General features: G+C 51.8%; 101 protein-coding genes, 1 tRNA gene and 1 other RNA gene (2 of these 103 running past the window's edge). 61 read left to right on the top strand and 42 right to left on the bottom strand.

The features are described 5' to 3' along the window. The 3 genes from NNO03_RS03005 to tdh form a co-directional block, all read left to right on the top strand. On the top strand, positions 1-549 hold the 3' portion of the coding sequence (locus NNO03_RS03005; RefSeq protein WP_271440347.1) for a glycosyltransferase. Its footprint begins 603 nt before the window's first position; 549 of the gene's 1,152 nt are visible here — the last part of the coding sequence; its start codon lies beyond the left edge, outside the window; the stop codon is at positions 547-549. A 153-nt stretch (positions 550-702) separates the two neighbouring features. Further along, positions 703-1,899, top strand: a complete 1,197-nt coding sequence (gene kbl / locus NNO03_RS03000; protein ID WP_271440348.1) for a glycine C-acetyltransferase — start codon at positions 703-705, stop codon at positions 1,897-1,899. Positions 1,900-1,908: 9 nt separating this feature from the next. Next, positions 1,909-2,934 (top strand): L-threonine 3-dehydrogenase, encoded by a 1,026-nt coding sequence (gene tdh / locus NNO03_RS02995; protein WP_005120462.1) that lies wholly within the window; start codon positions 1,909-1,911, stop codon positions 2,932-2,934. Positions 2,935-3,001: 67 nt separating this feature from the next. Here the strand turns inward: tdh and rfaY are convergent, their stop codons facing one another. Continuing rightward, positions 3,002-3,688 (bottom strand): lipopolysaccharide core heptose(II) kinase RfaY, encoded by a 687-nt coding sequence (gene rfaY / locus NNO03_RS02990; protein WP_271440349.1) that lies wholly within the window; start codon positions 3,686-3,688, stop codon positions 3,002-3,004. Between the two features lie 247 nt (positions 3,689-3,935). On the opposite strand from rfaY, the gene NNO03_RS02985 reads away from it, so the two are divergent. Then, positions 3,936-4,970: a glycosyltransferase gene (locus tag NNO03_RS02985; protein WP_271440350.1), complete on the top strand. Its 1,035-nt coding sequence runs from the start codon at positions 3,936-3,938 to the stop codon at positions 4,968-4,970. On the opposite strand, the gene NNO03_RS02980 is transcribed toward NNO03_RS02985, so the two are convergent. The 3 genes from NNO03_RS02980 to gpmM are packed head-to-tail and all read right to left on the bottom strand — an operon-like array spanning position 4,957 to position 8,769. Then, on the bottom strand, positions 4,957-5,928 hold the full coding sequence (locus tag NNO03_RS02980) for a divergent polysaccharide deacetylase family protein (protein WP_271440351.1): 972 nt from the start codon (positions 5,926-5,928) through the stop codon (positions 4,957-4,959). The genes NNO03_RS02985 and NNO03_RS02980 overlap by 14 nt on opposite strands. Before the next feature lie 3 nt (positions 5,929-5,931). Further along, positions 5,932-7,191 (bottom strand): murein hydrolase activator EnvC, encoded by a 1,260-nt coding sequence (gene envC, locus NNO03_RS02975; protein WP_271448773.1) that lies wholly within the window; start codon positions 7,189-7,191, stop codon positions 5,932-5,934. 33 nt (positions 7,192-7,224) lie between these two features. Further along, entirely contained in the window at positions 7,225-8,769 is a 1,545-nt protein-coding gene (gene gpmM, locus NNO03_RS02970) for a 2,3-bisphosphoglycerate-independent phosphoglycerate mutase (RefSeq protein ID WP_271448763.1), read from the bottom strand. Between the two features lie 249 nt (positions 8,770-9,018). Between gpmM and NNO03_RS02965 the strand changes: the two genes are divergently transcribed. The 5 genes from NNO03_RS02965 (at position 9,019) to cysE (ending at position 12,186) form a co-directional block, all read left to right on the top strand. Continuing rightward, complete coding sequence (locus NNO03_RS02965; RefSeq protein WP_005120473.1) at positions 9,019-9,450, top strand: rhodanese-like domain-containing protein; 432 nt, start codon at positions 9,019-9,021, stop codon at positions 9,448-9,450. Positions 9,451-9,502: 52 nt separating this feature from the next. Continuing rightward, the gene (gene grxC, locus NNO03_RS02960; protein ID WP_003024152.1) at positions 9,503-9,754 is read left to right on the top strand and encodes a glutaredoxin 3; all 252 of its coding nucleotides are present in this window, start codon (positions 9,503-9,505) and stop codon (positions 9,752-9,754) included. Positions 9,755-9,799: 45 nt separating this feature from the next. Continuing rightward, positions 9,800-10,267, top strand: coding sequence for a protein-export chaperone SecB (gene secB / locus NNO03_RS02955; protein ID WP_003024155.1), 468 nt, complete (start codon positions 9,800-9,802; stop codon positions 10,265-10,267). Then, on the top strand, positions 10,267-11,286 hold the full coding sequence (gpsA, locus tag NNO03_RS02950) for an NAD(P)H-dependent glycerol-3-phosphate dehydrogenase (protein WP_271440352.1): 1,020 nt from the start codon (positions 10,267-10,269) through the stop codon (positions 11,284-11,286). The genes secB and gpsA overlap by 1 nt, the downstream gene beginning before the upstream one ends. Positions 11,287-11,364: 78 nt before the next feature. Further along, positions 11,365-12,186 carry a serine O-acetyltransferase gene (cysE, locus tag NNO03_RS02945; RefSeq protein WP_003024160.1) on the top strand — a complete coding sequence of 274 codons (822 nt, stop codon included), beginning with the start codon at positions 11,365-11,367 and terminating at the stop codon, positions 12,184-12,186. 85 nt (positions 12,187-12,271) lie between these two features. On the opposite strand, the gene trmL is transcribed toward cysE, so the two are convergent. The 6 genes from trmL to NNO03_RS02915 all read right to left on the bottom strand — a co-directional run bounded on the left by trmL (position 12,272) and on the right by NNO03_RS02915 (position 18,571). Then, positions 12,272-12,745 (bottom strand): tRNA (uridine(34)/cytosine(34)/5-carboxymethylaminomethyluridine(34)-2'-O)-methyltransferase TrmL, encoded by a 474-nt coding sequence (trmL, locus tag NNO03_RS02940; RefSeq protein WP_271448762.1) that lies wholly within the window; start codon positions 12,743-12,745, stop codon positions 12,272-12,274. Between the two features lie 46 nt (positions 12,746-12,791). After that, a complete protein-coding gene (locus NNO03_RS02935; protein WP_271448761.1) occupies positions 12,792-14,132 on the bottom strand; it encodes an aromatic acid/H+ symport family MFS transporter in 1,341 nt (446 codons plus the stop codon). 198 nt (positions 14,133-14,330) lie between these two features. Then, entirely contained in the window at positions 14,331-15,521 is a 1,191-nt protein-coding gene (lldD, locus tag NNO03_RS02930; protein ID WP_271448760.1) for an FMN-dependent L-lactate dehydrogenase LldD, read from the bottom strand. Next, entirely contained in the window at positions 15,518-16,294 is a 777-nt protein-coding gene (gene lldR / locus NNO03_RS02925) for a transcriptional regulator LldR (protein ID WP_271448759.1), read from the bottom strand. The genes lldD and lldR overlap by 4 nt, the downstream gene beginning before the upstream one ends. Next, positions 16,291-17,946, bottom strand: a complete 1,656-nt coding sequence (gene lldP, locus NNO03_RS02920) for an L-lactate permease (RefSeq protein ID WP_271448758.1) — start codon at positions 17,944-17,946, stop codon at positions 16,291-16,293. The genes lldR and lldP overlap by 4 nt, the downstream gene beginning before the upstream one ends. A gap of 262 nt (positions 17,947-18,208) precedes the next feature. Then, positions 18,209-18,571, bottom strand: coding sequence for a YibL family ribosome-associated protein (locus NNO03_RS02915; RefSeq protein WP_271448757.1), 363 nt, complete (start codon positions 18,569-18,571; stop codon positions 18,209-18,211). A 292-nt stretch (positions 18,572-18,863) separates the two neighbouring features. On the opposite strand from NNO03_RS02915, the gene NNO03_RS02910 reads away from it, so the two are divergent. Continuing rightward, positions 18,864-19,070 (top strand): hypothetical protein, encoded by a 207-nt coding sequence (locus tag NNO03_RS02910; protein WP_137382084.1) that lies wholly within the window; start codon positions 18,864-18,866, stop codon positions 19,068-19,070. Between the two features lie 11 nt (positions 19,071-19,081). Here NNO03_RS02910 and mtlR read toward each other — a convergent pair whose 3' ends face one another. The 3 genes from mtlR to mtlA all read right to left on the bottom strand — a co-directional run bounded on the left by mtlR (position 19,082) and on the right by mtlA (position 22,869). Then, entirely contained in the window at positions 19,082-19,672 is a 591-nt protein-coding gene (gene mtlR / locus NNO03_RS02905; protein WP_271440361.1) for a mannitol operon repressor MtlR, read from the bottom strand. Then, positions 19,669-20,817: a mannitol-1-phosphate 5-dehydrogenase gene (mtlD, locus tag NNO03_RS02900; protein ID WP_271448756.1), complete on the bottom strand. Its 1,149-nt coding sequence runs from the start codon at positions 20,815-20,817 to the stop codon at positions 19,669-19,671. Before mtlD ends, mtlR begins: the two co-directional genes overlap by 4 nt. Before the next feature lie 138 nt (positions 20,818-20,955). Beyond that, positions 20,956-22,869, bottom strand: a complete 1,914-nt coding sequence (gene mtlA / locus NNO03_RS02895) for a PTS mannitol transporter subunit IICBA (protein WP_202037423.1) — start codon at positions 22,867-22,869, stop codon at positions 20,956-20,958. 530 nt (positions 22,870-23,399) lie between these two features. On the opposite strand from mtlA, the gene NNO03_RS02890 reads away from it, so the two are divergent. The 9 genes from NNO03_RS02890 to NNO03_RS02850 all read left to right on the top strand — a co-directional run bounded on the left by NNO03_RS02890 (position 23,400) and on the right by NNO03_RS02850 (position 33,593). Continuing rightward, entirely contained in the window at positions 23,400-23,762 is a 363-nt protein-coding gene (locus NNO03_RS02890; RefSeq protein ID WP_271448755.1) for a DUF3302 domain-containing protein, read from the top strand. Positions 23,763-23,764: 2 nt separating this feature from the next. Further along, complete coding sequence (locus tag NNO03_RS02885; RefSeq protein ID WP_137382079.1) at positions 23,765-24,901, top strand: HlyD family secretion protein; 1,137 nt, start codon at positions 23,765-23,767, stop codon at positions 24,899-24,901. Between the two features lie 98 nt (positions 24,902-24,999). Then, positions 25,000-25,608, top strand: coding sequence for a glutathione S-transferase (locus tag NNO03_RS02880; RefSeq protein WP_271448754.1), 609 nt, complete (start codon positions 25,000-25,002; stop codon positions 25,606-25,608). A 98-nt stretch (positions 25,609-25,706) separates the two neighbouring features. Further along, positions 25,707-27,098 carry an L-seryl-tRNA(Sec) selenium transferase gene (gene selA, locus NNO03_RS02875; protein ID WP_271448753.1) on the top strand — a complete coding sequence of 464 codons (1,392 nt, stop codon included), beginning with the start codon at positions 25,707-25,709 and terminating at the stop codon, positions 27,096-27,098. Continuing rightward, positions 27,095-28,942, top strand: a complete 1,848-nt coding sequence (gene selB / locus NNO03_RS02870) for a selenocysteine-specific translation elongation factor (protein ID WP_271448752.1) — start codon at positions 27,095-27,097, stop codon at positions 28,940-28,942. The genes selA and selB overlap by 4 nt, the downstream gene beginning before the upstream one ends. Before the next feature lie 185 nt (positions 28,943-29,127). Continuing rightward, the gene (gene yiaY / locus NNO03_RS02865) at positions 29,128-30,279 is read left to right on the top strand and encodes an L-threonine dehydrogenase (protein WP_271448751.1); all 1,152 of its coding nucleotides are present in this window, start codon (positions 29,128-29,130) and stop codon (positions 30,277-30,279) included. A gap of 92 nt (positions 30,280-30,371) precedes the next feature. After that, positions 30,372-31,910, top strand: coding sequence for an aldehyde dehydrogenase AldB (gene aldB, locus NNO03_RS02860; RefSeq protein WP_271448750.1), 1,539 nt, complete (start codon positions 30,372-30,374; stop codon positions 31,908-31,910). Between the two features lie 211 nt (positions 31,911-32,121). Further along, entirely contained in the window at positions 32,122-32,451 is a 330-nt protein-coding gene (locus tag NNO03_RS02855) for a DUF3302 domain-containing protein (protein ID WP_271448749.1), read from the top strand. 5 nt (positions 32,452-32,456) lie between these two features. Further along, entirely contained in the window at positions 32,457-33,593 is a 1,137-nt protein-coding gene (locus NNO03_RS02850) for an HlyD family secretion protein (protein ID WP_271448748.1), read from the top strand. Positions 33,594-33,609: 16 nt separating this feature from the next. On the opposite strand, the gene NNO03_RS02845 is transcribed toward NNO03_RS02850, so the two are convergent. Beyond that, a complete protein-coding gene (locus NNO03_RS02845) occupies positions 33,610-34,560 on the bottom strand; it encodes a LysR family transcriptional regulator (protein WP_271440370.1) in 951 nt (316 codons plus the stop codon). A 121-nt stretch (positions 34,561-34,681) separates the two neighbouring features. Here NNO03_RS02845 and NNO03_RS02840 point away from each other — a divergent pair, with 121 nt between their 5' ends. Continuing rightward, complete coding sequence (locus tag NNO03_RS02840; protein WP_271440371.1) at positions 34,682-35,422, top strand: MipA/OmpV family protein; 741 nt, start codon at positions 34,682-34,684, stop codon at positions 35,420-35,422. A gap of 100 nt (positions 35,423-35,522) precedes the next feature. Here NNO03_RS02840 and NNO03_RS02835 read toward each other — a convergent pair whose 3' ends face one another. Beyond that, a complete protein-coding gene (locus tag NNO03_RS02835; protein ID WP_271448747.1) occupies positions 35,523-37,478 on the bottom strand; it encodes a glycoside hydrolase family 127 protein in 1,956 nt (651 codons plus the stop codon). Positions 37,479-37,488: 10 nt separating this feature from the next. Further along, a complete protein-coding gene (locus NNO03_RS02830; RefSeq protein ID WP_271448746.1) occupies positions 37,489-38,889 on the bottom strand; it encodes an MFS transporter in 1,401 nt (466 codons plus the stop codon). Between the two features lie 252 nt (positions 38,890-39,141). Between NNO03_RS02830 and NNO03_RS02825 the strand changes: the two genes are divergently transcribed. Next, positions 39,142-39,957: an AraC family transcriptional regulator gene (locus NNO03_RS02825; RefSeq protein WP_271440374.1), complete on the top strand. Its 816-nt coding sequence runs from the start codon at positions 39,142-39,144 to the stop codon at positions 39,955-39,957. A gap of 98 nt (positions 39,958-40,055) precedes the next feature. Then, a complete protein-coding gene (locus NNO03_RS02820; RefSeq protein ID WP_271440375.1) occupies positions 40,056-40,529 on the top strand; it encodes a 4Fe-4S dicluster domain-containing protein in 474 nt (157 codons plus the stop codon). Positions 40,530-40,565: 36 nt separating this feature from the next. Here NNO03_RS02820 and avtA read toward each other — a convergent pair whose 3' ends face one another. Beyond that, on the bottom strand, positions 40,566-41,816 hold the full coding sequence (gene avtA / locus NNO03_RS02815) for a valine--pyruvate transaminase (protein ID WP_271448745.1): 1,251 nt from the start codon (positions 41,814-41,816) through the stop codon (positions 40,566-40,568). A gap of 176 nt (positions 41,817-41,992) precedes the next feature. Then, positions 41,993-44,023: an alpha-amylase gene (gene malS, locus NNO03_RS02810; RefSeq protein WP_271448744.1), complete on the bottom strand. Its 2,031-nt coding sequence runs from the start codon at positions 44,021-44,023 to the stop codon at positions 41,993-41,995. A 316-nt stretch (positions 44,024-44,339) separates the two neighbouring features. Between malS and NNO03_RS02805 the strand changes: the two genes are divergently transcribed. Then, on the top strand, positions 44,340-45,164 hold the full coding sequence (locus tag NNO03_RS02805; RefSeq protein ID WP_061066797.1) for a protein bax: 825 nt from the start codon (positions 44,340-44,342) through the stop codon (positions 45,162-45,164). A gap of 90 nt (positions 45,165-45,254) precedes the next feature. On the opposite strand, the gene xylR is transcribed toward NNO03_RS02805, so the two are convergent. Further along, on the bottom strand, positions 45,255-46,433 hold the full coding sequence (gene xylR, locus NNO03_RS02800) for a D-xylose utilization transcriptional activator XylR (RefSeq protein ID WP_048213671.1): 1,179 nt from the start codon (positions 46,431-46,433) through the stop codon (positions 45,255-45,257). Positions 46,434-46,792: 359 nt separating this feature from the next. Here xylR and xylA point away from each other — a divergent pair, with 359 nt between their 5' ends. The 3 genes from xylA to yiaB all read left to right on the top strand — a co-directional run bounded on the left by xylA (position 46,793) and on the right by yiaB (position 50,177). Next, positions 46,793-48,115, top strand: coding sequence for a xylose isomerase (gene xylA, locus NNO03_RS02795; protein ID WP_137361657.1), 1,323 nt, complete (start codon positions 46,793-46,795; stop codon positions 48,113-48,115). A gap of 72 nt (positions 48,116-48,187) precedes the next feature. Next, positions 48,188-49,642, top strand: a complete 1,455-nt coding sequence (gene xylB, locus NNO03_RS02790) for a xylulokinase (protein ID WP_271448743.1) — start codon at positions 48,188-48,190, stop codon at positions 49,640-49,642. A 169-nt stretch (positions 49,643-49,811) separates the two neighbouring features. After that, positions 49,812-50,177 (top strand): inner membrane protein YiaB, encoded by a 366-nt coding sequence (gene yiaB / locus NNO03_RS02785; protein ID WP_271448742.1) that lies wholly within the window; start codon positions 49,812-49,814, stop codon positions 50,175-50,177. On the opposite strand, the gene NNO03_RS02780 is transcribed toward yiaB, so the two are convergent. Beyond that, on the bottom strand, positions 50,174-51,169 hold the full coding sequence (locus NNO03_RS02780) for an acyltransferase (protein WP_271448741.1): 996 nt from the start codon (positions 51,167-51,169) through the stop codon (positions 50,174-50,176). The two genes, yiaB and NNO03_RS02780, sit on opposite strands and share 4 nt — an antisense overlap. A 170-nt stretch (positions 51,170-51,339) precedes the next feature. Between NNO03_RS02780 and NNO03_RS02775 the strand changes: the two genes are divergently transcribed. From NNO03_RS02775 to glyS, 3 genes are all read left to right on the top strand, one after another. Then, complete coding sequence (locus NNO03_RS02775) at positions 51,340-51,648, top strand: YsaB family lipoprotein (RefSeq protein ID WP_271448740.1); 309 nt, start codon at positions 51,340-51,342, stop codon at positions 51,646-51,648. Between the two features lie 95 nt (positions 51,649-51,743). Further along, positions 51,744-52,655, top strand: coding sequence for a glycine--tRNA ligase subunit alpha (gene glyQ, locus NNO03_RS02770; RefSeq protein WP_001168551.1), 912 nt, complete (start codon positions 51,744-51,746; stop codon positions 52,653-52,655). Positions 52,656-52,664: 9 nt separating this feature from the next. Further along, a complete protein-coding gene (glyS, locus tag NNO03_RS02765; RefSeq protein WP_271448739.1) occupies positions 52,665-54,734 on the top strand; it encodes a glycine--tRNA ligase subunit beta in 2,070 nt (689 codons plus the stop codon). A gap of 64 nt (positions 54,735-54,798) precedes the next feature. Here glyS and cueP read toward each other — a convergent pair whose 3' ends face one another. The 3 genes from cueP to NNO03_RS02750 form a co-directional block, all read right to left on the bottom strand. Then, complete coding sequence (gene cueP / locus NNO03_RS02760) at positions 54,799-55,338, bottom strand: copper-binding periplasmic metallochaperone CueP (protein WP_271448738.1); 540 nt, start codon at positions 55,336-55,338, stop codon at positions 54,799-54,801. A 185-nt stretch (positions 55,339-55,523) separates the two neighbouring features. Beyond that, entirely contained in the window at positions 55,524-55,736 is a 213-nt protein-coding gene (gene cspA / locus NNO03_RS02755; RefSeq protein ID WP_000014594.1) for an RNA chaperone/antiterminator CspA, read from the bottom strand. Positions 55,737-56,016: 280 nt separating this feature from the next. Further along, positions 56,017-56,307: an HTH-type transcriptional regulator gene (locus NNO03_RS02750; RefSeq protein WP_048213664.1), complete on the bottom strand. Its 291-nt coding sequence runs from the start codon at positions 56,305-56,307 to the stop codon at positions 56,017-56,019. Between the two features lie 380 nt (positions 56,308-56,687). On the opposite strand from NNO03_RS02750, the gene NNO03_RS02745 reads away from it, so the two are divergent. Then, positions 56,688-57,398 carry a DUF3053 domain-containing protein gene (locus NNO03_RS02745; RefSeq protein WP_271440385.1) on the top strand — a complete coding sequence of 237 codons (711 nt, stop codon included), beginning with the start codon at positions 56,688-56,690 and terminating at the stop codon, positions 57,396-57,398. Positions 57,399-57,459: 61 nt separating this feature from the next. Here the strand turns inward: NNO03_RS02745 and ghrB are convergent, their stop codons facing one another. From ghrB to NNO03_RS02715, 6 genes are all read right to left on the bottom strand, one after another. After that, positions 57,460-58,434: a glyoxylate/hydroxypyruvate reductase GhrB gene (gene ghrB, locus NNO03_RS02740; protein WP_271448737.1), complete on the bottom strand. Its 975-nt coding sequence runs from the start codon at positions 58,432-58,434 to the stop codon at positions 57,460-57,462. 22 nt (positions 58,435-58,456) lie between these two features. Further along, positions 58,457-59,737 (bottom strand): MFS transporter, encoded by a 1,281-nt coding sequence (locus tag NNO03_RS02735; protein ID WP_271448736.1) that lies wholly within the window; start codon positions 59,735-59,737, stop codon positions 58,457-58,459. A 64-nt stretch (positions 59,738-59,801) separates the two neighbouring features. Next, the gene (locus NNO03_RS02730; RefSeq protein WP_202037455.1) at positions 59,802-60,740 is read right to left on the bottom strand and encodes a sugar kinase; all 939 of its coding nucleotides are present in this window, start codon (positions 60,738-60,740) and stop codon (positions 59,802-59,804) included. A gap of 3 nt (positions 60,741-60,743) precedes the next feature. Then, the gene (locus NNO03_RS02725; protein ID WP_271448735.1) at positions 60,744-61,493 is read right to left on the bottom strand and encodes a sugar phosphate isomerase/epimerase; all 750 of its coding nucleotides are present in this window, start codon (positions 61,491-61,493) and stop codon (positions 60,744-60,746) included. Between the two features lie 100 nt (positions 61,494-61,593). Next, entirely contained in the window at positions 61,594-62,610 is a 1,017-nt protein-coding gene (locus NNO03_RS02720; protein ID WP_271448734.1) for a LacI family DNA-binding transcriptional regulator, read from the bottom strand. 141 nt (positions 62,611-62,751) lie between these two features. After that, the gene (locus tag NNO03_RS02715) at positions 62,752-63,414 is read right to left on the bottom strand and encodes an OmpA family lipoprotein (RefSeq protein WP_271440388.1); all 663 of its coding nucleotides are present in this window, start codon (positions 63,412-63,414) and stop codon (positions 62,752-62,754) included. Positions 63,415-63,573: 159 nt separating this feature from the next. Here NNO03_RS02715 and NNO03_RS02710 point away from each other — a divergent pair, with 159 nt between their 5' ends. Further along, positions 63,574-65,907 carry a molybdopterin guanine dinucleotide-containing S/N-oxide reductase gene (locus NNO03_RS02710; protein ID WP_271448733.1) on the top strand — a complete coding sequence of 778 codons (2,334 nt, stop codon included), beginning with the start codon at positions 63,574-63,576 and terminating at the stop codon, positions 65,905-65,907. Here NNO03_RS02710 and NNO03_RS02705 read toward each other — a convergent pair. Next, positions 65,876-66,316 (bottom strand): N-acetyltransferase, encoded by a 441-nt coding sequence (locus tag NNO03_RS02705; RefSeq protein WP_137382046.1) that lies wholly within the window; start codon positions 66,314-66,316, stop codon positions 65,876-65,878. The two genes, NNO03_RS02710 and NNO03_RS02705, sit on opposite strands and share 32 nt — an antisense overlap. After that, positions 66,306-66,875 carry a DNA-3-methyladenine glycosylase I gene (gene tag, locus NNO03_RS02700; protein ID WP_137382045.1) on the bottom strand — a complete coding sequence of 190 codons (570 nt, stop codon included), beginning with the start codon at positions 66,873-66,875 and terminating at the stop codon, positions 66,306-66,308. The genes NNO03_RS02705 and tag overlap by 11 nt, the downstream gene beginning before the upstream one ends. 159 nt (positions 66,876-67,034) lie before the next feature. Between tag and NNO03_RS02695 the strand changes: the two genes are divergently transcribed. From NNO03_RS02695 to NNO03_RS02635, 13 genes are all read left to right on the top strand, one after another. Further along, positions 67,035-67,736, top strand: a complete 702-nt coding sequence (locus tag NNO03_RS02695; RefSeq protein ID WP_271448732.1) for an autotransporter outer membrane beta-barrel domain-containing protein — start codon at positions 67,035-67,037, stop codon at positions 67,734-67,736. A gap of 251 nt (positions 67,737-67,987) precedes the next feature. After that, entirely contained in the window at positions 67,988-69,190 is a 1,203-nt protein-coding gene (locus NNO03_RS02690) for an MFS transporter (RefSeq protein WP_048213653.1), read from the top strand. Positions 69,191-69,400: 210 nt separating this feature from the next. After that, a complete protein-coding gene (eptB, locus tag NNO03_RS02685) occupies positions 69,401-71,092 on the top strand; it encodes a kdo(2)-lipid A phosphoethanolamine 7''-transferase (RefSeq protein WP_271440391.1) in 1,692 nt (563 codons plus the stop codon). 90 nt (positions 71,093-71,182) lie between these two features. Beyond that, positions 71,183-71,259: transfer RNA gene (locus NNO03_RS02680), tRNA-Pro, on the top strand. A gap of 33 nt (positions 71,260-71,292) precedes the next feature. Next, positions 71,293-71,425: non-coding RNA, RtT sRNA (locus tag NNO03_RS02675), on the top strand. A 173-nt stretch (positions 71,426-71,598) separates the two neighbouring features. Next, positions 71,599-71,964 carry a hypothetical protein gene (locus NNO03_RS02670; protein ID WP_271448731.1) on the top strand — a complete coding sequence of 122 codons (366 nt, stop codon included), beginning with the start codon at positions 71,599-71,601 and terminating at the stop codon, positions 71,962-71,964. A gap of 212 nt (positions 71,965-72,176) precedes the next feature. Further along, positions 72,177-72,413, top strand: coding sequence for a hypothetical protein (locus tag NNO03_RS02665; RefSeq protein WP_170974355.1), 237 nt, complete (start codon positions 72,177-72,179; stop codon positions 72,411-72,413). Beyond that, a complete protein-coding gene (gene dppA / locus NNO03_RS02660) occupies positions 72,328-73,935 on the top strand; it encodes a dipeptide ABC transporter periplasmic-binding protein DppA (RefSeq protein ID WP_271440393.1) in 1,608 nt (535 codons plus the stop codon). Before NNO03_RS02665 ends, dppA begins: the two co-directional genes overlap by 86 nt. A gap of 167 nt (positions 73,936-74,102) precedes the next feature. After that, positions 74,103-75,122 (top strand): dipeptide ABC transporter permease DppB, encoded by a 1,020-nt coding sequence (gene dppB / locus NNO03_RS02655; protein ID WP_003827415.1) that lies wholly within the window; start codon positions 74,103-74,105, stop codon positions 75,120-75,122. A gap of 9 nt (positions 75,123-75,131) precedes the next feature. Beyond that, complete coding sequence (dppC, locus tag NNO03_RS02650) at positions 75,132-76,034, top strand: dipeptide ABC transporter permease DppC (RefSeq protein WP_137382040.1); 903 nt, start codon at positions 75,132-75,134, stop codon at positions 76,032-76,034. A gap of 10 nt (positions 76,035-76,044) precedes the next feature. Continuing rightward, positions 76,045-77,028: a dipeptide ABC transporter ATP-binding protein gene (gene dppD, locus NNO03_RS02645; protein WP_137382039.1), complete on the top strand. Its 984-nt coding sequence runs from the start codon at positions 76,045-76,047 to the stop codon at positions 77,026-77,028. After that, the gene (gene dppF, locus NNO03_RS02640; protein ID WP_043018667.1) at positions 77,025-78,029 is read left to right on the top strand and encodes a dipeptide ABC transporter ATP-binding subunit DppF; all 1,005 of its coding nucleotides are present in this window, start codon (positions 77,025-77,027) and stop codon (positions 78,027-78,029) included. Before dppD ends, dppF begins: the two co-directional genes overlap by 4 nt. 176 nt (positions 78,030-78,205) lie before the next feature. Further along, the gene (locus tag NNO03_RS02635; protein WP_202037468.1) at positions 78,206-79,408 is read left to right on the top strand and encodes a sigma-54-dependent Fis family transcriptional regulator; all 1,203 of its coding nucleotides are present in this window, start codon (positions 78,206-78,208) and stop codon (positions 79,406-79,408) included. Positions 79,409-79,441: 33 nt separating this feature from the next. Here NNO03_RS02635 and NNO03_RS02630 read toward each other — a convergent pair whose 3' ends face one another. Next, positions 79,442-80,740 (bottom strand): transporter, encoded by a 1,299-nt coding sequence (locus NNO03_RS02630; RefSeq protein WP_271440394.1) that lies wholly within the window; start codon positions 80,738-80,740, stop codon positions 79,442-79,444. A 117-nt stretch (positions 80,741-80,857) separates the two neighbouring features. Further along, positions 80,858-82,054: a methionine gamma-lyase gene (megL, locus tag NNO03_RS02625; protein ID WP_271440395.1), complete on the bottom strand. Its 1,197-nt coding sequence runs from the start codon at positions 82,052-82,054 to the stop codon at positions 80,858-80,860. A gap of 426 nt (positions 82,055-82,480) precedes the next feature. On the opposite strand from megL, the gene NNO03_RS02620 reads away from it, so the two are divergent. The 4 genes from NNO03_RS02620 to NNO03_RS02605 all read left to right on the top strand — a co-directional run bounded on the left by NNO03_RS02620 (position 82,481) and on the right by NNO03_RS02605 (position 87,981). After that, positions 82,481-82,588, top strand: coding sequence for a type I toxin-antitoxin system toxin Ldr family protein (locus NNO03_RS02620; protein WP_202037470.1), 108 nt, complete (start codon positions 82,481-82,483; stop codon positions 82,586-82,588). A gap of 226 nt (positions 82,589-82,814) precedes the next feature. Then, a complete protein-coding gene (hmsP, locus tag NNO03_RS02615; protein WP_271448730.1) occupies positions 82,815-84,821 on the top strand; it encodes a biofilm formation regulator HmsP in 2,007 nt (668 codons plus the stop codon). A gap of 157 nt (positions 84,822-84,978) precedes the next feature. After that, entirely contained in the window at positions 84,979-86,265 is a 1,287-nt protein-coding gene (gene dctA / locus NNO03_RS02610; protein WP_048213643.1) for a C4-dicarboxylate transporter DctC, read from the top strand. A 222-nt stretch (positions 86,266-86,487) separates the two neighbouring features. Continuing rightward, on the top strand, positions 86,488-87,981 hold the full coding sequence (locus NNO03_RS02605) for a pitrilysin family protein (protein ID WP_271448729.1): 1,494 nt from the start codon (positions 86,488-86,490) through the stop codon (positions 87,979-87,981). A gap of 58 nt (positions 87,982-88,039) precedes the next feature. On the opposite strand, the gene NNO03_RS02600 is transcribed toward NNO03_RS02605, so the two are convergent. After that, entirely contained in the window at positions 88,040-88,969 is a 930-nt protein-coding gene (locus NNO03_RS02600; protein WP_271448728.1) for a sugar kinase, read from the bottom strand. A gap of 227 nt (positions 88,970-89,196) precedes the next feature. Here NNO03_RS02600 and pdeH point away from each other — a divergent pair, with 227 nt between their 5' ends. Together pdeH and NNO03_RS02590 are read left to right on the top strand one after the other, a co-directional pair. Next, the gene (pdeH, locus tag NNO03_RS02595) at positions 89,197-89,964 is read left to right on the top strand and encodes a cyclic-guanylate-specific phosphodiesterase (RefSeq protein ID WP_271448727.1); all 768 of its coding nucleotides are present in this window, start codon (positions 89,197-89,199) and stop codon (positions 89,962-89,964) included. A 77-nt stretch (positions 89,965-90,041) separates the two neighbouring features. Continuing rightward, entirely contained in the window at positions 90,042-92,102 is a 2,061-nt protein-coding gene (locus tag NNO03_RS02590; protein WP_271448726.1) for an AsmA family protein, read from the top strand. Between the two features lie 81 nt (positions 92,103-92,183). Here NNO03_RS02590 and NNO03_RS02585 read toward each other — a convergent pair whose 3' ends face one another. The 3 genes from NNO03_RS02585 to NNO03_RS02575 form a co-directional block, all read right to left on the bottom strand. Next, on the bottom strand, positions 92,184-93,506 hold the full coding sequence (locus tag NNO03_RS02585; protein ID WP_137382029.1) for an MFS transporter: 1,323 nt from the start codon (positions 93,504-93,506) through the stop codon (positions 92,184-92,186). Between the two features lie 336 nt (positions 93,507-93,842). Beyond that, entirely contained in the window at positions 93,843-94,841 is a 999-nt protein-coding gene (gene yhjD / locus NNO03_RS02580; RefSeq protein WP_271448725.1) for an inner membrane protein YhjD, read from the bottom strand. A 70-nt stretch (positions 94,842-94,911) separates the two neighbouring features. Beyond that, complete coding sequence (locus NNO03_RS02575) at positions 94,912-95,811, bottom strand: LysR family transcriptional regulator (RefSeq protein WP_271448724.1); 900 nt, start codon at positions 95,809-95,811, stop codon at positions 94,912-94,914. A 119-nt stretch (positions 95,812-95,930) separates the two neighbouring features. Between NNO03_RS02575 and NNO03_RS02570 the strand changes: the two genes are divergently transcribed. Both NNO03_RS02570 and NNO03_RS02565 read left to right on the top strand, forming a co-directional pair. Further along, positions 95,931-96,689, top strand: a complete 759-nt coding sequence (locus NNO03_RS02570) for an SDR family NAD(P)-dependent oxidoreductase (protein WP_271448723.1) — start codon at positions 95,931-95,933, stop codon at positions 96,687-96,689. 367 nt (positions 96,690-97,056) lie between these two features. After that, positions 97,057-97,659 (top strand): response regulator transcription factor, encoded by a 603-nt coding sequence (locus NNO03_RS02565; RefSeq protein ID WP_271448722.1) that lies wholly within the window; start codon positions 97,057-97,059, stop codon positions 97,657-97,659. 12 nt (positions 97,660-97,671) lie between these two features. Here the strand turns inward: NNO03_RS02565 and NNO03_RS02560 are convergent, their stop codons facing one another. After that, on the bottom strand, positions 97,672-98,028 hold the full coding sequence (locus NNO03_RS02560; RefSeq protein WP_271448772.1) for a lysozyme: 357 nt from the start codon (positions 98,026-98,028) through the stop codon (positions 97,672-97,674). Positions 98,029-98,440: 412 nt separating this feature from the next. Between NNO03_RS02560 and NNO03_RS02555 the strand changes: the two genes are divergently transcribed. Further along, a complete protein-coding gene (locus NNO03_RS02555) occupies positions 98,441-100,030 on the top strand; it encodes an STY4199 family HEPN domain-containing protein (protein WP_271448721.1) in 1,590 nt (529 codons plus the stop codon). 38 nt (positions 100,031-100,068) lie between these two features. Here the strand turns inward: NNO03_RS02555 and NNO03_RS02550 are convergent, their stop codons facing one another. Further along, positions 100,069-101,718: an alpha,alpha-trehalase gene (locus tag NNO03_RS02550; RefSeq protein ID WP_271448720.1), complete on the bottom strand. Its 1,650-nt coding sequence runs from the start codon at positions 101,716-101,718 to the stop codon at positions 100,069-100,071. Positions 101,719-102,144: 426 nt separating this feature from the next. On the opposite strand from NNO03_RS02550, the gene NNO03_RS02545 reads away from it, so the two are divergent. The 6 genes from NNO03_RS02545 to fraE all read left to right on the top strand — a co-directional run bounded on the left by NNO03_RS02545 (position 102,145) and on the right by fraE (position 108,920). Next, complete coding sequence (locus tag NNO03_RS02545) at positions 102,145-103,542, top strand: cytochrome-c peroxidase (protein WP_271448719.1); 1,398 nt, start codon at positions 102,145-102,147, stop codon at positions 103,540-103,542. Positions 103,543-103,665: 123 nt separating this feature from the next. Beyond that, positions 103,666-104,385, top strand: a complete 720-nt coding sequence (locus tag NNO03_RS02540; RefSeq protein WP_087857176.1) for a GntR family transcriptional regulator — start codon at positions 103,666-103,668, stop codon at positions 104,383-104,385. 176 nt (positions 104,386-104,561) lie between these two features. Next, positions 104,562-105,539 carry a 6-phosphofructose-aspartate deglycase gene (gene fraB, locus NNO03_RS02535; protein WP_122984028.1) on the top strand — a complete coding sequence of 326 codons (978 nt, stop codon included), beginning with the start codon at positions 104,562-104,564 and terminating at the stop codon, positions 105,537-105,539. Positions 105,540-105,602: 63 nt separating this feature from the next. After that, positions 105,603-106,442, top strand: coding sequence for a fructoselysine 6-kinase (locus tag NNO03_RS02530; RefSeq protein ID WP_271448718.1), 840 nt, complete (start codon positions 105,603-105,605; stop codon positions 106,440-106,442). Positions 106,443-106,504: 62 nt separating this feature from the next. Further along, positions 106,505-107,824, top strand: coding sequence for an anaerobic C4-dicarboxylate transporter family protein (locus NNO03_RS02525; RefSeq protein ID WP_048227283.1), 1,320 nt, complete (start codon positions 106,505-106,507; stop codon positions 107,822-107,824). Between the two features lie 52 nt (positions 107,825-107,876). Continuing rightward, entirely contained in the window at positions 107,877-108,920 is a 1,044-nt protein-coding gene (gene fraE / locus NNO03_RS02520) for a fructose-asparagine asparaginase (RefSeq protein WP_271448717.1), read from the top strand. 66 nt (positions 108,921-108,986) lie between these two features. On the opposite strand, the gene NNO03_RS02515 is transcribed toward fraE, so the two are convergent. Then, entirely contained in the window at positions 108,987-109,913 is a 927-nt protein-coding gene (locus NNO03_RS02515; protein WP_271448716.1) for a LysR family transcriptional regulator, read from the bottom strand. A 183-nt stretch (positions 109,914-110,096) separates the two neighbouring features. Here NNO03_RS02515 and NNO03_RS02510 point away from each other — a divergent pair, with 183 nt between their 5' ends. Next, on the top strand, positions 110,097-111,260 hold the full coding sequence (locus tag NNO03_RS02510) for a mandelate racemase/muconate lactonizing enzyme family protein (protein WP_271448715.1): 1,164 nt from the start codon (positions 110,097-110,099) through the stop codon (positions 111,258-111,260). Between the two features lie 96 nt (positions 111,261-111,356). Here NNO03_RS02510 and gorA read toward each other — a convergent pair whose 3' ends face one another. Both gorA and NNO03_RS02500 read right to left on the bottom strand, forming a co-directional pair. Then, positions 111,357-112,709, bottom strand: a complete 1,353-nt coding sequence (gene gorA, locus NNO03_RS02505) for a glutathione-disulfide reductase (protein WP_271448714.1) — start codon at positions 112,707-112,709, stop codon at positions 111,357-111,359. A gap of 104 nt (positions 112,710-112,813) precedes the next feature. Continuing rightward, positions 112,814-113,656, bottom strand: a complete 843-nt coding sequence (locus tag NNO03_RS02500) for a 23S rRNA (adenine(2030)-N(6))-methyltransferase RlmJ (RefSeq protein WP_271441281.1) — start codon at positions 113,654-113,656, stop codon at positions 112,814-112,816. 207 nt (positions 113,657-113,863) lie between these two features. On the opposite strand from NNO03_RS02500, the gene prlC reads away from it, so the two are divergent. Further along, positions 113,864-115,343 carry the 5' portion of an oligopeptidase A gene (gene prlC / locus NNO03_RS02495; RefSeq protein ID WP_271448713.1) on the top strand. The gene runs 563 nt beyond the window's last position, so the window shows 1,480 of its 2,043 coding nt (coding positions 1-1,480); it begins with the start codon at positions 113,864-113,866; its stop codon lies off the right edge, out of view.

The following is a 115,343-nucleotide window of genomic DNA, read 5'->3' as shown; positions in this document are numbered from 1 at the left end:
GGACAGAAAAATGTACGTAGTCTTTTCAACGGGTTGGCTAAACTAAAAGGGAAGTGGTCCTTAGATATTGTCGGCACCGGCCCGGATGTTGATACCTTAACGGCATTAGCTGAAACGTTGGGGATTAGCGAAAAAATTCACTGGCATGGTTGGCAGAAATCACCGTGGGAATATATTCAAAATACGCTGAAAAATATCACCTGCCTGCTGCTAACTTCCCATTTTGAAGGTTTCGTTATGGTTCTGGTTGAAGCCAGCGCTCACGGTGTTTATGCCATTAGCTCTGATTGTGAAACGGGGCCTGCAGACATTATCAAAGAAGGGATAAACGGTAATTTATACCCGACTGATGAACCAGAAAAATTTGTTTCCTTGCTGCAGGAAATCGTTGATGGAAAAGTGTTACCTGCCGGCGAGCAGATTCAGCAGGCGATTGAGGAATTCTACGAAGACAACTATATCATTAAGGTTAATAAGGCCTTTGCTATGGCAGGATTTACTCTGGCACCGTCATCAGCGTCTCAGGTCATTGATGACGCGACAACGTAAGCCTGGTTGTGATGCCAGGTCTGCCATTCCTGAAAGGTTATGTGGGTACACGTGATTTATGCTGCATTTTAGACAAGTCATGATGAGTCATCTCGTACAAACCAATAGCATTGGGTAATATGTGCTGAAATTTGCCCAGTCTGGAGAATTGCAATGCGTGGGAATTTTTATAAGCAGTTAACGAACGATCTGGAAACCGCACGCGCGGAAGGGTTGTTTAAAGAAGAGCGCATTATTACGTCTGCTCAGCAGGCTGATATCACCGTGGCTGACGGAAGCCATGTTATTAACTTTTGTGCGAACAACTACTTAGGGCTGGCTAACCACCCGGAACTGATTGCAGCGGCAAAAGCGGGTATGGATTCTCACGGATTTGGTATGGCCTCGGTGCGCTTTATTTGTGGCACTCAGGACACCCATAAGCACCTGGAGCAAAAACTGGCTGCGTTCCTGGGTATGGAAGATGCCATTCTTTACTCTTCCTGCTTTGACGCCAACGGCGGCCTGTTCGAAACGCTGCTGGGAGCAGAAGATGCCATTATCTCTGATGCCCTGAACCACGCCTCTATTATCGATGGTGTGCGCCTGTGCAAAGCGAAGCGTTTCCGCTATGCCAACAACGATATGCAGGAACTGGAAGCGCGCCTGAAAGAAGCGCGTGAAGCAGGTGCCCGCCACGTATTGATCGCCACCGATGGTGTGTTCTCTATGGATGGCGTTATCGCTAACCTGAAAGGCGTATGCGATCTGGCAGACAAATATGATGCGCTGGTGATGGTAGATGATTCCCACGCGGTAGGCTTTGTGGGTGAGAACGGCCGTGGCTCTCATGAGTATTGCGACGTGATGGGTCGTGTGGACATCATCACCGGCACGCTGGGCAAAGCACTCGGTGGCGCATCGGGTGGTTACACTGCGGCACGTAAAGAAGTTGTTGAGTGGCTGCGTCAACGTTCTCGTCCGTATCTGTTCTCTAACTCACTGGCTCCGGCAATTGTTGCTGCTTCCATTAAGGTGCTGGAGATGGTTGAGGCGGGTAGTGACCTGCGCGATCGTCTCTGGGCGAATGCGCGTCAATTCCGTGAGCAAATGTCCGCAGCAGGCTTCACGCTGGCAGGGGCCGATCACGCGATTATTCCGGTAATGCTGGGTGATGCGGTTGTTGCACAGGCGTTTGCCCGCGAACTGCAAAAAGAGGGGATTTACGTTACTGGATTCTTTTATCCAGTGGTTCCAAAAGGCCAGGCGCGTATTCGTACCCAGATGTCTGCGGCACATACCCCTGAGCAGATTACGCGTGCTGTCGACGCGTTCACACGCATTGGTAAACAACTGGGCGTAATTGCCTGAGGATGTGAAATGAAAGCGTTATCCAAACTGAAAGCGGAAGAAGGCATTTGGATGACCGACGTTCCTGAACCGGAAGTCGGCCATAACGATTTGCTGATTAAAATCCGTAAAACAGCCATCTGCGGGACTGACGTTCACATTTATAACTGGGATGAGTGGTCGCAAAAAACCATCCCGGTTCCAATGGTTGTAGGGCATGAATATGTCGGTGAAGTTGTTGGCATCGGCCAGGAAGTTAAAGGCTTCAAAATCGGCGATCGCGTTTCTGGTGAAGGCCATATTACTTGCGGACATTGCCGTAACTGCCGCGGTGGCCGTACTCACCTGTGCCGCAATACGACCGGTGTCGGCGTAAACCGTCCAGGCTGTTTTGCTCAATACCTGGTGATCCCGGCGTTTAACGCCTTTAAAATCCCGGACAATATCTCCGATGATTTAGCTTCCATATTCGATCCATTCGGTAACGCGGTACACACGGCGCTGTCATTTGATTTGGTTGGCGAAGATGTGCTGGTTTCCGGTGCGGGTCCGATTGGTATTATGGCTGCCGCGGTAGCGAAGCACGTTGGTGCACGCCACGTAGTGATTACCGATGTTAATGAGTACCGTCTGGAGCTGGCGCGTAAAATGGGCATTACCCGCGCAGTCAACGTCTCGAAAGAGAACTTGACCGACGTGATGGCCGAACTGGGGATGACCGAAGGGTTCGATGTGGGTCTGGAAATGTCTGGGGCACCGCCAGCGTTCCGCACCATGCTGGACACCATGAACCACGGTGGCCGTATTGCCATGCTGGGGATCCCGCCCTCAGACATGTCGATAGACTGGACGAAAGTTATCTTTAAAGGTCTGTTTATTAAAGGTATCTATGGTCGCGAAATGTTTGAAACCTGGTACAAGATGGCGGCACTGATCCAGTCCGGTCTTGATCTGTCGCCGATCATCACCCATCGATTCTCGATTGATGAGTTCCAGCAGGGCTTTGATGCCATGCGTTCAGGCCAGTCCGGGAAAGTGATTCTGAGCTGGGATTGAGTGCGCAGCGTGCATTCAATGTTAATTACGGCCAGATATCGCTATCTGGCCGTATAAACCATAGATTTTATTTTCCGCGGATCTTTCTGGATAACGATCTTATATTTTCTTTAAGCAGGATGAGTTTATAAATTAACCCTCTGCCTTTAACGTTAATATTATATTTTCGTTGTAATGCCAGAATGTCATTAGCCTGACAAACCTTCATATTTCCCTTACAGGACAGGTCAATAATCCTTAACTCACCCGTTGGCGTGCGAATGAAATTCCCTGGGTGAATATCATTTGATGCCAGTCCTGCCTTGTGAAGACGCAGCACGCATTGCTTTACCTCGTCAGCATTCTGCTGGTTAATTTCCCTTAAAGGAACCCCTTCAATATATTCATGAATAGTATAAACATCATGGCACTGGCGAAAACGTGTTTTCTCAGCAGCATAATAGAGATCGGCAGTACAGATGCGCATTTCCGGCGGGAGCCTGTCCAGCTTCCTGATCAGCCGGGAATAGAAAGGGCCGGAGGTAAAGTTCTGTAATTTTTTCTCAAATCGAGGATCAACTTCACGGTCATTTTTGATGATAAATTTTTGTGAGTTGTACTCGACCAACTCCACGCTGCGCAATGCGTTACCACTGCTCAGCGGTTTGCCACTGATTTCTTTTTTGATGTATTTATTCATCAGTGACTTAAGGTCTTTTCTGGTCTCTTTGCAATAGACCGTATAACCTTTTTCGTGTGTCTTGCTGATGGCCATCTTTTCCCTCAATATCAGCCTATAGAGTACGTTAATTCATAGGGATAGAGTATACAGGTTGTGCACCCCGATATGTAGACGATCTGAGCTATCATCAACCTGCTAAACGCAGGCGTGGCAGGGTATCTTTCTCAAATCGGACGCTTTCGCTGCAGCGTTTCTGCCCATAAATACGTTCTAACCTTAATAATTCCTTAATGAAACTGTAGTAAAAGTCATCAGCGTAATGACAAACCTGGGTTAGCTGATGAGAAACCGCACAAGTATGTTGAGTGTTATTATTCCGTTGTATAACGTGGGTGATAGTTTTCGGGATTGCATGGAATCGTTGATCGCACAGACATGGACTGCGCTAGAGATCATCATTGTGAATGATGGTTCAACGGATAACTCTGTTGATATTGCGAAACATTATGCGGATAACTATCCCCATGTACGGTTGTTGCATCAGGCTAACGCAGGGGCATCCGTAGCGCGTAACCGCGGCCTGGAAGCGGCCAAAGGGGAATATGTTGCATTTGTCGATGCTGATGACCTGGTTTATCCCAATATGTACGAAACCCTGATGACCATGGCAATTCAGGATGATCTGGATTTAGCACAGTGTAATTCCGACTGGTGCATTCTCGAAACGGGACACACCTGGCAATCAATACCGACGGATCGTCTTCGGTCTACGGGAGTGTTGACCGGCCCTGACTGGTTACGTATGGCGTTGGCTTCACGCCGCTGGACACATGTGGTCTGGATGGGAATTTATCGCCGGGATGTTATTGAGAAAAATAAAATAGCATTTATTCCGGGGTTACATCACCAGGATATTGTCTGGACGACGGAGTTTATGTTTAATGCTGTACGCGTGCGATATACCGAACAATCTTTATATAAATACTTCTTACATGATCAATCAGTCAGTCGCCTTAAACGACAAGGTTTAAAAAATCTCAACTACCAGCGGCACTATATTAAAATTACGCGGTTATTGGATAGGCTGAATCGTGAATATGCCGATCGGATTACTATTTATCCGGAATTTCATCAGCAAGTTACCTATGAAGCATTACGCGTATGCCATGCAGTCCGTAAAGAACAGGATGTGCATATTCGTCAGCGTATGATCGCAGAGATTTTTGTCTCTGGTATGTATAAGCGCATGATAACTAACGTACGCAGCGCCAAAGTATTGTACCAGGCACTGCTATGGTCATTCCGTCTATGGAAATGGCGTGATAAAACATCAACGCCTTCGCGTATTGCCCGAAAAGCGCTTAATCTACGTTAGCATTCATGGTGCTGGGTGAAGATGTGTTCCCCCAGCCTTGCCACTGCAGCCTCATATACTGCACGAGTGTGCTTTGTGTGATGCTTTCCTCTAGCACGCTAAAGAATCGGTTGGCGTAAACCGGCTCCAGAGGTTGCTTCGGTTTGCACAGTTTCACCCCACGGAAAGGATTACGAGGCGCATCTGGTGTACCGTTTCTCGGTGGAGTGAGATTAGGCCTGGAGGTATCGACTTGCGGCTCATTGAGCAGACTGCTCGGACGAACCAGCGTAATATCGGCTGGCAGGCTATACAGCATCTGCTGCAATACGCGTACCGTAGAAGGGTGAGGGTGCCCGATGGCAATCGCTGACCCGTTACGGCGAGCAAGATCGACTGCACGATTAAACTGACGGCGAATATCCGCTTCGTTTTGTGTATCGTCGAGGAAGACTTTACGTTTGATGACCTTCACCCCGGTTCCTGCCGCTGCGCGCATGGCCTGGCTGTTGCCGATGGTCATACTGTCGAGGAAGTAGAGGTCGTAGCGTTCCAGAGCTTGCATCACTTTCTGCATGCCGAACAGGCTGGACGTCATCGCACTCCCCATGTGGTTGTTCAGTCCCACTGCATACGGCACTTTGCTTACCGCGTCGCGAATAATCCGTTCAATTTCTTCGCTGCTCATCTCCGGGCGTAACGTGTCTTTCTCCAGCGGTTGCTTGCTCAGTGGAGCCATCGGCAGATGGATCAACACTTCATGTCCACTGTTATGCGCTTTAGTCGCCATTTCACGCGCATGTGGCGCGTTTGGCAGAACGGCAACGGAGACAGTGGAAGGCATTGCCAGCACCTGGTTTTCCGTTTGCGGACGATAACCGAAATCATCAATGACGATAGCAAGTTTGCCGGCGAAAACAGGTGTTGCGAGTGCCAGCAGGCTGGCGAGTGAGAGCAAAGTACGACGAAACTGAGGCAAAACTTATCTTCCCAACCACGGCTGTGGATTGACCGCCTGACCCTGGCGACGAATTTCGAAATAGAGTGCTGGCCTGCCCTGACCACCGCTGCTACCCACAAGTGCAATAGGCTGCCCGGCGCGAACCTGCGTACCCACGCTGACCAATGCGCTTTGGTTGTAACCGTACAGGCTCATATCGCCTTTACCGTGTTCAACCACGACGACCAGTCCATAGCCCTGCAACCAGTCTGCCAGAATGACGCGACCATCGGCGATGGCTTTGACTTCGGTACCTTCGGAGGCACCAATAACCATCCCTTTCCAACGTAGCTCACCTTGCAGCTGTTCGCCATAGCGATGTAGTGTTGGACCACGAACGGGCCAGAACGCCTGGCCGCGTGGTGAGCCCAACCCGCCGGTACGAGACATCAGTGATTTCTCGCTTTCGGTTGGCTTATAGGTCGAGCCTTTGCGTGATGCTTCCTGCTGCTTATCACGCACAGCTTGCGCCTCACGTGCTTCACGCTCTGCGCGGGCTTTCGCGGCGGCTTCTGCTCGCGCAATACTGTTGCGCAGACGGGATTCGTTGGCTCGCATCTCGCCTAACTGCTGCTGGCCCTGCTGAATGGATGATTCCAGGCCCGCGAGCGTTTTTTGGCGTTCATTACGTGCCTGCTCTAGTTTTGCCTGCTGAGCACGCTGTTCGTACAGCAGCGTCTGCTGTTCGCTTTGCTTATCTTCCAGCTCGGCTTTTTGCGAATCGACCTCTTCGCGGGTTTGCTTCAGCTGTGCGATAGTCTCCTGGCGCGCCTGGTTCAGATAGCCGAAATAGGCCTGCAGGCGTTGTCCGCGCTGAGTCTCTTCACCGCTGAGGATCAACTGAATACCAGTATGTTCACCCTGGCGAAATGCAGCATCTAATTGGGCGGCCAGACTGCGCTCTTGCGCTGCCCGCTGCTTTTCCAGCTTCGCAATAGAAGCGTTCATCTCGGCGATTTGTGCATTCAGCTGTGCCAGGGAGTTTTGCGTTTCGCGCAGTTGCCTTGCGGCGACGGCGATAGCCTGTTCCTGAGCTTTAAGCTGAGCAAGGAGGGTGGCGCGTTGTTGCTGCTGCTGGCGTACCGCGCGTTCTTTTGCCGCGATATCGGCCTGAATGGATTTGAGCTGATCGCGCTCGTCCGCGTGGGCGGAAAAGGCGCACAGCAATACGCCAGCGCTAAGCGCGCTGGCGTAGAACAAGGGCCTGACTGAAAGCTTCGGCAGTTTCACGGCCCATGTGATGGTACTAATCGCCTTTCCCCTCATGGGGAGGGATTATTCCACGATGAACAGCGGCTTACCAGTCATCTCTTGCGGGATTTCCATACCCATCAGCGTCAGCATCGTCGGGGCGATATCAGAAAGTTTACCGCCTTCGACTGCTTTGACGTTTTTGTCACCAACATAAATCAGTGGAACCGGCAGGTTGGTATGTGCGGTATGTGCCTGACCGGTAGACGGATCGCGCATCTGCTCAGCGTTACCGTGGTCTGCGGTGATCAGCAGTTGGCCGCCAACGGATTCAACAGCTTTAGTCACTTGTTCAACGCAGTGATCCAGCGCTTCAACCGCTTTAACTGCCGCTTCCATCACCCCGGTATGGCCAACCATGTCGCCGTTCGGGTAGTTACAGATGATGGTATCGTATTTACCGCTCTCAATCGCAGCAACCAGCTTCTCAGTCAGTTCTGCAGAGCTCATTTCTGGCTGCAGGTCGTAGGTAGCGACTTTTGGCGAGTTGATCAGGATGCGGTCTTCGCCTTTGAACGGTTCTTCTACACCGCCGTTAAAGAAGAAGGTCACGTGCGCGTATTTTTCTGTTTCAGAAATACGCAGCTGGGTTTTGTCATTCTTCGCCATCCACTCACCAAGGGTGTTGGCCAGAGACGCTGGTGGGTAAGCCACCGCGGTTTTGATGTCGGCTGCGTATTCAGTCAGCATCACAAAGTTGAGGTTAACGACTTTTTTACGTGCGAAACCATCAAAATCAGCGTTTACAAACGCACGGGTAATTTCACGCGCACGGTCAGCACGGAAGTTCATGAAAATCAGCGTATCGCCGTCTTCCATTGCGGCATCAGCCTGGCCTTCAGCGCGGATCACGGTCGCTTTTACGAATTCGTCGTTTTCGTCGCGAGCATAGGCAGCCTGCAGACCTGCTACTGCGGTATCGGCCTGGAATTCACCTTGTGCCAGCGTCATCAGGTCATAAGCCTGCTCAACGCGATCCCAACGGTTGTCGCGGTCCATGGCGTAGTAACGACCGATGATGGACGCTACACGGCCTTTACCCAGTGCGGCAAATTTCTCTTCGAATTTCTGCAGTGAGTGTTCAGCACTGCGCGGCGGGGTATCACGGCCATCAAGGAAGGCGTGCAGATAGATTTTTTCTGCGCCGCGCTCAGCGGCCAGTTCAACCATCGCCATGATGTGATCTTCGTGGCTGTGTACGCCACCGGCAGACAGCAGGCCCATGATGTGTACCGCTTTGCCGGCATTTTTTGCCTGGTCAACTGCGGCGGTCAGCACCGGGTTAGCGAAGAAAGTCCGTTCTTTAATTTCTACATCCAGACGGGTCAGATCCTGATACACGATGCGGCCCGCGCCCAGGTTAACGTGACCCACTTCGGAGTTACCCATCTGGCGATCGGGCAGGCCGACTTCCAGGCCAGACGCATCAATCAGGGTATGCGGACGTTTTGCCCACAGGGCATCCATTACCGGGGTTTTGGCATTAAAAATAGCGTTATCCTGGCTGTCTTCACGATAGCCGTAGCCATCCAGAATCACCAGTACCATAGGCTTTTTAGAAACCGACATTGCGACAACCTCACACTTAATAGATAAAAAATAATTGCGTAATTTTACTACAGCTGAATCGATAAAGTAGCCCCAGAAGATCAAATAATCGACCAGAGCGGTTCGGGTAGGGGGGCGATTTGTGTTTTTTTTTCCGTAGCGCCCCGCAAAAATGCAATCCAATGCATGCTCTGGCTGTATTTGCGCCAACGCGCAGGTATACTCCTTTCCTGGTTTTTTTAATCACTGAGTCGGGAGTTGTTACCCCCCATGCAAGAAATTATGCAATTTGTTAGCCGCCACCCTGTCTTGAGTATCGCCTGGATTGCGTTACTGGCGGCGGTATTGTTTACCACGTTTAAGAGCCTGACCTCAAAAGTGAAGGTAATTACACGCGGCGAAGCGACACGTCTAATCAATAAAGAAGATGCGGTGATTGTGGATTTACGTCAGCGCGACGACTTCCGCAAAGGTCATATCGCAGGCTCCACGAACCTGCTGCCGAGCGAAATCAAAGCCAATAATTTTGGCGAGCTGGAAAAACACAAAAACAAACCTGTTATTGTGGTTGATGGCTCAGGCATGCAGTGCCAGGATTCCGCAACTGCGCTGATTAAAGCCGGTTTTGAACAGGTATCTGTACTGAAAGACGGCGTAGCGGGCTGGAGTGGCGAGAATCTGCCACTGGTTCGCGGCAAGTAATTTACCCGTCTTCTTTCGTACCGCAGGGTAAAAAGAACACTGGAGATAAGTCATGGCCAATATTGAGATCTATACCAAAGCAACCTGCCCGTTTTGCCATCGCGCAAAGGCGCTGTTGAACAGTAAGGGTGTGAGTTTCCAGGAACTTCCGATTGACGGCGATGCCGTGAAGCGTGAAGAGATGATCAAGCGCAGTGGCCGTACGACGGTTCCGCAGATTTTTATTGATGCACAGCACATTGGCGGTTGTGACGACTTGTATGCGTTGGATGCGCGTGGTGGACTGGATCCCCTGCTGCGTTAAGGCGTACCGAAGTATTTAAAGGACAACACTAAGGGTTTTCTAAACATGTCAGAACAAAATAACACTGAAATGGCTTTCCAGATCCAACGTATTTATACCAAGGATGTGTCTTTCGAAGCGCCAAATGCACCGCATGTTTTCCAGAAAGATTGGCAGCCAGAGGTTAAACTGGATCTTGATACCGCATCTACCCAACTGGCAGATGATGTGTATGAAGTAGTGCTGCGTGTCACCGTTACGGCTTCTCTGGGCGAAGAAACTGCGTTCCTGTGCGAAGTTCAGCAGGGCGGTATTTTCTCCATCAGTGGTATTGAAGGGACTCAGATGGCGCATTGCCTGGGTGCATACTGCCCGAACATTCTGTTCCCGTATGCTCGCGAATGCATCACCAGCCTGGTTTCACGCGGTACGTTCCCGCAACTGAACCTTGCGCCGGTCAACTTTGATGCGCTGTTCATGAACTATTTACAGCAGCAGGCTGGCGAAGGTACTGAAGAACATCAGGATGCCTGATGAACCAAAGTAATGCTTCAATGACTGTGATTGGTGCCGGCTCGTACGGCACCGCTCTTGCCATTACCCTGGCAAGAAACGGCCACCAGGTTGTCTTGTGGGGCCATGATCCAAAACATATCGCGACCCTTGAGCACGATCGCTGCAACGTTGCGTTCCTACCTGATGTGCCTTTTCCCGAAACGCTGCGCCTGGAAAGTGATTTAGCTACTGCGCTGGCCGCCAGCCGTAACATTCTGGTGGTGGTGCCGAGCCATGTCTTTGGTGAAGTGCTGCGCAAAATTAAACCGTTGATGCGTGCTGACGCGCGACTGGTTTGGGCGACAAAAGGACTGGAAGCAGAGACGGGACGCCTGTTACAGGATGTCGCGCGTGAAGCGCTGGGGGATGAAATTCCGCTGGCCGTTATCTCCGGTCCTACATTTGCCAAAGAACTGGCGGCGGGCATGCCCACAGCCATCTCCCTGGCCTCAACGGATGATACCTTTGCTGATGATCTTCAGCAGTTACTGCACTGTGGCAAAAGCTTCCGTGTCTACAGCAACCCGGATTTCATTGGGGTGCAGCTTGGTGGCGCGGTGAAAAACGTGATTGCGATTGGTGCGGGGATGTCTGACGGTATCGGCTTTGGTGCAAACGCACGAACAGCATTGATCACCCGTGGGCTTACCGAAATGTCGCGGCTTGGTGCGGCGCTGGGCGCTGATCCTGCCACCTTTATGGGGATGGCAGGTTTAGGCGATCTGGTGCTGACCTGTACCGACAACCAGTCGCGTAACCGTCGTTTTGGCATGATGCTCGGTCAGGGCATGGATGTGCAGGGCGCGCAGGACAAGATTGGTCAAGTGGTTGAAGGCTACCGTAATACAAAAGAAGTTCGTGAGTTGGCGCACCGTTTTGGTGTCGAAATGCCAATAACCGAGGAAATTTATCAAGTATTGTATTGCGGAAAAAACGCGCGCGAGGCAGCATTGACGTTACTAGGTCGTGCACGCAAGGACGAGCTGAGTCGCCACTAGCTGCAAGGAAACTGTTGAATATAACGACCCGACCCGCGAAGAACGGGTCGGTCGTTTTGCTACCTTCTGGAGTACGCAATGCCGTGTGAAGAACTGGATATTGTCTGGAAAAATATTAAAGCGGAAGCCCGGGCACTGGCGGAATGTGAGCCAATGCTGGCCAGTTTTTACCACGCGACGCTGCTCAAGCATGAGAATCTCGGCAGTGCGCTGAGCTATATGCTGGCGAACAAACTTGCTTCTCCGATCATGCCCGCCATTGCGATTCGCGAAGTTGTGGAAGAGGCTTATGCAGCCGATCCTGAAATGATTGCCTCGGCGGCCTGCGATATCCAGGCTGTGCGCACGCGTGACCCGGCAGTCGATAAATATTCCACCCCACTTCTGTACCTGAAAGGTTTTCATGCGCTGCAGGCCTACCGCATCGGCCACTGGCTATGGCATCAGGGGCGTCAGGCATTGGCGATCTTCCTGCAAAATCAGGTCTCTGTTACCTTCCAGGTGGATATCCACCCGGCGGCAAAAATTGGTCGCGGTATTATGCTCGACCACGCTACAGGCATTGTCGTGGGTGAAACGGCGGTCATTGAAAACGACGTATCTATTCTGCAATCCGTCACGCTTGGCGGGACCGGTAAAGCAGGCGGCGACCGTCATCCGAAAATTCGTGAAGGCGTGATGATTGGCGCTGGCGCGAAAATCCTTGGCAATATCGAGGTTGGACGTGGGGCGAAGATTGGCGCAGGCTCTGTCGTTCTCCAGCCTGTACCGCCGCACACTACCGCCGCAGGCGTTCCGGCGCGTATTGTCGGCAAGCCCGACAGCGATAAACCGTCCATGGATATGGATCAGCATTTCAATGGGATACACCATACGTTCGAATACGGCGATGGCATCTGATTTCGAGCTATGCCCGGAGGTGCAGTGCTTACCGGGCCGACAAACCTCGTAGGTCGGATAAGGCGCTAGCCGCATCCGACTAAAATCAACTACGTAATACCGCGCCAGGATACCCCAACTGGCGCCAGGCCTCATACACCACCACCGACACTGCATTTGACAGGTTCATGCTGCGGCTGTCCGGCATCATCGGAATACGAATTTTTTGTTCGGCAGGCAAGGCATCAAGAATGCTGGCTGGAAGACCGCGCGTTTCCGGGCCAAACATCAGGTAATCACCATCCTGATAGCTTACCGCACTGTGTGCAGGCGTACCTTTGGTCGTCAGGGCGAACAGACGTTGCGGATTTTCTGCGGCGATGAAGGCGGCATAATCAGGGTGGCGCAGCACGGCGGTAAACTCATGGTAATCCAGCCCCGCGCGACGCAGGCGCTTGTCGTCCCAGGCAAAGCCCATTGGCTCAATGATATGCAGACGAAAACCGGTATTGGCGCAAAGGCGAATGATATTACCGGTGTTTGGCGGGATTTCTGGTTCAAATAATACGATGTTAAGCATACTGCCCCCTTAATAGCGGGGGGCAGAATAGCAGAAATGAGGGGGACTATGCGACGGTCAGAGACTGCGGTTTATAGCGTTGCAGCTTATAAACCGTCGCGGCAGCGGCGACCAGCGCTGGAAGGCTGAGGAACATCAAGATGCTGTCTGCCTGCCATTGCAGGGAAAGCAGCTGGGCGCTCATCATCGTTCCGGCCACGCCACCAAAGCGGCCCACACCTTGCATCCACGCAATGCCGGTTGCGCGGCAGTGGGTAGGATAGAACGTTGCGGCCAGCGTCTGTAGCCCGGACTGCGCACCGTTCATGGTAATCCCCATCAGGAAGATCAGTGCGCCGAACAGAACGATGTGGTTATGCTCAACGCCGAGGGCGAGGGCAAACAGCATCGTCAGCATAAAGCCGAGTGAAACCACTTTGTGTGCTTCCCAGCGATCCATCAACCAGCCGGCCAGCAGGATCCCTGCCGTGCCACCGAAGGTGAATAGCGATGTCAGCCAGGCGGACTCTGCCAGCGGGTAGCCCATGCCCAACATCAGGGTTGGCATCCAGCTCAGCAGTACGTAATAGATCACCAGCCCCATAAAGTAGGTCATCCACAGCATCAGCGTGCCCGGTAGCCAGGGCATACTGAATAGCTGCGCTACGCTGCCTTTTTTCACCGCCACTCGATCTTCTTCCAGGTAAAACTGGGTGACCTGCTCCAGGCTCCCCGACATAAAGCGTTGGGCTATGCGTTTGATTTGCGCGATCTCTTTGCCACGGTGAACCAAATACTTCACCGATTCTGGTAGGAACAGTACCAATAACACGGTGAGCGCCAGCGGGGCGATTGCACCAGCCAGCAGTACGCTGTGCCAGCCGTAGCTGGGAATGAGCCAGGAGGAGATAACTCCGCCACCCGCAGCACCAAGAGGGAAGCCGCAGTACATGGTATTAATGGCCATTGAACGGCAGCGTTTAGGGGCAAATTCTGAGACCAGTGTGATGGCGTTTGGCATTGCTGCACCGAGTCCAAGACCGGTGAGAAAGCGCCAAAATGTGAGCATATTCAGCGTCTGTGCATAGGCGGTGCCCAGACTGGCGAGCCCAAAGAACAGGCAGGAAAACACCAGAACGCGCTTACGGCCCATACGATCGGAAATTGGACCGGCCAGCAATGCGCCAAATGAGAGCCCCAATAATGCGGCGCTTAAAACAGGCCCGAGATCCTGCTTCTGGATGCCCCAGTCGGCAGAGAGCGTGGGAGCAATATAACCCATCGCCGCGGTATCGAAGCCGTCAATGGCTAGAACCAGAAAGCCCAGGACAATAATGACCCAGTGAAACCGTGAAAAACGACTGTCATCTATCGCCTGCTGGATATTCACTTTACCGGAATAAGCCATGTCACCCTCGCCCGTTATGATGGTTGTTATCGGTATAAATTACCCTTGTATTAGCTTGTATATACATTTGGCAGGTGGATAAAAAGTTGTCAAATATATTGGTTGTAAATGTTAACTGGTCGTTATTTTTTTGAATAAAAAATGGTCGGGCTGAAAACAGGCCGACCATGCAGAAAACGCAATTTACGGGAGAGAGTGCTACGCAGCGCTACCCTGAGCCAGAGGAGCTAATGCAGCAGGCAGGCTCTTACCCAGCTCCTGCACCAGAGAATCGCGGCTGATTTCGCTAATCGATTTCGCGCCAGTCAGCGTCATTGCCACTTTCATCTCTTTTTCGATCAGGTTCAGCAGATTCGCCACACCAGCCTGTCCGTGTGTCGCCAACGCGTACAGGTAAGCACGCCCCAGCAGCACGCTATCCGCGCCCAGCGCAATCATGCGCACAACGTCCAGACCGTTACGGATCCCGCTGTCTGCCAGAATGGTGATATCGCCTTTTACCGCATCGGCAATGGCGGGCAGCGCACGAGCAGAAGACAGTACACCATCCAACTGGCGGCCACCGTGGTTAGAAACGACGATGCCATCTGCGCCAAAGCGTACGGCGTCGCGGGCATCCTCCGGATCGAGGATCCCTTTGATCACCATCGGACCCTCCCAGAATTCGCGGATCCACTCGAGGTCTTTCCAGGAAATAGACGGATCGAAGTTATTTGCCAGCCAGCCGATGTAATCCTCAAGGCCGGTAGGTTTTCCAAGATAAGTCGAAATATTGCCTAAATCATGCGGACGACCATTCAGACCAACGTCCCATGCCCACTGTGGATGGGTGACCGCTTGCCAGTAACGGCGCAGCGCCGCATTCGGGCCGCTCATACCGGAATGGGCATCACGATAGCGGGCGCCAGGCGTGGGCATATCGACAGTAAAGACCAGCGTGGAGCAGCCTGCCGCTTTGGCGCGCTCCAGTGCATTACGCATAAAGCCGCGATCGCGAAGGACGTACAGCTGGAACCACATTGGGCGTTTGATGGTCGGGGCGACTTCTTCAATCGGGCAGACGGAAACCGTAGAAAGCGTAAATGGAATACCTTTGGCGTCGGCGGCGGCGGCGGCCTGAACTTCACCCCTACGCGCATACATGCCACACAAACCGACCGGGGCTAATGCCACCGGCATCGACAATTTTTCGTTGAACAGGGTGGTTTCCAGACTCAGGTCGGACATATTCTTCAGCACACGCTGGCGCAGCGCCACTTCCGACAGGTCTTCGACGTTACGGCGCAGAGTGCGCTCGGCATACGCGCCGCCATCAATGTAGTGGAACAAGAAAGGGGGCAAAATACGTTGGGCTGCGGCGCGATAGTCGCTGGCGGCTGAAATAATCATGTGTTGTTCTCCCGGCTAATCTCACCAGGGTCACCGGGCAGGCGGGTGATACGCGCCTGGCGGGCCTGGTCTTCATCAAATCGTTTAATCGTGGTGTGGACGAAACTAAGGTGTGCCATCATGGCCTTCCGTGCGCCGTCGGCATCCCCGGCAACGATGGCATCCAGTACGGCCTGATGTTGCTCCGTCAACTGTGAAAAGACGGGTGGTACCAGATACATACGTTGGCGGCTCTGTTTTACCGAAGACTGCAGGACGTCGAAGAAACCGCGCATAGTTTGTAGCAGCACCACGTTGTGCGACGCTTCGGCAATGGCGAGGTGAAAGCGCACGTCTGCCTGCGAGGCGAGATCGGGGTCTTCGCTTTGCGTGGCGTCGAAACAGAGTCTGATCTTCTCTTTGTCGGCGCTGGTGGCCCGCATGGCTGCGTGCCAGGCGGTACTGGCTTCGATGGCGTGACGGGCTTCCAGAATATCGAAACTGTAATCGGGATCGTCTGCCATCAGCGTTTTCAGCGGCTGAACGATGTTCTGTTCAGACCAGGCTTCATGCTGCCAGCGAACAAACGTCCCACCGCCACGGCGGCTAATCAGTACGCCTTCACTAACCAGCTTTGCTAACGCCTCGCGCAGCGAGTTACGTGATACGCCCAGTTGTACGGCCAACTGGCGCTCAGCGGGCAACTTCATGCCCGCTTCCAGCTGTTGTTCTTCAATCAGCGCCCGCACACGAGATGCGACCTCGTCGGACAGGCGTCTGGGCATCACTATCATGGAATCATCCAGGTTAAGACATAGGCCTGCAGGGTGGTGATCACCCCCACCATGCAGGTGAAAATCAGGCTGTGTTTGACGGTGAAGCGGAACAGATCAGATTCTTTGCCAACCAGTCCCACAGCCGCACAGGCGATGGCGATAGACTGCGGAGAGATCATCTTGCCGGTTACGCCGCCAGTGGTATTTGCCGCTACCATCAGTACGTCAGAAACACCGATTTGCTGCGCCGCCGTTGCCTGTAGCGCGGCGAACAAGGCGTTTGACGAGGTATCAGAGCCCGTCAGGAACACCCCCAGCCAGCCGAGGAACGGCGAGAAGAAAGTGAACGCGCTGCCCGTGTGCGCCAAAGCCAATGCCAGGGTTGATGAAAGCCCGGAGTAGTTAGAGATAAATGCGAATGCCAGCACCATCCCGATGGAGTAGATCGGCAGCGCCAGATCTTTCAGCGTGCTGCCAAAGGTCTGTAGAGCGGCAGAGGGCTTCATCTTCAGCCAGGCGATAGACAGCAGGGCGGCAAAAAGAATGGCGGTACCGGTCGCTGAGAACCAGTCAAATTTGTACACTGCGGCATACGCTGTGGCTTCGTGTACGACCGGCGGCATACGGGCTACCAGCTTGTCGAGGAACGGAACCGGAATGTTGACGACCCAGTGGTACATCGCCCCGCCAGGTGCAAACAGCGCTTTAAACGGCGGTACGCTCCACAGCGTGACGGTGGCTGTCAGGAACAGGAACGGAGACCAGGCGCGGATAATTTGCCCGGCGGTGTAGCGGGTGCGCGACAGGTCCATATCGACCTGCGAAGCGCCCATATCGCCAAAACGGAAGATGCGTACCGGCTGCCAGCGCTTCAGGAACAGCGTCAGACACACCAGCGAAACCAGAGAAGAGATGATGTCCGGCAGTTCTGGCCCGATAAAGTTCGAGCTGAGATACTGGGCGATAGCGAACGAACCGCCAGCGACCATTACCGCAGGCCAGGTTTCTTTCACGCCGCGCCAGCCATCCATAATCGCCATAATCCAGAACAGTACGATAATCGTCAGGAACGGCAGTTGGCGGCCAACCATCTGGCCAATCTCGAAGCTGTCCAGTCCGGTAACCTGACCGGCAACCAGAATCGGAATACCCATCGCGCCAAAGGCGACCGGCGCGGTATTCACGATCAGGCACAAGCCTGCTGCGTACAGCGGGTTAAAACCAAGACCCACCAGCAGTGCGGCGGTTATCGCCACCGGTGCACCAAAGCCCGCAGCCCCTTCGAGGAATGCCCCAAAGGAGAAACCGACAATCAGCATTTGCAGACGCTGGTCGGGGGTAATGGAGAGTATTGATGACCGGATGATGTCGAACTGCCCGGTTTTAACCGAGATTTTATAGACAAACACCGCGGCGATGATGATCCAGGCTATCGGCCACAGACCATAGAAGAAGCCGTATACCACGGAGGCCAGGGCGTGATCGACCGGCATTTTGTAGAACAACAGGGCAACCGACAGGGCAATCACGACCGTCCATGAAGCCGCAACATAACCTTTCAGTTTGAGCTTAATCAGCGCGAAGAAAAAGAACAGGATAGGTAGCGATGCTATCAGGCTGGAAAGCCAGATGTTACCGGCCGGATCGTAGTTCTGTTGCCAGAGATTCATTGCAGGTCTCCTGAGGGCCTTCAACATAATGGAATGAGTCTTTGCTCATCTCTTCGTCACATTATGTGTAAAAGTGGCCCTGCCAATATTGTTGTGTAGGGATAATGACAACGAATGGTTAACCAGATGTTATTTATTGGCAACGGTATTGTAGGCTAATTTTAACGAAATGTGAGGGGGTATTCGGATCTGGTGATAATTGGTAGGGCCAATTAGCGGGGGAAGTACAGGGCCGGGCAAGCGGAAGCTGCCCGGCAGGCGATTAGAACTCGCTCTTCGCGAAGCCGGTCATCTCTTTCAGGCCCATTTCACGACCCAGTTCGGTCATCGGGTGTACGACTACCAGGCCGCGCACGCTTTTCTTCAGCTTACCCATGTCTGCTTGTTCTTTTTTGGTGATGGCGCGGCGGAAGGGGAGCTTAGAGAGCTTTTGTGCTTCTTTGCTCAGCTTCTGACCATGCACTTCACGCAGACGCGCAATCTCGGTTTCCAGCGTTTCTTTCTCTTTTTCCAGCTCGGCATATTTGTCGGCGGCTTCAACCAGAGACAGGTCAGCCTGCTGGTGGCGGATAGCGTCCAGGCGATCGCTGAGACGTTTAATTTCGTTTTTTTCGACTTCTTTCATAGGATAGCTTCTGATAAAAATAGGATGAATATCCTATAGTATGCGCGCAGAGCGGGATTATTCACAACTAATCGAAGATAAATAATCAAATACCGCAAGTATTACTCCGCTAATGATAATGCTAGTGTTTTGATTAATATGGAATTTTAAGTGATAAGATCAACGATGGTGCTTTTTATTTGCGGGTTTATAGTGAAGCACGTTTTCCTCAATATAATCGCCCACCTGATCCTAAACTTAAATCATCGACCGCGTAGGCCGTACGCGGAGAATACATGGAGGATTGGTCATCATGGCGAAAATAGGTGAGAACGTTTCTATTCTTATTGATAAAACTATCGATTTTATGGCTTCAAGCCAGGCTTTCCGCGAGTATTTGAATAAAACACCGCCGCGCAACGTTGTCCCTTCTGAAGTGCCGCAAGAGAATGCCGAGCTGTATCTGCAACGCCTGGCGTACTATCGACAGCTGTACCGGCCACAGCAGGAAGAGAAGTAAAGCGCACCGCTTTATTTTTGAAAGGCTTTTTTTAAGCTGATTTTAGAAATCAGCTCGGTCAGGGAAAGCACCATCGTGGAGCGTACCATTTGCTGGTAACGCTGGATTTGCATGGCGTGCAGACCCGAGTCTGAGGTATCAAACTGTGGTGGTGGCGGGAGCGCCGTCACACAGTGCAGCTCACCAAATGGCCCAAGAATTTCGTCATCGGTGAACGCATATTCATTGCCGTCGTGATTTAACTCTTCACGCAGTGCCATCAACAGTTCCGCATCTTCATATTCCGGACGACTGAGTACGCCCAGGCCGTAGATGAGCTTCAAACGAACCGAAAGATCGCCCAGCGGGCCATCGCCGTCGAGTAACGGTTCTACGGCATATTTCACCGCATAGTCGTCTTTGCGAAATACCTGAAGCACCAGGATATTCACCGCCTCGGTGAGTAATTCTACGGCGGTGATGAGGAAGCTGCGTACGGTTTTGCCAGCATTCAGACGCTCAAGCACACGATTTTCAAAGGCCTGTGTTTGTTCCATTATTGCCTGCATATCTGACAATCTGTCATGTCGGCGCAGGATGACCTGCGCCGTATTCTGTATCATTTGGTTGCGTTATATGCGTTAACCGCCTCCGCAACCACATCACTGTTGGCATCCAGTCCGGACACTTGCGCCAGCGCGGCCTGTGGGCCTTTTTCGTCAATCAGTGCAGCCAGTTCCTGCGCCTGCGGATCTTCTGCACTGCGATAATGCATCGCAGCGGCAATACCCTGAACCAGATTAACGTGCGGCAGACCATATTCCAGCGTGCCCAGCAGGGGTTTAATCAGACGGTCGCCTGAGCTTAGTTTACGCAGCGGCTGACGGCCCACGCGCTCAACGTCATCTTTCAGGTACGGGTTTTCAAAACGACCGAGGATTTTCTGAATGTATGCCGCATGTTTTGCTGCATCAAAGCCATAGCGTTTGATCAGTACCGCGCCGCTCTCTTCCATTGCACCTTTTACCACTGCGCGGATTTTCTCGTCTAGAATCGCGTCACGGATGGTCTGATGACCGGTCAATTTTCCGAGGTACGCGGTTATAGCATGCCCGGTGTTCAGCGTGAAGAGTTTACGTTCGACAAATGCCATCAGGTTATCAGTTAATTCCATTCCTGGGATGTTTGGCAATTCGCCTTTGAACTGCGTTTGGTCGACAATCCACTCACTGAAGGTTTCCACGGTCACTTCCAGCGGATCGTGGGTCGCAGAAGCAGATGGCGGCACGATGCGATCCACGGCGGAATCGACAAAGCCAACATGTTCTTCAACCCAGGCTTTGTCTTCATCTGCCAGTGCGTTCATCACGTGGCCTTTCAACTGTGTGGTTCCGCGCACCATGTTTTCACAGGCGATGATATTCAGCGGAGTGGTGATGCCCTGAGCTTTGCGTTTGACCAGCCCTTTGGCGATGGCCGGTGCGATACGCTCAAGCACAACCGGACCCACAGCCGTGGTGATTAAATCAACGTGGGCAATCAGGTCGACGACATCATCACCGATGCTGCTAACGGCGTTGACGCCTGAAACAGTATCGACCTGCTCGTTTTCACCTACCACATGAACCTGATAGCTATGACGGGCATTCAGGGCATCAAGGACTACCTGATTTACATCCGCAAAGGTGAGTTGTATCCCCGCGTCAGCCAGCAGTTTGCCGATAAAGCCACGACCGATATTACCTGCGCCAAAATGTAATGCTTTCATAGTATTAACCTTCATTAATGTTTTTACCCAAGAGGGCTGGGGTGAGGGACCGCATAGATTTCCCCTCAACCTAACCCTCTCCTTTGCGGAGAGGATTTTGTAGGCCCGGTAAGCGTGAGCGCCACCGGGCAATAACGCTTACTTACGACCTGCCAGCAGTTCCAGAACTTCATCCACGCTGGTGGTATGGGCCAGCCGTTCGATGACAGATTCATCATCCAGCGCGTTGGTCAGGCTGGTGATCACCTGGATATGCTCATTGTTACGCGCAGCGATACCAATGACCAGGCGGGCAATATCATCTTCTTCTTCACCGAAGCGCACACCTTCCGGGTACTGGCAGAATACGATACCCGTTTTCAGCACGCGATCTTTCGCTTCGATGGTGCCGTGCGGTACCGCAATGGACTCACCCAGGTAGGTAGAGGTCAGTTTTTCGCGGTCCAGCATTGCCTGGACGTATTCCGGCTCAACGTAGCCGCCTTTCACCAGTTGCTCACCAGCAAACAGAATGGCTTCTTCTTTGTTGGTGGCTTTACGGCCAAGGAAGATGTTCTCCGCACCCAGTTTGAACAGGTTGTTATCACCTTCATCAAAGCTGTCTTTCAGGTGATCGCGTACTTTTTCTTCGTTGACGTTGTGGCGTTGCGCCGCGACCAGACGCTCAGTCAGGCTGGTGTAAAGGCCGCTGTCGAGGAAGTTGGTCAGCGAAATGTGCTGAGCCTGCGGAACCTGGCGCATCGCACGTTCGGTCAGATCACGGTGAGTAATAACCAGATCCACATCCGGCGGCAGATTGTTAATTGCGCTGTTGGTAACGGAAATCTGCGACAGACCGGCATCCTGTACTTTCTTACGCAGTACGCCTGCACCCATAGCACTGGAACCCATGCCAGCATCACAGGCGACGATGATTTTACGCACGTGGCTCAGGTCGTTGGTGACATCGCCAGCAGACAGCGGAGAAGCGCCTTTAGATTCTGCTTTCATGTCCTGCATACGACGGGTTGCCGCATCAATATCATCTTCTTCTTTCACTTTGCTGGTTTTCAGCAGAATCGCCGAGACCACAAAAGAGACCGCCATTGCCGCACAGATTGCCGCGATGTTAGCGAAGTAAGCCCCTTTCGGCGTCATTGCCAGCACGGCCAGGATTGAACCCGGAGAAGCCGGAGACACCAGACCACCGTTCAGGATTGTCAGGGTGAATACACCAGTCATACCGCCGAGGATAACGGCCAGGATCAGGCGTGGGTTCATCAGCACGTATGGGAAGTAAATTTCGTGGATACCACCCAGGAAGTGGATGATAGCCGCACCGCCCGCAGACTGTTTAGCGCTACCGCGACCGAAGAACATGTACGCCAGCAGAACACCCATACCCGGGCCTGGGTTTGCTTCAATCAGGAAGAAGATGGATTTACCCATCTCATGGGACTGCTGAATGCCCAGCGGTGAGAAAATACCGTGGTTGATGGCGTTGTTGAGGAACAGGATTTTCGCCGGTTCAACGAAGATAGACGCCAGCGGCAGCATGTCATGGACAACCATGAAGTTAACGCCGGCCGCCAGAATTTTGGACAGGGCTTCAACCAATGGGCCAATGCCGAGGAAGGCCAGAATGGCGAGGATCATACCGATGATGCCAGCGGAGAAGTTATTCACCAGCATCTCAAAACCGGATTTGATCTTACCGTCTACCCAGCCGTCGAAATGTTTGATTGCCCAACCGCCCAGCGGGCCTGCAATCATCGCACCGAGGAACATCGGCATATCAGCACCGACGATCACGCCCATGGTGGTAATCGCACCCACTACGCCGCCGCGTTCGCCGCCTACCAGCTTACCACCGGTATAACCGATCAGCAGCGGCAGCAGATAGGTGATCATCGGGCCGACCAGCTTCGCCAGCGTTTCGTTCGGCAACCACCCTGTCGGAATGAATAATGCGGTGATAATACCCCACGCGATAAACGCGCCGATATTTGGCATCACCATGTTGCTGAGGAATCGACCAAAGCTTTGCACCTTGATCTTAATATCGGATGACATAAAAACACCCCTTCTTATGTTTGCTATCGCGCAGGCTGAAAGCCCGAGGTTTGTTAATGTAGCGGCAGGAGGTAGCCGGACCCTGTAGATACTGCGAAATCTGGCACTGAATCGTTCAACTGTCCAGTCGATGGCCTTTTATGTGACTTGTGTCACGTAAATATAGGGTGTGTGGCGTTAGTTAATGTGATTTAAGTCACAAAATGTCGGTACAAAAAAACATCGGCACCCAGTAATTTGCTAAAAATGGCGATTAAATGTGAATTGGTTCACGTTTTGTAATTCACTGTTTGTTGGATTTTTGTGAAGTAGATCGCAAAGTATTTTCATTGCAGATTCCCTGGATGTGATCTTCAACAGCTTCTACCCTGGCACTTTTTTTCGCACAAGAGAGCAATTTCTCACCAGAAAAAATATTTATTTTGTGGTATGGCGAAAACCCCGATCTCCAGTTATGTTCAAAATATCAGCCAGGAAGCATACGGCTGCCGGCACAAAAAAACTCTAATTAGCGTGAATTCGAGGCAGGTATGTTTCTAAATTATTTCGCATTAGGCGTGCTGATCTTCGTTTTTCTGGTTCTGTTTTACGGAATCATTGCCATCCATGACATTCCCTACAACATGGCTAAAAAGCGTAACCACCCGCATGCGGAAGCCATTCATACCGCTGGGTGGGTAAGCCTGTTTACGCTGCATGTTATTTGGCCGTTCCTGTGGATCTGGGCCACGCTCTACCAGCCTGAAAAGGGCTGGGGGATGCAGTCACATGTCGCGCCGACCGGAAAGGAACAAGACCCTGAAATTGCCGCGCTGGCCGCGCGCATTACCCAGTTGGAACAAAGGCTGGCTGGGGAGAAAAAAACTGATGACTCCACTTTCCCGGAGATTTAATCATGGATTTGTTGATTGTTCTGACCTACGTGGCGTTTGCCTGGGCCATCTTCAAGATATTCCGTATTCCGGTAAACCAATGGACACTGGCGACTGCCGCATTAGGCGGGGTGTTTATTGTGGCGGGGCTCATCTTATTAATGAATTATAACCACCCCTATACGTTTACCGCGCAAAAAGCCGTTATTTCAATTCCTATTACCCCGCAGGTCACGGGAATTGTGAGTGAGGTAACCGATAAAAATAACCAACTGATTAAAAAAGGCGAAGTGCTTTTTAAGCTCGATCCGGTACGTTATCAGGCGCGGGTCGACAGGCTACAGGCCGATCTGGTGACGGCAACGCATAATATTGAGACCTTAAAAGCGCAATTGTCAGAGGCGCAGGCCAATACCACGCGTGTTTCAGCCGAACGTGACCGTCTGTACAAAGATTATCAGCGCTACCTGAAAGGCAGCCAGGCGCGAGTCAATCCATTCTCTGAAAGCGATATCGATAATGCACGCCAGAACTACCTGGCACAGGATGCGCTGGTCAAAGCGTCGGTCGCTGAACAATCGCAAATTCAAAGCCAGTTAGACAGCATGGTCAACGGTGAGCAATCACAGGTTGTTAGCCTGCGCGCGCAACTGACAGAGGCGAAATACAATCTGGATCAGACCGTGGTGCGGGCGCCCAGCAACGGTTACGTGACGCAGTTGCTCATCCGACCGGGGACCTATGCTGCTGCGCTACCGCTGCGACCCGTAATGGTATTTATACCTGAACAGAAACGGCAAATTGTGGCGCAGTTCCGCCAGAACTCTCTGCTCCGTCTGGAGCCGGGTGATGAAGCGGAGGTGGTGTTTAACGCGCTGCCGGGTCAGGTATTCACCGGTAAGCTGACCAGCATCCTGCCGGTTGTGCCGGGAGGGTCTTATCAGGCGCAGGGGGCATTGCAGTCCTTAACCGTTGTTCCGGGAACGGATGGTGTACTGGCGACGATTGAACTGGAACCAAATGCTGATGTGGATGCTTTACCTGATGGGATCTACGCACAGGTGGCTGTCTATTCCGACCATTTCGCCCACGTCTCGGTGATGCGTAAAGTGCTGCTGCGTATGACCAGTTGGATGCATTATCTTTATTTAGATCATTGAGACCAGCATCACCTGCCATTTGTCGTGGCCTGAGCCATACTAAGCGGTGTCCAGATATTCGTTGGACATCGCTTTTTTGTTGGCAAAAAGGACACGGCATGAAACTCATTGGCAGCTATACCAGCCCTTTTGTGCGTAAAATTTCTATTCTGTTGCTGGAAAAGGGCATCACCTTCGAATTCGTTAATGAACTCCCCTATAACGCGGAAAACGGCGTGGCGCGATATAACCCGTTAGGCAAAGTGCCCGCACTGGTCACCGATGAGGGAGAGTACTGGTTTGATTCACCGATCATTGCTGAATATATAGAGCTGTTGGATATTGCACCCGCTATGCTTCCGCGTGAGCCGTTGGCGGCACTGAAAGTACGTCAACTGGAAGCACTGGCGGACGGTATCATGGATGCCGGGTTGGTGTCGGTACGTGAGCAGGCGCGCCCCGCTGCGCAGCAGTCAGAAACTGAATTGCTACGCCAGCGCGAAAAAATTACCCGCAGCCTGGATGTGCTGGAAGGTTATCTGGCGGATGGTACGCTGAAAACGGATACGGTTAATCTGGCAACGATTGCGATTGCCTGTGCCGTGGGCTATCTCAATTTTCGTCGGGTTGCACCTGGCTGGTGTGTTGACCGACCACGTCTGGTCAAACTGGTGGAAACACTCTTTCAACGAGAAAGCTTCACCCGCACGGAACCGCCAAAGGCTTGATGCGTATTATGTCCGCCTGAGTAAAGTCACGGTACAATCCTCTGCATATCGATATCCCTCTCCACGGTGGAGAGGGCCACCAACAGCCAGGCCCTTTCATGACAACCGACATGCGTTCACTCTACAGCCAGCTTCCTGCTATCGATCGTTTACTGCGCGATAGCGCCTTCCAGGTCTTACGTGAGTCCCACGGTCATACCCGCGTGGTGGACCTGCTGCGTCATATGCTCGATGAAGCCAGAGAGGCGATTCGCGACACGCAGGCGCTTCCAGCATGGGGGGAAGACTGGGCGCAAGAAGCTAGCTCCCGGCTGGAACGAGAATCGCAAAGTGCACTGCGCCCGGTGATTAATCTGACGGGGACTGTGCTGCACACCAACCTTGGTCGCGCGTCGCAGGCCGAAGAAGCGATTGCTGCGGTGGTGCAGGCGATGCGTACGCCGGTGACGTTGGAATACAGCCTGGATGACGCCGGGCGTGGGCATCGCGACCGTGCGTTGGCGGATTTACTCTGCCGTCTGACCGGCGCGGAAGACGCCTGTATCGTCAATAATAATGCCGCTGCGGTTCTGCTGATGCTGGCGGCCACCGCGGCGGGCAAAGAGGTGGTGGTATCACGCGGCGAGCTGGTAGAAATTGGCGGCGCGTTTCGTATTCCCGATGTGATGTCTCAGGCTGGATGTATGCTGCGCGAGGTTGGCACCACCAACCGCACCCATGCGAAAGATTACCGTCAGGCGGTGAATGAAAACACTGGTTTGCTGATGAAAGTGCATACCAGTAATTACAGCATCGAAGGCTTTACGAAGTCGGTGGATGAAGCTGAGCTGGCTGCCATTGGTCAGGAGCTGGATGTGCCGGTAGTGGCGGATCTGGGTAGCGGCTCGCTGGTCGATCTCAGTCAGTATGGTTTGCCGCAGGAACCGATGCCGCAGCAGCTCATTGCCGCAGGTGTGAGCCTGGTGAGTTTCTCTGGTGACAAGCTGTTGGGCGGGCCGCAGGCTGGCATTATTGTGGGTAAAAAAGAGATGATCGCCCGCTTACAACGACACCCACTGAAACGTGCGTTACGGGCTGATAAAATGACGCTGGCAGCGCTGGAAGCAACGCTGCGGCTCTATCTGCACCCAGAAGCGCTGGCGGAGAAATTGCCAACGCTACGCCAGCTCACCCGCACGAAAGAGGCGATCCACGAGCAGGCGCTACGATTACAGGCACAACTGACAGAACATTATGGTGCCGAGTTTGCGTTGAATGTCATGCCTTGCCTGTCGCAGATTGGCAGCGGCTCGTTACCGGTTGATAGGCTGCCGAGCGCGGCATTAACCTTTACCCCGCATGACGGGCGTGGAAGCCGCCTCGAAGCGCTGGCCGCCCGCTGGCGTCAGCTGCCCGTGCCGGTCATTGGGCGAATTTATGATGGTCGCTTGTGGCTGGATCTGCGCTGCCTTGAAGACGAGACCCGGTTTATGGAGATGATGCTGAAATGATTATTGCAACCGCCGGACACGTTGACCACGGAAAAACAACGTTATTACAGGCGATTACCGGCGTGAATGCCGATCGACTGCCGGAAGAAAAAAAGCGCGGCATGACTATCGACCTCGGCTATGCCTACTGGCCGCAGCCGGATGGGCGGGTACTGGGATTTATCGATGTCCCTGGCCACGAAAAGTTTCTGTCCAACATGCTGGCGGGTGTCGGTGGTATCGACCACGCGCTGCTGGTGGTGGCCTGTGATGATGGCGTGATGGCGCAAACGCGTGAACACTTGCAAATCCTGCAACTGACAGGCAGCCCACAACTTACCGTGGCGCTCACAAAAGCCGATCGCGTCGATGAAGCACGCATTGACGAAGTACGTGCCGAGGTGCAAACCACGCTGGGTAACTATGGTTTTGCCGATGCGATACTGTTCGTGACTGCCGCCAATGAAGGCCGTGGTATCGAAGCGCTGCGTGACCACTTGCTGCAGTTGACGCCGCGTGAGCTGGCCCGCGATCACACCTTCCGCCTGGCAATTGACCGCGCTTTCACGGTAAAAGGCGCTGGTCTGGTCGTAACCGGAACAGCGCTCAGCGGAGAAGTGAACGTCGGGGATGCGCTGTGGCTGACCGGGGTTAACAAACCGATGCGCGTACGTAGCCTGCATGCGCAAAACCAGCCGACCGAACACGCTCATGCCGGGCAGCGAATTGCGCTGAACATTGCCGGTGATGCGCAAAAAGAAGAGATTAACCGTGGCGACTGGCTGCTTGCTGATGCGCCGCCGGAGGCCTTCTCACGCGTCATTGTCTCTTTAGAACACTCGGCCCCCCTGATGCAGTGGCAGCCGCTACATATCCACCACGCAGCCAGCCATGTGACCGGGCGCATCTCACTGCTCGAAGGGACGCTGGCGGAACTGGTGTTTGATACACCGCTGTGGCTGGCCGATAACGACAGGCTGGTGCTGCGTGATATTTCTGCCCGTACGACGCTGGCAGGCGCACGTGTCGTGACGCTGAATCCGCCGCGTCGTGGGAAGCGTAAGCCGGAGTATTTACAGTGGCTGTCGGCGCTGGAAAGTGCGCAGAATGACGGTGAAGCGCTGGCATTGCATCTGACGCGCGGCGCGGTGAACATTCCCGATTTCGCGTGGGCACGCCAGCTCAATGGCGACGGCATGCGTCCGTTGATTGAGCAACATGGATTTATTCGCGCCGGGTATAGTCTGTTGAATGCGCCCGTTGCTGCACGCTGGCAACGTAAGATTCTGGATACGCTGGCGACCTACCATGAGCAACATCGTGATGAGCCAGGACCTGGACGTGAACGCCTGCGTCGTATGGCCCTGCCAATGGAAGATGAAGCGCTGGTCCTGCTGCTGATTGAAAAGATGCGCGATAACGGCGCGATTCATAGCCATCATGGCTGGCTGCATTTGCCGGATCATAAGGCCGGTTTCAGCGATGAGCAGTTGGCTATCTGGCAAAAAGTAGAGCCTCTGTTTGGTGATGAGCCGTGGTGGGTGCGCGATCTGGCGAAAACCACGGCTACGGACGAGCAGGCGATGCGTCTGGCGCTACGGCAGGCGGCGCAACAGGGCATTATTACGGCGATCGTCAAAGATCGTTATTACCGTAACGATCGGATTGTGGCCTTCGCGAATCTGATCCGCGAACTGGATCAGGAGAGAGGGTCGACCTGCGCTGCCGATTTCCGCGACAGGCTCAATGTCGGACGCAAACTGGCTATCCAGATTCTGGAATATTTTGACCGTATCGGCTTTACTCGTCGTCGGGGAAATGATCATTTATTACGCGATGCATTACTGTTTCCTGAAAAGGAATGAAACAATTAATTCAGGAATAGAATGAATTAATACAAAATAAATATTGATTTAAATAAGCACATTGGATTATGAACCTAATGTGCTTTTTAATCTCTGATGTTATTAAAATAACAATCACGATCATATTTTGTTGGGATTATCACTCGTATGCTTCCTTCCTCTTTTGAGTAATTAAGGATCGTACAATGGCTGCTTCAACATTTTTTATTCCTTCCGTGAATGTAATTGGCGCTGATTCATTAAAAGATGCAATGAATACAATGGCGGAATATGGATTTCGTCGTACGTTAATTGTCACGGATGCCATGCTGGCGAAATTAGGCATGGCGAGTGAAATTCAAAAAGCGCTGCAGGAACGTGATATTTTCAGCGTAATTTATGATGGTACGCATCCTAATCCGACAACCAGCAACGTTGCCGCAGGTCTGCAAATGCTGAAAGAAAATGCCTGTGATAGCGTAATTTCCCTCGGCGGCGGTTCCCCACACGATTGTGCGAAAGGGATTGCGCTGGTGGCGGCTAACGGCGGCGATATTAGTGATTACGAAGGTGTCGACCGTTCTGCAAAACCACAGTTGCCGATGATTGCCATTAACACGACGGCAGGAACGGCATCTGAAATGACCCGTTTTTGCATCATTACCGACGAAGTACGTCACATCAAAATGGCGATTGTGGATAAGCATGTTACGCCGCTGCTGTCCGTCAATGATTCCTCGCTGATGGTCGGTATGCCGAAGTCCCTGACTGCGGCAACCGGTATGGATGCGCTGACTCACGCGATTGAAGCGTATGTCTCCATTGCGGCAACGCCGATCACCGATGCATGTGCGCTTAAAGCTGTGACGATGATTGCAGAGAACCTGACGATCGCCGTGGATGATGGTGCCAATGCTCAGGCGCGTGAAGCGATGGCTTATGCGCAGTTCCTCGCGGGTATGGCATTCAACAACGCCTCTCTTGGTTACGTTCACGCGATGGCGCATCAGTTGGGTGGTTTCTACGACCTGCCACACGGTGTCTGCAACGCAGTACTGCTGCCGCACGTTCAGGTGTTCAATAGCAAGGTTGCCGCAGCGCGTCTGCGCGATTGCGCTGCGGCAATGGGCGTCGACGTGGCTGGATTGAACGAAGCGCAAGGCGCCGAAGCCTGCATCGCGGCAATCCGTGAACTGGCCCAGAAAGTGAATATTCCGGCAGGTTTGCGTGAGCTGAACGTTAAGGAAGAAGACTTTGCTGTTCTGGCTACCAATGCCCTGAAAGATGCCTGTGGCTTTACTAACCCGATCCAGGCGACCCATGAGGAAATCATGGCGATCTACCGCGCGGCAATGTAATTCGTGATATCTGTCGTAAAGCAGTAAAAGGCTGGCGAATAATTCGCCAGTCCCGTCTACCTTTGTAATACCCCTACAGCAAGGAGACGGTCATGACCAATAACCCCCCTTCAACGCGTATTTATCCCGGCGAATATGGTTACCCTCTGAAGTTAAAGGCCCGATACGATAACTTTATCGGCGGAGACTGGGTCGCGCCGGTGGACGGCGAGTATTACCAAAACCTGACGCCGGTCACCGGGCAATTGCTGTGCGAAGTGGCCTCTTCCGGTAAGAAGGATATCGATCTGGCACTGGATGCCGCGCACAAAATAAAAGATAAATGGGCGCATACCTCGGTGCAGGACAGAGCGGCGATTCTGTTCAAAATTGCCGACCGTATGGAGCAAAACCTGGAGCTGTTGGCCACCGCAGAAACCTGGGATAACGGCAAACCTATTCGCGAAACCAGCGCCGCTGACGTGCCGCTGGCCATTGACCATTTCCGCTACTTCGCCTCCTGTATCCGCGCACAGGAAGGGGGAATTAGTGAAGTTGATAGCGACACTGTGGCGTATCACTTCCACGAACCTCTTGGCGTGGTAGGACAAATTATTCCGTGGAATTTCCCACTGCTGATGGCGAGCTGGAAGATGGCGCCTGCGCTGGCGGCGGGGAACTGCGTAGTGCTCAAACCTGCGCGTCTGACACCGCTTTCTGTGCTGCTGCTGATGGAAGTGGTGGGTGACCTGCTACCGCCGGGCGTGGTGAACGTGGTGAACGGTGCTGGTGGGGAAATCGGGGAGTATCTGGCGACGTCAAAACGCATTGCGAAAGTGGCGTTTACCGGTTCGACGGAAGTCGGGCAGCAGATCATGCAGTACGCAACGCAAAACATCATCCCGGTGACGCTGGAACTGGGCGGTAAGTCGCCAAATATCTTCTTCGCTGATGTGATGGATGAAGAAGATGCGTTCTTCGACAAGGCGCTGGAAGGCTTTGCGCTATTTGCATTTAACCAGGGTGAGGTATGTACCTGCCCAAGCCGCGCATTGGTACAGGAATCCATTTACGAACGTTTCATGGAAAGAGCGATTCGTCGCGTAGAGAGTATCCGCAGCGGCAACCCGTTGGACAGCATCACACAAATGGGGGCGCAGGTTTCCCATGGTCAACTGGAAACCATTCTGAATTACATCGATATTGGTAAGAAAGAAGGGGCGGATGTGCTGACCGGCGGACGGCGTAAGCAGCTGGAGGGTGAGCTAAAAGAAGGCTACTACCTCGAACCTACCATTCTGTTCGGTAAGAACAACATGCGTGTTTTCCAGGAGGAGATCTTTGGCCCGGTACTGGCGGTCACCACCTTTAAAACCATGGATGAGGCGCTGGAAATCGCCAATGACACGCAATATGGGCTAGGTGCCGGCGTCTGGAGTCGTAACGGTAATCTGGCATACAAGATGGGACGCGGTATTCAGGCAGGCCGTGTCTGGACCAACTGTTACCACGCTTACCCGGCCCACGCCGCGTTCGGCGGCTATAAGCAGTCGGGCATCGGGCGCGAGACACACAAAATGATGCTCGAGCATTATCAGCAAACCAAGTGCCTGTTGGTGAGCTACTCGGATAAACCGCTAGGACTGTTCTAATATCCCGTCACTTACTGCCCGGGCGCGTTTAGCGTACCGGGCATCAAGTTATGTCCTGCCGCTCGAAAGACGACGGGTATATATAGAAACCCATATATCGTTATATAAATAACACCATTGCATCCAATCTGGTCATTCCACTAGTATTATCAACGCTATTGTTTAAATCAAACAGCAGCCTATTTTTTTAATTTAAATCCCTGAGGCAAATATGTTCCTTGATTATTTTGCATTAGGAGTGCTTATTTTTGTATTCCTGGTCATTTTTTACGGGATTATTATTCTGCATGATATTCCCTATCTAATTGCAAAGAAACGTAACCATCCACATGCTGACGCAATACACGTTGCGGGTTGGGTTAGTTTGTTTACCTTACATGTTATTTGGCCCTTTTTATGGATCTGGGCAACGCTTTATCGCCCGGAGCGTGGGTGGGGCATGCAAAATCAGAGTGCTGACTCTTCCCTGACCCAGCTTCAGGCAAGGGTTGCCGATCTGGAAAAGAAACTGGGTGAGGCGAAGACCTCCCCGGCGGAGTAATATCGATGGATTTACTGATTGTTCTAACCTATGTCGCGTGCGCATGGTCAATATTTAAAATTTTTAAAATTCCTGTAAATAAATGGACAGTACCCACCGCAGCATTGGGCGGTATATTTATTGTGTGTGGTCTTATATTACTGATGAATTATAACCACCCTTATACATTTAAAGCACAAAAGGCGGTAATTTCTATTCCCGTCGTGCCGCAAGTGACGGGAGTGGTAACGGAAGTCACGGATAAGAAGAACACGCTGATCAAAAAAGGCGAAGTTCTGTTTAAACTGAATCCGGGACGTTATCAGGCGCGGGTTGACCGCCTGAAAGCCGACATTGTCACGGCCCAGCATAAAGAGCAGGCTCTTGCTGCGCAGCTGGATGAAATGGCTGCAAATACGCAGCGGGCAAAAGCCACACGTGACAAGCTGGCGAAAGATTACCAACGCTATGCGCAGGGGAGTCAGGCGAAGGTGAATCCTTTCTCTGAACGCGATATTGATGCGGCGCGACAAAACTATCTGGCGCAGGAAGCCGCGGTGAAATCCTCGATTGCCGAACAACAGCAAATACAGAGTCAGTTAGACAGCCTGGTGTTGGGTGAAAATTCGCAAATTGCCAGCCTGAAAGCACAGTTGGCCGAAGCGGAGTTTAACCTGGATCAGACCGTGGTTCGCGCACCCAGTGATGGTTACGTTACGCAGGTATTGATGCGGCCGGGAACCTATGCCGCTGCGCTGCCGATGCGCCCGGTAATGGTGTTTATTCCGGATCAAAAACGGCAAATTATCGCCCAATTCCGCCAAAATTCGTTGCTGCGACTGGAACCCGGCGATGAAGCCGAAGTGGTGTTTAATGCACTACCGGGTAAAGTGTTTAGCGGTAAGCTGGCGGCTATTAGCCCAGCCGTTCCGGGAGGGACGTATCAGTCGAACGGGGCGTTGCAATCGTTGAATTCTACGCCTGGTTCAGAAGGGGTGATTGCCACAATCGAATTGAATGAAAATGCGGATGTGAGCGCGTTACCTGATGGGATTTACGCCCAGGTCGCTGTCTACTCAGACCACTTCGAACATGTGTCGGTCATGCGCAAGGTCTTGCTGCGGATGACCAGCTGGGTGCACTACCTGTATCTCGACCACTAGACGCCGGCTATTTGGCCTACTCAGGCTGTCGTAGCGCCTGAGTAAGCTGCTGGCGTATCTCTGCCAGCATCTCATCAAGAATAAACTGCACTCGCCAGGGCTGATATTCACGCTTGCGGAAGATCGCGACCAAATCCAGCCACCATTCATGTTGTTCAGAAAAACACGGAACCAGCAGCCCGGCCTGAACATCCTTTTGCACGCTCGTATTCGGCGCAAAAACAATGCCCAGATGGTTTCGAGCCAGCGCCAGTGCAGATTGCGTGTTGTCGCAGACGTAATTTCCCGTCACGCGGTAGTCGTGCATCTCTTTGCCGCCGGTGGAGGTAAATCGCCAAATATTGGCATCGTCGATCATCATGGAATCAATCAGAATACAAGAGTGCTGTTCAAGATCTTCAGGGCCACTTATAGGATGAGTGCTAATATATTCCGGGCTGGCAAAGGCCGTTACTGCATATTTAGTAATAAAACTGGCGACCAATGATTCGTCTTTGGGATGCGCATAAGTGATTAAAACGTCACAGTCATCGGGAAACTCTACGCCTTCATAAAATGCGTTCCGTTCCAGATTACATGTTTTTAGCGAAAGGCTAATACCACCAATATCATGGATTTTAGCAATAACATGTTGTGATAAGTAGGCAATAATTCCGGTTGGTGCATATACCGTTACTTTGCCACGTTTTTCATGCTTATAATCAGCAATGAAATTATTCAACTGATCGTTTCGATCTAACATGTCATTGATGTAAGGGAGCAGCGCAGTACCAAACGGCGTGAGGGTCAGCTGCCGGGTGGTTCGGTCAAACACCTTTAGCCCTACTTTTGATTCAAAATCAGCAAGATATTTGCTGACATTGGCCTGTGCAATGCCGAGAACTGTGGCAGCGTGACTGATGTTTTCACTGGCAGCAATGACCGAAATAATCTTCAGTTCCCGGTGTTTGAGTTGTAATTTATTCATCGCCAAGCCCGATATATATAATTTTTTATATATTACTATATAAATATGGATGTTGCACCGATGAAATTGTAAGCATTATTATGCACGCGCTTTGTAGCTTATTTTAAAATGGAATGTTGGCATGTTAATTAAACGCAATATTGTGGCGCTATTTGCCTTTTCTTTTATGGCGAGTGCGACAGCCGCGGAATTTTCTATTGGCGGTGGCGCTGTATATAATGAATCTCCTTATCGTGGATATAATGATAATGTTCACGCAGTACCGCTTGTCAGTTATGAAAGTGAATCATTTTATTTTAGGCAAACAACGTTAGGCTATATTTTGTCGAAGAGTAAAAGTAATGAATTTAGTCTTACTGCCTCATACATGCCGCTTGAGTTTGATCCAGGTGATAACGACGATCATGCGATGAAAAAGCTGGATAAGCGCGATGCGACCGCTATGGCGGGTGCCGCGTGGTATCACCATGAGAAATGGGGCAGCGTGAAAGTCTCCGCGGCGGCAGATGTTCTGGACAACAGCAATGGTTGGGTCGGGGAATTGTCGCTGTTCCGCCAAATGCCAATGGGTAAGCTGACGCTGACGCCTGCGATTGGCGTGCTCTACTATGACGAAAACTTCAACGAATATTACTACGGTATATCTGGCAATGAATCCCGCCGTAGCGGGTTATCAAGTTATTCCCCAGGCGATAGCTGGACGCCCTATGTCGGGCTGTCGGCAAAATATGCGTTAACCACTAATCTGACGTTGCTGGCAAGCGCCAACTATAGCGTGCTACCGGATGATATTAAGAATAGCCCAATGGTTGATCGCGACGACAGCTTCACCTTGATGTCCGGTCTGACATGGCGTTTCTGATTTAAATACGTGCCTGATGGCGCTTCGCTTATCAGGCCTACCTGGATGGGTGTTGTAGGCCGGATAAGACGCGAAGCGTCGTCATCCGGCACGCTTTCAGCTACTGCTCGTTTACCCAGATGCGCATTTCACCTTCACCACGGTTTGCCCAGCTAAACCACGGAATAAATGTTAATGTCTGCGCCTTGCGGGAAGAGGGGGATACATCGTAGTGCCACAAGGACTGTTGCGTCGCATCGTTCGCGCTGTGTTTCACGCCTTCAGCTTGAATCAGCATTTTATGGCTGAACAATCCCTTACCCTCAAATACCCTGAATTCACTCTCTTTCGGCAGCCACAGGTTATGTAACTCTTCACCATTGTCGGCTTGCTCCAGGCAATACACCAGCGGTCCACGTTGAACGGCAACTTTACCCGCAACATGGCGAACAAGTGGGTTCCCGTACACCCGACGCACTGGCATAGGAAGCGTCAGGCTGAGCGTATCGCCCTCCTGCCAGGTGCGACTGATGTGCAGATACCCTTTGCGAATATCCTGTTCAACCGGCAGACCATTCAGTGTGACCTGTGGTGCGGAGCACCAGTCTGGCAGGCGTAACGCCAGGGTGTGATACACCGGCTGGACTGAATCAATGGTGATTTTTACCTGCTCATGCCACGGATAGTTGCCACTAATGCGTAATTTGAGCGTCCCGTTCTCAACGGGAACCTCCATGCTATTGCCCACATACATATTGATATACAGCGCGTCCTGACGTGGTGTGTAGAGGTAATGACCAATTGAGGTTAAGACGCGGGCGATATTCGGTGGACAGCAGGCGCAACCGAACCAGCGCTGACGAACAGGTTTAACGTGATCATAAATATGATTGAATTTTAACGATTTAGGATGCACTTCCAGCGGGTTAACGTAGAAAAAATGCTTGCCGTCCAGCGCCATGCCACCGAGTACGGTGTTGTACAATGCACGCTCCATGACATCGGCATACTGGCTGTCGGCCTCCATCTCCAGCATCCGGCGGGCGAACATCATCAGTCCGATTGAGGCGCAGCTTTCTGCATATACGGAATCGTTGGGGAGATCGTAATCGCTGCTAAATGCTTCACCGCTGCTCTGAGAGCCGATTCCACCCGTAATATACAGCTGACGCTGGGCCATATTGTTCCACAGACGCAGACAATCCTGACGTTTGCTCTCGTCCTGGCTTAAACGCGCCAGATGCGCAACGCCAGTCATCAGATAGACAAAGCGCACGGCATGACCGATGGCTGTTTGCTGTTCTGAAATCGGTTGATGTGCCTGGCTGTAGGGCTTGTCCTTCACCATCCACGCCGGGCCGTATATGTGCCAGTAAGAGGTTTTTCCGCGTTTTTCGTACTCTTCGTCGTAGAAATGAGGCTGTGTGCCGCGCTGCTCAACAAAGTAGTTTACCAACGTCATATAGCGTGATTGCTGGGTCACTTCGTACAATCGCATGAGCGCCAGTTCAATTTCCGGATGACCCGGGTAGCCGTGAAGCTGGTTTTTACCTGGCCCAAAAACGCTGTCGATATGATCTGCCAGGCGGCAAACGACGTCTAACAGGCGACGTTTTCCCGTGGCCTGGAAGAAGGCGACGCCCGCTTCAATTAAATGACCGGCGCAGTACAGTTCATGGCATTCGGCGAGGTTGGTCCAGCGTTCATCCGGTGCTTTTACCGTAAAGTAAGTATTGAGATAGCCATCTTCACACTGTGCCGCAGCCACCAGTTCAATGACCTCATCAGCGGTTTTCTCGAGCTCGGCATCCGGTTTTTGGCACAGTGACCAGGCGACGGCTTCCAGCCATTTCGCTACGTCGCTATCCTGGAAAACCATGCCGTAAAATTCGCCCTCTTGTTGCCCGGCCGCAATACGGAAGTTTTCTATCGCATGGCTGGGATCGGCTTCGGCGATGCGGTCATTGAGTGCATCCCACTGGTAGGGGATCACCACATCACGCACCAGCTGCTGATATTGTCCGAGGAACGGATCGCTGACCGTAAGCTTATGCAGGTCGACTTCCAGTACGTTCATTTCGTGCTCCTTAAGGCTGTACATGACGCTGACGCAGATCGGTGGAAATACGCGACATCATCGGGTTATTGAGTTTGCAGATGCGGATAAAGAGTGCCAGCAGAAGGTGGAACAGTGCTGGCAGCAGCGTCTCCATGGCAGTAATACCTTGCAATGAACTGACAGTTTGGTTGCCGGCACCTGGCTGGTAGGCGACAAAAATAAACAACAAGCTGATGATCCCCGCGCTGGAAGCCCAGGCCAGTTTGATGAAAAACAGGTTGAAGGCGAAGTTCATGCCTGATGAACGAACGCCGGTTTTCCACTCGCCGTAATCGTCGGCAAAAGCCATCAGTGAGAAGTGCAACGGAAGTGTGAAGCCCAGAATAATGCCGTTGCCGAGGATCACCGCCAGCCACAATGTCTGATAGGCCGGGCCGGTTGGCAGGAACCACATCATTACCGCCAGCGCGGCCAGTACCAGGTTGGTGTAGTAATAGAGTTTGACGGTATCGATGCGACGGGTTAGCGGACTGACAATCACCGAGCCAAGGATGGACGCGAAGGTGACCATGGTGAAAAACAGCGACGTGTAAGCGGTACTGCCTTTCAGCACGTAGGTAATGAAGTACATGTACCCGCCGCCGCGAATATTGAAAACGTTGATCAGCAGGAATGACATCACCAGCATCAGCAATAGCTGGTCATTTTTACGTAGCCCGCCGATATGTTCGCGCAGGGTAAATTTCCCCATCATCGCCAGCGGCACACGCTCGCGCACCCAGAAGAAACAGCACAGAAACATTACCACCGCGATAGCACACAGTATGCCAACGCCGAACTGATAACCCTGCGCGGCATTGCCCTGACCGAGAGCATCGACCATCCACGGCAGACCTACGGAGACAAGGAATCCAGCTACACCGCACAGCACAAAGCGCCAGGACTGACAGCCGATGACCTCACTGTGACGGGTTGTCATGGTGTTGATCAGCGCGCAATACGGCACGTTGATGGCGGTGTAGCCGACGGAAAGCAGCAGATAGGTGCCAAACGCCCACGCGATTTTTACGCCCATACTGGCGTCCGGGACGGTAAAGGTCAGTACACCAATGATGCCAATGGGAACTGCGATCCACAGTTGCCATGGGCGAAAGCGCCCCCAACGGCTTTGTGTGCGGTCGGCGAGTATGCCCATAATGGGGTCGGAAATGGCATCAAATACACGCAAAGCGATAAACAGTGTACCGACCAGTGCGGGCGTTAAACCGAACACGTCGGTGTAGAAAAAGGTGAGGAAGTTCATGATCAGGCAGGTAATTACCGTTCCACCCGCATCGCCTAATCCATAACCTATCTTTTCACGCAGAGATAATTTGTCGTCTTGCGCACGTTGCGCTAAATCGCTTGTCGTAATCGGAGCCGAAGTCATAAATAACTCCTGGAGATGATGTTCAGAAAGTATCCCGCTACATTGCGGGTTTTTTAGTGGTAATTTGCAAAGTACGTTATTTATTCTGCACGAAATGTTTAGCGCAACAAGGGAAGGGAAAAGTATAAAAAGATGACAATTCCGACTTCATTATGAAAATGTGATTTTGATCCGGCAGAACATGATTTTATCGTGAATAATCAAAGGTAAAGAGCACGTTAGATAATGTAAAAAGCAGAGGTTTGAATAGTTATGCTCGAATTATCCATGTCTCTTCCGATTAAAGTGCAAAATGGTGGCTTATTTATTTCCCGTGGTGTCGGTAGTCATCCGGCACGGCAATTGCAATCCTGGGAAATAATTTTTGTTGAAAAAGGGACATTAACGATTCGCGAGGGTAATGATCTTTTTCGCGTGAATGCCGGTGAAAGTTTGCTGTTATGGCCGCAACGATTACATATCGGCGTGGGGCAATTTCCAGCCGACCTGAAGTTTTACTGGCTGCACTTTGAGGTGGCGGCAGAAACCGACGCAGCCATACCTGAACCGCTACTCACAATTCCTCAGCATACCCGGGTGAGTGAGCCGCAGTATATTATTTCGCTGTTTCGCCAGTTCTTACGTGAGCAAGAAAATATACATCGCAGTATCGCATTAGAGCTGCTCTTGCTGTTGATTCTGCAGCAAATATCCGCCGCTGCCAGCGAACAGCCCGCTGATAGCCCTGGTAATGCGCTGGCATGGAAGGCCCAGCAAATTATACATACTCAGTTTCATCTGCCGATTTCGGCTTCAGCGCTGGCAAAAGAGCTACATTGTAATGCGGACTATCTGGGGCGTGTATTTCGTGGTGCTTTTCAACTGACATTAACCGAGGCGCTGCATCGTCAACGGGTGAGAGCAGCAGAAAAGCTGCTCATTAGCGATTCACTGTCGTTAACTGAAGTGGCGATGAAATGCGGATTTAATGACGTCGGTTATTTTCGCAAAATCTTTCGTAAGCACACCAGCCTGACACCGGCGGCGTGGAAGCGCCGCTATTGTAAGGAGCATATTAATTCGGCGTAACCGAAGCCTGACAAAATTTAACCGTTTCCCTTGTCCGATCAAGGCAGCATAACCGGGCTCTCTGGCACTCTGTGATTTTCATGCAGATGGAGGGGGCAATGAACGCGTTTATTATGGCGGATGCGGCGAAGTGTATTGGGTGTCGTACCTGTGAAGTTGCCTGTGTCGTCGCGCATCAGGAAAACCAGGATTGTGCGGCCGTCTCCTCTGGAGCATTTGCCCCGCGGATCCGGGTTATCAAAGATGATGCGTTTACCACTGCAGTTGCCTGCCATCAATGTGAGGATGCGCCCTGCGCTAACGTCTGTCCCACGTACGCTATTCGCCGTGAACATGGACATATCTTCGTTGAACAGGCGCGTTGCATTGGTTGTAAAAGCTGTATGCTGGCCTGCCCGTTTGGGGCGATGAATGTCGTCGCGCACACGTCACGGGTGCAGGCGATTAAATGCGATCTGTGCTGGCATCGCGAGACGGGTCCGGCGTGTGTAGAAGCCTGCCCGACCAGCGCGTTGCAGTGCATTGATGCTGTTAGTATTCAGCGGCAGCGTCTGCGGTCACAACCGCTGTAAAGCGAGTCCCGACCTGCACAGAGATCGGGGTTTTCGTCAGCCTTCAAGCCAGGCGTGTTCTATCTCTTCAGCCAGAATCTTCACGCCAGCCTCGATTTTTTCCGGGTCCGGTACGTAATTCATCCGCATGCACTGATGCGTATGCGGCCAGGGTTTATCCAGCCCTGGGAAGAAATAGTCGCCAGGCACCATCAGGACACCGCGCGCTTTCAGACGCTGATATAACAGCTCGGTGGAAATCGGTAAATCCTTGAACCATAACCACAGGAAAATCGCCCCTTCGGGTTTATGAATCAGGCAGCGATCTTCAGATAAATAGCGGCGAATAATCGCAATTGTTTCCTGAACGCGCTGGTAATAAAACGGTTTGATAACCGTCTCAGACAGACGCAGAAGGTCGTTGCGCTTGATCATTTCGCACATGATTGCCGGACCCATTCCGCCAGGTGCAAGGCTGATAATGCCGTTCATATTGGTGATGGCGGTGATGATTTTTTCATTAGCAATAATGATGCCGCAGCGAGAGCCCGGTAGCCCCAGCTTGGAAAGGCTCATGCACAGTACAATGTTTGGGTTCCACAGCGGACGCGCTTCGCTAAAAATGATGCCTGGGAATGGGACACCATAGGCGTTATCGATAACCAGCGGAATTCCATGCTGATTGGCCAGCCGGTCCAGCTTCATCAGCTCTTCATCGGTGATCACATTGCCGGTCGGGTTCGTCGGACGTGACACGCAAATCATGCCTGTCTCTTCGCCGATATGCAGGTGTTCAAAGTCAACGTGATACTTAAACTGGCCTTCCGGTAACAGTTCGATGTTTGGGCGTGCTGAAACGAAAAGGTCTTCTTCGAGCCCTGAATCGGCATAACCAATGTATTCCGGTGCCAACGGGAACAACACTTTTCGGGTGGTTCCATCGGCGCGACGTCCGGCGAAGAGGTTGAATAAGTAGAAAAACGCGCTCTGACTGCCATTTGTCAGTGCAATATTTTGTGGTTCGATATCCCAGCCCAGCTTCTCACGTAGTAGTTTCGCCAGCTCAGACAGTAGCTCGGTTTTACCTTGTGGACCGTCATAATTACAAAGCGCATCAGTGGCTTTGCCGTTTTCCAGCATCTCTGCCAGCAGAGACTGGAAGTAATTTTGCATCTCTGGGATTTGTGCCGGATTACCGCCACCGAGCATGATAGCGCCTGGGGTGCGTAAGCCGTCGTTGAGGTCCTCCATCAGGCGTGTGATGCCTGAATGGCGGGTAAATTTGTCGCCAAAAAGTGAGAATGTCATAGCAGGTGGTCTGTCGAACTCAGTATTAAAGTGGCTAACCATAGCGCTACCTATGGCGGGGTGCAAATCAGGCCTACAGAGCCGAATTGATGTTTTGTGCTGCAGATTTTTTGCTGGATAGTTTTTTATATTGAATCTGGCTTCCCGCGCCGTTGAGCACGAGAAGCCTGTTGGGATCAGCGTTGTCCGGCCCACACGACCATGACTTTATCGTCGCCGTGTTCGCGGATAAATCCGTATCCTTGCTTTAATGAAAGCGTGGTTTGTTTACCCGCTCCGATTGCGGGATGCCGGGCCCTGAACTGGCTAATGCGCTGCCAGTGTGCGACGCTGGCGGCCGATTTCCCGCTAACGTCCTGCCAGTTCATCTGCGAGCGCGTACCTTGTAACGGGTCTGAGCCGGTTGGGCCGAAGGGGCGTGCCGATTCGTCACCGTAAAAAAGTTGTACCGCGCCTGGTGCCAGCAACAACAACTCGGCGGCTTTGTCTCCACCTTCACGGAACAGCCGGGTGTCGTGTGATGAGAGATAGCTTAGCACGTTGAAATTCTGCAATTTATCGGCCATCTGTTGCCAGGTGAGATCGATATTCGCCAGACAATCGACGGCCCTGGCCGCCTGCTCCTGATAGTCAAAATTGATCATCGCATCGAAACCGTGGCGGTAATAATCGCTTTGCATGACGCCATGTCCCCAGGCCTCACCGGTCATCCAGAAGGGTTTATCATCCAGCGCTTTGTCTGGATTAGCTTTCTTCCATTCGGCCAACGCTGAGCTGGCCTGCGCTTTTAGCTGTTGCCAGGCCGGAAGCTCGACATGTTTAGCGGTATCGACCCGAAAACCGTCAATGCCGTAGTCACGCACCCACTGGCTGAGCCAGTGAGTCAGATAATCTCGTGGCGTATAACCAGGGATGGCTTTGGCGTGGGTATCCGGCTTGTGTTGATAAAAATTCGGCAAACCCGAAGGCGCAGTGGACTCCGTTTTCAGATCGGGCAGGAAAGCCAGCGACATGGTCAGGTCGTCAAAACCTGGATTGTCGTAGTCGCCAATGTCAGTGCGGATCCACTTTTCCCCCCACCATTTTTCCCACGCGGCTTTATCACTGAAGTTGATGTAATCATTAAAGCTGTGCCAGCTCTGCCCGGACACGGGTTTCCAGTCCGTCCAGCGTTCACCGAGCGTTTTTTTCAGTTCCTCACCTGACAAGTACAACGCCCCAAACTGGTACTCCTGCATATCAGCCAGCGTGGCGTAACCGGTATGGTTCATGACAATATCGAACAGAATGCGGATGCCGCGTTGATGTGCGCCGTCAACCAGCGCGCGCAGGTCGGCCTCGTTACCCATATTGGCGTCGAGCGTGGTCCAGTCCTGGGTGTAGTAACCGTGATAGGCGTAGTGGGGAAAATCGCCTTTAGTACCACCGCCAACCCAGCCGTGGATTTGTTCAAACGGTGCGCTGATCCACAAGGCGTTGATGCCCAGATGTTGCAGGTAGTCGAGTTTGTTGGTCAGCCCGCGTAAATCTCCCCCGTGAAAGGTACCAATTTCCTGCATACCGTCATTGCGACGTCCATAGCTGTGATCATTAGTTGGATCACCGTTTTCAAAGCGGTCTGTCAGTACGAAATACACCGTGGCGTTGTGCCAGTCGAAAGCGGCAGGTGTATCTGTTTCCGCCCGTTCTAACAGTAAAAGTCCATTACCGGCCGCGTCGGGTTGTAGGGTAATGGTTCCGTTTTTCACCGTTGCCGTTTGCTGGCTATAGTAATCACGTACCACGGTGCCTTCCGGGAAGGTCTGGCTCACATCCAGCGTCAGTGGCGAGCCATCCCATTTTGGACACTGGCGGATCTGGGCGGTGATGGGGTCCGCCTCATTTTTTACTGACAGCATTAGCGTCGGTGTACCGGAGCGGGTATCGACTTCCAATGTGTAATCGCCGTCTTTAAATAAACGCCACTGTGGCGGTGTGCCTTCACAGGGTTTTAGCGACAGCATCTGATTGAGTTTAATGGCATCTGTAGGCTGCCAGCACTGTTGGTCAAAATTCAGGGTCAAAGGGCGAGTACCCTTCGTCAACGCTGCATGGCTGACAAATTTACCCGTACCTTCCGCTTCGAAAGTCGGGAATCCCTGAGAAGTCCATGATGAGGCGATGGCAATGCCGGGCAGTAATACCAGCGCAACGGCGGCAAGTTTCATAATGCTGTCCTTGATGCTGCGATTTACGCCAGTTTGCCAGTGAAATCAGAGCGGAAACTCATCCTTAGCGTCGATTTTGCCCGGATGAGAGATGAGGGTGAGCGATCGCGCGCAAAAAACGACCTGATTTTGCGATAACCTCCACATTTTCTTCGAATTAACCGCACCCGGAACGGTTTGTACGTGACATAGTTTCAGAATTGGACTATTCCTTTGGGTGCTCTTGACGGCTATTTTTGATATGATTTGAGATTCATCTCTCATTTTTGTGAAAAATATAAGGTGTTGGAATGTTTAAATCCGACCAGGAGACCTAATGATATTGACTCCCATTCGACGATATGGGGCAATGATTCTTATGTTACTCACCATTGCATTTTCGGGTGAGGTGCTGGCAAAGACACACACGGCGACAACGAGTCATAAGCCCCAGGTAATCAAGGCAAGTAATACACAGGTAAGCAGTAAACAAGAGTATTCTCGCAATAGTGCAAAGAGTAGTTCACTTCCTGATTTGCGAAAATACCCTTCCGGAACACCAAGGAAAAAAGCGTTTCTCCGGACGGTTATGCCTTATATTACCAGTCAAAATGCTGCCATTACGGCGGACCGTAACTGGCTGATCTCAAAGCAGTACCAGAATCGCTGGTCACCGACTGAGCGTACGCGTATGAAAGACATCGCGAAACGCTACAAGGTGAGCTGGTCTGGTAACACGCGTAAAATTCCATGGAATACGTTGCTTGAGCGCGTAGACATCATTCCTACCAGTATGGTGGCGACTATGGCTGCGGCTGAAAGCGGTTGGGGCACATCGAAACTGGCGCGTAGCAATAACAACCTGTTTGGCATGAAATGTGTCAAAGGCCGCTGCAACAATGCACCCGGTAAGGTGAAAGGCTACTCACAGTTTGAATCGGTAAAAGAGTCGGTGAATGCCTATGTCATTAACCTGAACACGCACCCGGCATACTCTTCCTTCCGTAAATCGCGCGCGCAGTTGCGTAAAGCCGATCAGGAAGTAACAGCGACCGCGATGATCCATAAGCTGAAGGGGTACTCCACCAAAGGACAGAGTTACAATAACTATCTGTTCGCGATGTACCAGGATAACCAGCGTTTAATCGCCGCGCATATGTAATTCCACAGGCCTGATGGCGCGACGCTTATCAGGCCTGTGAGTCGCTCTGTGGGCCGGATAAGGCGAAGCCGCCATCCGGCACAATTCCCCTTACAGCAACACCTCACTGTTCATGTCACGGTACTCTTTTGGCGTCGTGTCATACTCTTTCTTGAAAACGGAATAGAAATACTGCAACGACGGGTAGCCGCACATTTGTGAAATTTCGTTTATCGCGAGCGTCGTGGAGATCAACAGGCTACGCGCTTTTTCCAGTTTTTCGGCATGAATCACGGCGTGGATGGTCTCCCCGACCTCGTCTTTAAAGCGCTTCTCGAGATTCGAACGTGAAATCCCAACTGCATCCAGCACTTGTTCGACTTTGATGCCTTTACAGGCATGGTTGCGGATAAAGTGCATTGCCTGAATGACAGCGGGATCGGTCAGTGAGCGATAGTCGGTTGAACGACGATTCACGACGCGTACCGGAGGCACCAGAATGCGTTGCAGCGGCAGTTCTTCATTCGCCAGTAAGCGGTGCAGAAGTTTTGCCGCCTGATAGCCCATTTGTCGCGCGCCCTGAGCAACGGAGGACAGTGCGACCCGGGACAGGTAACGGGTGAGTTCTTCGTTATCGATCCCAATAACACACAGTTTTTCCGGCACCGGGATATGCAAATGCTCGCAGGCCTGCAGAACATGCCGCGCACGCGCGTCGGTCACGGCGATAATACCGGTTTGCGGGGGTAAAGTTTGCAGCCAGTCCGCCAGTCGATTTTGAGCGTGCTGCCAGTTTTCTGGTGCGGTTTCCAGCCCCTGATAAACAACGCCACGGTACTTCTCTTTGGCGACCAACTGGCAAAAGGCATATTCACGCTCGGCAGCCCAGCGCTTGCCGCTGGAAGAGGGCAGACCATAAAATGCGAATCGGTTGACCCCTTTTTCTTTTAGATGCAAAAAAGCGCTTTCCACCAGTGCATGGTTATCAGTCGCAATGTAATGGACGGGTGGATAATCGCTTTCAAGATGGTAGGAACCACCGACACCGATGATGGGAACATCGACATCAGCAAGTAATTGCGCAATGTCATCATCGTCATAATCAGCAATAACACCGTCGCCTAACCAGTCTTTGATATTATCAATACGGGCACGGAAATCTTCCTCAATGAATATATCCCACTCGGATTGCGATGCCTGTAAATATTCACCTACGCCCTCTACCACCTGGCGGTCATAGGCTTTATTAGCATTAAATAATAGGGTGATGCGGTGTCGTTTATCAAACATAAGAGCCTATCCTGAAAGGTTAACGTGGCCTGTCGATACTACCAAAACCGCAGGTGCGACTACTTGATGAAGCGTGACAAATTTCTTATTTGCGTAACGCTACGCAAAATTCACACACCCCGACCAGGAAGACAATTGTCATTTCTTATCTGCGTATTACGGTTTTTTGTTTATTGATGAAGAGCCGATCGCGATCGCTTTTTTAATTGCTTATTCAGTGTGCATTTTTGGGAGCCAGCGCACATTTGGGTATTCTCTTAATGGCGGTGTGAAATAACGTAATTGAGCAATAAATCAGGAAATTCCAGTATGACTGTATCGCAGTTTACTTGCCGTATTACCTGATTATGGAGCTTATTATGCAGGCTTATTTTGACCAACTTGATCGCGTTCGTTTTGAAGGTACAAAATCCACTAACCCACTCGCATTTCGCCATTACAACCCTGATGAAATCGTGCTGGGCAAGCGCATGGAAGATCATCTGCGTTTTGCCGCCTGCTACTGGCACACTTTCTGCTGGAACGGCGCGGATATGTTCGGTATGGGGGCCTTCGACCGTCCGTGGCAACAGCCGGGTGAGGCATTGGCGCTGGCAAAACGTAAAGCGGATGTAGCCTTTGAGTTTTTCCATAAGCTGAATGTGCCTTACTACTGCTTCCATGATGTTGACGTCTCGCCTGAAGGCGCGTCACTGAAAGAGTATAAAAATAACTTTGCCCAGATGGTGGATGTGCTGGCGGCAAAACAGGAACAGAGCGGCGTGAAGCTGCTGTGGGGTACAGCAAACTGCTTCACTAACCCACGCTACGGCGCGGGTGCGGCGACTAACCCGGACCCGGAAGTCTTCAGCTGGGCGGCCACGCAGGTGGTTACGGCCATGGATGCCACGCACAAGTTAGGCGGTGAAAACTACGTTCTGTGGGGCGGTCGTGAAGGTTATGAAACGCTGCTTAATACCGACCTGCGTCAGGAACGTGAGCAGATTGGCCGCTTTATGCAACTGGTGGTCGAGCATAAACACAAAACCGGTTTCCAGGGCACCTTACTGATCGAACCGAAGCCGCAAGAACCCACTAAACACCAGTATGACTACGATGCCGCGACCGTTTACGGATTCCTCAAGCAGTTCGGTCTGGAAAAAGAGATCAAACTGAATATTGAAGCGAACCATGCCACGCTGGCAGGCCATTCGTTCCACCACGAAATCGCTACGGCGATTGCTCTGGGGCTATTTGGTTCCGTCGATGCGAACCGTGGCGACGCACAACTGGGCTGGGATACCGACCAATTCCCGAACAGCGTAGAAGAGAATGCGCTGGTCATGTACGAAATCCTGAAAGCGGGCGGATTTACCACAGGTGGCCTGAACTTTGATGCCAAAGTCCGTCGTCAGAGTACCGATAAATACGATCTGTTCTATGGTCATATTGGGGCGATGGATACCATGGCGCTGTCGCTGAAAATTGCGGCCCGTATGATTGAAGACGGTGGCCTGGATCAGCGCGTGGCAAAACGTTATGCCGGTTGGAATGGTGAGCTGGGCCAGCAAATTCTGAAAGGTCAGATGACGCTGACGGAAATTGCGCAGTACGCTGAACAACATAACCTGGCACCGGTGCATCAGAGCGGCCATCAGGAACAGCTGGAAAATCTGGTAAACCATTATTTGTTCGACAAATAACGGACTGCCGAGTACGTCCGTAAGCCCGGATAGCGATTCGCTACCGGGCCTTTCTTTAAGGAACGATACCCTATGTATATCGGGATAGATCTTGGTACATCAGGCGTAAAGGCCATTCTGCTGAACGAGCAGGGCGATGTGGTGGCCTCGCACACGGAGAAATTGACCGTCTCCCGGCCTCATCCATTATGGTCGGAGCAGGATCCTGAACAGTGGTGGCTGGCGACGGATCGTGCTGTAAAAGCGTTGGGCCAGCAACATTCTCTCAGCGAGGTAAAGGCGTTAGGTATTGCCGGGCAGATGCACGGCGCGACGCTGCTTGATAAGCAGCAGAAGGTTCTGCGTCCGGCAATCCTGTGGAATGACGGTCGCTGCGCTGAAGAATGCGTGATGCTGGAAAATCAGGTGCCACAATCTCGTGTGATTACCGGCAATCTGATGATGCCTGGCTTTACCGCCCCTAAATTGCTGTGGGTTCAGCGCCATGAACCGGACATTTTCAGCCAGGTTGATAAAGTCCTGCTGCCGAAAGATTATCTGCGTCTGCGTATGACCGGAGAGTTTGCCAGCGATATGTCGGATGCCGCAGGTACGATGTGGCTGGATGTCGCGAAACGTGACTGGAGTGACGTCATGTTGTCTGCGTGTCAACTGACTCGCGCACATATGCCGGCCTTGTACGAGGGCAGTGCGATTACCGGAACGCTGTTGCCTGCTGTCGCGCAATCCTGGGGCATGTCAGAAGTTGCGGTCGTTGCCGGTGGTGGCGATAACGCGGCGGGTGCGGTTGGCGTAGGGATGATGAATGCAGGCCAGGCGATGCTGTCATTGGGTACGTCCGGCGTCTACTTTGCTGTAAGCGACGGCTTTCTCAGTAAACCAGAAAGTGCGGTACACAGCTTTTGCCACGCGCTGCCTGAACGGTGGCATCTGATGTCGGTGATGCTGAGCGCCGCATCCTGCCTCGACTGGGCGGCAAAATTAACCGGGCTGGCAAGCGTACCTGCGCTGATTGATGCCGCACAGCTGGCAAATGAGCAGGCTGAACCGGTCTGGTTCTTGCCCTATCTGTCAGGTGAACGTACGCCGCACAATAACCCGCAGGCGAAAGGTGTCTTTTTTGGCCTGACGCATCAGCATGGTCCGGCAGAACTGGCGCGAGCGGTACTTGAAGGTGTGGGATTTGCCTTAGCTGACGGTATGGATGTGGTACATGCCTGTGGCGTTACACCGGCCAGCATTACGCTCATCGGTGGTGGGGCGCGTAGCGAATACTGGCGGCAGATGTTGTCCGATATCAGCGGGCTGCAGTTGGATTACCGTACAGGCGGAGATGTCGGTCCTGCCCTGGGCGCAGCACGGCTGGCGCAAATTGCGATGAATCCACAACAACCACTCTCTGACTTACTGCCTCAACTGGTGCTGGAGCAGGCGCATTATCCTGATGCAGAGCATCATGCTCGTTATCAACAACGTCGGGAAACCTTCCGTCGTATCTATCAGCAATTGCTGCCCTTAATGTCCTGATCGTGTTCCCCTCTGATGAGCAGAGGGGATTTTCCTCATATATGTTTCCATTGAATCAATAGCTCATGTGCATAAATGTATTCTGAAATTTCAGTTGGATAGCGTTTTTCTGTGTTGTCTTGAGTGGGTTATTCATATTGTATCCGTGGTAGAGGATAAGGAGATCCCAATGAAGACGACGCGGCTATTGCCATGGCTATTGTTTCTTTCCGGCGCACTCATTTACTGCGCAGGCCTATGGTGGTCATGCCCCTTACTCAGCGGAAAAGGTTACTTTTTAGGTGTTCTGATGACCGGATTGTTCGTGACCTACGCTTACCTGCAAGCTGAAAACCGTAATCAGAGTGATGAACGCTTTGCTTTTGTGTGTCAGATGGTTGCGCTCATAACGGTCGGGTTACTGCTCGTGGGGGTGTGGAATGCCCCGTTAGCTCCCCTCGAAATGGGGCTGTACCCGGCAGCATTCTGTGTGTGTATATCAGGGCTGATTTTGCTGATGTGCCCAACGGAAGAGGCACATTCTGATGAATTCTAACTTACCAGTCTGCGTGTATCGATGCGCTGTAGCAGCATGGAAAGCAATAGACTGCCCGCCAGCGTAGCGCTAAAAATCCATAGCATATCCAGCGGTGGCCAGTTTTTGAGTTCAATACCGCGGGTACGTAGCGCATGAATGATCAGCGCGTGGAAACCGTAAATACCTAACGAGTGACGGGAAATAAGCCCCAGTATGGGCTGTGTGCGTGTACTGAGCGTGTTTTTGACCAACGTCAGGAGCGATGCAGCAAAGATAAATACCGCCGGGCCACAATAGAGATACCAGGTATCGGCAAAATTACCTCGCCACTGGAGCTCATGCAGCGTCCCGCGGGAAATAACAAACACGGCGACGATACACAACGCTGCACAGAGCCAGGTGAGTGAGCGCTTTTGTGTCTCCATCATGCCAATTGCCCGGCCCAGCATGCCGTACAGAATGTAGTAGAAGGTATCGCCACTGATGTACAGGTTGATGGGTAGCCACTCAAAGCTGCCCAATTTTTGCGATACGGTATTGGGATTGGCAATAACGCCAATCACGACCATCAATGCCAGCAGCATTTTTCCGCTGACATTTTTCACCTGAATTAACGGGGATACCAGGTAGATAACGGTAATAGCGAAGAAAAACCACAGGTGGTAGAACACCGGTTTTTGTAGCAGGTTTTTCAACGATAGCTCAGCGTTGATCGAGGTAAACAGCAGGATGTAGGCCAATGCAACGGTGCTGTAAAACAGTATGCACAACGCAATGCGGATGAAATGTCGCGGTCTGGCGCTGCGTTCGCCAAAAAAGAGATAACCCGAGATCATAAAAAACAGCGGGACGCTAACGCGAGAAGCAGAATTTAGCACATTGGCAAGATCCCAATTTACCGGGCTGACGCTTTGCGCATTGGTGATGTACCAGGTCGTGGTGTGAATCATCACAACCATTAAACAGGCTATCCCGCGTAAGTTATCAATCCAGAAAATTTTGGGCTGCATCAGTTCCTCTGTTTTCATTAAAAAAGTCTGACCGGTATTTGCGAACGTCGCTCACTGGATTAATCCGAGTTATTACGCTAAAGCTTGTGATGGCCTGGGGAGATTCTCACAATAGGATCTGTTTCCAGACACTAATAATAAGACTGACCAGTAAACCAGGCGGTAATAAAATGATGATGAAGTATTTCTTTCCAGCAATCCTTACGCTGCTGCTGGCGGGGTGCGCCGATCCACAATCGTCAGCACCCGTGCAGAAAGCGCAAAAGGTCAAAATTACTGCCACGCGTTCACTGGATATGGAGTCATTGTGCAAAAGTGAAGCATCGGAGCTTTATAATACGGGTGCCCAGAAAATTGCTATCACCGGTCTTGAGCAATTCCAGGGTAGCTATGAGATGCGCGGTTCTACCTTCCGTAAAGAGAGTTTTGTCTGCTCATTTGACGCAGACGGGCAGTTTTTGCACCTTTCCATGCGCTAAGTTCCCCCTTTTTCCCGTTTCGTACTGTATATCTTGCAGCCAGCGGGTATACTGATCGCTTCCTTTAAATCCACACGTATCCAGCACGAAATAATATGCAAAAGTTTGATACCAGGACCTTCCAGGGCTTGATCCTGACCTTACAGGATTACTGGGCTCGCCAGGGCTGCACCATCGTTCAACCATTGGACATGGAAGTCGGCGCGGGAACATCTCACCCAATGACCTGCCTGCGTGCACTGGGGCCGGAACCGATGGCGACTGCTTATGTGCAGCCTTCTCGTCGTCCGACCGACGGGCGCTATGGCGAAAACCCGAACCGCTTACAGCACTACTATCAGTTCCAGGTAGTGATTAAGCCGTCACCGGACAATATTCAGGAATTGTACCTGGGTTCTCTGAAAGAGCTGGGTATGGACCCGACCATTCACGATATCCGTTTCGTGGAAGATAACTGGGAAAACCCGACGTTGGGTGCCTGGGGTCTCGGTTGGGAAGTGTGGCTGAACGGCATGGAAGTCACGCAGTTCACCTACTTCCAGCAGGTTGGTGGTCTGGAATGTAAGCCAGTTACCGGGGAAATCACCTACGGTCTGGAACGTCTGGCTATGTACATTCAGGGCGTAGACAGCGTTTACGACCTGGTCTGGAGCGACGGTCCGCTGGGCAAAACAACCTACGGCGACGTGTTCCATCAGAACGAAGTGGAGCAATCCACTTACAACTTCGAATACGCCGATGTGGACTTCCTGTTCACCTGCTTCGAGCAGTACGAGAAAGAAGCACAGCAACTGCTGGCGCTGGAAAACCCGCTGCCACTGCCTGCGTATGAACGTATTCTGAAAGCCGCCCATAGCTTCAACCTGCTGGATGCGCGTAAAGCCATCTCCGTCACCGAGCGCCAGCGCTATATCCTGCGCATTCGCACGCTGACCAAAGCAGTGGCAGAAGCTTACTACGCTTCCCGTGAAGCCCTTGGCTTCCCGATGTGCAACAAAGACAAATAAGAGGCGGCCATGTCTGAGAAAACTTTTCTGGTGGAAATCGGCACTGAAGAGCTGCCACCAAAAGCACTGCGCAGCCTGGCTGAGTCCTTTGCTGCGAACTTCACCGCGGAGCTGGATAACGCTGGCCTCGCGCACGGCAATGTTGAGTGGTTTGCTGCTCCGCGTCGTCTGGCGCTGAAAGTCGCTGCCCTGGCGGAATCTCAACCCGATCGTGAAGTTGAGAAGCGTGGACCGGCAATTGCCCAGGCGTTTGATGCTGAAGGTAAACCGAGTAAAGCGGCGGAAGGTTGGGCGCGTGGTTGCGGTATCACCGTTGATCAGGCTGAGCGTCTGACCACTGATAAAGGTGAGTGGCTGCTGTACCGTGCGCACGTGAAAGGCGAAAGCGCTGAAGCGCTGCTGCCGAACATGATTGCGACTTCGCTGGCGAAGCTGCCGATCCCGAAACTGATGCGCTGGGGGGCGTCTGACGTCCACTTCGTGCGTCCGGTTCACACTGTGACCCTGCTGCTGGGCGACAAAGTGATTCCGGCAACGATTCTGGGGATTCAGTCCGATCGCGTGATCCGCGGTCATCGTTTTATGGGCGAGCCGGAATTCACCATCGATTCTGCCGATCAGTATCCAGAAATCCTGCGTGAGCGTGGCAAAGTGATCGCGGATTACGCTGAGCGTAAAGCGAAAATCAAAGCCGATGCTGAAGAAGCAGCGCGTAAGATTGGCGGTAACGCTGACCTGAGCGAAAGCCTTCTGGAAGAAGTCACCTCGCTGGTGGAATGGCCGGTAGTGTTGACTGCGAAGTTCGAAGAGAAATTCCTCGCGGTGCCGTCTGAAGCGCTGGTACACACCATGAAAGGTGACCAGAAGTACTTCCCGGTTTATGCGAACGACGGCAAACTGCTGCCGAACTTTATCTTCGTTGCTAACATCGAATCGAAAGACCCGAGCCAGATTATCTCCGGTAACGAGAAGGTGGTTCGTCCGCGCCTGGCAGATGCCGAGTTCTTCTTCAATACTGACCGTAAAAAACGTCTGGAAGACAATCTGCCGCGTCTGCAAACCGTGCTGTTCCAACAACAGCTGGGTACGCTGCGTGACAAGACTGACCGTATTCAGGCGCTGGCGGGCTGGATTGCCGAACAGATTGGCGCTGATGTAAACCACGCAACGCGTGCTGGCCTGCTGTCCAAGTGCGACCTGATGACCAACATGGTCTTCGAGTTCACTGACACCCAGGGCGTAATGGGCATGCACTACGCGCGTCATGATGGCGAAGCGGAAGATGTGGCCGTCGCGTTGAACGAGCAGTATCAGCCGCGCTTCGCCGGTGATGACCTGCCGTCTAACCCGGTTGCCTGTGCGGTGGCGATTGCCGATAAGATGGACACCCTGGCGGGTATTTTCGGTATCGGTCAGCATCCGAAAGGCGACAAGGACCCGTTTGCACTGCGTCGTGCCGCGCTGGGCGTGCTGCGTATCATCGTTGAGAAGAACCTGAATCTGGATCTGCAAACGCTGACGGAAGAAGCGGTACGTCTGTATGGCGACAAGCTGACCAACGCCAACGTGGTGGATGACGTTATCGACTTCATGCTGGGTCGTTTCCGCGCCTGGTATCAGGACGAAGGCTATACCGTAGATACCATTCAGGCCGTGCTGGCGCGTCGTCCGACTCGTCCGGCTGATTTCGATGCGCGTATGAAGGCGGTCTCGCACTTCCGTACGCTGGAAGCCGCTTCTGCACTGGCTGCCGCGAACAAGCGTGTATCGAATATTCTGGCGAAGTCCGAAGAAACGCTGAATGAGCGTGTCAATGCAGCAACGCTGAAAGAGCCAGAAGAAATTGCGCTGGCGATGCAGGTTGTGGTGTTGCGCGATAAGCTGGAGCCTGTCTTCGCTGCGGGGAACTATCAGGAAGCGCTGGTTGAATTAGCTGAGCTGCGCGCGCCGGTCGATGCATTCTTCGAGAAAGTGATGGTGAACGTAGAGGATAAAGACCTGCGTATTAACCGTCTTTCTATGCTCGAAAAACTGCGTGAACTATTCCTGCGTGTTGCGGATATTTCGCTGCTGCAGTAACGGTTCTGAGCTGATTTAGAAAATGCCGGATAAGCATTGCGCTATCCGGCATTTTTTTATGCTGTTAGCGCAGTTGTAATTTTGTCAGGCAGGTCTGGCTATCTTCCATCGTTTTAATGGGATACTCGGCTGATTTACCGTTGTAGCTTACCGCGATGGTACCTGTCATATTGCGCGGTAACCAAATCCCGACGAAACCATTTCGGCCACTTTTCATCTCTTTTTGTACAACCACATCCCCTTTGCTATCCGTCACTTTGACGTTGAATTTTTTCCCAGGCATTTCTCCCTGACAACCGGAAAGGCTGTGGTTGAAACAAGGGTGCGTTTGCCACTCATAGGGGGCAAACGACAGATAGAACTTATCGCCGAGCGGCATCGTATACACCTGGTCGCCCGAAGACAGCTTCAGCGCGGTACTGGTGATAGAGGCTGAGTACGGCAGCGGGCGACTCTGGGGGGATTGGTCAATGGTCTCGACTATTTGCTCGACGGATTTCCCGCTGAGTCCGTGTTCAGCCAGGAAATTGGCTTCCGGTGTTGCCGCGAAGGCGGTACCGGTTGTGAGCAAACCTAAAAATAACAGCAGTGAGGATTTCGACATAGCTTCAATTCCTTGTGAAAATTGTGGAATATAAACTCGCTCACTATAAAGCTTGCCCTTAGGGAAAGGTCAAAGGTGTGATGGGTAAAGTAATGCAAAGACGTGTTCGGGAGAGGGGGCGTGGAGAACAAATAAAAAAAATCCCCGCCGTTTGGCAGGGATCTTGAATTCTGAGCTTTTTAAGCTTACAGGCTGGTTACGTTGCCAGCTGCCGGGCCTTTAGCGCCGCTTTCGATGGTGAAGGAAACTTTCTGACCTTCGTCCAGAGATTTGTAGCCATCGTTCTGGATAGCAGAGAAGTGTACGAACACGTCTTTAGAGCCATCGTCAGGAGTGATGAAGCCGAAACCTTTATCAGCGTTGAACCATTTTACGATACCAGTCATTTTACCGGACATAGTGTATTACCTTTTAAAAAATAAGTGTGCCTTTCGGCGATATGGCGTGCTCTACAGATTTTTTAACAGTAAAGGAAATGCTCACTACGAGGGGTATCAATGATAACTCTTGAAGGGACTTGCCTTACTAAACTGCTTTAATGGTCTGTACGTCAAACCGTTGAGCGCATTAACTCATTTTACGCCTGTGGATGCAACTACTATTTTCTTATTTGTGGATACCCTCCGTAAGGGAACGGCCCTTTTACCGGACCGTTCTTCAGAAAAATTAAAAAATAGCTCAATCCATCAACTGTTTACTTAATCGAGGGTCTGCCTGAATCAGACGCATCAACTTCAATTCGGTACTGGATGGCTTCACGCGTTTAGACTCCCATTCATGAACCATCGCGACCGTTACGCCCATCACCCGGGCGAAATCATCTGTTTTTAAACCTGTCCCTCGTCGTAGTTGTTCAAATTCAGCGAAAGGGTTGGTTTTTTGCGTCTGAGTAACTGTCTGCGATACATCTTTAAAAACAATCTGCTCCAGACTGCTTAGCAGTTCAAACATAGGATCTTTGTATTCCATTGAGAACTCCTATAAATCACACAGCGGGATCGTGAATTTCATCGAAGCTCATTAAGCGTAGTCGGAAAAAATGAAGGCGAATTTAAGGTATGCGTTGTGGATTCGTTTCAGCGAATCGCGGGTGACAACCTTTAGTTGGCTAACGAACTGATAAAGGTCGGGATCTCCGATCGAACCCTTCCAATTGTAAAGATGACTAAAATAGACCGCCGTTATGTGAATGGAGCATTGTTGAGCAAAACACCGGGTGGTGGAAACCGTTATTTTCCCCGACAAGATTACGCGGAAAGGGTATCTTGCGGGGCTGACCTGGACTATCCTTGTCAACGTCAGGCACGCGGGTGTCGTTGTGCGCATTTTTGGGTGAAAGGAGTATTAAAATGGCGACAGGTAAGTCCTGCTCTCGCTGGTTTGCGCCTGTTTTGGCGCTCTTAATGGTAGTTGGCCTGAGTGGGTGTTTTGATAAAGAAGGCGATCAACGCAAAGCGTTTATCGATTTTCTGCAGAATACTGCAATGCGTAGCGGAGAGCGTTTACCGACGCTTACTGCCGATCAGAAAAAACAGTTTGGCCCGTTTGTGTCCGATTACGCGATTCTTTATGGCTATTCACAGCAGGTTAATCAGGCAATGGACTCCGGTCTGCGCCCGGTTGTTGATAGCGTAAACGCAATCCGTGTTCCTCAGGATTACATGACTCAGCGTGAACCGCTGCGTCAGGCAAATGGCGCGCTGGGCGTGTTAGGACAACAGTTGCAGAATGCGAAGCTACAGGCAGATGCTGCCCATGGCGCGCTGAAGCAGGGTGATGATCTGAAACCTGTCTTTGATCAGGTTTACAGCAAAGTCGTGACCGCACCGGCAGAGGCGTTACAGCCGCTGATCCCAGCCGCGCAAGTTTTCACGCAGCAGTTGGTGCAGGTAGGCGATTTTATCGCGCAGCAGGATACGCAGGTGAGCTTTGTTGCGAACGGCATCCAGTTCCCAACCTCACAACAGGCCAGTCAGTACAATACGCTGATTGGCCCGCTGGCGGCGCAGCATCAGGCATTTAATCAGGCATGGACTGCTGCGGTGAGTGCCGCGCAGTAATCGTCGTACGGTAAGACACATTAAAGGCCGGGTGAGCACCAATGCTACCCGGCCTTTTGTGTTATTTGGCCACTTGCGGATTTACGCAGTTCTTCTCAACTTTTCCCTGCAGTGCGTCAATTAAGTTATCCACAGCACAAGCCGCCATGTTATAGCGCGTTTCATGCGTGGCTGAACCAATATGCGGCACCGCCACCACATTCGGCAGTGACAGCAGCGGTGAGTCTGACGGCAACGGCTCTTGTTCAAACACATCCAGCCCAGCGGCATGAATCTCCCCGCTTTGCAGAGCGGCGATCAGTGCGTTCTCATCCACCACCGGGCCACGCCCGGCGTTAATGAAAATGGCAGAAGACTTCATTTTGGCAAACTGTTCGGTACTGAACAGATGGTGGGTTTCGTCCGTTAACGGCAGAATCAGGCAAACAAAGTCCGATTCTTGCAGCAGCGTATCCAGGTCGCAGTAGCGCGCGTTGAAACGTTCTTCCGCTTCCTGATGGTGACGGCGCGCGTTGTAGAGAATCGGCATGCTAAAGCCGAAATGCGCGCGTTGTGCCAGCGCCAGCCCAATACGTCCCATGCCGACAATACCCAACGTCTTATGGTGAACATCGGTACCAAACCAGTCGGCTCCGATGCTTTTTGTCCATTCGCCTGCCTTCACGCGTTCAGCGACTTCCACCACGCGTCGCGCCGTACTTAACACCAGCGCCATTACCGTGTCCGCCACGGTTTCTGTCAGCACCGTTGGCGTGTGCATCAGCAGCACCTTACGTGCGTTTAAGGCTTCAACATCGAAATTGTCATAGCCTACGGAAATGGTCGAGGTCGCACGCAGTTTGGGCATTTTCTCCAGCAGGGCGGTATTGACGGCTTCACTGGAGCCCAGCAGGCCTTCCGCGCTGGCAAAGGCTGTGGCGTGCTGTGCTACGGTTTCCGCACGCAGGTTAGGCACCTGAGTGACAGTAAAATGCTCTTCCAGGCGATGCAGTAAATCGTCAGGTAACGCTTTATAGAGAATAATGGACGGCTTCATGCGAATCTCCGTAAGTTAAAATTTAAGCGTGGCGTGCGCCAATAGGTAGCTGTTGATTATTAGCAGGCTTAACAATAAGAGTTAGCCACACTGAGACAAAAAGCGCTACCCCCATAAAAATGTATGAGGCGGACGGGCTGCCGGTGGTGCCATTGAGGTAGCCGACAAACCAGGAACCAAAGAAGGAGCCTAATGCGCCCATGCTGTTGATCAACGCCATGGCTCCCCCAGCGACGTTGCGCGGCAACATCTCAGGAATGATGGCGAAGAAGGGACCATACGGGGCGTACATCGCCGCGCCGGCGATAACCAGCAGTGTGTAAGAAATCCAGAAGTGGTCTGCGCCAACGGCCCAGGAGCCAATAAAGGCGAAAGCGGCAATCAGCAGCAGTGGCCAGACAAACAGCTTACGGTTTTGCAGTTTATCGGAAGCCCATGAAACCAGGATCATCGCCGCCGTTGCGGCCAGATACGGAACGGACGAAAGCCAACCGACCTCTACCATACCCAGGTTGGCACCGCCGCTGCGGATAATTGACGGCAACCACAGAACAAAACCGTAGACGCCAATACTCCAGGCAAAGTACTGCATGCACAGCAGAATAACGTTACGTGAACGGAACGCTTCGCCGTAGTTACGCACGGCTTTGATACCCTGCTGTTCTTTTTCTAACTGGGCCTGCAGCGCGGCTTTTTCGGATTCTGACAACCAGCCTACCTGCGACGGTTTATCTTTTACCAGTACCCACCAGCAGAACGCCCAGATGATGGCCGGAAAACCTTCAATGATGAACATTTCACGCCAGCCCAGCGCCTGAATCAGGTATCCGGACACGACGGACATCCACAGGACGGTGACAGGGTTACCGAGGATCAGGAAGGTATTGGCACGCGAACGCTCGGACTTCGTAAACCAGTTGCTGATATAAATCAGCATGGCCGGCATGACCGCGGCTTCAACGACGCCAAGAATGAAGCGAATGGCGGCCAGCATCGGAATGTTGCTGACCATCCCGGTCAGTGACGCGCAGGCGCCCCACAGAATCAGACAGACAAAAATCAGTTTACGTACGCTGCGGCGTTCGGCGTAAATTGCGCCTGGGATCTGGAAGAAGAAATAGCCGAGAAAAAACAGCGCGCCCAGCAGGGAAGAGATCCCTTTGGTAATGCCGAGGTCCTCGTTGATACCGGCGGCGGAAGCGCAGCTAAAGTTCGCACGGTCAAGGTACGCCAGGCTGTACGTGATAAACACGATTGGCATGATGTACCACCAGCGTTTTGCTGCGTTGGTTGAGCTATTCATAGACTGCCCTCTGGTTATGCTGATACGCCGCCTCTGTCTGTAGGGTACAGAGTTGGCCGGGAATTTATTCCCCTAATTGTTCACGTGTGGGTAATCCTTCGCTGTCGCCCTGAACCTGAATGGCCAGAGCGCCAATTTTATTGCCCCGGGTCACTGCCTGATGCAGCGTTCGGCCTTCCAGCAGCGCGCTGATCACGCCGACGGCAAAGCCATCACCCGCGCCGACGGTATCGACCACGTTGTCGACTTTCACCGGCGCGACGCTGCCTTGCTCGCCGCTAGCTGCTTTGTACCAGGCCCCATCAGCCCCGGTCTTCACGATGACGGCCTTCACGCCATGACGCAGATAAAAGTCTGCAATGGCTTCTGGAGTTTGTTGTCCGGTTAAAATCATGCCCTCTTTTAACCCCGGCAGTACCCAGTCAGCCTGGAATGCCAGTCGGTTGAGTTTTTCCACCATCTCGCCTTCGCTTTTCCACAGTACCGGGCGCAAATTCGGGTCGAACGAGATGGTCTTCCCCTGGGCCTTCATGGTGCGGGCGGTGTGCGCCAGTAGTTCATATGAACTGGCAGACAGCGCAGCCGCAACGCCGCTCAGGTGCAGGTGGCGTGCGCTGGAGAAATACCCATCGTGATAATCCTCAACGCTGAGATGGCTGGCTGCAGAGCCTTTGCGGAAATATTCCACAATGGGATCGGTTCCATTTTCGACTTTAGATTTAAGCTGAAAGCCGGTAGCGTAGCGCCCGTCCAGAGTGACTCCCTGCGCATCAATCCCTTCTTTCTCCAGCGACTTAATAATAAAACGGCCAAAACTGTCGTTACCCACGCGGCTGACCCAGCCTACGTTCAGACCCAGGCGAGCAAGTCCGGTTGCCACATTAAGTTCAGCGCCTGCAACGCGTTTAATAAACTGTTCCACGTCCGCCAAATCACCGGTTTGCGTGGCGACAAACATCGCCATCGCTTCACCAATGGTGACAACGTCCAGTGAATTTTTCATGTGTTACTCCTTGCGTAACAGAGCGACGTAGTGACGGGTAACCGCCGTTAAGTCTTGCCCTTCCAGGGGGAATTCAATGCCGCGCGGAACATCTGCGGGCAACGTGTCCAGCAGCGCCAGCCAGCGTGGTTCTGCGCGATCAGGCGGCACGGCACGGTAACTGTCACGATGTGGTGTGGCGGCTTTCACATGGATATATCCAACGCTTGAGACCAACTGCTGTGCAGCCTCTTCCGGAGAATCACCTACCCACAACCAGTTACCCATATCGAAGGTCAGGGAAATGGGCAGATTGAATGCCTGACAGGCATCGTTAAAGCGCTTCATCGGTTGCAGGCGTCCACAGGATGTCTGATCGTTTTCGACAACCAGCTCCATCCCGCTGTTGTCCAGCCATTCGCGCAACACGTCGAACTGTCCGTCATGGGCAAAATGGCCGAGGGAAACTTTTAACCACAGTGCTTGCAGGGCTTGCGCTTCCTGGAGTAATTCCGGAAGGCGAGGATTAAGATTTCCGTCTTCGGTGAACAGCGGTTCGGGGGCGGAGTAGCATGCCAGCAGGCCGAAAATTTCAATAGCAGAGGCCATTGTTGGCAGTGTTTTTAGCTCGGCGTCGGTCAGCATCTCGCGGCGGATTTCAACCCCGTCAGCACCGGCTTCGGCAATGATGGGCAGCAGGGCCGTTTGCCCACCTGCGGCGCGTACCTGGTCGTAGCCGTAAGCGGCAGTGACCACCATAATTTTTCTTTTCATGGAAACTCCAAAACTAGCGTTCTTGCTATAACGCTAGATGGAACCGGTTCCAAAGAAAAGCCTGTGATGTTGAATTTATGATCACCATCACGAAGGAAATTTAGCGGGCGGTGGAGCCACGAACGATCAGTTCGCCGGAAAAAACCTGTTCCTGGATTGCGTCTGAGTCGCCATCGATCCGGCGTACTACCTGCTCGACGGCGGTGTAGCCAATCTGCCAGGTGGGCTGTTTTAGCGTGGTGATGCCGACGCCAGCCAGCTCGGCCCATTCCAGCTCGTCGAACCCGAGCAGACCGATGTCGCTGCCCCAGTTGAGGCCAATACGCTTTAACGCGCGGGCAACCTGCAACGTCAGGGCGCCATTGGCAGAGATAACGGCTTTGCGCATCCCACGATGCTGCTGGTGAAACTGGCGCAGCGTGTCATCGAGCTGCGTATTGTCCGTTAGCGGGACTTCGGCATTTTGTGCGATGACACCAGGGTATTGTGCGAGCGTGGCGCGAAAGGCGCTCAGGCGCTCGCGGCGAGTATTCACCATCCCCAGCGGCTCGCTAAGGAACAGAATGGCTTCAAAACCTTGTTCAAGCAGGTGTTCAGTGGCAACGCTCGCTGCCTGGGTATTATCCAGTCCGACCATATCGCAGGCGAAATCGGGAATTTTACGATCAATCAGTACCATTGGCAGCGCAGACTGTTGCAGACGGTTCAGTCCTTCTTCACGCATCCCGACGGCGTTCACCACGATCCCTTCGACCTGGTAGCTGCGCAGCAGATCGAGATAATGCAGCTCCTGATCCACTTCGTTGTTCGTGTTACAGACCAGCGGGGTAAAACCTTTGTCACGGCAGGCGGCTTCAATACCGCTTAACACGTTGACGGAGTAGGGGTTGGTTATATCAGCGATAATCAGGCCAATCAGGCGAGTACGCCCATGCTTCAGGCCTCTGGCCATCAGGCTGGGACGGTAGTCGAGTTCGGCAATGGCTTTTTCAATGCGGGCTAACAGCGCGTCGGATAGCAGATGCTTTTCACCGTTGAGGTAGCGTGAAATGCTGGTCTTGCCGGTTTTTGCGGCCTTTGCCACATCGCTGATGGTTGCCCGTGTTGATTTGCTCATCGCTGATTTCCCTGGATTTAGTGAGAATACCTTAGCGGGAAAATCTGACGAAGCAAGTAATTTGCCCGGTGGCGCTGTGCTTACCGGGCCTATATGTCGAACGTAGGCCGGGTAAGGCGAAGCCGCCACCCGGCTCAACGATTACTGCACAGGACTCAACGTAATCTCTACGCGACGGTTCTGCGCTTTACCTTCAGCCGTGCTGTTGCTGGCGATGGGGTTCGCCGGGCCCATACCCTGAGTGCGAATGCGGTTCGCTGCCACGCCCTGGGTAATCAACGCGCTGGCGACGGAGTCGGCACGCTGCTGTGACAGACGCATGTTCAAATCGTGGCTGCCAGTGCTGTCGGTGAAGCCCAACACGTTGACGGCGGTTTTATTGTACTCTTTCAGTACCATTGCCACACCGGTCAGCGTGTTTGCGCCCGCCGGTTTCAGGTTGGCGCTGCTGCTGTCGAAGGTGACATTGTTTGGCATGTTCAGAATGATGTTATCGCCACTACGCGTCACGCTGACGCCTGTTCCCTGCATTTTCTCGCGCAGTTTTGCTTCCTGCACATCCATGTAATAACCGATACCGCCACCTACAGCCGCACCTGCCGCTGCACCAATCAGCGCGCCTTTGCCGCGATCTTTCTTCGAAGACGAGAGTGCGCCAATACCCGCACCAACCAGTGAACCGATACCCGCGCCGATGCCGGATTTCCCTGCTTCTCGCTCGCCGGTGTAAGGGTTTGTTGTGCAGCCAGATACCGCCAGGGCGCCGCTCACGATGGCAGCAATAACAAATACACGTTTCTTCATCTTAATTCCTTAATGACTTTTTTCTTCTTTACCACAGCGACCGTGGCGGTTGATTATGACGTCTGAACATGAAGAAAATTCCAGGGAAGACTCTGAAATTTGTAAGTAACATTGAACGACATAACAATAAGCCGTCACATCGCATTCAGGAGCGCCATCTTGGCTAATTCACCTGCACATTACCCGGTGTTAACTGCCGCACACTGGGGGCCCATTCTTGTCGAAACCGATGGCGAGACTGTTTTTTCATCCCGGGGGGCATTACCCACCTCTCATCCCAACTCGCTGCAAACCGTGGTTCGCGATCAAGTACACAGTAAAACGCGGGTACGTTTTCCCATGGTGCGTAAAGGATTCCTTGCCTCGCCGGATAATCCGCAAGGCGTGCGCGGGCAGGATGAGTTTGTTCGTGTTAGCTGGGACGATGCACTGAATCTTATCGATGCGCAGCATAAACGCATCCGTGACAGTTACGGTCCAGCCTCGATTTTTGCCGGCTCGTACGGCTGGCGGTCGAACGGTGTATTACACAAAGCGGCGACCCTGCTGCAGCGCTATATGGCGCTGGCGGGGGGTTATACCGGGCACCTGGGGGATTATTCTACGGGGGCGGCACAGGCCATCATGCCGTATGTGGTAGGTGGCAACGAAGTTTACCAGCAGCAGACCAGTTGGCCGATGGTGCTGGAGCATAGCGATGTGGTGGTGCTGTGGAGTGCTAACCCACTGAATACGCTTAAAATTGCCTGGAATGCTTCTGACGAACAGGGTATTGCTTACTTTGAAGCGCTGCGCGATAGCGGTAAGCGATTGATCTGCATCGATCCAATGCGATCGGAAAGTGTGGCGTTCTTTGGCGACAAAATGGAATGGATCGCCCCGCATATGGGGACCGACGTAGCGTTGATGCTGGGTATCGCGTATACGCTGGTGGAAAACGACTGGCATGACGAGGATTTTCTCGCCCGTTGTACAACCGGATATGATTCGTTCGCCGACTACCTGCTGGGTAAATCCGATGGGATAGCGAAAACGGCAGAATGGGCGGCTGAGATTTGTGGTATTCCGGCGGCGAAGATACGCGAACTTGCGGCGATATTTCACCAAAATACCACCATGCTGATGGCGGGATGGGGCATGCAACGCCAGCAGTATGGCGAGCAGAAACACTGGATGATCGTCACGCTGGCCGCCATGCTCGGTCAAATTGGCACGCCCGGCGGCGGATTTGGACTGTCGTATCATTTTGCCAACGGTGGGAACCCGACGCGTCGTGCAGCGGTACTGGCTTCGATGCAAGGGAGCCTCAAAGGCGGCACCGACGCGGTGGATAAAATCCCGGTGGCGCGTATCGTCGAGGCGCTGGAAAATCCCGGCGGTTTCTATCAGCACAACGGTATGGATCGGCATTTCCCGGACATCCGCATGCTCTGGTGGGCCGGGGGCGCAAACTTCACGCATCACCAGGACACCAATCGTCTGATCCGCGCCTGGCAAAAGCCGGAACTGGTGGTTATCTCGGAGTGTTTCTGGACCGCTGCGGCGAAGCATGCCGATATCGTGTTACCCGCGACAACCTCTTTTGAACGTAACGATTTGACCATGACCGGAGACTACAGCAACCAGCATCTGGTGCCGATGAAGCAGGTCGTACCGCCACAGGCTGAAGCGCGCAACGATTTTGATGTTTTTGCCGAGCTGAGTGAGCGCTGGGAACAGGGCGGTTATACCCGATTCACTGAGGGGAAAAGCGAACTGGTGTGGCTGGAAACTTTTTACGACATTGCTGCGCAGCGTGGTGCCAGCCAGCAGGTTACACTGCCGCCCTTCGCTGAGTTCTGGCAAAAGAATGCACTGATCGAAATGCCGGAAAACGCCGCAAATACGCAGTTCATCCGTTTTGCTGATTTTCGCCGCGATCCACAGGCGCATCCGCTGAAAACGGACAGTGGAAAAATTGAAATCTATTCTGCAAAAATTGCAGGTTACGGCTATGCGGATTGTGCAGGACACCCGATGTGGCTGGAGCCCGATGAGTGGTTCGGCAATGCCGAACCCGACCAACTGCAGGTGCTCTCCGCCCATCCGGCTCACCGTTTGCACAGTCAGCTCAACTACAGTGCGTTACGCGAACAGTATGCGGTGGCGGATCGGGAGCCAGTGACGATTCATCCGCAGGATGCGCAAGCGCGGGGGATTGCAGATGGCGATACGGTCAGGGTGTGGAACCACCGTGGGCATATCCTGGCGGGTGCTGTTGTGACGACAGGGATCAAACCTGGCGTCATCTGTATTCACGAGGGGGCCTGGCCTGATTTGGACCCTACCGCCGACGGTATTTGTAAAAATGGCGCTGTTAACGTGCTGACCAAAGATCTCCCCAGCTCGAAGCTGGGGAACGGCTGTGCGGGCAATACCGCGCTGGCGTGGCTGGAGAAGTACAGTGGGCCGAACCTGGTGCTTACGGCGTTTGATCCACCTGCCAGCCCATAATCCAGGTTGGATGGTGAGTCTCTTCCTGCCATGCGCTGTCTTCAATGCGAAAGCCCAGTGCGTGGTAGAAGTTTACCGCTGATTGATTCTTCTGGTAGACCTCCAGGCTGAGCCACGAAAAGCGCTGCTGCACATGTTGCACCAGCGCTTTGCCGATGCCGCTTCTGATGGCGGCAGGTTCTACAAACAGCGCGCCTAAAAAGCGCTCTTCCATCACGCTGGCAAAACCTTTGAGCACACCGTTTTCTTCCCACACCCAGGTTTGCGCAGCGGGCAGGTAGACATCACGTACGATAGGCTCACTCTCGCGCCAGTAGCGTTCTTCGATAAAAGGATGGGCAAAAATGGTGCTTTCCATCCACAGTGCCAGAATGGGTGCCAGATCGTCAGCATTGGATTCACGAATCATGTTGTTCTCCTGGGTAGCACATGCAGCCGAAGACATGGTCGTTGACCAGACCGCATGCCTGCATAAAGGAGTAACAGATGGTGGTGCCAACAAACTTAAATCCACGCTTTTTTAACGCTTTAGAAAGTGCGTCAGAAGCCGGCGTTGAAGTAGGGATATCGCTCAGACTGGCTGCACGGGTTAACTGCGGTTGGTTATCGACGAATGACCAGACGAACTCGCTAAACGGCTCACCGTTTTGCTCCATTGCCAAAAAGGCACGGGCGTTGCCGATAATGGCCTGAATCTTTCCTCGATGGCGAATAATACCGGCATCCAGTACCAGCCTTTCTACATCCTCTTCGGTCATCGCCGCAACGGTTGCAGGATCGAAGTGGTGGAATGCCTGGCGATAGTTTTCCCGTTTCTTTAGTACCGTTATCCACGACAGCCCAGCCTGCTGGCCTTCAAGGCAGATCATTTCGAACAGCTTTTTACCATCGGTTTCCGGGACGCCCCATTCCTTGTCATGATAGGCAATGTATAGTGGATCCTGACTGACCCAGCCGCAACGTTGCATACTCTTCCTCGCTGTTTTTACTGGCGTAAAAATTTCATTCGGCTCGCCTTGACGCGCCCGCTAAAAAGACAATATTTAATACAGGGCCTCATGTGCCCGATATCCTTTAAACAATGACAATAATATCGCCGAATTCGGCTCTTTTCTGGAGTCGCGTTGATGATTATAAGAAACAGTAGTGGTCGTCAGAGGTTAATTCTGGCGAACGTCATCGTTTGTGCGCTGTTTGCCAATACGGCATATGGCTGGCAACAAGAATATATCGTTGATGCGCTGTCCGGTCATACGTCGGAACGTTATACATGGGACAGCGATCACCAACCACGTTATAACGACATCCTGGAAGAGCGTATTCGCTCCACCCAGAACGTGGCGGGGCCGGTAGTGAATCTGGCGGACCAAACGGCTCTGGATGCGACCAGCGGTATGAGTGTGGGCTGGAATTTTCCCCTTTCCCGTAAGGTGACGACGGGGCCCGTCGCAGCCCTGCATTATGATGGTTCAACCGCATCTACCTACAACGAATTTGGCGACAGTGTGACTTCGTTAACGCTGACCGATCCGATGTGGCATGCCAGCGTCAGTACCCTGGGCTGGCGGGTCGACTCGCAGTTTGGTGATGTGCGGCCATGGGCGCAAATCAGTTATAACCAGCAATTTGGCGAGAATATCTGGAAGGCGCAATCGGGCCTCAATCGTATGGCGGCGGCGAGTCAGGAGGGTAACTGGGTCGATGTCACTGTCGGTGCAGATATGCTGCTGAATCAGCATATGGCTGCCTATGCGGCACTTTCTCAGGCAGAAAACAGTACGAATAACAGCGATTATCTGTACACCATGGGAGTGAGTGCCAAATTTTAACGAAAAAAAGCCTGGTTAAAACATCTGTGTTACATATTGGGATCAATAATCACACGCATTCCAGCGATAGCGTGCACTAACTCCGGCAATAAAATTCAGTAACCCGACTTTTTGTCTCGTCATTCATTCCGCAATCCAGGCATTTCATTCCGTCCTGATGGCATTTCATGCCGTTTTCCCCAGGTCATAAAAGCACTTCGGTATGGTTGTCGGCAGAGAATTTCCCATTTTGTTTATGCAGGAAGACTGCCATGAAAACTTCTGATTATCAGCGTACCCGGTGGCTGACACTGATCGGCACCATCATTACCCAATTTGCATTAGGTTCTGTTTATACCTGGAGCCTGTTCAATGGCGCACTCTCTTCAAAACTCGATGCACCGGTTAGTCAGGTCGCATTTTCCTTTGGTTTGCTGAGTCTGGGTCTGGCGATCTCTTCTTCCGTCGCCGGGAAGCTTCAGGAACGTTTCGGCGTGAAACGCGTCACCATGGCATCCGGTATCTTACTGGGTGTGGGCTTCTTCTTAACCGCGCATTCTGACAGCTTGATTATGCTGTGGCTGAGTGCCGGTGTACTGGTTGGCCTGGCTGACGGTGCCGGATACCTGTTAACCCTGTCCAACTGCGTGAAATGGTTCCCTGAGCGTAAAGGGCTGATTTCCGCTTTTGCGATCGGTTCTTACGGCCTGGGTAGCCTCGGTTTTAAATTTATCGACAGCCAACTGCTGAGCACAGTGGGTCTGGAAAAGACTTTTATGATTTGGGGCGCGATTGTACTGGTGATGATTGTCTTTGGCTCCACGCTGATGAAAGATGCGCCAAACCAGGAAGTTAAAGCCGTAAATGGCGTGGTAGAGAACGACTACACGCTGGCGCAATCCATGCGTAAACCACAGTACTGGATGTTGGCAGTGATGTTCCTGACAGCATGCATGAGCGGGCTTTACGTGATTGGTGTCGCGAAAGATATCGCCCAAAGCCTGGCAAAAATGGATGTGGCAACAGCGGCGAATGCGGTAACTGTTATTTCTATCGCGAACCTGTCAGGTCGTCTGGTTCTGGGTATTCTGTCCGACAAAATTTCCCGTATTCGCGTTATCACCATTGGTCAGGTTGTTTCGCTGGTGGGTATGGCGGCGCTGCTTTTTGCTCCGCTGAATGAAGTGACATTCTTCGCAGCCATTGCCTGTGTCGCCTTCAACTTCGGTGGCACCATTACGGTTTTCCCGTCACTGGTGAGTGAGTTCTTCGGCCTGAATAACCTCGCGAAAAACTATGGGGTCATCTACCTGGGCTTCGGGATTGGCAGCATCTGCGGGTCAATTATCGCCTCGCTGTTCGGCGGTTTCTATGTGACCTTCTGCGTTATCTTTGCGCTGTTAATCATCTCGCTGGCGCTGTCCACGACCATTCGCCAGCCGCAGCGTAGTGTATTTACAGAGGCACACGCCTGATTTTACTCTTTGTCTGATTTATACACGGCGCATATATTTACAAAAATATATGCGCCGTTTGCATTCTCCATAAGCACTTTTCTCCCCTCCTGTGGTCTACTTAGCCGCGCCCGTAGACATTTCATCTCTGCTGTTGTCGCATTTTTCCCTGTTTGGTTCGATTGACCACTTCACAGGGTGTTTTTATCCCGATTCCCAGGGTTTTTTTGCATGAGATACATTAAATCGATGACGCAGCAAAAGCTTAGCTTCTTGCTTGCGATCTATATCGGTCTGTTTATGAACTGCGCAGTTTTTTATCGCCGCATTGGCAGCTATGTGCAGGAATTTACCGCGCTGAAAGGAATCTCTGCGGTTGTTGAATTGGCCGGCACCGTGCTGGTTACCTTCTTTTTACTTCGTCTTCTGTCTCTGTTTGGTCGGCGGGCCTGGCGCGTACTGGCTACCTTTGTGGTGCTGTGTTCCGCTGGTGCCAGCTATTACATGACCTTCCTGAATGTGGTAATTGGCTACGGCATTATTGCCTCGGTCATGACAACCGATATTGATTTATCAAAGGAAGTTGTGGGCTGGCATTTTATTGTGTGGCTGGTCTCGGTCAGCATCTTACCGCTGCTGCTTATCTGGAGTAATCGCTGCCGCTATACCCTGTTAAAACAGATACGTACGCCAGGTATGAGATGGCGTAGCGTGGCCGTTGTTCTGTTGGCTGGCTTGATGGTGTGGGCGCCGATTCGGTTACTGGGAATACAGCAGAAATCGGTTGAACGGGAAACGGGTATTGATTTGCCCAGCTACGGTGGCGTAGTGGCAAATTCATATTTGCCTTCAAACTGGTTGTCTGCGCTGGGTCTGTATGCCTGGGCGCAGGTTGATGAGTCTTCAGATAACAAGTCGCTGATGAATCCGGCGAAGAAATTTACCTACGTCGCCCCCAAGAATATTGATGATACCTACGTCGTGTTTATTATCGGCGAAACGACCCGTTGGGATCATATGGGTATTTTTGGCTACGAGAGAAATACTACGCCAAGGCTGGCTCAGGAAAAAAACCTGGCCGCTTTCCGCGGATATTCGTGTGATACGGCAACCAAACTTTCGCTACGCTGTATGTTTGTTCGTGAAGGCGGAGCAGAGGAAAACCCGCAGCGTACGCTGAAAGAACAAAATGTCTTTTCCGTACTCAGCCAGCTAGGTTTTAATACCGATCTCTACGCGATGCAAAGTGAGATGTGGTTCTACAGCAACACGATGGCGGAGAACATCGCATATCGTGAGCAGATTGGCGCTGAGCCGCGTAACCGTGGCAAAACGGTTGACGATATGCTGCTGATTTCTGAGATGCAGCAATCAATCAAACCGGACGATAATGGTAAGCACCTGATTATCCTGCATACCAAAGGCTCACACTTTAACTACACGCAGCGCTATACCCGTGAGTACGCCCAGTGGAAGCCGGAGTGTGTCAATGTTGATAGCGGTTGTTCGAAAGCGCAGATGATTAACTCATTTGATAACTCGGTAACTTATGTTGACCACTTTATCACCAAAGTGTTTGACCAGCTGCGCGATAAGAAAGCGATCGTGTTCTATGCTGCCGATCACGGTGAGTCGATCAACGAGCGTGAACACCTGCACGGTACGCCACGTAAAATGGCACCACCAGAGCAGTTCCGCGTTCCTATGTTGGTGTGGATGTCTGATAAGTATCTGGAAGACCCCGATCATGCGAAAGCCTTCGCCCACCTTAAGCAGGAGGCTGATATGAAGGTTCCGCGTCGCCATGTTGAACTGTACGACACCATTCTCGGTTGCCTTGGATATACCTCGCCAAACGGCGGTATAAATGAGAATAACAACTGGTGTCATGTCCCGGACGATAAGAAGGTTGTAGCCCGGTAATGGGCTGCTGACTTTCTCGCCGATCGAATGGCATTTTGATACTAAGGGATTGACGGGCGCGCAGCTGAGCAGTAAGATGCGCCCCGCATTCGGTGATTGGCGCAGCCTGGTAGCGCACTTCGTTCGGGACGAAGGGGTCGGAGGTTCGAATCCTCTATCACCGACCAAATTTAAAACCCTGCTCAACGAGCAGGGTTTTTTGCATTTGAAGCCCGTGAGGATGAGAACCTCCGGGGGCAAGAGGTTCGACTCGAGCGTAGCGAGAGAACGTTGCGCCAGCAACGGCCCGCAGGGCGAGCCACGTAGTGGCGAGTCATCCTCTATCACCGACCAAATTAGAAAAGCCCGCTCTTTGAGCGGGTTTTTTGCTTTCTGGAATCCAAAAGATTTGTAGGCCTGATAAGCGCAGCGCCATCAGGCAATTAAAGCGCGCGGGAGTCGGCATCGCCGGATGGCGGCGTAGACGCCTTATCCGGCCTACGAACACAGAGCCATCAGGCAAAACATTGCAGCGTTTGGCATCGCCGGATGGCGGCGCAGACGCCTTATCCGGCCTACGAACGCAGCGCCATCAGGCAAAACATTACATCGTTTTGGCATCGCAAGCACCTTATCCGGCCTACAGGCAAGCGCTGACAGGATGTATTTTGCGGTTTCCCATCCCTATTTTGACCTTCATTTTATCTGCAAAAATTGTGCACCACTTCCCACTGACTGTTAACGATTCTGTGACATATTCCATTGCCTTTTTTTATATTTGCTTGAATCTTTTTTTGCGTTACTTATGGCTGAACCCAGCATTTTCCGCTGTGCGTTTTAACGTTCATGGTATTAATCGCTCAGATATGCAGCATGTGTTGAGAAAATTTTAATAATTTGCATAAATGTTAATCACCAAATGTTTCTGAATATGAAGATATTTATTCTGGCATAGTGCGCGTAGCACAAATTTCCCTGCTGAAAATACCCGCCTGCACTTTTTTTAATCTTTGTTTGCCAATTCTCACCGTTGGTGTAAATCACGGTTACCTGTATTGACGTTTTCACATTCTGTTGACAGATTGTAGGGCATGAGGGGCATTTCATGGAGAATCCGCACTGCAACTCAGTCGCTTATGTGAACGGAATCCCCATCCTCTTAACGCCGACCCGGCCGGGTAAAAAACAAAAAAGGCCAGGCGGTGCAAACCCACTGCAAAGGGTAAAACAACAAACATCACATTTGGAGCAGAAGAATGAGTATTTCCTTGAAGAAGTCAGGGATGCTGAAGCTTGGTCTGAGCCTGGTGGCCATGACCTGCGCCGCAAGCGTACAGGCTAAAACTCTGGTTTATTGTTCAGAAGGATCTCCTGAAGGCTTTAACCCACAGCTTTTCACCTCTGGTACTACCTATGATGCCAGCTCCGTACCGATCTATAACCGCCTGGTTGAATTCAAAACCGGTACAACTGAAGTGATCCCCGGTCTTGCTGAGAAGTGGGAAATCAGCGAAGACGGTAAAACCTATACCTTCCACCTTCGCCCTGGCGTGAAGTGGCAGGACAACAAAGATTTCAAACCGACGCGTGATTTCAACGCTGATGACGTGGTGTTCTCTTTCGATCGTCAGAAAAATGCTCAGAACCCGTACCATAAAGTTTCTGGCGGCAGCTACGAATACTTCGAAGGGATGGGTCTGCCAGACCTGATCAGTGAAGTGAAGAAAGTGGACGATAAAACTGTCCAGTTCGTACTGACCCGTCCGGAAGCACCGTTCCTGGCTGACCTGGCCATGGACTTCGCCTCTATTCTTTCTAAAGAATATGCGGACAACATGCTGAAAGCCGGTTCGCCGGAGAAAGTTGACCTGAACCCAATCGGTACTGGTCCGTTCCAGCTGCAACAGTACCAGAAAGATTCTCGTATTCTGTATAAAGCGTTCGACGGCTTCTGGGGCACCAAGCCGCAGATTGATCGTCTGGTCTTCTCCATTACGCCTGACGCTTCCGTGCGTTATGCCAAACTGCAGAAAAACGAATGCCAGGTGATGCCGTATCCGAACCCGGCGGACATTGCGCGCATGAAGCAGGACAAAAATATCAATCTGATGGAGCAGGCTGGTCTGAACGTCGGTTATCTCTCTTTCAACACCGAGAAGAAACCGTTTGATGACGTGAAAGTTCGTCAGGCGTTGACCTATGCGGTAAACAAAGAAGCGATCATCAAGGCTGTTTATCAGGGGGCTGGCGTTGCCGCGAAGAACCTGATCCCGCCGACCATGTGGGGCTATAACGACGACGTTAAAGATTACAACTACGATCCTGAGAAAGCGAAAGCACTGCTGAAAGAAGCCGGTCAGGATAAAGGCTTTACCGTTGAACTGTGGGCAATGCCGGTACAGCGTCCGTATAACCCGAACGCGCGCCGTATGGCTGAAATGATCCAGGCTGACTGGGCGAAAATTGGTGTTCAGGCCAAGATTGTTACCTACGAATGGGGTGAGTACCTCAAGCGTGCCAAGTCTGGTGAACATCAGGCTGTAATGATGGGCTGGACCGGCGATAACGGGGATCCGGATAACTTCTTCGCCACGCTGTTTAGCTGTGCTGCGGCGAAAGATGGCTCCAACTACTCCCGCTGGTGCTACAAGCCGTTTGAAGATCTGATTCAGCCGGCACGTGCAACCGATGACCACAACAAGCGTATTGAGCTCTACAAACAGGCTCAGGTTGTGATGCATGACCAGGCACCTGCGCTGATCATTGCTCACTCCACCGTGTACGAGCCAGTGCGTAAAGAAGTCAAAGGCTATGTGGTTGATCCATTAGGCAAACACCACTTCGAAAACGTTTCTGTCGAATAATTAAAAGCAATTAAGGAAGCGCTGCGCCCCGGTATTGTGTAAGCCGGATAAGCGCAGCGCCATCCGGCGTAATGCTTTACCCGCGATGCAGTTTGCGTGGGATAAGATTTGTGAGCAATACAGACGCACTGTCACCAGGCTGCGCGTCATTAGAGAGAATCCGGGTTATGTTGCAGTTCATTCTCCGACGTTTGGGACTCGTCATCCCCACGTTTATCGGTATCACTCTTCTCACCTTTGCCTTCGTCCATATGATCCCCGGCGATCCGGTCATGATCATGGCGGGTGAACGTGGGATCTCCCCTGAGCGTCACGCTCAATTGCTGGCTGAACTCGGTCTGGATAAACCGATGTGGCAGCAGTACCTCCACTATATCTGGGGGGTTATGCATGGTGACTTAGGTATCTCGCTGAAAAGCCGTTTACCGGTGTGGGAAGAGTTCGTGCCTCGCTTTAAAGCGACACTGGAACTCGGTGTCTGCGCGATGATTTTCGCCGTCGCAGTGGGTATCCCGGTGGGTGTACTTGCTGCCGTTAAGCGCGGTTCTATTTTTGATCATACCGCCGTTGGTCTGGCGCTGACCGGTTACTCAATGCCTATCTTCTGGTGGGGCATGATGCTGATCATGTTGGTTTCCGTGCAGTGGAACCTGACGCCGGTTTCCGGTCGAGTGAGTGACATGGTGTTCCTTGATGATTCCAATCCACTGACCGGATTTATGCTGATCGACACAGCCATCTGGGGTGAAGAGGGCAATTTCATTGATGCGCTGGCGCATATGATCCTGCCGGCGATGGTGCTTGGCACCATTCCCCTGGCGGTGATTGTGCGTATGACCCGTTCATCGATGTTGGAAGTGCTGGGCGAAGACTACATTCGTACCGCGCGCGCCAAAGGGTTGACCCGTATGCGCGTCATCATCATTCATGCTCTGCGCAACGCCATGCTGCCTGTTGTGACCGTTATTGGCCTTCAGGTCGGTACGCTGCTGGCGGGGGCGATCCTGACCGAAACCATCTTCTCGTGGCCGGGTCTGGGGCGCTGGCTGATTGATGCGCTGCAACGCCGTGATTATCCGGTAGTGCAGGGCGGGGTATTACTGGTGGCGACGATGATTATTCTCGTCAACCTGCTGGTAGACCTACTGTACGGCGTGGTGAACCCGCGTATTCGGCATAAGAAGTAAGGGGCCATCATGTCACAGGTTACTGAAAATAAAGTTATTGCTGCACCGGTGCCGATGACCCCGTTGCAGGAGTTCTGGCACTATTTTAAACGCAACAAAGGTGCGGTTGTCGGGCTGGTGTATGTGGTGGTGATGATCCTGATTGCGGTCTTTGCCAACGTTCTCGCACCGTACAATCCAGCTGATCAGTTCCGCGATACGCTATTGGCCCCACCTGCGTGGCAGGAAGGTGGCACCATGGCACATCTGTTCGGTACTGACGATGTAGGCCGCGATGTGCTGTCGCGTCTGATGTATGGTGCGCGTTTATCGCTGCTGGTTGGCTGCCTGGTGGTCGTACTGTCCCTGTTGATGGGCGTGGTGCTCGGTCTGGTTGCCGGTTACTTTGGCGGTATCGTCGATAACGTCATCATGCGTGTGGTCGATATTATGCTGGCGCTGCCGAGCCTGTTGCTGGCGCTGGTGCTGGTTGCCGTATTTGGTCCTTCTATTGGTAACGCCGCGCTGGCGCTGACGTTCGTGGCATTGCCGCACTATGTCCGTCTGACGCGTGCCGCAGTCCTGGTGGAAGTGAACCGCGATTACGTTACCGCTTCCCGCGTAGCGGGTGCAGGTGCGATGCGTCAGATGTTCGTTAATATTCTTCCTAACTGTCTTGCGCCGCTGATCGTTCAGGCGTCGCTCGGTTTCTCTAACGCTATTCTCGATATGGCCGCGCTTGGCTTCCTGGGTATGGGTGCGCAACCACCAACACCGGAATGGGGAACCATGCTCTCCGACGTGTTGCAGTTTGCGCAGAGTGCCTGGTGGGTCGTGACCTTCCCGGGTCTGGCGATCCTGCTGACGGTGCTGGCATTTAACCTGATGGGTGACGGTCTGCGTGACGCGCTCGATCCCAAACTGAAGCAGTAAGAGGTTCGAGATGGCGTTATTAAATGTAGATAAATTATCGGTGCACTTCGGCGACGTTGGTTCCGAATTCCGCGCCGTAGACCGTATTAGTTACAGTGTGAACCAGGGCGAAGTGGTTGGTATTGTGGGCGAATCCGGCTCCGGTAAATCGGTCAGTTCGCTGGCGATTATGGGGCTGATTGACTACCCCGGCCGCGTGATGGCCGAAAATCTGGAGTTTAACGGTCGCGATCTGAAGCGTATCTCTGAGAAAGAGCGTCGTCAGTTGGTGGGTGCGGAAGTGGCAATGATCTTCCAGGACCCGATGACCAGTCTTAACCCGTGCTATACCGTGGGTTACCAGATCATGGAAGCCATTAAGGTGCACCAGGGCGGAAATAAAAAAACGCGTGTTCAGCGGGCAATTGACCTGCTAACCCTGGTGGGTATCCCTGACCCGGCCTCGCGTCTGGATGTGTATCCGCACCAGCTGTCCGGTGGGATGAGCCAACGTGTGATGATTGCGATGGCGATCGCCTGTCGTCCGAAGCTGCTCATTGCTGACGAACCGACAACGGCGCTGGACGTGACCATTCAGGCACAGATCATTGAGCTGCTGTTGGAACTGCAACAGAAAGAGAATATGGCGCTGGTTCTGATCACTCATGACCTGGCGCTGGTGGCGGAGGCTGCGCATAAAATTATCGTGATGTATGCCGGTCAGGTGGTGGAAACCGGAGCGGCGCACGACATTTTCCGCGCACCGCGTCATCCATATACCCAGGCGTTGCTGCGTGCGTTGCCAGAGTTTGCTCAGGATAAAGCGCGTCTGGCATCGTTGCCGGGTGTGGTGCCAGGGAAATATGACCGCCCGAACGGTTGTCTGTTGAATCCTCGTTGCCCCTATGCAACCGACAAATGCCGCGCTGAAGAACCTGAACTGAACCTGCTGGAAGGCGGTCGTCAGTCGAAATGCCACTACCCACTTGATGATGCCGGGAGGCCTGGGCTATGAGTACGCAAAAGGCCGCTTTGCCACAGCCGCTGTTGCAGGCCATTGATCTGAAAAAACACTATCCGGTGAAGAAGGGTATGTTCGCCCCGGAACGCCTGGTGAAAGCGCTGGATGGTGTTTCGTTCACCTTAGAGCGCGGTAAAACATTGGCGGTAGTCGGTGAGTCGGGTTGTGGGAAATCCACTCTTGGACGCCTGCTGACGATGATTGAAGTCCCGACCGGCGGTGAACTGTATTACCAGGGACAGGATCTGCTGAAGCACGACCCGCAGGCGCAGAAGCTGCGTCGGCAGAAAATCCAGATTGTGTTCCAGAACCCGTACGGTTCTCTGAACCCGCGTAAGAAAGTGGGGCAGATTCTGGAAGAGCCGTTGCTGATCAACTCCACGCTCAGCAAAGAGCAGCGCCGTGAAAAAGCGCTGGCGATGATGGCGAAAGTGGGGCTGAAAACCGAGCACTACGACCGCTATCCGCATATGTTCTCCGGCGGTCAGCGTCAGCGTATTGCGATTGCCCGTGGCCTGATGCTTGACCCGGACGTAGTGATTGCCGACGAACCCGTTTCCGCGCTGGATGTATCCGTGCGCGCGCAGGTGTTGAACCTGATGATGGATCTGCAGCAGGAACTGGGGCTGTCCTACGTCTTTATCTCGCACGACCTGTCGGTAGTGGAACATATTGCGGATGAAGTGATGGTGATGTACCTGGGCCGTTGTGTGGAGAAGGGCACCAAGGATCAGATCTTCAATAATCCGCGCCATCCGTATACGCAGGCGCTGCTTTCTGCGACACCACGTCTGAACCCGGATGACCGCCGCGAGCGCATTAAGCTGACCGGCGAGCTGCCAAGCCCGCTGAATCCGCCACCGGGCTGTGCGTTCAATGCCCGTTGCCGTCGTCGCTTTGGTCCTTGTACCCAGCTACAGCCACAGCTGAAAGACTACGGCGGCCAACTGGTTGCGTGCTTTGCCGTTGACCAGGATGAAAATCCGCAGCAATAAACGTGGGTTATGACCCAATAACCGGAGCCTTGTGCTCCGGTTTTTTTATAATTCGTTTTTACTCCCACAATGTGAGTCCATTGGCAGAACATTATTCCATAGTGTCTAGAATGTAGTCAGGTTGGCTTTCGTCACAGAAATATCTACTTCGCAGTTGCTAACTACCAGGAGCAAATGTGGTCACGATACGCTGGGATATTAAAACAATTGATCGTCTGTCGATGGTTGAGGATGTCCTGAAGGAATTTTCCTGCTGTGATATCAATATCATCTCCATGAAAGTTACGCCTGGACGCATTCTGATTAAATCCTGGTGTCGCCAGTTGCAGGATATTTCCTGCGTACAATCCTGCTTAAGCCAGCGCGCTGATATTATTAACGTTGCTTATCTGTGCGAAGAGATAAGCGAACTGTCGATGTCTGAACCGGAACGTCCGCGTTATTTTTCTGACATTATTTGCAGCAGCCAGAGCATGCAACTGTTGATAGAAAAAGCGATCAGAATCGCGGATAGCAAATATACCGTTTTGGTTCGTGGTGAGACCGGAACTGGTAAGGAACTACTGGCCCGGGCCATCCATAATTCCGGGTCACGGCGTTTTTATCCGTTTATTCCGGTTAACTGTTCAGCGCTTCCCGAATCGCTGATGGAAAGTGAATTTTTTGGCTATGAGAAAGGGGCCTTCAGTGGCGCGGACTGTAAAGGCAAAAAAGGGCTGTTTGAAATGGCTGATAAAGGCACCCTTTTTCTGGATGAGTTTGGTGAAATGTCGCTGAGCTTACAGGCCAAATTGTTGCGTGTCCTTCAGGATGGGGGGATCCGTCGCGTTGGCGGGGCGCAAACTATTCCGGTTAATGCGCGTATTATTGTGGCGACTAACGCGAATCTGGAAGAGATGGTGGAGCAACGTCTGCTGCGCGCCGATCTCTATTACCGCATCAACGTACTTTCACTCACCATTCCACCGTTACGCGAGCGCCCGCAGGATATCAGTCTGCTGATCCGCCACTTTGTGCAGAAATACGCGAAGGAGTTCCAACGGCGAATTATTCTGGATAAAGCCTGTTTTGACGCTTTGCACCAGCACAGCTGGCCGGGGAACGTACGTGAGCTGGAAAACACGATTATTCGTCTGATGCTGATGGCCGAATCTGATGTTATTACCCGGGAGGACCTGGGGATGGCGAATCTGTCGGCAGGCGAATTGCGCCACACCCAACGTCCGTTTAAAGAACAGGTCCAGTGTGCTGAGCGTCAGTTAATTGAGCAGATGGTGGAAGAGAATGTGTCGTCGCGGCATATTGCTAAGGCGCTGGGCGTATCGCATACCACGGTATTGAATAAAATTCGGAGTTACCAGCTTGAGAGCGTGAGTTAAGCGCCGCCAGACATTGACGGCGCTGTCATCGGATTATTCAATCAGTTTTAACAGTGGCGACAGGCACAGCAAAATCCCGTAGATCAGGATTAGCCAGGTTTTTAGCCCGCGCAGTTTTTCCAGTTGCGCCACTTTATAGATCAAGAAAAACGGAATAATACACGACACAATTCCATATAGCGGACTGCCTAACTGGAAGAATACCAGCACTGAGACGCGGAACGAAACCCAAATAACCAGCGTAATAACGATAAACGTGCAAATACCCAATGTAAGCACTAGTGGGTTTATTTTCTCAACATCAATTACGCGGCTAAGCACGTTAAGGATAATTCCTTTAATCGCTTCATGGAAGCCCAGGTAAATACCGAAGAATGCGGTCAGGACAGCAAAGATATTCAATATCGTGGAGGTGATATGAATAATCTGACCAGGAATGACCTGTGCGGCCAGAGCCAGTGCAGAAATATTCTGTTCGAAGGCTGAAACCGCCTCTTCGTGGCTAATCGAAAAGGTAAATGAGAATGAGAAAAACAGGATGACTGCAATCAACGTAATGTAGCTGATGCGGTGGGTACGAATGGCCATGCGCGTTGCCAGTACCCGATCAGCCACCCGTTTGCGGTAGGCGATATTCATGGGGTTGAGCACCTGAATAAACACCGCAGAGAAGAAGCAGAATGGGATGGTCAACAGAACGTCACGAAAGAAGACCGATGCTTCAGGAAAGGCGCTGATATTGCTGAAGTTCCAGTGTGGGACCATCGCGAAGCCGAAGATAATGATAATGCCGACTTTTACCACCACCATCGGGCCGGAGATTTTGAACAGCAGCTTTTCTCCACCGGAAGCAATGGCGACCAGTACCGCAAAAATAGCCACTTTATAGATGATTGATTGCGAAAGGTCGGTGTCGGTTAGCCCGAAGGTTTTTATATATGAGGCACTGTCAAAAACAACGGATAATGAATAGATGAATATTCCATGAATAATCATCAAAAAGTAAATCACACCGAGAAATACACCCCAGTTTTTTCCAAGGTAATGACTTATAATATCGGTGTAGTCATTGCAGGTTTCACTTTCGGATAATGTTTTTAAATAAATGTCCTGCACAATATACGTTGCCGGGTAAGCGATAATAAAGGCGACAATAAAAACCCAAATGCCGGTTAAGCCAATTTGTACCGGCATCAGAACTGTACCAGCACCAATTGCCATGCCGATGCAGAGTAATACCCAGCCAAAATCGTATTTTGTAAATGGTATTTTCTTTGAGAATGGTACGGCGGTTGCTGTATTGTTGCTTAATTGTAATGTGTTGTCCTGCATAGAACCCCCTGCCCAAAATACCCGTTCTCCCCAAAAAAGGAGTGCGCGTATAGCCAGACTGTTGTGCCTTGATTCTCAACGACCTGAACCGAGCATCGTCGGTTCAGGTCGTAATGGTCAGAATGTTGCCTTTCTGATGGCGTGTTCAAGGTCGTTAATAATATCTTCTGGATCTTCAAGACCGACAGAAAGACGGATAAGTCCGTCGGTAATACCTGCTTTAAGCCGTTCCTCTGGCGCAACGGGCGAATGTGTCATAGACGCTGGGTGCTGAATGAGGGTTTCGGTATCACCGAGACTGACCGCGAGGAGGCACAATTCTACAGAATTGATCATCCGTCTGCCAGCATCGAGGCCGCCGGCAATTTCAAAGCTGATAATTCCCCCGGGCAGGCTCATCTGCCGTTGGCCCAGCTCATACTGCGGGTGCGAAGTCAGACCTGGATAATACACGCGGGTAATGGAGGGATGTCCTTCCAGGAAACGGGCAATTTTCAGCGCGTTTTCACAGTGACGTTCCATACGAATGCCCAATGTTTTAACGCCACGTAGGGTTAGCCAGGCGTTGAAAGGGCTCATACAGCCACCGGTAATATCCTTCAAACCGACAAACCGCGCCTGGTCGATAAACTCCTGCTTCCCGACAATGATGCCGCCAATCACATCACCGTGTCCGTTAATGTACTTGGTTACACTGTGGACCACGATGTCTGCGCCCAATTGCAGAGGCTGCTGACAATATGGCGACATAAAGGTGTTATCCACGACCAGCAAAGCGCCCTGCTGGTGGGCAATGCCCGCCACTGTTTCGATATCGACCAATGAGAGCGTCGGGTTGGCGGGCGTTTCGATATACACAACTTTAGTTTCCGGCCGCATTGCGGCGCGGATTTCTTCCGGTTTCGCTGCGTCGACAAAACTCACGTTAATGCCGAACTTCGGCATGCTGTGCGACAGAAATGCGTGAGTACAACCATAAATTGCGCTGGCAGAAACGATATGGTCACCTTGTTGACACAGCGTCAGCAGAGTTGTGGTGATGGCGGAAATGCCGGATGCCGTTGCCAGCGCGGCTTCACCCCTTTCCAGAACTGCCAGCTTTTTCTCCAGCGCATCGGTGGTGGGGTTACCCAAACGGGTATAAATGTACCCGGACTCTTCGAGCGCAAAGCGGGCGGCACCCTGTTCGGCGCTGTCAAAAACAAACGTTGAAGTCTGGAAGATAGGCGTACTGAGCGCGCCGGTTGAAGGGTCGGGTTGTTGTCCCGCGTGAACGATCTGGGTATTGAATCCGTAAGTACGACAGTCAGACATGATATCTCCTTTAATTCGGAACAGAACAGCTCACATTCAAATAGCAATTGCTGTGCCAGAAAATTAAGATTTAAATATCAATGAATTAGATGATTTTTGTTTCAGGGGAGCGTCAGGAAAGTTGCCAACTGGCAACAATCTTTCCAGCCATATCGGATTTGTAGCGCCGTAATTGCGAGGCTTCACGCAGAGTGGATGGCGCCGGGGTGCCAGGGCGAAAGGGTTACCGTAGAATCAGCGGCAAGCCGGGATATCCCGGTGAGGCGCAATGTTGCGGGGGCTTGATCCCCGGCGGCATAGGTTGCTGGAAAGAGAAAACCCCCGCACGTTGTTCGGTATAAACCTGGCAACAAAACGGGGGCTGACTTGAACCTGAACAACTCAAGGATAGCCGTGAACAGTTGCCATTGCAACACAGGCGGCTATATGACGCTCATGCAACTGGGTAGTGCTTTCTGGCACGATCTGGCAGCGCCGATCATCGCTGGCATTATTGCCAGCCTGATTGTGAACTGGCTACGTAACAGTAAGTAATGCTCCTTATGGGTGTCTGGTTGCCGTAATGGCAATATGCGCCCGAACCAGGCCGCAGAGGCAACTTTGCGGCCTTTTTCGCCTTAATTGCAGGTAAATCCCTGCGTCATGTCTCTAACCTGCGGCGATAATGCCCAAAGGGAAGTTTTCAGATACCGCCTCTCTTAATACCGCTACGATGGGGTATACTCTGACGGCAGTTTTTGTCTATCCGTGGAGAGTCAGTTTGCGTGTCAGTCGCTCGTTAACAATTAAGCAGATGGCGATGGTTGCGGCCGTTGTCATGGTGTTTGTTTTTATTTTTTGCACCGTTTTGTTGTTCCATTTGGTCCAGCAGAACCGCTATAACACGGCTACGCAACTGGAAAGCATCGCTCGCTCCGTTCGTGAACCTCTGTCGGCCGCCATCCTGAAGGGGGATATCCCCGAAGCGGAAATGATTTTAAGCCGTATCCAGCCCGCTGGCGTGGTCAGTCGCGCGGATGTGGTACTGCCCAACCAGTTTCAGGCATTGCGGATGAGCTTTATCCCTGAACGCCCCGTTCCGGTTACGGTGACTCGACTGTTTGAACTGCCGGTGCAGATTTCGCTCCCGGTCTATTCTCTTGAGCGCTCCGCCAACCCACAGCCGCTGGCGTATCTGGTGTTACAGGCGGATTCATACCGCATGTACAAATTCGTGACGAGCACGCTCTCAACGTTAGTGACCATTTACTTACTTTTGTCGTTAATCCTGTCGGTAGCCATCTCCTGGTGTATTAACCGCCTGATTGTGCACCCGTTACGCAAAATTGCTCGCGAACTGAACGATATTCCGCAGCAGGAGCTGATCGGCTATCAACTGACATTACCGCCTATGCATCAGGATGATGAGATTGGGATGCTGGTGCGTAGCTACAACCTGAATCAGCAACTGGTCCTGCGCCACAGTGAAGAGCAGAACGACAATTCGATGCGCTTTCCGGTCTCTGAACTGCCAAATAAGACGTTCTTAATGGGACTACTTGAGCAGATTGTTACTGGCCCGCAAACAACTGCGCTGATGATTGTCACCTGCGAAACCCTGCGTGATACCGCCGGTGTATTGACCGAGACCCAGCGGGAAATCCTGCTGTTAACGCTGGTTGAGAAACTGAGATCGGTGCTGGCACCCAGAATGGTGCTTACTCAGGTGAGCGGCTATGACTTCGCGATTATTGCGCATGGTGTGAAGGAACCCTGGCATGCAATCACATTAGGTCAGCAAGTACTCACTATCATGAATGAACGGTTGCCTATTCAGGGTATCCAGCTACGCCCGAGCTGCAATATTGGGGTGGCGATGTACTACGGCGATTTGACGGCGGAACAGCTATACAGCCGCGCGCTATCGGCAGTGTTAACCTCGCGTCGCAAGGGTAAAAACCAGATCCAGTTCTTTGATCCGCAACAAATGGAAGAAGCACAGCAGCGTTTGACCGAAGAGAACGACATTCTGACCGCGCTTGATCACCAGCAATTTGCGTTGTGGATGCAGCCGCAGGTAGAGATCGCCAGCGGCAAGATGTTGAGTGCTGAAGCTTTATTGCGGATGCAGCAGGCAGACGGAAGCTGGGAATTACCGGAAGGGTTAATCGACAGGATTGAATCCTGTGGTCTGATGGTGAAGGTTGGATATTGGGTGCTGGAGGAGTCTTGTCGCCAACTTGCAGCCTGGCAGGAACGTGGTCTGATGTTACCGCTGTCGGTGAATCTGTCTGCGCTACAACTGATGCACCCTAGTATGGTGTCGGATCTGCTGGAGTTGTTAAACCGTTATCGCATTAAGCCCGGGACCTTGATTCTTGAAGTTACCGAAAGCCGGCATATCGATGATCCAAACGCCGCTGTCGCTATCCTGCGTCCTCTGCGCAATGCGGGGGTACGCATTGCGTTGGATGATTTTGGTATGGGCTATGCGGGTCTGCGACAGTTGCAGCACATGAAGTCACTGCCAGTTGATGTGCTCAAAATCGATAAGATGTTTGTTGAAGGCCTGCCAGAGGATAGCAGTATGATTTCTGCCATTATTCAGCTGGCTCATAGTCTCAATTTGCAAATGATTGCGGAAGGCGTTGAAACCGAAGCGCAACGCGACTGGTTATCACAGGCAGGGGTGGAAGTCGCGCAAGGATTCCTGTTTGCCCGTCCGGTTCCGGCAGATATCTTCGAAGAACGCCATTTAGCGAAGGAATCAGCTGATTACAAAAGTTAAAAAAGGTAGCGCTTGTGCGAGCCAGTTCAAAATTTTTAACAAATTTGTATCAATTATGATCCAGGTGCATTTCTGTCATGTTGTGTGGGTGTTACTTTAAGGCCGCAGGTTAAACAAAACCTTACAAGACCTGTGGTTTTTACTTTAAGGACACCCTATGAAAACCTCTATCTTCAAAAGCCTTTACTTTCAGGTCCTGACAGCAATTGCCATTGGTATCCTCCTTGGCCATTACTACCCTGAATTAGGCGCCCAAATGAAACCGCTTGGCGACGCGTTCGTTAAGCTCATTAAGATGGTCATCGCACCTGTTATCTTCTGTACTGTCGTTACCGGCATTGCAGGTATGGAAAGTATGAAAGCAGTAGGCCGCACAGGTGCGGTTGCACTGCTTTATTTTGAAGTGGTTAGTACGATTGCGCTGATCATTGGTCTTATCATCGTCAACGTGGTGCAACCTGGTGCCGGGATGAACGTCGATCCGGCAACGCTGGATGCCAAAGCGGTAGCGATTTACGCCGAGCAGGCAAAAGACCAGGGGATCGTGGGCTTCCTGATGGATATTATCCCGGGTAGCGTCATCGGCGCGTTCGCCAGCGGCAACATCCTGCAGGTATTGTTGTTCGCGGTGATGTTTGGTTTTGCTCTGCACCGTCTGGGCAGCAAAGGCCAGATGATTTTCAACGTAATTGAAAGTTTCTCGCAGGTTATTTTCGGCATTATCAACATGATCATGCGCCTTGCGCCGATCGGTGCTTTCGGTGCCATGGCCTTTACCATCGGTAAGTATGGCGTCGGAACGCTGGTGCAACTGGGTCAGTTGATTATCTGCTTCTACATCACTTGTATCTTGTTTGTGGTCGTGGTGCTGGGCTCGATTGCCCGCGCAACCGGCTTCAGCATCTTTAAGTTCATCCGCTATATCCGTGAAGAACTGCTGATCGTTTTGGGAACCTCTTCTTCCGAGTCAGCGCTACCGCGTATGCTTGATAAGATGGAAAAGCTGGGTTGCCGGAAGTCCGTCGTTGGTCTGGTTATTCCCACCGGCTACTCGTTTAACCTTGATGGAACATCGATATATCTGACGATGGCGGCGGTGTTTATCGCGCAGGCCACCAATAGTCATATGGATATCTTCCATCAGATAACCCTGTTGGTGGTGCTGCTGCTCTCCTCGAAAGGTGCAGCGGGCGTGACTGGAAGTGGCTTTATCGTGCTGGCAGCGACGATTTCCGCAGTAGGGCACCTGCCGGTAGCGGGTCTGGCGCTCATCCTGGGTATTGACCGCTTTATGTCTGAAGCGCGTGCGCTGACTAACCTGGTCGGTAACGGTGTGGCAACGGTCGTTGTGGCTAAGTGGGTGAAAGAACTGGACCACAAAAAGCTTGATGATGTGCTGAATAATCGTGCGCCGGATGGCAAAACGCACGATTTATCCTCTTAATCTCGCCACTTATGCCCGTAGTCCCTTCCAGGACTGCGGGCGTTTGCGCATAATTACCCCCTGAGCCTGAAACTGTCTGTTCGACGGTTTCGGGATTTTTTCACTTCTTCCGTGACATTTTTATGTTCTTGCGGTCTAACACGAAGTGTTTTTAACGTCATATTCAGAGGGTCCTTCTCAGGGCTGTCTTTTTATTACCAGGATAGTTGATCAGGGGTTCACATGCAGGGCACAAAAATTCGACTTTTAGCGGGCGGCTTGCTGATGATGGCCTCTGCCGGCTATGTGCAGGCAGATGCGCTCCAGCCTGACCCGGCGTGGCAACAGGGCACGCTGGCGAATGGCCTCCAGTGGCAAGTGTTAGCCACCCCCCAGCGCCCCAGCGACCGTATTGAGGTTCGCCTGCTGGTAAATACCGGTTCACTCACCGAAAGTACGCAACAGAGTGGTTTTAGCCATGCGATCCCACGTATCGCGCTGACGCAAAGCGGTGGCCTTGATGCCACGCAAGCCCGTTCTCTGTGGCAGCAGGGGTTCGATCCTAAACGCCCCATGCCGCCCGTTATCGTTTCCTATGATTCCACGCTGTATAACCTTAGCTTGCCCAATAGCCGAAATGACCTGCTGAAAGAGTCGCTTTCATATCTGGCGAATATCTCCGGCAAGCTGACCATTACCCCTGAAACGGTTAACCATGCGCTGAGCAGCGAAGATATGGTGGCAACATGGCCGACGGATACCAAAGAAGGGTGGTGGCGTTATCGTTTGAAAGGCTCCACGCTGTTAGGGCACGATCCCGCCGATCCGCTGAAAAAGCCGATTGATGCAGCAAAAATTCAGTCGTTCTACCAGAAATGGTACACCCCGGACGCAATGACGCTCATTATCGTCGGTAACGTTGACGCGCGCAGCGTGGCTGAGCAAATCAATAAAACCTTCGGGGAGTTAAAAGGAAAACGTGAAACGCCGGCTCCGGTGCCTACGCTCTCTCCACTGCGTGCGGAAGCGGTAAGCATTATGACCGATGCTGTACGTCAGGATCGTCTTTCCATCATGTGGGACGCGCCGTGGCAACCTATTCGTGAATCCGCCGCGTTGTTACGCTACTGGCGTGCTGATTTAGCCCGTGAAGCGTTGTTCTGGCATATTCAGCAGACGTTATCCAGGAACAACGCGAAAGACATCGGCCTCGGCTTTGATTGTCGGGTGCTGTTCCTGCGTGCACAGTGCGCCATTAACGTTGAATCGCCGAACGATAAGCTAAATGCGAACCTGGGCACGGTGGCACGCGAACTGGCGAAAGTGCGGGATAAGGGCCTGCCGGAAGAAGAGTTTAATGCGCTGGTGGCGCAAAAAAATCTGGAATTGCAGAAACTGTTTGCCACCTACGGCCGCACCGATACCGATATTTTGATCAGCCAGCGTTTGCGCTCGTTGCAAAACCAGGTGGTGGATATCGCGCCAGAACAGTATCAGCGTTTACGGCAGAACTTCCTTAATGGCCTGACCGTTGAGATGCTGAATCAGGATTTGCGTCAGCAGCTATCGCAGGATATGGCTCTCATTCTGCTTCAGCCGAAAGGGGAACCTGAGTTCAACATGAAGGATCTGCAGGCGACATGGGATAGTATCATGGTGCCAGCGACTACGGCGGCAACGCCGGTTGAAACGGATGAATCTCACCCAGAAGTGACGGATATTCCGGCGGTACAGTAAAGGTATCGTAACGTGTAGGCCGGGCAAGCGAAGCGCCTCCGGCCTACAAGGATAATAGTTACTGCGGCATGGCGTCGCGTGGAATAATCGCCCCGCGATGCTGAATAACGGTACTTGCCGTCAGGTGACCGCGTTTAGCGGCTTCAGCGGCATCGCCACCGGTTAAACGCACTGCCAGATACCCGGCACTGAAGGAGTCTCCTGCCGCCGTGGTATCGATCACTTTCTCTTTCGGTAATTTTACAGCCGGTATATCGATAAGTCCTTCACCCTCGATGGACACCAGGCAAGAGTCTGCACCGCGCTTCACAACCACTTCCTGTACGCCAGCTGCGTGAGTCCGGGCAATCACGTCCTCTACGGGTTTTTCACCCCACAGTGCGTCTTCATCGTCCAGCGTCAGGAACGCAATATTGGTGCACTCCAGCATCTGCTGGTACACCTGCTGAGTTTCTTCTTTGCTGCTCCACAGACGCGGGCGGTAGTTGTTGTCAAAAATGACCTTACCGCCGTTGGCGCGGCACTCGCGCAGCAGCGACAGCAGTTTGTCACGGCTGGCCGGGCTTAAAATCGCCAGGCTGATTCCGCTCAGATACAGATAGTCAAATGTCGCCAGTGTTTTGCAAATGGCGTCGGATTGTTCGCTCTCCAGCCAGAATTTCGCCGCCGCTTCATTACGCCAGTAATAGAAGGTGCGCTCGCCAGTACTGTCAGTTTCGATGTAATAGAGACCCGGCAGACGGTTTTCCATACGCTGGGTTAATGACGTATCGACGTTTTCGCCCTGCCAGGATTCCAGCATTTGCTGGCTAAAACTGTCAGTGCCCAGCGCCGTGACGTAATGTACGGAAAGGGCCGCAGAATCGACCTGACGGGCAATATAAACGGATGTATTCAACGTGTCGCCACCGAATCCGCGCTGAACGTCAGCGCCTTTCTGTGACAGCTCAATCATGCATTCGCCAATCACGGCAATCTTCCTGGACATAGTCGTAACCTGCTCTGAAAAAAATTAGCGTTAGTGTGCGCTGTGGGTGTTAAGTGGTCAACTATATTAAAACAACGTTCCATTATTTTTTTGAGCCAGAACGTGTTCTGTGTCGTTTTTGCTGCTGTTTTTATTTTGCGTACTGCTGAACGTAAAGTTCTGCGCCTGAGCGCCGATAACCTTTGACGAGTCCGGTCAGTCACACTCTTATTTACAGGACACCTCAGATGATAAAGCAGGTCACCCAGCAGCTAATTACGCCAGATGCGAGTATCGAATGCTTGCAGGAGCGACGCTATTGGCTGCAGTGCGAGCGTGCTTACACTTATCAGCCCATTTACCAGACCAATGGTCGGCTGATGGCCGTTGAGCTGCTAACCGTCGTGAGCCATCCTGATAGCCCTTCTCAACGCATTGCGCCAGACCGTTATTTTGCTGAAGTGGCTGTTCGGCATCGCGTTGAGGTAGTGAAAGAGCAACTTGAACAACTTGAACTGAAAAGTGATTTTTTCAGAGCCCACGATCTGCTGGCCTCCGTCAATGTCGATGGCCCGACGCTCATTGCGATGCGCCAGGACCCCGAGATCCTGAAAATCATTGAATGCCTGCCCTGGTTGCGCTTTGAGTTGGTAGAGCATATCCGCTTACCGAAGGGGTCGTCGTTTGCCTCAATGTGCGAATTCGGCCCGCTCTGGCTGGATGATTTTGGTACCGGGATGGCCAATTTCTCGGCCCTTAGCGAAGTGAGCTACGACTACATCAAAGTGGCGCGGGATCTGTTTGTGATGCTGCGTCAGACGCCGGAAGGCCGTAACCTCTTCACTCTGCTGCTCCAGCTTATGAACCGCTATTGCCGTGGCGTGATTGTTGAAGGTGTTGAAACCCTGGAAGAGTGGCGCGATGTGCAAAACTCACCGGCGTTTGCTGCACAGGGCTATTTCCTCTCTCGTCCGGTGCCGTTGAGCACCCTTGACGAGGTGATTCTGTCGCTTTGATGCGGATGTAGCGTGCCTCCTTTTCGCCCTGCTGGACTATCTTTAGGTCAGGCAAGGGAGGAAGTCAGGAGGAAAACGTGACGAAAACAAGCAAAATAGCCACATCTATAGCAGGGATTTTCTTGTTGCTGATCGTCGTGCTCATTATTGTGATTGCGACATTTGACTGGAACCGGCTCAAACCGACCATCAACCAGAAAGTCTCTACTGAACTCAACCGTCCATTCGCCATACGCGGTGACCTGGGCGTCGTCTGGGAACGCCAGAAGCAGGAAACCGGTTGGCGCAGTTGGGTTCCGTGGCCGCATGTTCATGCTGACGATATTATCCTCGGCAACCCGCCAGATATTCCCGACGTCACAATGGTACATCTCCCCCGTGTTGAGGCGACGCTTGCCCCATTGGCGCTGCTGACAAAAACCATCTGGTTACCGTGGGTCAAGCTGGTGAAACCCGATGCGCGGCTCATCCGGCTGTCGGAGGAAAACAACAACTGGACCTTTACGCCCGTTGGGGATAAAAACCGCGATCTGAATGCCACTCCCTCTGCCTGGTCATTTCGCCTGGATAACATTCTGTTCGATCAAGGGCGTATCGCTGTTAACGATAAGGTGACGCAATCTGAGCTGGAGATCCTGGTCGATCCCTTAGGCAAGCCGCTACCGTTTAGCGAAGTGACAGGCACCAACAGCAAAGAAGGGGGTGCCAGCGTTGAGGATTACGTTTTTGGTCTGAAAGCCCAGGGCCGCTACAACGGTGAACCGCTAACCGGAACGGGGAAAATAGGCGGGATGCTGGCGTTACGCGGCGAAGGTACCCCTTTTCCGATACAGGCTGACTTTCGCTCGGGCAACACGCGTGTGGTATTTAGCGGCACGATAAATGATCCGATGAATATGGGCGGTGTCGATCTACGGCTTAAATTCTCTGGGGATTCACTCGGGGATTTATACGATTTGACCGGTGTGCTGTTACCGGATACGCCACCGTTTGAAACGGATGGCCGTCTGGTGGCAAAAATCGATCCAGAAAAGTCCTCCCTTTTTGAATACCGCCATTTTAATGGTCGCATTGGCGATAGCGATATTCACGGAACGCTTACCTATACCACCGGCAAGCCGCGCCCGATGCTGAAAGGCGACGTTGAATCACGCCAACTGCGACTGGCGGATTTAGGACCGTTGATTGGCATTGATTCGGGTAAAGGGGCCGAGCGGGCAAAACAATCTGAACGACGCAAAGGTCAGAACAGCGTGCAACCCGCCGGCAAAGTCTTGCCATATGACCGTTTTGAAACCGATAAATGGAACGTGATGGATGCTGACGTGCGTTTCAAAGGGCAACGGATTGAGCACGGTAGCCGCTTGCCGGTAAGCGATCTCTCCACCCATATCCTCCTGAAAAATGCTGACCTGCGCCTGCAGCCACTGAAATTTGGCCTGGCAGGGGGCAGCATTGTTTCCAGTATCCATCTGGAAGGCGATAAAAAGCCGATGCGGGGGCAGGCGGATATTCAGGCTCGCCGCCTGAAGCTAAAAGAGCTCATGCCGGATGTAGAACTGATGCAGAAAACGCTCGGCGAGATGAACGGTGACGCCCGGTTGAGCGGTAGCGGAAATTCAGTGGCTGCGCTGCTGGGTAACAGCAACGGTAATCTGAAGCTGTTGATGAATGATGGATTGGTCAGTCGCAATCTGATGGAAATTGTGGGGTTAAATCTGGGTAACTATCTCGTTGGTCAGATATTTGGTGACGACGAGGTCCGGGTGAACTGCGCGGCGGCGAATCTGGATATCGTTAACGGCGTGGCGCGTCCTCAAATCTTTGCTTTTGATACGGAAAATGCGGTGATCAATGTGACCGGGACCGCGAGTTTTGCGTCGGAGCAACTGGATTTAACCATCGACCCGGAGAGCAAAGGCATTCGTATTATTACCCTGCGTTCACCGCTGTATGTTCGCGGGACATTTAAGAACCCACAGGCCGGGGTAAAAGCAGGGCCGTTGATTGCACGCGGTGCGGTGGCTGCCGCGCTGGCAACGCTGGTTACGCCAGCGGCGGCGCTGCTGGCGCTAATTTCTCCGTCGGAAAACGAAACGAATCAGTGCCGGACGATTTTGTCGCAGATGAAGCAGTGATGTCTGGCCGGATGTTTATCCGGCCTGGATTGTATGCTCAATCCAGACCGGAGAAGGGCTTACACCGCAATCCGGCAAAAATCACAATGACTTATGCCGTGTCTCATGGGTTAACAGCAGGGCGACCAGGGTTAACGCCGCCATTGATGCCAGATAGGTTCCTACCGCCGCCAGACCGTAGTTCCCCTGCAGCCATGCGGCAATATAGGGGGCAACAGAGGCACCGAGAATCGACGAGACGTTATACGAGAATGATGCGCCCGTGTAGCGAACTTCGGTCGGGAACAACTCCGGAAGCAGTGCTCCCATCGGGCCGAATGTCAGCCCCATCAGGCTCAATCCCAGCAACAGGAAGGCGAACACCAGCACCGGGTTACCGGAACCCAGCAACGGCTTAAAGGCAAACAGTGCAAACAGAATGATAAGCGTGGTGATGATGAGCATGCTTTTGCGACGACCAAACGCATCGGCCAGCAGACCTGCCACTGGTACCATCACACCGAAGCCAATCACCGCCATCATCAGCATCCACAATACGTCATTACGCGGTAAGCCAAGACCCACAGGTGCTGCGGCGGTACTGAACGTCATCGAGTAGACGGTCATGATATAGAACAACGTATAGGTCGCCAGCATGATGAATGTGCCGAGGATGGTCACGCGAACATGCTTTGTCAGCAGAGTGCCCAGCGGGATTTTTACCTGCTTTTTCGCTGCAGCGACTTTGGCAAATACCGGTGATTCGTGGAGTGAAACACGGACGTACAGACCGATAATAACCAGTACGGCAGAGAAGATAAAAGGTACGCGCCATCCCCAGCTCATAAATTGCTCATCGGTCAACAGCCAGGAGAGCAACAGGAACGTGCCGTTAGCGAAGAAGAAACCGATAGGCGCACCCAACTGCGGGAATGAACCGTACAGCGCACGTTTACGCGGTGGCGCGTTTTCCGTCGCCAGCAGTGCAGCACCGCCCCATTCACCTCCCAGGCCTAAACCCTGGCCAAAACGCGCCAGCGCCAGCAGCAATGGGGCGAAAATGCCGATGGTTTCATAACCCGGCAGCAGACCGATGACGACCGTTGAAATCCCCATGGTGAGCAGTGAAGCAACCAGCGTGACTTTACGTCCAACACGATCGCCGAAATGGCCGAATACGGCAGAGCCGATCGGACGGGCCACGAAGGCGATAGCAAAGGTAGCCAGCGACTGTAGCGTTGCCGCCGCTGGGTCACCCTGCGGGAAGAAGATGTGGGGGAACACGATCACCGCCGCGGTTGCGTAAATATAGAAGTCGAAGAACTCAATAGCGGTGCCGATGAGCGAAGCGACGACGACTTTATTGCGCGAGTTGACCGGGGCGTGTTCCTGTTCGTTATCGAGTGTTGTAGCGGTGGCTTGCATAATATTTTCTTATTTTGGGTCGAACGAAAGGCCATATTACGCACAGCAAAAGAGACATTTCAATCTGTAACAAACGCTGAGCCTGGTCAAAATAAAGTCAAAAAGAGGATAATTTTTAGGCTGGCGTTTTCACTTCTATGAAATGCTTCACATAATTTAAAACTTAGTTGATAAAACTGGTTTTTGGTTAAATAAAAGTTACGAGTTGGATTTATTCACTAAATCGGTGAGAGCAGACGGCATTATAATTGCCGGATGCGGCCTACACAACTCACCCGTAGGCCGGATAAGACGCGCGCGTCGCCATCCGGCAATTCACAACTCATCCGGCGGTGACTATTGCGTTTTCCCCGGCATGCGCGGGTCATCTTTGTATTCTGCGGTCGCAATCCAGGCCGCGCAGAACAAGGTCAGACGGGCGAAGAAGTAGAAAAATGCCATCAGCCCAAGTACAGAGCCAAATGCTGCGCCTGACGGTGATTGCACCAACGATGGCAGCGTGTACGTCATAATCATTTTGATCGCTTCAAAGCCCAGCGCGGCGATAAATGTGCCACGAATCAGCGCTCTCTTGCGCGGACGATGGCGCGGCAGGCGCCAGAAAATCCAGAAGAACAGCAAATAGTTGGCGAAAATGGAGATCGCCAGGCCAATCAACCGCCATGCGGGTTTCAGCCATTCAATGCCGTCGAGATACAGTGCCGAGATGATCATTTGCTGGGCAGAACCGGCAATGGAGGTAATCGACAGCGTAACGATCAGCGCAATCAGCAATCCAATCAATGAGACAAAATCACGCAGGTATTTAACCCATATTTTTTCCTGATCCTGCGGTGTGCGTTCCCAGACGTCCCGCGACTGTGCACGAATAGCTTCACGCAGGTTTCCCATCCAGTTGATACCAGAGTAGAGGGCGATGCCAAGCCCCACCAGACCCACGGTGGTACGTTGCTGAACGGCAGTATTGATGGTGTTTTTCAGCGTTGAGGCCAGCGTCGGATCGCTAACGTTGAGCAATATTTTGCTGAAGATATCCTGTAATAACGTGGGGTGTGAGGCGAGTATAAAACCGGCCGCCGCAAACGACACCATCAGGATAGGGATCATCGACAGAAACGAGAAATACGTGATGGCTGCGCCAAACTGATTCCCCATTCGGTCATTAAAACGCTCTGCAGCGCGGATCAGGTGGGCGATAACAGGTTGACGTTGAATTTTCTCTGCGAAGGTTATGGCTGTTTTCAGCGCCTGGTTCGCTTTGGCGTTTTTCACCGGCGTTGTGGTGGTTTGCTGTTGTTCAGGCGTAGGGTGTTTTGCGTCGTGTTCCTGCGTCATCCGATCGGTAGTCCTTATTTTGTTTACTCATGACATTATAGCCGCTCAGACCCACTTCCCGGAAAATGGGCTAATCCACATAGTCTTTCATCACACCGGTCAACCATTCCATAAACAGATGTACCCGGCGGGAAAGGTTACGGCGATGTGGATACAGCAAAGAAACGGGCATGGGCTCGGCCCGATATTGCGGCAGCACTTCAACCAGCGTACCGGCGCGAAGGGCTTCACGCACCCCGACGCGTGGTACCTGAATAATGCCCAGCCCGGCAAGGCATGCGGCATGATAGGTTTCGGTGCTGTTCACCGTCAGCATGCCGCCCGTTTTTACCCATGCAGTCCCATTGTCTGTAGCCACCTCGAAACCCTGTGCGCGCGTACCCAAATTCACCGAGTAATGCACCACAGCATGTGAGGCCAAATCCTCCAGACTTTCCGGATAACCAAAGCGGGCCAGATACTGTGGACTGGCACAGTTAATCTGCGTGAGTTTCCCCAGCGGTCGAGCAATCAACCCCGAATCTTTCAGTGTGCCAACGCGTACGACGCAGTCGAAACCCTCACGAATTAGGTCTACCAGGCGGTCACTGCTGCTGAGTTCAAGCTCCAGCCCCGGATACTGATGCAAAAAGGCGGGCAGGCGGGGCATGACCAGATTTCTCGCCACGCCAACCGGCATATCGACGCGCAGCTTACCGCTGATACTGGCTGGATCGTGATGGAACAACCCATCCAGTTCATCCAGATTGCTCAACAGATCTTTTGCACGTTCGTAATAGATCATGCCGTCCTGCGTCAGCTGAACGCGCCGGGTGGTGCGGTGCAGAAGTTGCGTACCCAGGTGATTTTCCAGGGCCTGAATTTGGCGCGATACGCTACCTTTAGGAAGTCCAAGGGTGTCTGCCGCACGCGAAAAACTCTCCAGTTCTGCGACGCGGATGAACAACTGCATTGCGTGAATTTTATCCATTCCCATGCCCTATTGTTGTTCTGTATGAAACAGTAATGCGCAATTGGCGATATTTATTGTTCTTCTACCACCTAATAAGCTTTGTCTCAATCATCACAACACCTGAAATGAGGTTTCTTATGACGCAACGTATCGCATTAGTGACCGGTGGCGGTCGTGGGCTCGGTAAAAACGCGGCACTTAAGCTGGCGAACAAAGGAATAGGTATCGTCCTGACGTGGAACAGCAATGAAAAAGAGGCGCAGCAGGTTGTGGATGAAATTCGGCAATCTGGTGGAAAAGCAGCGGCATTGCCGTTAAATGTCGGCGATATTTCAACGTTCCCATCCTTCGTTGAACAGATGCAGCACACCGTAAAGACACAGTGGCAGAGCGAAGGGTTTGATTATTTATTGAACAACGCCGGAATCGGCATTAATGCGCCGTACTCTGCATTCACCGAAGCGCAATTTGACCAACTGATGAACATCCAGTTTAAGGGGCCATTTTTCCTGACGCAGAGTCTTCTTCCGCTGATGAACAAGGGGGGAAGGATCCTCAATGTCTCGACTGGTCTTGCGCGTTTTGCGCTACCGGGCTACAGCGCCTATGCCGCCATGAAAGGGGCGATGGAAGTGCTCACCCGCTATCAGGCTAAAGAGTTGGGGGAACGCGGAATTACGGCAAATATCATTGCGCCGGGCGCGATTGAAACTGATTTTGGCGGAGGGAATGTGCGCGATAACGCGCAACTGAATGCGTACATTGCCTCGCAAACGGCGCTGGGACGCGTCGGGTTACCGGATGATATCGGTGCTGCCATCGCCGCGTTGCTCAGCGATGAGCTCGCCTGGATGACGGCACAACGTATTGAGGTATCTGGCGGGATGTTCCTGTAACGCTGCAACGTGCTTATTCAATAGACGCAGTATCTGTTGAATGAGCACTTAATGCTATATTGTCATTTGTAACATATTCATTGTTTGTTCAGGATTTCTTATTTTCAGCTAAAAATGTATTCTCCGAAAAATTAATATTAATAAGGAGTTCTGACCCGCGATAAATGAGGAATATCTCAGAGATCTATCCTGTTCTGCTCGCTTTGTGTAATCCTTTTTCTTGAGCTGTAACTATTCATAACTCCTGCTTCTTTATTCTTCTGTTATCGGTAGAATGACCCCTGCCAAATGGTGAGTTCTTATTTTTCCTCGTGAATAATACCCTTTCACGTCTCAGGGCCACTATTTTTCAGACGGAGAGTTAATAATGCAGGTAATAATGTTTGACAGGCAGTCAATATTTATTCATGGAATGAATGTAAGTTTGCAGCAACGAATTCCAGGAGTGAATGTTCAGGGTGTCAGTCAGGCAGATGACCTTTGGCAAAAACTGGAAAACACCCCAGATGCGCTGCTCATGCTGGATGGCGATCTCGACGGTGTGTTTTGCTGCGGCTTGTTGCAACAGATTGCACACTCTTTTTCAACGGTGAAGGTGCTGATCTCTGCTACTGATTGCAGTAAGAAATGGCTGCAGGATGTGACGCAATTAAACGTGCTGGCCATTGTGCCACGTGACTCTGATGCTGAAACCTTTACTCTGGCGCTTAACAGCGTTGCGATGGGCATGATGTTTCTTCCCAGGGATCACTTAGCGACAAACGATAGCAGCAGGCAAAATATAAAAACATTAAGCGCCCGCCAGCGAGAGATCCTGACCATGCTGGCGGCTGGTGAGTCAAATAAACAAATTGGTCGGCTGTTAAATATCAGTACCGGAACGGTAAAAGCCCACCTTGAGTCACTTTATCAGCGCCTGGAAGTTAGAAACCGCACTCAGGCGGCAATGATGTTAAATGAATTTCTATAATTGATATTTATTTCACGGCCAGACGCTATCTGGCTGTGAAATATTAACTGACCACATTTCTGCGTGACAAAAGCGCGTTATCCCAACACTTAGCATCCACGCAATAAAGGCCTCTTGTTGAAACGGGTCGTTAAGCTGAGGTTTATTTGTGCGTATTAATGCTTTGCAGATATCCAGATCCGCGAGCAGCAGAGCCTCTGCCTGCGCCATTGAAATGGGGGCAGCAAAGGTCTCATCGGGTGCAATTTCATGCCCGTAGCCAATGACCCATACACCATTTTTATCCTGATACTTTTCCAGCGACAGGCCCTGCCATTGCTTGATAAATGCAATACCGGCGGGGGTAAAATGAGCGGCGCAATGCGGCATAATGATTTCTCTTAAAAGAAAAACAGTATAAAGATAATTATCAGCAGATGTAGTTGCCATATGGCCATTTTTGGCCATAAACGCCTTACGACTTAAGGGGCGGCACTCACGTTTTTACCGGCTGAACATCCTGTCATCTCAGGCACTTTTCCCGATATGCTATTGCGAATCACCAGACATAGCCAGTCACTCTCCGTCATTGTGAGGCGGTCGCGCTGTTTTCAACACAGACAGGGGTTTATCTCCAGAATTAATTTCAATGATTTTGCCGTTGTCACTGCAAAACACATTTATTTGTTATATGAATGTGTTCTAGTCTACTGCGGCACAATTCTACGCAGTACCACGTTTATAAAAAGATAACGAAATACATCGTGAGGCCGCACCTTTCTGGGCTCTTTTAGGGAAGATAATGACCAATAGCGCGTTACAGGCGACATGTGCGCCATTTGAACACTGTTTGGGGATCATCCGTCAGGCGTCAGTGGAAATTTTGCTGCTGTTAGGCGTCCATGTGGCAGAGGGCAAAGATCCGCGTTGGTTTCTGGAGCAACTCGATCAGGCCCGACTGAATCTGGGAGGTTGGGGGGCTGTCGCCAGACGCTTGCAGATGAATGATGCGCAACTCAGCCAGTTCACGTTGCGCTTACGCCATCTTCAACAGAGTGTGCCTCAGTATGAAAGTGGCCAGGATGTCAGTGAAAACCAACTGATTTCCGCGCTGCGTTTTGTAGCGGCCCTGGAGCAATTACGCCAGCAACAGCCGCTCCTGAACTATCAAACCGATATCGAAATCGGGGGGCCGGATGCGCAGATGCGGGCGCAACGTCAGCTTCGCGCGATAGAGTTAACACTCAAAGCCCTCGTCGCTCGGGTATGGCCAGATCAGCATCCGCTAAACAGTTTCCTGAAGCAGCACTTTGGCGCCGAACGCTTGCGCCGCTGGCTAAAGCTGGGCGAAGGGCGTGATGCGCTGGATGGCATGTTGTTTAGCGAACTGGCGTTGATGGTGGTCGATAAGAAGCTATTTGTTCGTCACTTTACGCAGATTTTTAATGATACGTCAGTGTTGATGCTGTTTGTTGAACCGCGCTTAACGCTGCGGATGTTTCTGGATGATTGCCGACTGGCGCGAAACGCTGTCATTGCTCAGCAACCGCTGACGTCAGTACAGCTGATGCTGTTAAATTACCAGTACCAACAAATTACGCATTCTGTGCAGCGGGCGTTTGAAGAGCGCCGAACACGTATCAATCCCGCATCATATCTGGACTCTGATGAGTCGACGGTGCGTCACTTCTGGGAAACGGCAAGGCAAAAAGACGAGCAGGCTGGAGGCGATAAAATGGAAATTGCCGACAGTATCGATCCTCCTGAAAAGCGAGCGCAGCGCACGGCCGAAGAGCGCGAACAGCTGATTTCCGGCATGCTGTGGGTGGCTGTCGGTGTCATGGTACTGGCGATCTCGCTGGGTGCTTTCTGGCTATTCAATGCACCCGCACCGCAAGCATCTTCAGGGCAAACTGTTGAGATAGTACAGGAGGAGCCGCGGCGTGATGCACCTTCCGCGCGAGAATCGGTGACCCGAATGGGCATTACATGGGATACCTTTAATATGCGAGCGGCTATCGATCGCAACGATACCCGCGTCACGTCACTGTTCCTGCAAGGGGGTATGGACTGGAAGCTGGCGTGGACGGAGCAGGCATTTTCCGCGGGGAACACCGCAGTTCTGAAGCTGCTGCTGCGGTATCCCTCACAGATGGATGAGGCTAAACCCTGCCAGCAGTTTATGAATACGCTCAGTCATGCCATGTCGAATGGCGCATCACTAACGTCACTGCATAAAAGCTACCTACACAGTTTCTGCTCTACACCGGAGGTCGTTGCTCGTCAGCAGTATGATGTGGAACAGGCCCAACTGCGTGTGCGTGCAGATCCCAATGCAGAGAACAAGAAATGGCAGAAAATCCACACCGCGCTGTACGATGCCATTAACTAACGGCCCGATGCATTTCGTGGCATCAGGCCGTCAGACATTTACGGTTCACCGTACAAACCGATTAATCGGCGCACCACGCCATTCGTCCAGCCAAATCCGTCCTGCAGCGGATATTCCCCACCGCCGCCTTCGCGCGGCGTGCCGTCAGCGATATGGTACTTTTCAATTAGCTTGTGGTGTTCCTGATAAAAAATATTAACCGTCTTCAGCCAGTTACGGGCAATCTCATCGCCGAGATGGTCATCGCCATACAGTTTAAACCCCTGAATCGCCATCCACTGCAACGGTGCCCAGCCGTTGGGTTTATCCCACTGTTCACCGGTTTCATACTCGGTTGCTAAAATGCCGCCTGGCGTGAGTAAGCGACTGCGTACCGTGTTGGCGAGTCGGTCAGCTTGTTCATGGGTCGCCATGCCGACATACAGCGGAACGATGCTGGCAGCAGAGAAGAGGGCCATCTGCTCACGTCGCCAGTCGTAATCGCGATAGCAGCCATTTTCGTCGTCCCACAAATAGCGGTTCACGGCGGCACGGCGGTCGCTGGCTTTCTGGCGAAACAGTGCTTCGGTATCTCGCTCTCCCTTTAATGCAGAAATGTTCGCAATCGTACTTTCCAGTTTGTAGAGGAACGCGTTCAGATCAATCGGGATGAACTGGGTAGTGCGGATGCTGGCGAGGCGACCGGCATCGCGCAACCAACGTGATGAATAATCCCAGCCGGAGGCCGCACCCGCACGCAGATCCCGATAAACCTCATTTGGTGGTCGACCTGAATGCTTAGCCGTTTCTACATCTTCAAGCCAGGACTCATCGCGCGGGGTATCACGATCGTCCCAATAGCGGTTGAGCAGAGAACCGTCCGGCATTCTGATAACATGACGGTACGCCTGATTAAGCACCAGCGAGTCGGCACCATCCATCCAAAACGCGTACTCCATTTTGAGATGATCAAGATAGCGACGAGCGCCGCGTACGCCATCTTCTTCGAACAGTTCGACCATTAGCGCAAAGACCGGTGGCTGGGAGCGGCTCAGGTAGTAGGTGCGGTTGCCGTTCGGGATGTGACCATAGTTTTCGATCATCCAGGCAAAGTTATCTGCCATACATTTCAGTAAGTCTTCCCGGCCACTTTCTGCAAGACCCAGCATGGTGAAGTAGGAATCCCAATAGTAGGTTTCGCTAAAGCGTCCGCCTGGCACGATGTATGACTGCGGTAGCGCCAGCAGTGAAGACCAGGGAATATGATCCTGCGGCTCGCGAGTCAGCACTGGCCACAGTTGATCAATATGCTCTTTCAGCGAGCTTTCAGGGTCGGAAACATATTCGCTGGTGGGGGTTTCCGGTAGCCAAAAGTGGTTCTCGACAAAGCGTTGTAGGTCAAAGTCCCGGTGTCGTTTGACTTTACGATAGCGAATCAAAATATCCAGTGGGTCCATTCTGGGGGCGCAGTCGGGAAAGGTTTTGCTATCAGCAAACAGTTTTGATGACTGGACGTGCTCGAACAGTTCGAGGTAACGATCGGCGGGGGTTAACGCGTCCGAGGCGGGAAGTCCCTCAATCATTTCCGGTTCAGGCTCCGCCTCAATCATTTCATCCAGCTTTAACTCGCACGGATCCATTTCATAAAGTAGATCGACGTCGATCGTCAGTTCTTCTGAAGGGGCGTGGGGTAGTTTCTGGTTGAGCATAATGAGAAAGACCTCCGGTAACGATTGAAATGTTAAGGCTATTGCCTGGTCGTCTGTTAAGCGTAGACATTCGCTTCGGTGCCGGGTGAGTAAAGCGTGCGGTCGATCACGTTTTTATGCTTATCAATAATAAAGAAATAAAACTATCCCAATGATAACAATGGGAAAATTATAATTCTTCGCAATCTAAAACTATTTCATTTTCAGAACATTCGATTGCAACGAGGTGTGAATAGAACCAGGTAACGGCTCATTCTTATAATAGGCGCAGGCTATTCTATCGATAGTTCCCGCCCATGTAATTGATTGATACTTATCAAAAAAGTAATCCCTCCATTTCCTATGATGGTCAGGTCTGACAAAGACTGTGCATTAATTATTCTAATTTTCTGGGTCACAATAACTCACAACGGTGAGGGTAAAATAATGAAAATCATTACCCGTCTTACCGCGATTGCTATAGCAGGCATCGTGATTTGTTATTTTGGATTATCCGGTTATGTGTGGTATCACGATAATCAACGTAGTAAACAAGCTGATGTTCAGGCTTCTACGCTGGAAGAAAATAATAAAGTATTAGGGTTTTTACGCGAAAAAGGATGCGATTATTGTCATACCCCTTCAGCGGAATTACCTTTCTATTCTTCTTTTCCTGTCGCTAAACAGTTGATGAATTACGATATTCAACTGGGCTATAAATCCTTCAATCTTGAAGCCGTACGTGCGGCACTGGTCGCGGATAAACCCGTTTCGCAAAGCGATCTGAATAAAATTGAGTGGGTGATGCAGTACGATACTATGCCGCCAACGCGTTATACCGCGCTGCACTGGGCCGGTAAGGTTAGTGATGCTGAGCGCAAAGAGATTCTTGGCTGGATCGCAAAACAACGCGAGCAGTACTACGCCAGCAGTGATACGGCAGCTCAACATCGCAACGAACCGGTGCAACCGATACCGGAAAGTATCCCGACAGATGCCCGTAAAGTGGCGCTCGGTTTCACGCTTTATCATGACCCACGGATTTCTGGCGACAGCACGATTTCTTGTGCGCACTGCCATGCCCTGAATGCGGGCGGTGTGGATGGCAGAAAAACGTCAATCGGCGTGGGGGGCGCGGTTGGGCCTATTAATGCGCCGACGGTATTTAACTCGGTGTTTAATGTGGAGCAATTCTGGGATGGACGTGCGCCGACGTTGCAAGCTCAGGCGGGTGGCCCGCCGTTAAATCCCATTGAAATGGCATCGAAATCCTGGGATGAAATTATCCAGAAACTGGATAAAGATCCGCTTCTGAAGCAACAGTTTATCGCGGTTTATCCGCAGGGATTTAGTGGTGACAATATTACCGATGCGATTGCTGAGTTTGAGAAAACACTCATTACGCCAAATTCACCATTTGATAAGTGGTTACGTGGTGATGAAACGGCGTTAACAGCCCAGCAAAAACAGGGTTATCAGCTGTTTAAGGATAATAAGTGCGCGACCTGTCATGGCGGTATTATTTTAGGTGGACGCTCATTCGAGCCTCTGGGGCTGAAAAAGGACTTTAATTTTGGCGAAGTCACCGCGGCAGATATTGGCCGGATGAACGTCACGAATGAATTACGTGACAAGCTGCGTCAGAAAGTACCGGGTCTGCGTAACGTTGCGCTAACTGCACCTTATTTCCATCGCGGTGATGTGCCTACGCTTGATGGCGCGGTGAAACTGATGCTGCGTTATCAGGTGGGTAAAGAACTGCCACAGGAAGATATCGACGATATCGTGGCGTTCCTTGAAAGCCTCAACGGGGTATATACGCCGTATATGCAGACCCATCAGTAATTTCAATATGATAAATCGGTCACAAGATTGATTTTGTGGCCGATTTTCTTTTTTATGCCAGCAAATGTCAGGTAAATAGTTATAATACATGTTATGGTATTTTAATAATACAAATGGATACAAATAATGGAGCAACCTGACAGCAATAGCGCAAAACCTCTCTATAAACAGCTTGAGGCATCTCTGAAAGAGGCGATTTTGCGCGGTGAATACAAGCCCGGTCAGCAGATCCCCACAGAGAATGAACTCAGTAGTCAGTGGCAGGTTAGTCGTGTAACGGTGCGTAAAGCTCTGGATGCCCTAACGCGTGAAAATCTGCTGACGCGTGTTTCTGGCAAGGGGACGTTTGTCAGTAATGAAAAGTTTCAGCGCAGTATGACCGGGATTATGAGCTTTAGCGAGTTGTGTCAGTCCCAGGGGCGGCGGCCCGGTTCCCGGACTATCAAATCGGTTTTTGAATCGGTAGATAACGAGACCAGCGCCTCGCTGGGAATGGCTGAAAAAGAGAAAGCAGTAGTCATTGAACGTATTCGTTATGCTGACGATATTCCCGTTTCGCTGGAAACCATCCAGTTACCTCCTCGTTTTGCCTTTCTGCTACAAGAAGACCTCAATAATCACTCGTTATACGCTTGCTTACGTGAAAAATATGGGCTGTGGTTTACTCATTCGCGCAAAATGATTGAGCTCGTGTATGCAAGCTTTGAGGTTGCTCACTATCTTGGGGTGAGTGAAAATTACCCTCTGATTTTAATTAAGAGTGAAATGATTGATAACAAAGGAGAATTATCTTGTGTGTCCCGTCAGTTGATCGTTGGCGACAAGATTCGCTTCACCGTGTAACCCTCCTCTTACACCCTTAGATGCTGGCCAAAATCGGGATCCGTGTCGCGGATCCCGATTTTTTATGGTTCTTTCGTTGATCAAATGTCTTTAAATGTATTATAAAAATACCAATACATTGAGAGTCATTTTGTGGGCGCTATCCGCCTGTATCATTGATTAAACCAGAGGGAACCATAATGAGCATTAAAGAAATTGTGAACGATATTGTGGCCAGCCAGGCGGAAAAAGGGGGGACTAAACATGTTTACTATGTTGCCTGTGGTGGGTCTTATGCGGCGTTTTACCCTGCAAAAGCATTCTTAGAAAAAGAGTCAAAAACGCTGAGCGTGGGCCTTTACAACAGTGGGGAATTTATCAGTAACCCGCCTGTTGCACTGGGTGAAAATGCTATCGTTGTTGTTGCTTCACATAAAGGCAATACCCCAGAAACCACGAAGGCGGCAGAAATTGCACGTCTGCATGGCGCGACCGTTATTGGGTTGACCTGGGTTATGGATTCACCTTTGGTTGCGCATTGTGATTATGTTGAGACCTATACCTTTGGTGAGGGAAAAGATGTCGCTGGAGAGAAGACGATCCAGTGTTTGCTTACTGCAGTAGAGCTTCTTCAGCAGACAGAAGGCTATGTTCACTATGACGACTTCCTTGATGGCGTTAGTAAAATTAACCGTATTGTATACCGTGCTTGCGAGCATGTGGCTGAACGGGCACAAGCATTCGCTCAGGAATATAAAGACGATAAAGTTATTTATACTGTTGCCAGTGGGGCGGGCTATGGCGCGTCCTATTTACAAAGTATCTGCATATTTATGGAAATGCAGTGGATTCATTCAGCCTGTATTCACAGCGGTGAATTCTTCCACGGGCCGTTCGAGATTACGGATGCTAATACACCATTTTTCGTGCAGCTTTCTGAAGGTAGTACCCGCCCGGTCGATGAGCGTGCATTAGATTTTCTGAAAAAATATGGTCAGCGAATTGAAGTGATAGATGCGAAAGAGTTAGGGTTGTCGACTATCAAAACTACGGTTATTGATTACTTTAACCATTCGCTCTTCAATAATGTTTACCCTGTATACAACCGTGCGCTTGCTGAAGCTCGCCAGCATCCGCTCACTACACGTCGCTATATGTGGAAAGTAGCATACTGATTACTAAAGGATTAAGGTAAAAGCAAGGACGCTTTTTAAGATATTATAGAGCAGGGTATTATTATGAGTATTCGCGTAATAGGTATAGGTGACAATGTCGTCGATAAATACCTTCATTCTGGAATGATGTATCCAGGTGGCAATGCCTTAAATTTTTCCGTCTACGCAAAGCAAGCAGGGGCTTCAAGCGCCTTCATGGGGGCGTTTGGGAATGATGATGCGGCAAAACATATACAAGATGTATTGCATAAATTACAGATAGATATTACCCATTGTCGGCATTATGAGGGAGAGAATGGTTACGCCTGTATTCGCCTCAATAATGGCGATCGTGAGTTTGTCACCAGTAATAAAAATGGCGTTTTACGTGAGCATCCCTTCACGCTAACGGCGGATGATCTGCGCTACATTGCCAGTTTTGACTTAGTACACACCAGCATTAATGGTTATCTGGAAACTGAGTTAGAGAAAATAAAACAGAAAAATAGTATGTTATCGTTCGATTTTTCTGGACGTGGCACCGATGAGTATTTCGCAAGAGTATGTCCTTGGGTAGATTATGCATTCATTTCCTGCAGTGGTACATCACCAGATGAAACCAAAGAAAAAATAACTAAACTTTATCAATACGGTTGTCGACATATTATTGCAACCTGCGGGCATGAGCGTGTTTATTATTTTTCTGCCGGTGGTTTTCTTGACTGGACGCCACAATATATTGAGCCAGTAGATACCCTGGGGGCGGGTGATGCGTTTTTAACCGGATTTATGCTCTCTATTATCCAATCAGGTATGGCTGAGCCCGATCGAGAAAGGGTGCTGTGTGCCATGCAGGCTGGTGGTAAATCTGCAGCGAATGTTTTGTCTGATTACGGTGCATTCGGTTTTGGTAAACCGTATTAAACCTGTTAACGCTGTTCCACTCATGTAACCCAACATTCACTCCAGATAAGCCAGGAGGAAGTATGTTTTGGACGGAATTGTGTTTTATTCTTTTAGCCTTAATGATTGGCGCCAGGATTGGCGGTGTATTTTTAGGCATGGTCGGCGGACTCGGTGTTGGCGTCATGGTATTTGTTTTTGGCCTGACGCCATCAACACCACCGATTGACGTTATTCTTATTATTCTTTCGGTTGTTTTAGCTGCCTCATCATTACAAGCCGCTGGTGGTCTGGATTTACTGGTTAAACTGGCAGAGAAAATCCTGCGCCGTCATCCTCGTTATATTACGCTGCTGGCACCTTTTATTTGCTATATCTTCACCTTTATGTCCGGAACGGGGCATGTTGTTTATAGTTTATTGCCGGTTATTTCTGAAGTCGCTCGTGATTCAGGGATCCGTCCTGAGCGGCCATTATCCATTTCCGTTATTGCATCGCAGCAGGCTATCACGGCCAGTCCAATATCGGCGGCGATGGCGGCAATGATTGGTTTAATGGCGCCATTAGGGATATCCATTTCTACAATTATGATGATCTGCGTCCCCGCAACATTAGTGGGTGTCGCGATGGGGGCCATAGCGACCTTTAATAAAGGCAAAGAGCTAAAGGACGACCCTGAATATCAACGCAGGCTTGCTGAGGGCTTAATAAAGCCAGCACAGAAACAACGCGATAAAACAGAAGTTACCTTTCGCGCTAAACTCTCTGTTGTACTGTTTTTAATGAGTGCCGTGGTGATTGTGCTGTTAGGGATCATTCCTGAATTACGACCGATGGTGGAAACGGCAAAAGGGCTGCAACCGTTATCGATGTCGGCAGCGATCCAAATAACAATGCTCTCTTTTGCCTGTCTGATAGTTTTGATATGCCGACCTCCGGTGGATCAAATCATCAGCGGCACTGTGTTTCGCGCGGGGGCACTGGCTATTGTCTGCGCTTTTGGCCTTGCCTGGATGAGCGAAACCTTTGTCAACGGGCATATTGATCTGATTAAGGCAGAAGTTCAGACGCTATTACAGCAACATACCTGGTTAATTGCCATCATGATGTTTTTTGTCTCTGCGATGGTCAGTAGCCAGGCAGCAACGACGCTTATTCTTCTACCGTTGGGGCTGGCATTAGGCTTACCTGCTTATGCGCTGATTGGTGCATGGCCTGCGGTGAATGGGTACTTCTTCATTCCAGTTGCGGGTCAATGTCTGGCTGCGCTCGCTTTCGATGACACGGGAACCACGCGCATAGGCAAATATGTATTTAACCATAGCTTTATGCGGCCAGGTTTAGTGAATGTTATTGTTGCTGTCATTGTTGGACTTATTATCGGGAAAATAATTCTGGCTTGATCTTTTTAAAGCATTTCTTATATCACTGATTATTTAAATTCAGAGGATTAAAATGAATATAAAAATATTCATCGCGATGGCGATGTTATTTATCAGTTCATCCGTTTTTAGTGCGACAACCCAACCTCACATAATAATCCTGGCGACGGGAGGAACTATTGCTGGCACTGCCGAAAGCAATACCCAAACATCGGGATATAAATCCGGTGAGATAGGTGTTCAAACATTAATTAAAGCGGTGCCTGAGATTAATAATATTGCCAGTGTTGATGGTCAGCAAATATCTAATATTGGCAGTGAAAACATGACCAGTGACATTATTTTAAAGCTATCTCAGCAGGTGAACGCGCTGCTCGCGCGTGATGATGTTGACGGTATTGTTATTACCCACGGAACTGACACGCTCGATGAAACGGCCTACTTTCTCAATCTGACGGTTAAGAGTGATAAACCCGTGGTGTTTACTGCAGCGATGAGACCCGCAACGGCTATTAGTGCCGACGGTGCAATGAATCTGCTGGAAGCGGTCACGGTGGCCGCCGATCCGAATGCAAAGGGTCGGGGGGTTATGGTGGTTTTAAATGATCGTATTGGTTCTGCAAGATTTGTGACCAAGACCAACGCGAACACGCTGGATACTTTCAAAGCCCCGGAGCAGGGATATTTAGGGGTTATCGTCAATGGCAAACCACAGTTTGACACTCGCGTTGAAAAGACGCACACCCTGCGTTCCGTTTTTGATGTAAGAAGCCTTAAAAAGCTGCCGCAGGTAGCGATTATTTATGGTTATCAGGACGATCCTGAATATATGTATGATGCTGCTATTGCGCATCATGTAGACGGAATAGTCTATGCGGGAACCGGTGCCGGATCGGTCTCTGTCAGAAGTGAAGCCGGAATTAAAAAAGCAGAGAAAGCGGGAATCATTGTGGTGCGTGCATCCCGAACGGGCAGCGGCATTGTTCCACCGGATAAGGGGCAGCCGGGATTAGTGTCTGATTCATTAAATCCTGCGAAAGCCCGGGTTTTGTTGATGACCGCGTTAACGCAAACGAAAAACCCTGAGCTCATTCAGCATTATTTTAATACCTACTAAGGCCAGTTATTTAACGCGCTCATTTTTATGCAAAATGAGCGCGTGTCCTCCCCTTGTGGCATCCTGTTATCTCTGCTCATCCACGAATATTTCCCACAATTCTTCTACCGCTCTGGACATTCTGCCAGCAGGCCGAAACAGTCGGATATCAATGGGTACCCACAATCCACTCTGTTGCGGGGCGGCAGCGGCGATTGTCCCGTCCTCAACGTCCGGAGCTGCCAGGCTTTCCGGCAGCCAGGCAATACCGTCTCCAGCTTTGACCATTGCCAGCAGCGTGGCGGCCAGATCGGCGGTGAAGGCGATGTCCATACCGCGTCGGGCATGATTCACCGGAGACGTGTTCGAGAGGATCCTCCCCAGACCGGATTCTGCAGAGAAGGAGAGAAATGGAAATTTTTTGCCCCCCGTGGCCTGCCAGAGCGGCTGAGGAGAGCCGGGATCGCATTTTGAGTAGGGCAATAATGTTTCTCGTCCAAGGCGGACGCTGAGATATTTCGTCTGATCAAGGTTGATGTGCATGTGAGGGTGGTAATAACACAGCAGAAACTGAGCATCCCCTTTTTCAATCATCCGTTCACAGGCGCTGAGCGTATCTGAAAGCAGGCGAAATGAGCCGAAACGGGCGATTTTTTCGTTATTACGCATTAGCGCCGGAAAAAATGAGAACGACAGGGAGTGTGTTGCAGAGAAAATAACATCCGGTCGGGCATTTCCTGCTGCTTCAATGGTTTCATTTCTCAGGGTGTAAAGCGCCCGGATCAGTTCGGGCACCTGAGCGACGAACACTTCCCCTGCACGAGTCAGGCTGACGCCACGGCGGTTGCGTTCAAAAATCGGCGTTCCAAGCCACTCTTCCAGCGAGACAATGCGCCGACTGAATGCGGGCTGCGTCACATATCGGGAAGCGGCTGCCCGGGAGAAATTGAGTGACTGCGCCAGCGCAATGCAGTCTTCAAGCCAGGTGAGTTCCAGGTGATGCCGATTTTGCATTACAGCCAGCCTCTTTGGTATTAGATCAGCAGATGAGCACTGCTTAAGATGGAAAAAGACAGGACGATGGCGTCCTTAAATACTGCCTGCGTGCATTATGCCAATAATAAACCGGCATGAGTTATCACTTTTTACAGGCGCGTAAGTGCGAGCACAACTGACTAAGAACCCGCCGGAGAAAACATGCGTATCCTCGATGTTGTAGAAATAACTAAACCCATCGCTTCCCCTATTCGTAACGCCTATATCGATTTTAGCAAGATGACAACCAGCCTGGTGGCTGTTGTGACTGATGTTGAAATAGCGGGACGCCGGGTTGTGGGATACGGATTTAACTCTAATGGTCGTTATGGTCAGGGGGGATTGATCCGCGAGCGCTTCCGTAACCGCATTCTGGACGCAGACCCGGAAAGCCTGCTGAATGCCAAAGGTGATAACCTGGATCCGCATAAAATCTGGGACGTCATGATGAGTAACGAGAAGCCGGGGGGACATGGCGAACGTTCGGTCGCCGTCGGTACACTGGATATGGCTATTTGGGATGCCGTCGCCAAAATTGCTAACCAGCCGTTGTTCCGCCTGCTGGCTGAGATGAAGGGCGTTGAGGCCAACCCGCGCGTCTTTGTTTACGCGGCGGGCGGTTATTATTATCCGGGTAAAGACCTGAGCGCGTTGCGTCAGGAAATGCGAGGCTACCTGAATCGCGGCTATAACGTGGTTAAAATGAAAATCGGCGGGGCATCGCTTGATGAAGACCGCCGCCGAATTGACGCGGTCCTCGCGGAAATTGGCGATGAAGCACGCCTGGCCGTCGACGCCAATGGTCGCTTTGATCTGGAAACCAGTATTGCCTACGCCAAAATGCTGCGTGAATACCCGTTGTTCTGGTATGAAGAGGCGGGCGACCCGCTGGATTATTCCTTGCAGGCTGCCCTGTCTGAATTTTACCCAGGCTCAATGGCGACCGGGGAAAACCTCTTTTCTCATCAGGATGCGCGTAACCTGCTGCGTTATGGCGGCATGCGCCCGGATCGCGATTACCTGCAATTCGACTGTGCGCTTTCCTACGGTCTGGTCGAATACCTGCGCACGCTGGATGTCCTTGCGCAGTTTGGCTGGTCTCCATCACGCTGCATACCCCATGGCGGCCACCAGATGTCGCTGAACATTGCGGCGGGTCTTGGCCTGGGCGGCAATGAAAGTTACCCGGACCTGTTCCAGCCGTACGGCGGTTTCCCGGATTCTGTGAGGGTGGAGGACGGTCATATTGTCATGCCTGAACTGCCGGGCATCGGTTTTGAGGGGAAATCAGACCTGATTAAAGAGATGCGTGCGTTGGCTGAATAGCGCTGGCTGAGATGATGTAACGCCCCTCTGGTTGCCGGAGGGGCGTTGTTTGAGCGTGTAGTGAATCGCGATCGCAATCTTTCTACACGTGTGCGCTTAACGCATGGTGACGAATTCTTCAGCCGCAGTTGGGTGGATCGCTACGGTATTGTCGAAATCTTTCTTGGTTGCGCCCATTTTCAGCGCCACCGCGAAGCCTTGCAGCATTTCGTCCATACCAAAGCCGATGCCGTGAATACCGACAATCTTCTCTTCTGGTCCAACGCAGACCAGCTTCATGCGGCACGGTTGGCGGTGAGAGGTAACAGCGGTATACATCGCGGTAAACGATGATTTATACACTTTTACCTGATCATCACCGTGCTGTTCGCGTGCCTGCTGCTCGGTTAACCCTACAGTACCAATTGGCGGATGGCTGAAGACCACGGTTGGAATGTTGCTGTAGTCCAGATGCTCGTCCGGCTTGTTATTAAACAGACGTTCGGACAGACGACGGCCTGCGGCAACCGCAACCGGCGTCAGTTCAACGGCACCGGTATTATCGCCGACCGCATAAATACCAGGAACGCTGGTATTCTGGTATTTATCAACAACGATGTACCCTTTTTCGTTGGTTTTCACACCGGTTGCCGCCAGGTTGAAGTTGTCGGTTGCCGGTTCACGTCCAATCGCCCAGATCAGGCAATCTACCGTTTCGCTACGACCATCTTCCAGTTGCAGAGTCAGGCTGCCGTCTGCATTTTTAACCACGGCTTTTGGGATAGCGTGGGTATGCAGAGTTGGGCCTTCGGCGTTCATCACCTCAACCAGCGTGTCGATGATCATCGGGTCAAAGCTACGCAGCGGCGCGTGTTTACGCACAAAGAGATGTGTTTGCGCGCCCAGACCGTTGATGACACCCGCCAGTTCAACGGCAATGTAGCCTGCGCCAACGACTGCCACGCGTTTCGGCAGTGCTGGCAGTTCAAAGAAACCATCGGAGTCGATGCCGTATTCCACACCCGGAATGTCCGGATGGCTTGGACGGCCGCCGGTGGCAATTAAAATATGATCGGCAGTGATCGTTTCACCGTTCACTTCAATGGTTTTAGCATCAACGAAGCGGGCAAAGCCTTTAATAACATCGACATTATTTTTACCCAACACATTATCGTAAGAGGTATGAATGCGATCGATATAGGCGGTACGGCTGGCGATCAGTTTATCCCAATCGAACTTATTAATAGTGGTGTCGAAACCATAATCCGGGCCATACATATGAATAGCTTCGCGGATCTGCGCGGCATGCCACATCACTTTCTTCGGTACGCAGCCAACGTTGACGCAAGTGCCGCCTAACGCTTTGGCTTCAATCAGTGCGCATTTCTGGCCGTACATTGCCGCACGGTTAATGGAGGCAATACCGCCGCTGCCGCCGCCGATAGCGATGTAATCATAGTGCTTGGTCATGACCGCTCCTTCATGTTCATTGTAGGGCGGAGAAGCGTTATGCCATCCGCCAAAATATTCGCGATTGTATACCTGAAATTAAAAGGTTCCACCGATGGCTGCGATTACTCCGGCACGATCCAACTGACGGACGTGTGCCCGGTTCCTGCCGGAACCAGTTTGCTGTGTAGCCACGGCAGGACGTTGTTCATCTGCTGTTCCAGCTTCCACGGCGGGTTAATCACAATCATGCCGGAAGCCGTCATACCGCGCTGATCGCTGTCCGGGCGAACCGCCAGCTCAATTTGCAGGATGCGACGAATGCCAGTGTCTTCCAGATCATGAATCATACGTTTGATTTGCTGACGCAGGACTACCGGATACCACAGTGCATAGGTACCGGTTGCGAAACGTTTGTAACCTTCGCTGATGCCGGCAACGACGGCCTGATAGTCGGACTTAATTTCGTATGGGGGATCGATAAGGATCAATCCGCGGCGAGAAACCGGCGGTAATTTTGCTTTTAACTGCTGATAGCCGTCGGCTTTAGCGACGCGCGCACGTTCGTCTTTCTGGAACTCGGAACGCAGTAGCGGAAAATCGCTCGGATGCAGTTCTGTCAATTGCAGGCTGTCCTGCTCACGCAATAACTGGCGGGCAATCAGCGGAGAACCCGGGTAGTAGCGCAGCTGGCCGCTACGGTTGAAATGCTGCACGACCGAAATATAGGGTTCAAGTTCAGCAGGCAAATCGTCCTGCTGCCAGATACGGGCGATGCCTTCCAGGTACTCGCCTGTGCGCTCGGCATGTTCACTGCTCAGCTGATAACGGCCAGCCCCGGCATGGGTGTCCAGATAGAGAAACGGTTTTTCTTTCTCTTTGAGCGATTCAATGATCAGGCTCTGAACGGTGTGTTTAAGGACGTCGGCGTGGTTGCCTGCGTGATAACTGTGGCGATAACTGAGCATGGGTAATGAAATTCCGCTGAAATGACGATTTGCCACAGTTTACAGCAGATCGGCACAGATTACCCGTAGGCCCGGTAAGCGCAGCGCCACCGGGCGTCTTTCCATCACGGTTAGCATTGAAATCCTCTACACTTAACCCCATTCTACAAATAATATGCACAGCGCCGGATACGCGCTTCATTCACTCTTTTCAACAGGACCGCGCTAATGACCAATCCATTGCTGACTCCCTTCGAACTGCCACCGTTTTCTAAAATTCAGCCTGAGCATGTCGTGCCCGCTGTGACTAAAGCGCTAAACGATTGCCGCGAAAACGTTGAACGCGTGGTTGCGCAGGGTGCGCCGTATACCTGGGAAAATCTCTGCCAGCAGTTGGCGGAAGTGGACGATGTCCTGGGACGTATTTTCTCTCCGGTCAGTCACCTGAATTCGGTGAAAAACAGCCCGGAGCTGCGCGAAGCCTACGAACAAACGCTGCCGCTGTTGTCTGAATACAGCACCTGGGTTGGGCAACATGAGGGGCTGTACAAAGCCTACCGCGACCTGCGTGATGGCGATCATTACGCCACCCTGAACACCGCACAGAAAAAAGCGGTCGATAACGCACTGCGTGATTTTGAGCTGTCTGGCATTGGTTTGCCGAAAGAAAAACAACAGCGCTATGGCGAAATCGCGACCCGTCTGTCTGAACTGGGTAACCTGTACAGCAACAACGTGCTTGATGCGACCATGGGCTGGACCAAACTCGTCACCGACGAATCTGCGCTTGCCGGGATGCCGGAAAGTGCGCTGGCCGCCGCTAAAGCTCAGGCCGAAGCCAAAGAGCAGGAAGGTTATCTGCTGACGCTGGACATCCCGAGCTACCTGCCGGTAATGACCTACTGCGATAACCAGGCTCTGCGTGAAGAGATGTACCGCGCTTATTCCACCCGTGCATCTGATCAGGGGCCAAACGCGGGCAAATGGGATAACAGCCCGATAATGGAAGAGATCCTCGCGCTGCGCCACGAACTGGCTCAACTGCTGGGCTTTGAAAGCTACGCCTTTAAATCTCTGGCCACGAAAATGGCGGAAAACCCGCAGCAGGTGCTCGAATTCCTGACGGATCTGGCCAAACGTGCGCGTCCGCAGGGTGAGAAAGAGCTGGCCCAACTGCGCGCCTTCGCAAAAGCGGAATTTGGCGTTGATGAGCTGCAGCCGTGGGACATCGCGTACTACAGCGAGAAGCAAAAACAGCACCTATACAGCATCAGCGACGAGCAGTTGCGTCCTTACTTCCCGGAAAACAAAGCGGTTAACGGCCTGTTTGAAGTGGTTAAGCGCATTTACGGCATTACCGCGAAAGAGCGTACTGATGTAGACGTCTGGCATCCGGAGGTTCGCTTCTTTGAACTGTACGATGAAAACAACGAGCTGCGCGGCAGTTTCTATCTGGATCTGTACGCGCGTGAACACAAACGCGGTGGGGCGTGGATGGACGACTGTGTCGGCCAGATGCGTAAAACCGACGGTACGTTGCAAAAACCGGTCGCTTATCTGACCTGTAACTTCAACCGTCCGGTGAACGGTAAACCGGCGCTGTTCACCCACGATGAAGTGATCACCCTGTTCCACGAGTTTGGTCACGGCCTGCACCACATGCTGACCCGCATCGAAACGGCCGGCGTTTCGGGTATCAACGGTGTGC

It is taken from the genome of Citrobacter sp. Igbk 16 (assembly GCF_028069755.1).
In the GTDB taxonomy this organism is placed as follows: Bacteria; Pseudomonadota; Gammaproteobacteria; order Enterobacterales; family Enterobacteriaceae; genus Citrobacter.
Note: the sequence above shows the minus strand (reverse complement) of the source record. Positions and strands in the feature narration are given on the sequence as shown.

Excerpts from the sequence above, each read along its gene's own strand:
- NNO03_RS02825 (WP_271440374.1), top strand. The coding sequence starts at position 39,142 with ATGCTCGAATTATCCATGTCTCTTCCGATTAAAGTGCAAAATGGTGGC.
- NNO03_RS02525 (WP_048227283.1), top strand. The coding sequence starts at position 106,505 with ATGTTTTGGACGGAATTGTGTTTTATTCTTTTAGCCTTAATGATTGGC.
- NNO03_RS02720 (WP_271448734.1), bottom strand. The coding sequence starts at position 62,610 with ATGAGCAAATCAACACGGGCAACCATCAGCGATGTGGCAAAGGCCGCA.
- NNO03_RS02735 (WP_271448736.1), bottom strand. The coding sequence starts at position 59,737 with ATGAATAGCTCAACCAACGCAGCAAAACGCTGGTGGTACATCATGCCA.
- rfaY (WP_271440349.1), bottom strand. The coding sequence starts at position 3,688 with ATGGCCATCAGCAAGACACACGAAAAAGGTTATACGGTCTATTGCAAA.
- xylA (WP_137361657.1), top strand. The coding sequence starts at position 46,793 with ATGCAGGCTTATTTTGACCAACTTGATCGCGTTCGTTTTGAAGGTACA.
- NNO03_RS02630 (WP_271440394.1), bottom strand. The coding sequence starts at position 80,740 with ATGCAGGACAACACATTACAATTAAGCAACAATACAGCAACCGCCGTA.
- NNO03_RS02715 (WP_271440388.1), bottom strand. The coding sequence starts at position 63,414 with ATGAAGAAACGTGTATTTGTTATTGCTGCCATCGTGAGCGGCGCCCTG.
- grxC (WP_003024152.1), top strand. The coding sequence starts at position 9,503 with ATGGCCAATATTGAGATCTATACCAAAGCAACCTGCCCGTTTTGCCAT.
- tag (WP_137382045.1), bottom strand. The coding sequence starts at position 66,875 with ATGCAACGTTGCGGCTGGGTCAGTCAGGATCCACTATACATTGCCTAT.
- NNO03_RS02840 (WP_271440371.1), top strand. The coding sequence starts at position 34,682 with ATGTTAATTAAACGCAATATTGTGGCGCTATTTGCCTTTTCTTTTATG.
- NNO03_RS02545 (WP_271448719.1), top strand. The coding sequence starts at position 102,145 with ATGAAAATCATTACCCGTCTTACCGCGATTGCTATAGCAGGCATCGTG.
- malS (WP_271448744.1), bottom strand. The coding sequence starts at position 44,023 with ATGAAACTTGCCGCCGTTGCGCTGGTATTACTGCCCGGCATTGCCATC.
- NNO03_RS02855 (WP_271448749.1), top strand. The coding sequence starts at position 32,122 with ATGTTCCTTGATTATTTTGCATTAGGAGTGCTTATTTTTGTATTCCTG.
- NNO03_RS02985 (WP_271440350.1), top strand. The coding sequence starts at position 3,936 with ATGAGAAACCGCACAAGTATGTTGAGTGTTATTATTCCGTTGTATAAC.
- NNO03_RS02745 (WP_271440385.1), top strand. The coding sequence starts at position 56,688 with ATGGCGACAGGTAAGTCCTGCTCTCGCTGGTTTGCGCCTGTTTTGGCG.
- NNO03_RS02605 (WP_271448729.1), top strand. The coding sequence starts at position 86,488 with ATGCAGGGCACAAAAATTCGACTTTTAGCGGGCGGCTTGCTGATGATG.
- lldD (WP_271448760.1), bottom strand. The coding sequence starts at position 15,521 with ATGATTATTTCAGCCGCCAGCGACTATCGCGCCGCAGCCCAACGTATT.
- selB (WP_271448752.1), top strand. The coding sequence starts at position 27,095 with ATGATTATTGCAACCGCCGGACACGTTGACCACGGAAAAACAACGTTA.
- NNO03_RS02550 (WP_271448720.1), bottom strand. The coding sequence starts at position 101,718 with ATGCTCAACCAGAAACTACCCCACGCCCCTTCAGAAGAACTGACGATC.
- NNO03_RS02620 (WP_202037470.1), top strand. The coding sequence starts at position 82,481 with ATGACGCTCATGCAACTGGGTAGTGCTTTCTGGCACGATCTGGCAGCG.
- NNO03_RS02585 (WP_137382029.1), bottom strand. The coding sequence starts at position 93,506 with ATGCAAGCCACCGCTACAACACTCGATAACGAACAGGAACACGCCCCG.
- gpmM (WP_271448763.1), bottom strand. The coding sequence starts at position 8,769 with ATGTCGGTTTCTAAAAAGCCTATGGTACTGGTGATTCTGGATGGCTAC.
- NNO03_RS02775 (WP_271448740.1), top strand. The coding sequence starts at position 51,340 with ATGATGATGAAGTATTTCTTTCCAGCAATCCTTACGCTGCTGCTGGCG.
- dctA (WP_048213643.1), top strand. The coding sequence starts at position 84,979 with ATGAAAACCTCTATCTTCAAAAGCCTTTACTTTCAGGTCCTGACAGCA.
- secB (WP_003024155.1), top strand. The coding sequence starts at position 9,800 with ATGTCAGAACAAAATAACACTGAAATGGCTTTCCAGATCCAACGTATT.
- glyS (WP_271448739.1), top strand. The coding sequence starts at position 52,665 with ATGTCTGAGAAAACTTTTCTGGTGGAAATCGGCACTGAAGAGCTGCCA.
- NNO03_RS02500 (WP_271441281.1), bottom strand. The coding sequence starts at position 113,656 with ATGCTCAGTTATCGCCACAGTTATCACGCAGGCAACCACGCCGACGTC.
- cspA (WP_000014594.1), bottom strand. The coding sequence starts at position 55,736 with ATGTCCGGTAAAATGACTGGTATCGTAAAATGGTTCAACGCTGATAAA.
- ghrB (WP_271448737.1), bottom strand. The coding sequence starts at position 58,434 with ATGAAGCCGTCCATTATTCTCTATAAAGCGTTACCTGACGATTTACTG.
- xylR (WP_048213671.1), bottom strand. The coding sequence starts at position 46,433 with ATGTTTGATAAACGACACCGCATCACCCTATTATTTAATGCTAATAAA.
- NNO03_RS02730 (WP_202037455.1), bottom strand. The coding sequence starts at position 60,740 with ATGAAAAATTCACTGGACGTTGTCACCATTGGTGAAGCGATGGCGATG.
- NNO03_RS02750 (WP_048213664.1), bottom strand. The coding sequence starts at position 56,307 with ATGGAATACAAAGATCCTATGTTTGAACTGCTAAGCAGTCTGGAGCAG.
- NNO03_RS02600 (WP_271448728.1), bottom strand. The coding sequence starts at position 88,969 with ATGTCCAGGAAGATTGCCGTGATTGGCGAATGCATGATTGAGCTGTCA.
- trmL (WP_271448762.1), bottom strand. The coding sequence starts at position 12,745 with ATGCTTAACATCGTATTATTTGAACCAGAAATCCCGCCAAACACCGGT.
- dppF (WP_043018667.1), top strand. The coding sequence starts at position 77,025 with ATGAGTACGCAAAAGGCCGCTTTGCCACAGCCGCTGTTGCAGGCCATT.
- NNO03_RS02915 (WP_271448757.1), bottom strand. The coding sequence starts at position 18,571 with ATGAAAGAAGTCGAAAAAAACGAAATTAAACGTCTCAGCGATCGCCTG.
- NNO03_RS02565 (WP_271448722.1), top strand. The coding sequence starts at position 97,057 with ATGCAGGTAATAATGTTTGACAGGCAGTCAATATTTATTCATGGAATG.
- NNO03_RS02510 (WP_271448715.1), top strand. The coding sequence starts at position 110,097 with ATGCGTATCCTCGATGTTGTAGAAATAACTAAACCCATCGCTTCCCCT.
- NNO03_RS02830 (WP_271448746.1), bottom strand. The coding sequence starts at position 38,889 with ATGACTTCGGCTCCGATTACGACAAGCGATTTAGCGCAACGTGCGCAA.
- tdh (WP_005120462.1), top strand. The coding sequence starts at position 1,909 with ATGAAAGCGTTATCCAAACTGAAAGCGGAAGAAGGCATTTGGATGACC.
- NNO03_RS02910 (WP_137382084.1), top strand. The coding sequence starts at position 18,864 with ATGGCGAAAATAGGTGAGAACGTTTCTATTCTTATTGATAAAACTATC.
- NNO03_RS02885 (WP_137382079.1), top strand. The coding sequence starts at position 23,765 with ATGGATTTGTTGATTGTTCTGACCTACGTGGCGTTTGCCTGGGCCATC.
- cueP (WP_271448738.1), bottom strand. The coding sequence starts at position 55,338 with ATGTCGAAATCCTCACTGCTGTTATTTTTAGGTTTGCTCACAACCGGT.
- NNO03_RS02880 (WP_271448754.1), top strand. The coding sequence starts at position 25,000 with ATGAAACTCATTGGCAGCTATACCAGCCCTTTTGTGCGTAAAATTTCT.
- fraE (WP_271448717.1), top strand. The coding sequence starts at position 107,877 with ATGAATATAAAAATATTCATCGCGATGGCGATGTTATTTATCAGTTCA.
- dppC (WP_137382040.1), top strand. The coding sequence starts at position 75,132 with ATGTCACAGGTTACTGAAAATAAAGTTATTGCTGCACCGGTGCCGATG.
- NNO03_RS02515 (WP_271448716.1), bottom strand. The coding sequence starts at position 109,913 with ATGCAAAATCGGCATCACCTGGAACTCACCTGGCTTGAAGACTGCATT.
- NNO03_RS02665 (WP_170974355.1), top strand. The coding sequence starts at position 72,177 with ATGGAGAATCCGCACTGCAACTCAGTCGCTTATGTGAACGGAATCCCC.
- NNO03_RS02575 (WP_271448724.1), bottom strand. The coding sequence starts at position 95,811 with ATGGATAAAATTCACGCAATGCAGTTGTTCATCCGCGTCGCAGAACTG.
- NNO03_RS02690 (WP_048213653.1), top strand. The coding sequence starts at position 67,988 with ATGAAAACTTCTGATTATCAGCGTACCCGGTGGCTGACACTGATCGGC.
- yhjD (WP_271448725.1), bottom strand. The coding sequence starts at position 94,841 with ATGACGCAGGAACACGACGCAAAACACCCTACGCCTGAACAACAGCAA.
- NNO03_RS02965 (WP_005120473.1), top strand. The coding sequence starts at position 9,019 with ATGCAAGAAATTATGCAATTTGTTAGCCGCCACCCTGTCTTGAGTATC.
- lldP (WP_271448758.1), bottom strand. The coding sequence starts at position 17,946 with ATGAATCTCTGGCAACAGAACTACGATCCGGCCGGTAACATCTGGCTT.
- lldR (WP_271448759.1), bottom strand. The coding sequence starts at position 16,294 with ATGATAGTGATGCCCAGACGCCTGTCCGACGAGGTCGCATCTCGTGTG.
- mtlA (WP_202037423.1), bottom strand. The coding sequence starts at position 22,869 with ATGTCATCCGATATTAAGATCAAGGTGCAAAGCTTTGGTCGATTCCTC.
- selA (WP_271448753.1), top strand. The coding sequence starts at position 25,707 with ATGACAACCGACATGCGTTCACTCTACAGCCAGCTTCCTGCTATCGAT.
- yiaB (WP_271448742.1), top strand. The coding sequence starts at position 49,812 with ATGAAGACGACGCGGCTATTGCCATGGCTATTGTTTCTTTCCGGCGCA.
- avtA (WP_271448745.1), bottom strand. The coding sequence starts at position 41,816 with ATGACATTCTCACTTTTTGGCGACAAATTTACCCGCCATTCAGGCATC.
- yiaY (WP_271448751.1), top strand. The coding sequence starts at position 29,128 with ATGGCTGCTTCAACATTTTTTATTCCTTCCGTGAATGTAATTGGCGCT.
- NNO03_RS02890 (WP_271448755.1), top strand. The coding sequence starts at position 23,400 with ATGTTTCTAAATTATTTCGCATTAGGCGTGCTGATCTTCGTTTTTCTG.
- NNO03_RS02705 (WP_137382046.1), bottom strand. The coding sequence starts at position 66,316 with ATGATTCGTGAATCCAATGCTGACGATCTGGCACCCATTCTGGCACTG.
- NNO03_RS02850 (WP_271448748.1), top strand. The coding sequence starts at position 32,457 with ATGGATTTACTGATTGTTCTAACCTATGTCGCGTGCGCATGGTCAATA.
- aldB (WP_271448750.1), top strand. The coding sequence starts at position 30,372 with ATGACCAATAACCCCCCTTCAACGCGTATTTATCCCGGCGAATATGGT.
- glyQ (WP_001168551.1), top strand. The coding sequence starts at position 51,744 with ATGCAAAAGTTTGATACCAGGACCTTCCAGGGCTTGATCCTGACCTTA.
- gpsA (WP_271440352.1), top strand. The coding sequence starts at position 10,267 with ATGAACCAAAGTAATGCTTCAATGACTGTGATTGGTGCCGGCTCGTAC.
- NNO03_RS02780 (WP_271448741.1), bottom strand. The coding sequence starts at position 51,169 with ATGCAGCCCAAAATTTTCTGGATTGATAACTTACGCGGGATAGCCTGT.
- dppA (WP_271440393.1), top strand. The coding sequence starts at position 72,328 with ATGAGTATTTCCTTGAAGAAGTCAGGGATGCTGAAGCTTGGTCTGAGC.
- eptB (WP_271440391.1), top strand. The coding sequence starts at position 69,401 with ATGAGATACATTAAATCGATGACGCAGCAAAAGCTTAGCTTCTTGCTT.
- NNO03_RS02570 (WP_271448723.1), top strand. The coding sequence starts at position 95,931 with ATGACGCAACGTATCGCATTAGTGACCGGTGGCGGTCGTGGGCTCGGT.
- NNO03_RS02560 (WP_271448772.1), bottom strand. The coding sequence starts at position 98,028 with ATGCCGCATTGCGCCGCTCATTTTACCCCCGCCGGTATTGCATTTATC.
- NNO03_RS02695 (WP_271448732.1), top strand. The coding sequence starts at position 67,035 with ATGATTATAAGAAACAGTAGTGGTCGTCAGAGGTTAATTCTGGCGAAC.
- NNO03_RS02845 (WP_271440370.1), bottom strand. The coding sequence starts at position 34,560 with ATGAATAAATTACAACTCAAACACCGGGAACTGAAGATTATTTCGGTC.
- dppB (WP_003827415.1), top strand. The coding sequence starts at position 74,103 with ATGTTGCAGTTCATTCTCCGACGTTTGGGACTCGTCATCCCCACGTTT.
- NNO03_RS02935 (WP_271448761.1), bottom strand. The coding sequence starts at position 14,132 with ATGGCTTATTCCGGTAAAGTGAATATCCAGCAGGCGATAGATGACAGT.
- kbl (WP_271440348.1), top strand. The coding sequence starts at position 703 with ATGCGTGGGAATTTTTATAAGCAGTTAACGAACGATCTGGAAACCGCA.
- cysE (WP_003024160.1), top strand. The coding sequence starts at position 11,365 with ATGCCGTGTGAAGAACTGGATATTGTCTGGAAAAATATTAAAGCGGAA.
- NNO03_RS02835 (WP_271448747.1), bottom strand. The coding sequence starts at position 37,478 with ATGAACGTACTGGAAGTCGACCTGCATAAGCTTACGGTCAGCGATCCG.
- dppD (WP_137382039.1), top strand. The coding sequence starts at position 76,045 with ATGGCGTTATTAAATGTAGATAAATTATCGGTGCACTTCGGCGACGTT.
- NNO03_RS02555 (WP_271448721.1), top strand. The coding sequence starts at position 98,441 with ATGACCAATAGCGCGTTACAGGCGACATGTGCGCCATTTGAACACTGT.
- megL (WP_271440395.1), bottom strand. The coding sequence starts at position 82,054 with ATGTCTGACTGTCGTACTTACGGATTCAATACCCAGATCGTTCACGCG.
- mtlD (WP_271448756.1), bottom strand. The coding sequence starts at position 20,817 with ATGAAAGCATTACATTTTGGCGCAGGTAATATCGGTCGTGGCTTTATC.
- pdeH (WP_271448727.1), top strand. The coding sequence starts at position 89,197 with ATGATAAAGCAGGTCACCCAGCAGCTAATTACGCCAGATGCGAGTATC.
- xylB (WP_271448743.1), top strand. The coding sequence starts at position 48,188 with ATGTATATCGGGATAGATCTTGGTACATCAGGCGTAAAGGCCATTCTG.
- gorA (WP_271448714.1), bottom strand. The coding sequence starts at position 112,709 with ATGACCAAGCACTATGATTACATCGCTATCGGCGGCGGCAGCGGCGGT.
- NNO03_RS02725 (WP_271448735.1), bottom strand. The coding sequence starts at position 61,493 with ATGAAAAGAAAAATTATGGTGGTCACTGCCGCTTACGGCTACGACCAG.
- mtlR (WP_271440361.1), bottom strand. The coding sequence starts at position 19,672 with ATGATACAGAATACGGCGCAGGTCATCCTGCGCCGACATGACAGATTG.
- NNO03_RS02820 (WP_271440375.1), top strand. The coding sequence starts at position 40,056 with ATGAACGCGTTTATTATGGCGGATGCGGCGAAGTGTATTGGGTGTCGT.
- NNO03_RS02805 (WP_061066797.1), top strand. The coding sequence starts at position 44,340 with ATGATATTGACTCCCATTCGACGATATGGGGCAATGATTCTTATGTTA.
- NNO03_RS02530 (WP_271448718.1), top strand. The coding sequence starts at position 105,603 with ATGAGTATTCGCGTAATAGGTATAGGTGACAATGTCGTCGATAAATAC.